Raw genomic sequence first — 111,813 nt, 5'->3', positions numbered from 1 at the left:
ATCGCTGCCGTTGTAGTTAGCGTTCGGGGTGTAGACGAATGCACCCGTCGCGGTGTTCAAAGAGACGCTGCCGTTGGTGGCATTGCTGGTGATGGCGTAGGACAAGGTATCGCCATCAACATCGGTCGCCACGATTTGACCGGGCAACGCCACGTCTTCATCGGTAGTGAGAGATTGATCTGCACTCACTGGCGCATCGTTTACTGGCGTTACGCCGATAGTCACGGTGCTGGTGGTAGTACCGCCGTTGCCATCGCTGATGGTGACAACAAAAGAATCGCTGCCGTTGTAGTTAGCGTTCGGGGTGTAGACGAATGCACCCGTCGCGGTGTTCAAAGAGACGCTGCCATTGGCGGCATTGCTGGTGATGGCGTAGGACAAGGTATCGCCATCAACATCGGTCGCCACGATTTGACCCGGCAGCGCCACGTCTTCATCGGTAGTGAGAGATTGATCTGCACTCACTGGCGCATCGTTGACAGGCGTTACGCCGATGGTCACGGTGCTGGTAGTCGTACCGCCATTGCCATCGCTGATGGTGACAACAAAAGAATCGCTGCCGTTGTAGTTGGTGTTCGGGGTGTAGACGAATGCACCCGTCGCGGTGTTCAAAGAGACGCTGCCGTTGGTGGCATTGCTGGTGATGGCGTAGGACAAGGTATCGCCATCAACATCGGTCGCCACGATTTGACCCGGCAGCGCCACGTCTTCATCGGTAGTGAGAGATTGATCTGCACTCACTGGCGCATAGTTCACTGGCGTTACGCCGATGGTCACGGTGCTGGTAGTCGTACCGCCATTGCCATCGCTGATGGTGACAACAAAAGAATCGCTGCCGTTGTAGTTGGTGTTCGGGGTGTAGACGAAGCTGCCGGTTGCGGCATTCAAAGAGACGCTGCCGTTGGTGGCATTGCTGGTGATGGCGTAGGACAAGGTATCGCCGTCAACATCGGTTGCCACGATTTGACCGGGCAACGCCACGTCTTCATCGGTAGTGAGAGATTGATCGGCACTGACTGGCGCATCGTTGACAGGCGTTACGCCGATGGTCACGGTGCTGGTAGTCGTACCGCCATTGCCATCGCTGATGGTGACAACAAAAGAATCGCTGCCGTTGTAGTTAGCGTTCGGGGTGTAGACGAATGCACCCGTTGCAGTATTCAGAGAGACGGTGCCGTTGGTTGGATTACCGGTCAGGGCATAAGCCAAGGTATCGCCATCAACATCGGTTGCCACGATTTGACCGGGCAACGCCACGTCTTCATCGGTAGTGAGGTTTTGATCCGCACTGACTGGCGCATCGTTCACTGGCGTTACGCCGATAGTCACGGTGCTGGTGGTAGTACCGCCGTTGCCATCGCTGATGGTCACAGTGAATGCATCGCTGCCGTTGTAGTTAGCGTTCGGGGTGTAGACGAAACTGCCAGTGGCGGTGTTCAGAGTGACAGTACCGTTGGTTGGATTACCAGTCAGCGAATAAGCCAAGGTATCGCCATCAACATCGGTCGCCACAATTTGACCATTCAAATCTACGTCTTCATCAGTGGTAAAGGTCTGATTGGCGCTTACCGGGGCATTGTTAACAGGTGTTGGGGTTGGTGCCGGCTCGGGTTCCGGGATCGGTGCTGGAGCTGGCTCCTCTTCAGGATTAACCGCCTGCCCATCAATAACAGAAGGTTCCTGCTCACGCGCAGCGAGATCACCGTAAATAAAGGATTGATCATCCGTTGTCTCGCTGATACGCAACAAACGGACAAAGCTACTGCCGCCATCTGAGCCACCGCCGCCACTATTACCAGCGGCGGTCTCTTCCAACTCTTCCAGCAGATCGCCACCCTGCTCTAGTACAGTTAAGGCATCTTGCACACTGGCATCGGTCAGGAGGGCTTCATCTGCCTCTGTAGCCGTTTCAGCAGAAAAGTCACGGCTCATTCCCACTTCCATGCCGCCGTTTACTACCATCGGCTCGGCATTTCCGCCTAGATCAAGCTCGACACGTGCACCCTGCGCCGTCACCAGGATTTCATCTGCGGTAAGCACACTACCGACGGTCAGTTCACGCAATGTTCCATCGGGCGCTTTCGCCCATGCTTGTCCTTGAAGAAACGCAACCTTGGCAACGGCATTACTCATATCTGACTCCCAGCTCAATTAAAGTGTGATGCTATTCACGGTTTTAGAGTGATATAGGGAGTTTAGCGACAGTTGAAAGATGTGCCATTGGACTAAAGGACAATAAAGGCATTTTTTATAAGCAGATTTATAACTAACGATAATGATCTATACGCCACCCAATTATCTGGGCGCTATAAACACATGCAAACCTGATAGGAAACTATTTAGGAAAGACTAAAACCAGCTGTAGTCGGTCACGCACTTGCAGCTTTTCAAACACCGCACCCAAGTGTGCTTTTACTGTGCGCTCGGTGATATCCAAATCGCGCGCGACCTCTTTATTGCTTTTACCCGCGGCGACCAATTCTGCTACGGCTTTTTCACGGCTGGTTAAGATGGATAAATCCGTTTTTAAAGGCGTTACCGCTGGCCGCAAGGTCGCAGTTGCCAAAACTAACTGACGCATCAATTCAGCGCCCAACCAAACTCCGCCCGCCGCGATTGCATTGGCAACTTGCTCCAACACTTCCGGCGCGGCCAAATAATGCACATAACCACTGGCGCCCATCTCAAGTGCGTGACGCGCCTCCTGTGCGTTTTCGATGCTGGTCATAGCAATGACTTTTGCGCCCAAGGCGTTCAAGCTTTGAATTTGGATAAAACTCAATTCATCGCACAGCAATAACCACACAATGTTATCGTGACTCGCAACCGGTGCCGAAGTAATGATCCGCGCCGTCGGAAACGCCTGCAACCAGCGCGGCGAATAAATTTCTGCGGGAGAAAAAAACAGATGCGATTTCATCGTTCGGTCATCGCATTTTGCTGTGCACGCAGCACCGGCTTTAACAAGTAGGCAAGTACCGTTTTTTTGCCAGTGAGAATATCAACCTGCGTCATCATGCCCGGCATAATCGGCAGCGTCGGATCAAAGCCCGCGCGTTCGGTACGCACTCGCACTATATAAAAGGTGCGCTCTTTTTCGTCGGTAATGGTATCGGGGCTGATATGTTCAACCTTGCCTTTCAAACCGCCGTAGATAACAAAATCATAAGCGGTAAATTTCACTATCGCCTCTTGCCCTGGATGCAAAAATGCGATGTCTTTGGGCGATACTTTTGCTTCCACCAGCAGTTGATCATCCAGCGGAACCATCTCGATCACTTCATGCCCCGGCTGCACAACGCCGCCAACGGTATTGGTAAATACGCGCTGCACAGTGCCGCGTACAGGTGAACGAATTTCAGCGTATTTAATTTTGTCCGCAAGGCCAGTACTGGTTTCTGAGAGTGATGCAATTTTACTCAGCACTTCCGATAATTCATTGCGCCATTTATTGCTCGCTAACAATTCAGTCTCACGCAATTTCCCTTCTGCTTCTTGCACCGCCAACAACAAACGCGACTCTTGCGACAATGCTTGAGCGCGCTCGCCTTTTGCTTTGGAGACCTCAGCCTCCAAACGCAAAATTTCCACTTCGGAAATAGCACCGCTAGTTAATAAAGGCTTGGTGACATTTAATTCCTGCGTCGATAATTCCAGCGCACGTGTCGCCTGCGTAAGTTTCGCACGAACTTCATTTAACTCTTCCGAGCGCTGATCCAACTGGCTGCGCGCAATACTCAATTGCTCATCCAACTCTTTGCGATTGGACTCATACAAATTGCGTTCGTGTTTAACGATGTCCGCCGCTTCCGCAATCAAATCATCCGCAAAACCCAATTCGGTATTGGATGTCAGTGCCTGTAAGCGCGATGCGCGTGCTTGCAGAGCTAAATACTCCGCGCGATTTTCACGAAAGGTAGAAATAAATCGGGTGGGATCTATACGCAATAACAGATCGCCCTTTTCGACCACCTGCCCTTCACGCACCAAAACTTCTTGCACAACGCCGCCATCAAACGACTGGATAATTTGCAATTGCGATGACGGAATGACTTTACCTTCGCCGCGCGCAACTTCATCCAAAGGTGCAAATGCTGCCCACACAATCAGTAAAAAAATTATCAGCGCAATCACACGCAAAAGCGCGCGCGCACGAACAGGTTCTTGCTGTAACTTGGCCCAATCTGAATCAGTCACCCAATCTTTTGGCTGCTCATGTAAAGGGTCGAGCCAACGCGCATAGGCTTTATCAATATAATGCGATGCAGGCAGGCCCAATTTATCCAACCAGCGCCCGATGCGCTCAAACCAAAGTTTATCGCGTGAGGCCGTCATTAATTGGCTCTCCCAATTCGACCTTGGCGCAGCGCTTCCACCACCTGCTCTTTCGGGCCATCTGCAACAATTTTTCCGCCGTCGATCACAATAATACGATTCACCAATTCCAACAGCGAGGTGCGATGGGTAATCACTAACAGGGTTTTGTGCGCAGCAAATTGCGCTAGATTGCGTTTGAATTCTTCTTCGCTGGTGTGATCCATTGACCCGGTCGGTTCATCCATCAATAAAATCGGTGGATCATTTAACAGCGCGCGCGCAATGCTCACCGACTGACGCTGACCACCCGACAATAATTGCCCATGCTCACCCACCGGCATTGCCAAACCCATCGGATGTTGATTCACAAATTCCGAGAGCCCACTCAAACGCACTGCTTCCAACACAGCTTCATCTGTCGCGTGAGCTGCACCAAAGGCGATGTTGTCGCGTAGGGAACCGAAAAATAAATCTACATCCTGAGCTACATAACCCATATTGCGGCGCAACTCGGCTGGGTCGAGTTGGCGAATATCAATTCCATCCAACAACACAGTGCCTGCGCTTGCTTCATATAAACCCGCGATCAGTTTTTCAATAGTGGTTTTGCCTGAGCCGTTGCGCCCCAGTATCGCGACTCGCTCACCGGGATTAATTTTGAAGCTGACATCGCGCAGTACATCGCGTTCGTCTTGCGGATATTTGAAGGCAACTTTTTTAAATTCGATTCCACCTTGCAACTGCGGGCGGCTAATCCAATTCGCTGTCACCGGGCGCTCAACCGGCTTTTGCATGATGCTATCCAACGCAGTTAATGCAGTCGCAGCATTGTGATATTGCATTAACAAGCCAGCAGTTTGCCCTACCGGTGCCATGATGCGCGCCGACAACATATAAGCAGCAATTAATCCGCCCTGACTTAAGTTGCCATCAATAATTTGGTAAACACCCACAATAATGATGACGACCGAGACCGCTTGTTGAATCCACAAAGTGCCTGTGCCAACAGAACCGGACAGCAAACGCATTTTCACGCCGACGCGCGACACCAGGAGCGTGGTTTTTTCCCAAACTGCCTGCATGCGCCCTTCTGCACCGAGGGTTTTTACCGTCTCTAGCGCGCTTAAACTTTCAACTAAGGTCGCATTGCGCTGCGCCGATGCCTGCATAGAATTTTCTGACAGCAAATGCATTTTGTGTTGCACCGCCGCGGTGTAGATCATAATCAAGGCCACACCAACCAGAATCGGGAAAACCAACGGCCAAGAGATCAACAACACCACAATTAAAAACAGCAACACAAAAGGCAAATCCACCAACGCTAAAATTGTCGCTGACGAAATAAAACTGCGGATAGATTCAAAAGATTGCAGCCCCGCGGTAAATGAACCTACGGATGCAGGCCGCTCCGATAATTTCATGCCCAGCACTCGTTCCATAATACTGGCCGAGAGCGTGACATCGATACGGCTTGCGGCGAGATCAACAAACCAGGCGCGCATCATGCGCAACACAAAATCAGCACTGATGGCGATCAACATACCAATCGCCAACACCCAGAGTGTATCGGTGGCGTGATTAGGTACTACGCGGTCATAAACGTTCATCACAAACAGCGGCGACACCAACGCGAAGAAGTTGATCAACAAGGCCGTCAGTAATACATCGCGGTATAAATATTTGTGGTCAGAAATAACACCCCAAAACCAATGGCCGTCTTTGTGTTTGTTATTGGTGGTTTTGCCTATTTCTGTAGCGCCTGCATCAAAGCGCTCTTGCGGGCGCACATAAATGGCTCGCCCTGTGTAATGCGCGGATAATTCTGCAAGTGGAACTTCTACAACAGCTTCACCCAATTCGGGATAGAGTACCTGCGCAGCTTCATCATTAAGCGATAGCAGCACGCAAGCTTGATTGTCTTGCAGCAGCAAAACAGCGGGGAATAATGCCTTATTGAGCTGCGCCAAATCGCGCTGGACAATTTTGCTAACGAGACCAGCACGCTTGGCAGCGCGAGAAAATAATGCAGGCGTTAATTGATGTGCTTCAAGTGGTAAACCCGCCGTTAAAGATTCGCGAGTGCAGGTAATATGGTGGGCATTGGCAACCAACAACAGACATTCAAGTAAAGCGCCTCCAGATGTAGAAGCGCTGATGACGGGATTCGAAAAAGAAGCATCTAAAGTCATTGAGGTTCCAGAAACGGCAATCAGATAAACACAATATTAACCCACCATCTGCGGGAATTACTGTTACTGACTAGACGTCACTGATTGCGCGTTACAGTTACATTTACGCGGCGATTACTTGCACGCCCTGCTTCAGTATTGTTATCGGCAATAGGATCAGCTGAACCGAAGCCGTCCACTGTCATAGGAATAGCTTCTAATCCGTTCAATACAAAGTAGTCGCGTACACGCTGAGCACGCGCTTTGGATAGCGGAACGTTCACTGCATCAGTACCAGTGTTATCGGAATAACCTGCAATATTGATTTCAACAACTTTTGGCGTTGCTTTGATAACCGCAACCAATTCGTTGAGTTTGGTTTCCGCCTGTGGTTTTAATTGCGAGCTACCCAAATCAAACAGCGCATCACCCGCAAGTGGAGTCACTTCACTGATTAAATCATCACGCCCCATTGCTGTTGGTGCTATATCAGGACAAGCTGACTCAGAAATATTCAACGAATCATTTACTTTGGTGTCATGCAAAATACCCAAGCCTTCACGTACAATTCCGAGCGCTGGCAGCAAGCTTCCCATCGCAGCCAATGAACGTGCATAGGCAAATTCCAGATCACCATTGGCAATAATTAATGCACGACTCGCCTGAAAATATTCATTTTCTGCATCGAGCACATCCAGCAACGTACGCTGACCAATATTGAATTGCTCGGCATAGGCAGTGCGAACTTTATCGCTCGACAAACGATGCTGTTCCAATGCAGCAAGTTGTTCGCGAATACGCAGTGCATCGTTATAGGCGATTTGCGTATCCTGACGTAAATCGATACAGGCTTGATCGCGCAAATCTTTCGCTTGATTTACTTCTTCCAGCGAGCGACGCACTGCGGCGCGATTTGCTCCGCCATTGTAGAGGTTATAAGTCAGCGCCAATTCAACTGCACTTTCATCGCCGTAATCATTTGGATCAATGCGATTATCAAAACCATTCAGATTGCGACTGGTCACTTGGCGCGCGCGCAATTCCGCTTTTGGATAGTAGCCGGCGCGCTCAACTTTCACCGCCGCCTGAGCAACGCTGATATTTTTAATCGCCGCGTGAAAACCAGGATTACCTTGATATGCCAGCAAGAGCGCATCGCGAATTGACGCTGGAAGTTTTTGTTGCGCAAGATCAACTTCGCTTAAATCTTCTGCTGGCAACTGGCCTACCACACGCAAATAACGCGCGGTGACATCGTGCAAATTAGAAGCCTCTGTTAGCAGGTTGGATTCCGCCAACGCCAAACGACCAGCAACCTGTTCCAAATCCACACGGCGACCAACACCAGAGCTGGTGCGCTCTTCAATTTGACCAAACACTTCGCGATGCTTGGTGTAATTGTCACGCGCCAGAGCAACCAGATCGCGATTGCGTTTTACATCATCATACGCACGTACTGCTTCAAGCGCGGTAACTTCAACTGCATTTAATAATTCGTAGTAGCGCACCAAACGCTCGCTATCAAAGCGATCAACTTCACCAGACGTACGAAAGCCATCAAACAACATTTGACTGAGTGTCACCTGCGCTTGGTTAGTGGAGTAACCACCGCGGCCGTCGTAATCGCGATTGGTTTCGCCCGTCGATGCACCTACATCAACTGAAGGCAAGTATCCCGCGCGTGCCACACGCACTCCGTGGGTTGCAGCTTGAAATTCATGCCAGCTAGCCTGCACATCAGGATTAAACTCTATGGCCTGCAGAGCCGCATCTTTCACATTCGCAGCAGCTTGAGCCGCAACCTGCCCGCTGAAGGCAACAGCGTAGACAAGCGCAACAGACTGAGCAATTCGAGAAAGACGGAATGTACGAATAGAAGAATGAAGACGAGCAAAACGATTGAAGAAAGAAGGTGCCATTGACGTTTTTCCAAATGGTTATAGCACCCTTTTTAATGGGCGCTTTTTGTACAGGGATTCGATCAATCCATACAACAAAGCCTAGCGTTTGGCCTACAAAGCCACATTTGATATAAAAATATTATTTTTATATCAAGCCTCTCCTGTTGGCACAAAAAACATCCATTTACTGAGTATTTTCATCATAGCTCATAGGTTGTTATGCCACAACCGCAAATTAAACCGAGATTAAATTCACATTTTTTAATAACAACACAAACAAAAATAACATCATAACTATAAATATAATTATTTTTTGTTATAAAAACTAATCATGAAATCCAGATCATCCTGCAGTTCATTACTCAAGATTGCATCTCGAACATCGGAGGATAAACGCCAGGCAAATGGCGTCATCATTAATAAGGCCTCACAGAGCTCTCGCTCCTTCACGTGTAAGGTTTCACTTACCCGATAATGTCCTTGCAGCTCAAAACCCTGGGGAGTGACTGGCTCGGGGTGCGGTCGTACTTCTTTATAGATACGCGACCTCAATCCCAATAGATGATTTTCAGCAGGGGTTACTATAACTAAAGTGCCATTGGGTTTTATTACACGCCATAACTCCTCATCTTTGCTGGGCGCATAAATTCGGGTGATGACATCCATAGACTCATCCGCAAATGGCAAATCAAAACTGGAAGCAACGCTGTAGATTAGCGCCGGATTATTTTTTGCCGCTTTGGCGGCGAGTCGCACACCCACCTTGGCAATATCGATTCCATAAACTTGTGCCTGTGGTAAAGCCTCAGCAAATGCCGAAGTGAAATACCCTTCACCACAACCTATATCCAATAGCGTTGTAGCAGTGGGTAACAGCAATTCCTGCAAGCGTGTTTTAAGAGATTCAAAAAATCCCGCCTGCAGAAATTGGCGACGCGCCTGCAATTGTTCTTTTGCATCACCGGGTTCGCGTGAATGTTTATTTTGTACCGGCAGCAAATTGAAATAGCCTTCTTTCGCGCGATCAAACTGATGGCGATTTTCACAGGCAAGACCTTGGGTATTTGGCAAAAGAGGCTGGCGACACAAAGGGCAACGCAAATCTTTCATAATAATTTTTCGGCGCAGAGTAAGGGTCAAAAAATAAGCGCGCAGGATGCCGACTCACTCTTCATTTAGCAAGTCAGTAAAAAGACAAGGGCACACAACAAATCAAGTGCGATTCATTGTGTGCCCAGATGTGGATTAGACTTCTTCAGGAACTTCGTAACGATCGATAATGTCACGCACCAAACCGCTGCGCACTATATCTTCACGCTCGAATTCATGCACATGCACATTCGCCAAGCCGTCCAGTAGGTTGATAGCATCCTCCAAACCATTGGGGCCGCGAATATCACTTTGTTTAATATCGCCGTTAATGACGACCTTACAATCTTCGCCGATACGCGTCAGAAACATTTTCATCTGCGCGGGTGAAGTGTTTTGTGCTTCATCGAGAATCACAAAGGTTTTGCTGTTGAAGGTTTTACCGCGCATAAACGCAAGTGGCGCTGCCACAATACGGCCATGACGCAAACAATAATCGACTGTACCAGCCCCCAAACGCTCATTTAAAATATCGCGGAAGGCATCGATATACACAGAAAATTTTTCATCGAGATCACCCGGTAAAAACCCGAGGTTCTCACCTGACTCCACTGCCGGACGCGTAAGAATAATACGTTCAATACGCCCGGACTCCAGTGCCTCAGCGGCCAATGCACCAGCACAATAACTTTTACCCGTACCGGCAGGGCCAATACCAAAGGTAAGCATATTGTTATTGATGGCGTTGATGTACTGCTGTTGAGATTTGGTTTTAGCGCGAAGTGGCTGGGGGGAGCGAGGAGGAGAGTATGCTGTTTCGACTTGCTGCGAGCGGGATTTTATTTCGACTATGTTGTCATCACTGCGTTGATTCTTTCGCGATTTATGACGCGACGCTGGATAGCTGGAGTCATCGTATGAGTGATGGTTTGCACTACGTCTGGCATGCGTTTTTCTTGCCATAAAGAATAATCCCCTTCAGGTCAGAATATAATACGGGCAATGTTTCAAAGCCCAATATCGTGAAGTTACCCGAGAACGCAATTTTCTATGGTGAGCTGTCTGTGTCGTTTACCCCCTTTGATTACTTGATCAGTTGCTGATTCAAAAAAACAAAATTCGTTGAGTAAAACTTTTACAGTTAAAACACTTTCAGTAGAGCAAAAGTGTGTGACATATAGATGACGCTGGCATTGGCCAGAAATTTGAGCTGATTACTGAAGGCAACTACTGGTTAATTTCGCTGCCTTTGAACTGATACTAGGCTTATTTTAAAAAGCGGTCAATCGTTTAATTGAAATAAAAATGACACGCGCGCAAAACGCAAATGCGCCCTGCTTTACTCGTCACTATCATCAAGTTGTTTAGTGATTTTCTTTTTCGGTGGAGCAAAGCCATCCACCACTGCCGCAGTCTTAAGCGCGGTAGGCACTCGGCGATTGCCAATATTTTTCTTGTCGCGTTCACGCACTTTTACTTTAGGTGCTTTGGTCTCTGCTTTTTTATCTTTCGCGGTAGTTTTCTTTTTAGTACCAACCGCTTTGCCGGATGATTTTGTTTTGTCCGGTCCTTGATATTTGCCTTTCAAACCCGGCATAGTAATTACGTCGAAGGTTACGTTTAAATAGCGTTCGATTCCTTTGGTGAGATTCCATTCTTTCTTATCCACCAAAGACACAGCCCTGCCCTCGTTATCGGCGCGACCTGTGCGGCCGATGCGATGAAGATACTCATCGCCCGAATAAGCCATATCCATATTCACTACCAACTCAACACCGGGAATATCCAACCCGCGTGCAGCTACGTCTGTCGCAACCAAAATCGTTGTTCTACCTTGGCGAAAATGATCGAGCGTTACCTTACGTTGATCTTGGGTAATATCGCCATGCAAAGTACCCACGCGGAATTTGTTGTAGCGCAACAAGTTATCAAGCTGCGTTGCTTTTACTTTGGTATTAGTAAAAATGATGGCTTTTTCAAAGGTCGATTTTTGCAGCAGCGCGATCAGCAATTTTTCTTTGTGTTTGTAATCATCCGAGATGAGCATTTGCTGGATGATCGCATTGGGTTTTTCATCGATATAAATTTCTTGCGCTTCGCCGAGCATGACTTGCTTGATCAAATGACGCAGACCTTTTTGTTCCATAGTGGCGGAGAATAATAACGTCTGGCGCTCGCTGCGGCAGGTGCCGGCGATTTTTAACACATCGTCACTCAAGCCCATATCGAGCATGCGATCCGCTTCATCCAACACCAAAAACTCAAGGCCGGAAAACTCGGTCGATTTGTGTGCAACATGCTCTGCCAATCGCCCTGGGGTACCAACGACAATTTCAGGATTTTTACGCAGCATGGCTTTTTGGTATTTCAGCTCTTCGCCGCCGCAAATCATGCCGACTTTTAAGCCAGTGAACTTCAGTAATTGCTCGGCGTTTTTGACGATCTGACGAGCCAGTTCGCGTGTAGGGGTCAAAATCAGGATGCGAGTTGAACTTGAGTTCAATGCTGGCTTGGCGAGAATTGACTGAATTGCGGGCAATAAAAACGCCGCCGTTTTGCCGCTGCCGGTTTTGGAGCTAACGATGAGATTCTGGCCTGCCGCCGCTGCCGGAATCGCTTTGAGCTGCACAGGCGTTGGCTGTTCGTAACCTAAAGCATCAATCGCTTTGCGCAATTGGCTGTCGCTGATCAGGTCGTGGAAAACAGGCTGAGTCATTAGAACCTCGATATTCAGTCAAAAAGTGGGGTTTACCCGCAAAAGGCCGCGCAATCTACGCAGGGTAGGACAAATTATCAACCAAAACCGGCTAAAATGCTGGCCTTTGAATGAACCCGAGCAAAGCTATGCGCATTATGTTGGCCCCGATGGAGGGCGTTGTTGAGCATCATGTACGCGACATCCTATCGCGTATTGGTGGATTGGATGGCTGTGTGACCGAATTTATCCGCGTCACCGACCAAAAACTGCCCTACAAAGTCTTTTATAAATACGCCCAAGAACTGGAAAGCGACTGTAAAACTCCCAACGGGACACCCGTCCGAGTGCAATTGCTGGGCAGCAAGCCCGAACCTATGGCAATCAACGCGTTGGAACTGGTGCGCTACGGCGCCAAGGCTATCGACCTGAATTTTGGCTGCCCTGCCAAAACCGTTAACTCCCATGAAGGTGGCGCCTGTTTGCTGCGCACGCCGGATCGCGTTTATTCGATCATTAAAGCAGTGCGCGATGCAGTGCCGCGCGAGATTCCCGTCACCGCCAAAATCCGTTTGGGCTATGAGGATCGCAGTAGCTATATGGATAACGCCCGCGCCGTAGAAGCTGCGGGTGCCGACGAACTTACCGTCCATGCTCGCTCTAAAGTGGATGGCTACAAACCGCCAGCCTACTGGCATTACATTGCCGATATTCGCGCCGAGCTGAAAATTCCGGTGGTAGCCAATGGCGAAATTTGGACGGTAGAGGATTATCTGCGCTGCCGTGAACAGGCCAATGGCGCCGATGTCATGCTCGGGCGAGGTCTGCTCGCCTGCCCTGACCTCGCCCGCCAGATCAAAGCCCATATAAATGGAGAGGAATACACTCCGCTTACATGGGCGCAGATCTGCACCATGCTCTACGACTATTACAAACTCACCACACCACTCTACTGCGAGCGCAACTGCGGTAATCGGGTTAAACAATGGCTGATGTATTTGAGCCGCCAGTACCCACAAGCGGTAGAGTTTTTCGAGGCGATCAAACGCAAAACTACACCGCCAGAGATAGATGCCTGTTTTGCCGAGGCGCTGGCGGCTTGCCGTTAGTTGCCTACAAAAAAGCCCGTAGATAATACGGGCTTTTGGTTAGCTGTTATGACTTATCTGAATCCTATTAATGCAGCAAGTCATCGAATCCACCAATAAGATCCTTGGTTTCATCAATTCGCTCCATCAACTTGACCAGATTAATGCCCAATTTGGTTGCCAGGTCATTGGGGAAATTCGCTACCAAAGCCGCTCCATCGTTAGTCTCATTTTCATGCACGATGAAATCCGCGATATAAATCAATGCAGCCAAGCGCGAGAATTCCGGCGCAGCCATCGGATCTAGCTGGTAACGAATACCAGCGACAATAGCATCGGGAAATTTCCAACGACTGGCCAGCTCGGCACCAGCTTCCGGGAAGTTGAACCCGAGAACATTTTTTTCGATATCTGGATTGCGCCCACCCCGATCCACCACTTTTTGGATTTCCTTGCATTCATCCGGCAAAAGAATGTGGATCAACAATTCCCCAATATTGTGGATCATCCCGCAGGTGAATGCGGTTTCCGGATCATCTTTAGAGAATTTCGCCAGCCATTTACAGGTACTAGCTACCGCAAAACTGTTGTGCCAAAACGCAGGCAGATCAAAACCTTCGGGGGCTTTAAATGCGCCAGTCATTCCCGACGCCAACACGAGTGTGCGCACCGCATTAAAACCTAAAACAAACACCGCATCATTTACCGAACCAACTTTGCGATTACCACCGTAATGAGCAGAGTTAGCTGCACGCAGCACCTTTGCTGTCAGCACCTGATCCGAACTGATTTTGTCAGCAATTTCCTCAGTCTTGATATTTTCATCACCAAAGCTATCGATTAGCTCTTGCACTACTTTCGGGATGTTTGGCATTTTTTGCGCGCTATCAATCAAATGTTTCAAATCCATGAGCCCCTCACTTGTTAGTACGAATGTATTCGTCAGCAAAACCCACTTACTTGATTGGGTATAGCAAAGGATTAGTAGTTAGCAACAATATTCCACTTGTCTGTAAAGCTTTAGTGAAGCTGGTCGATACCTTGGTATAGCACTGCGCTTTGCGTCATAGCACTGCGCATTTCGCACCAGACAGGAACAAGACGATGTTTGCAGCCACCCCCATCTATAAACCGCTGCTGCTGGGTTTGATACTCATCAGCAGCACCAGTTGCAGCTATCTATGCGATTGCAAATCCGACGACAAATCCAATCAGGATACTGTCGCCGGTGGCGATGAATCTGTTTATGTCGATAGCAATACTGCTGGCAACAATACTGCCGGTTCCGATCAGCACACATCGATTACGTCTGGCTCATCAGCACCCGTTGCGACATTCAGCACCAGTCCCGTGAATTCAGGGAAATCTGTATCTGTTAGCAACGCTGCACCAACGCCACCTGCCGCTGCGCCGGTGGTCGGTACGGCCCCAGTTTCAAGCAATAGCGGGGCAGCTGCTCCACAAGCAGCAGCACAGCAAAACTACACGGCAGCTAACACAAGTAGCGGCGATGACCGAAAACAAAGCAACTGCCCTGACCCAAGTATTAACGAGTACAAAAAGTCGATTGCCTTTACCAGCTTCCCGCGCCGGGTTCCGTCTACCGGCAATTTGGGCGGGCTCCAACATGTAGAGCAACAACTGCCGGAGCTGCTCGGCGGCAATCTGCATAATCGCCATTCAATGCTGGCGCTGACTTATCTCAAAGGGGGCTTGCAAAGTGCCAATGCTCGCGGTGAAATTAATGCAGCAACTCAGGCACAGACGCTATCCAAGCAGCATCGCGTGCAATTTGTGGTGAGTGGTGAAGTAGATGATATGACGCTGAGCCACCCTGAAACGGTGGTAAATCCGGGACTGTATACCCGCTTTATGAATGGCACACACGATTTACTGCATATTAATACGCCGCTGGATAAACGCTATCGCGCATTCAATTTTAAGGTAGAGGTACGCGATGGCTTTACCGGACATATCGTTTTTACCAATCACTATCACACTTTCGGAAAATGGAAGGTGGATCCCCATGCGCAAGTCGGTTTTGGTTCACCCGAGTTTTGGGAGACAGATTACGGCTCGCAAGTGCAACAGCTGATTTCCTTGGCCAGTGATGAAATGGCCAGCACCATCAACTGCCAACCCTATATTGCACGTATCGATGCAGCGCCCGGCCAGCAGCAGATTGTCATTCACAGCGGCAATAGCAACGGCCTGCACAGTGGCGATACGCTGGATTTGTATCAACTGGTGTATCAACCCATTACCGGCGAATATCAACGCTCGGATACCCGCTTGGTCAAACGCAGTGGTCGAGTACAGCTTATCGAGACTTATCCATCGCACAGTATCGGCAATGTGATTGATGAAACTCTGCTTGGCGGTCAATACGTCGTCAAAGCGCGTTAGGTCAGCGGCGCCGGAGACAGCTGAGTTTCGTCTGACAATTGTCACAATAGACTCGTGACTTTCACGGATGGCACCCAACGCACAATCGCTGCACACTGGAGACTGACTTGACGCCGCCGCGGGAGTCGCCTCTTTTTATAAAGGTGATTCATAATAAGTACCAATGATGACCGCGGCTCATTCGGACCTATTTATGCAGCATTCTCCTGACTTACGCGCCGATGCCCCCTGCGCCGGCTCTATCTACTCAGCCAAATCCTGGATCTGGCTGATTTTCAGCCTCTATTATTTTGTCCCTGTGTACTACATGCCATTTAGCCCCCTCGCGCGGGTGCTATTGGTTGGCGTTTATTGCGTATTTGTCTCTCTGTATTTAATTGCGATCACCCTCAAACCCCAACATGTCTGGAAGCCACTACTGGGAATTGTTCTATTAGCAGTTGTGATTACGCCCTACACTCCCGGCTCCAGTACCTTTTTTTCCTATGTCGGCTTTTTAGTTGGATTCACTTATCGCACCCGAACCTGGCTATCCATCACTGCGCTGTTAAGTGCACTCATAGTCGCTATGCACTACCAATTTAATTACCCCTTTCCCTACTTTGTCTTCCCTGCACTTTCTGGTTTAGCCACCATCGGTATCATTGGCTATATCGAAAAATTACGGATGGAAGCACGCATCAGCCAGTTGAAAAGCCATCAGGAAATTGAGCAGCTTGCAGTCATTGCCGAGCGCGAACGTATTGCACGCGATCTACATGACATTCTTGGGCATACATTATCGAGCATCGCGCTCAAAGCAGAATTGGCAGAAAAATTACTCCAACAGGAAAAACACGAACACGCAAAGCAACATCTATCCGAACTGCATCAGATCGCGCGCAACAGTCTGAGCTTGGTGCGCCAGACAGTATCGGGTTACAAACATCGCGGCCTGTCAGGTGAAGTAATGGAACTCTGCGATAAACTGCGCCAAAACGGTTTTGTCGTAGACTTAAATGGCGAGATACCCCAGCTCACTCCGCGCGCGGAAACTGCCATCATTCTCGCGCTGACCGAGCTGACGACTAATGTACTGCGCCACAGCAATGGCAACCACTGTCAGATCGAATTTCAACAAGAGTGCAACAAAATTCTCGTGCGTATGCGCGATAACGGCGAAGTAGAAAACCTCACACCCGGCAACGGGCTGCAGGGGATTCAGGAGCGCTTACATGCCCTCGCCGGTGAATTGCAGTCATCCATTCATACGGGATGCGAGTTTGTCATCTCTTTACCGCGCAACGAATTGCAACAGGGTTCTTAATTGCCTATGAAAATTTTATTAGCCGAAGATCAATCCATGGTGCGCGGTGCATTGGCCGCTTTATTAGGCATGGAAGACGGATTTGAAATCACCCAAGCGGAAGATGGCGACCGCGCTTGGCTGCTGATGAAACAACAGAGTTTCGATATTTTACTTACCGACATTGAAATGCCCGGTCGCTCTGGTCTTGAGCTGGCGCAGTGGGTTCTGCAACAAAAGCTGCCGACCAAAACCATCATCATCACCACCTTTGGCCGCTCAGGTTATATTCGCCGCGCCATCGATATGGGCGTCGCTGGATTCTTATTAAAAGATGCACCCTCCGACCAACTGATTCAGGCAATTTATAAAGTGATGGATGGCAAGCGCGTTATCGACGGCGAACTGGCGATGATGGCGCTCGGCGAAAACGATCCGCTCAATGACAAAGAACGCCGCGCGCTACGTTTGGCAGCTGAAGGTAAAACTACTGCTGAAATTGCAACAGTACTATGCTTATCAGAAGGCACTGTGCGCAATTATCTTTCTGAGGCAATTGCCAAACTTCACGCAGCAAATCGTGTCGATGCAGCGCGAATTGCGCGACAAAAAGGTTGGATCTGATATTCAGGTCGCTATTCTTCGCTTGACCCTGCATACAAGTTAGGCTTTTAATCGCCCCGTCTCATATGACTCATTAACACCGACTCATTAACACCTATTCATTAACAATAATAAGGGGAATTAAAATGCAGCTTGACGCCATCCGGCAATTGCCGGAGTACGCGGCCCTGACCCGCGCGCGTAAAAAAATTATGTGGCCGCTCTCACTGGCCACCATCATCGCCTACTTTGCCCTCATACTTACCATCGCCTTTCACCCCACAACTCTCGGTCAACCAATTGGTGATGGTGTTACCTCCATCGGCATGGTGCTGGGCTTGGGTGTGATTTTATTTTGCATGGTGATTACCGGCATTTACGTCTACTACGCCAACCATGTGTTAGAGCCGCTGACGCAGGCAATCGTGAAAAAAGCAGGGAGCCAACAATGAAATACAACGCCCCCATTGCTTTAATTTTATCCGCTATGGCGACCTGCGCTTGGGCGCAAGCCAGCAGCGAAAAAAGTGTCAACGTCATCGCGATTGTTATGTTTTTAGCGTTTGTTGCCGTCACCCTTGGCATCACTTATTGGGCGGCGCGCCGCACTAAAACTGCGAGCGATTTTTACGCCGCTGGTGGCGGTATTACCGGTTTTCAAAACGGTTTGGCGATTGCCGGCGACTACATGTCCGCCGCTTCATTCCTCGGTATTGCCGGATTGGTTTACACCTCCGGCTTTGACGGCCTGATTTACGCCATCGGCTTTTTGGTCGGCTGGCCGATTGTATTGGTGCTTATCGCCGAGCCATTGCGCAATCTGGGTAAATACACCTTTGCCGACGTTGCCTCATTCCGCCTACAGCAAAAACCCATTCGCATCCTCGCCGCCAGCGGTTCATTGGTAACCGTTATTTTTTATTTGATCGCACAGATGGTCGGCGCGGGAAAACTAATCGAACTGCTATTTGGATTACCCTACGAAGCAGCCGTTGTTATTGTGGGTGTGCTCATGACGCTCTACGTCACCTTCGGCGGTATGCTGGCAACAACCTGGGTGCAATTAATTAAAGCGATTCTGTTGTTGTCAGGTGCATCACTTATGGCCTTTTTGGTGATGATGCAATTTGGTTTCAGCTTTGAAAACCTGTTTGCCGAAGCGGTAAAAGTGCATTCAAAAGCCAATGCAATTATGGCGCCGGGCACATTGGTAAGCGATCCTATTTCTGCAATCTCGCTCGGCATCGCCCTGATGTTCGGTACCGCCGGTTTGCCGCATATTTTGATGCGCTTCTTTACCGTGAAAGACGCCGTACAAGCGCGCCGCTCTGTATTTTATGCGACGGGTTTTATCGGCTACTTCTACATCCTCACCTTTATTATCGGTTTCGGCGCGATCATTCTGCTGCTGAAAAACCCAGCCTACTTTACCGATGGTGCTTTGATTGGTGGCGCCAATATGGCCGCGATTCATTTATCGCAAGCCTTGGGCGGTGATGTACTACTCGGCTTTATTTCTGCGGTTGCTTTCGCCACCATTCTGGCGGTTGTATCAGGCTTAACGCTGGCAGGCTCAAGTGCCATCTCCCACGACCTTTACGCAACCTTGGTGCTCAAAGGCCATAACGAGAAAAAAGAAATCCGCGCCTCACGCATCGCCACTATCGCACTGGGCGTGATCGCCGTTTTGCTCGGCATCGTCTTTGAAAAGCAAAACGTCGCCTTTATGGTTGGCCTCGCCTTCTGCGTTGCCGCCAGCGCCAACTTCCCGATTCTGTTGCTCAGCATGTACTGGCGCAAACTCACTACACGCGGTGCAGTCATCGGCGGTGGTTTAGGATTATTTACAGCGGTAGTGTTAGTAGTGCTCGGCCCAACCGTATGGGTAGATGCATTTGGCTTTGCCGAGGCGATTTTCCCTTACAAATACCCTGCAATCTTCTCAGTGAGCATCGCATTTATCGGGATTTGGTTCTTCTCCATCACCGATAAATCCGCTGCCGCCGCTGCTGAACACGCCGCATTTGATGCGCAATTTGTACGTTCACAAACGGGTATTGGTGCGGCTGAAGCTTCGCAGCATTAATTAATACCCGCATAGAAAAATGCCCGGATGCTTTCACATCCGGGCATTTTTATTTACGGCGGCGATACCACCAAAAACACACCGCAATGAAGAACAAACACAGACTCAAAATAACTTTCGATAGATTTATATTGTTAGTTTCCGGTAACAAATCATTGTCCTGCAAGGCTGGGCTCTGCTCAGAACCATCCACGAGAGCTGCACGTTTCAACAACTGGTCATTAATATCACTTTTGGAATTCATTGCAGCTTGTGAACTTACCGCCACATCTGAATTCATTGCAGCATTAGAACTCGCAGGCTGAGTGGAAGCAGCTGACGAAACTGAAGTAGCAGATGAAATACTTTGCCGATTCGCACCTGCCGGTACTTTTGGCGTAGAAGAAGTTAGCCTTTGATGAGATTCGGGCAAGGCTGCTAAGGAAGAATAAGATTGCTCGGGAAAGTGATATTCTCGGTAATACTCCTCCTCATCATGCGCCCACAAATCTCTGATTTTGCCTATATACAGCTTAAGTCGTTTATCGCTAGGCGGCGCGCCGCGTATTTTTTTAGTGTCTTCAATCAAACCTTTTATACGCTTGTAATCGGCTGATTCCATGATGGCAAAATTCTGTCCATCACCAATCCAGTGATCCCCAAGGTAGAGCAACTTCTCGCCCAGATTGTTAATCAGGAGCAAACGTTCTTCCACCGGCAATGATTGGATATCGAGAATTAAACCTGCATGCTCAGATTTCATCTGATCGGTATAGGTACTTATAATCCCCAAAATAATAATAAATAAATTTCTGGGATTTTCATGATCAGGGCGCTGAAAAATATGTCCGCCATTTTCAGTTTTAAGAATAATCGCAACGGTTTGAGAGTAGTTATAGGGCAAGGCGTCTGTTTGAGCCCTTGTGTTGTGGGCTGTACTTAATGAAAAAAGAAGTGCGATTGTTACTGCATAGCGGCTTGCAATTATTTTTATCATAAATTTCTCCCTGCTTTTTCATGCATTGAATCAACTAACAGCCTAGCTATTCAGGCGAACTTAGCCTCTATTCTCAAGGTGATGCCAAATTCGCAAAATACACAAAGAATCAGCTTGTACGGCATAGCGTACCGTGTAATTACCGAATGCAAAGTCTTTAATAGAGCCAGCAACGGGCACTTGGGGAAGGTTAATACCTATCAGCGGAAATTGACGTAGATGTTCAATTCGCTGAAGTAGTTGCTGCGCAATACGAGTGGCAGCTTGGGGATTGTGTTCTGCGATAAATCGACGCAAACGCACCAGATCGCTCAGCGCTTCTGCGGAATAGATCAACTTCATCTACTAATCCTTGATTGTTATCTTTTGCTTCAATGCCTAGTCACCAACTCAGAGAACAGCCACTTAGGGATTATTAATCTGAGGCGGCGCTAGCTCATCCTCTTTGCCCCAAGTATTCAGCCATTCATGTACCGCCTCACCCGCAACTACTTTGCCCTTGGCAAGCGAGTCCATAGCAGTCAGGGTTTCTTGCCAGCGCATTTTTTCCTGTGTCTGCCGCTCGATATATTCTTTGAGCGCCTGATTTATCAGCCAACTTTTGCTGCGCTCCTGACTGGCCGCCATAGCCTCCAGCCCCTGCTCCACCTCTGGCAGCAATCTTACCGATGTGATGCTCATAATTGCCTCTGCAATACTATCGATTACGTTGTATTACATTGTAGTCATCAGCCTATATAACGTATAGGCTCGCACTGGAAATTTCTCCTTTCTCAACTAAAAATCCGGCTTCGACTCAATAAACACCATCGCACCTGTCACCGGATGCACAAACGCCAAATCCGTCGCATGCAATAACAATCTGTCAGCCGCTTTAGCAAATTCACCAGCGTAGAACTCGCAACCCAGAATCGGGTGCTCCATTGCCTGCAAATGCAAGCGCAGTTGATGTGAGCGGCCAGTGATGGGATGTAAAAATACTCGCGTAGTTGCATTCACTTCATCGCGAGCCATCACTCTGTATTCGGTGATGGATGGTTTGCCGGTTGCTGCACAAATCTTGTATTTCGGCCCGTCATCCGAGGCGATGGGCAGGTTAATCACACCTTCATCTTTATCCATCAACCCGGCTACTACTGCGGTGTAATGTTTACTGACTGTACGCGCTTGGAATTGCTTGCTGATGTGCGAGAGCGCGGCTTTGTTGCGCGGAATCACCATCACACCCGAGGTATCAAAATCCAGTCGATGGACAATGCTGACACCGGGGTAATCTGCCTCCAACCGGCTAATAACCGAATCGCGGTTTTGCGGGTGGCGGCCGGGTACGCTGAGCAGGCGTGTGGGCTTGTCGATCAGGAGAAAATCCGGGTCTTCTACTAATACCTGAATCTGCCCCGCACAGGGTGGGAGGATGAATAGTTGGTCAATATCAGCGTGCATAGATGAAGTCGATAATCCATAGCAAAAAAATCAATAAGCCCATGATACCAGCTAGAACCCAATAAACTTGCGCGTCATAACCAAGAGGCACAGACTTAGCATCAAAGGTTTGTTCACTTCGCAACCACCTACTGGTATCTTGCCGCGCAACTCGCGGGAGCGGGGCTTTTGCTGTATCCTGCGCGCCTCATTTTATAGCCTACTGCGCCATTCCGTGATGGCCTCTTCACCATACGATAGGTACCTAGCTACATGTACATCTACGACGAGTACGACCATAGCATTCTGCGCCAGCGTATCGCTCAGTTCCGCGGCCAGACTGAACGCTTCCTTGCAGGGGAGCTTCCACCCGAGCAATTCCTGCCGCTGCGTTTGCAAAACGGCCTTTATGTTCAGCGTTTGGCGCCTATGCTGCGCATCAACGTGCCCTACGGCATGATCAACGCTGCCCAACTGCGCAAATTGGCGCATGTTGCCCGTCATTACGATAAAGGCTACTGCCACGTCAGTACCCGTCAGAATATCCAGTACAACTGGCCAGATCTGACCGAAGTTCCCGACATTCTTGCCGAATTGGCGGAAGTGGGTATGCACGGCACCCAATCGAGCGGTAACTGTATCCGCAACACTACCTCTGACCAATTCGCTGGTGTTGCACCCGATGAAATCATCGACCCACGCCCCTACTGCGAAATCATCCGCCAGTGGTCAAGCTTTCACCCTGAGTTCGCCTTTTTGCCGCGCAAATTCAAAATTGCAGTAACCGGCTCAACTCAAGACCGCGCTGCAGTTCAAGTACACGATATCGGCTTGGAGGTTGTCGTTAACGATAAAAATGAAGTTGGCTTTAGAGTTTATGTAGGTGGCGGTTTAGGCCGCACTCCTTGTATAGGTGCGGTTATCCGCGAATTCCTGCCGGAAGAAGATTTACTGTCGTACCTCGAAGCGATTTTGCGCGTGTACAACCTGCTCGGCCGTCGCGATAACAAATACAAAGCTCGCATCAAAATTCTGGTGCGCGCATTAACACCCGAAGTCTTCGCCCAAAAAGTGGAAGATGAATGGCAGCATTTGAAAGATGGCAATAACAAGCTGACCCAAGCGGAAATCACCCGCGCCAAGGGCTTCTTTACTGCGCCGGCTTACGAAACTATCGACAACGCTGCCGCGCAAGCGGTTGTGGATGCACAAGCTGCTGACAGCATCGCCTTCGGCAAATGGCTGCAACGCAATGTGCGCGAACACAAAATCCCCGGTTACGCATCAGTCACTCTGTCACTGAAACCAACCGGTGTTGCGCCGGGCGATGTCACCGACACCCAGCTTGAGATCATTGCCAATCTGACTGAAAAATTCAGCTTCGGTGAAGCACGCACGACTCACGAGCAAAATATCGTGTTGGCTGACGTGAAAAAAACTGAGCTGTTTGCGCTCTGGCAAGAATGTAAGGCTGCTGGTTTTGCTACGCCAAATATCGGCACCATTACCGATATCATCTGCTGCCCCGGCGGCGACTTCTGCTCGCTCGCCAACGCCAAATCAATTCCAATCGCCGAAGCCATCCAGCGCCAATTTGAAGACCTGGATTATGTGTACGACCTCGGCGATATCGACCTGAACATTTCCGGTTGTATGAACGCCTGTGGCCACCACCACGTAGGTCACATTGGTATTCTCGGCGTGGATAAATCCGGCAAAGAGTTTTATCAAGTACAACTGGGCGGTAACGCCAGCAATGACGCCTCACTCGGTGATGTGCTCGGCCCATCATTCGGTGCTGACGACATGCCAAACGTGATCCAGAAAATTGTGGACGTTTACGTTGCCAACCGTACTGATGAAGAATTGTTTATCGATACCTATCGCCGTATAGGTGCAGCTCCATTCAAGGAGAAAGTTTATGCCAAAGCTAATTAAAGACGGCGTCATCGTTGATGACAGCTGGACTCTGGTCGCCAAAGCAGAAGGCGATGTAGCAACTGCGGAAGTGCCTGCGGGTCAGGTGATTATTCCCGTTGCCGTGTGGAATGCACAGAAAGAACAACTGCAAAACCGCACCGATATCGGCGTATGGTTGGATAGCGATGAAACTGCCGATTTGATTGGCGCTGACGCTAACCGCTTTGCAGTCATCGGCGTTAATTTCCCCGGTTTTATGGATGGTCGCTCATTTTCTACCGCACGCTTGTTGCGCGAACGCTATGGTTTTACCGGTGAGTTGCGCGCAGTTGGCAACTTCATTCGCGATCAACTCTGCTACCTGCGTCGCTGCGGCGTAAATGCGTTTGCATTTGCTAACCCGGAAGCGAACTTGGATGAGGCAGTAAAATCGCTCAGCGATCTACAGGAATACTATCAAGCAGCCGTTGATCAACCGCTGCCGCTGTTCCGTCGCCGCGCATAATTTTTATCGCATCCCAAAAAAACAAAACGCCGCTGCTTAATAACAGCGGCGTTTTGTTTTTCGAGCAGATTATTTTAACGCGCGAAAAATGCCCGAATATTATCGGCTTGCGCCAAGGTATCCGCGCATCCCAATTCAATCAACTCAGTTATGAATTCATTGGAAAACAGCAGATAACTCGCCGCTGTTGCACCGCCACCTTTTGCAGTAGAACCTGTCGCCCGCATAAAAAAACGTAAACTTTTGGGTAGATAACGCACATTGCGTCCGGCAATTCCATCAATCGGGTAACTGGGCGAAATCGCCATATTTTTCACCGGGCGCAAAATGATTCCCTCCCGCTCGCGCACATCCTCCGGAATCAGTTCCAACAATTCATTCATACGTTGCATATGCTCAAGATCACTCTCAAGCGCATCCACAAATGCACTGTTAAATAAATGACCGATAATCTGCCCCATTGAAGGCGAATGACGATGCGGCACTCGGCGATTAGCGCGCGCCGCACTGCGGTTTCCACTCACACCGACCACAAACAATGCATCAGCCCCTAAATGCAGCGCAGGGCTGATAGGCGCCAACTGGCGCAAGGCACCATCGCCAAAATATTCGCGATTGATACGCACTGCGGGGAAAATAGTGGGAATAGCCGATGAGGCCAGCAAATGCTCCAAGCGCAATTCCGATGCAACACCACTTCGCCTGTGGCGCGACCAGCCCTTTAAATCAGGATGCCCCTGAAAAAAACTGACCGAGTGCCCCGAGGTATACCCCATAGCCGCAATACTAACGGCCAGCAATTTTCCGCTATCGATTGAACGCGCAATATTTTCAAAATGGATTTTTGAACCCAACAAATTCCACAGTGGCCCGTTATCCAGCAGTGATAAAGGCTTGCGCCGCCCCATCCCCTCGTTGAACAGCGAAAACCCCAAATACGCAAGGCCTTTAAAAATATCAGTCCAACCGTGTAAATACACTTGGCCAATATCCAAGGTTTTCCACATATCTGCTAGCGAAGTCACGGCAGATTTAAAGTTGCCTTGGTGCGCAGCAAGCGCCACTGCATTAATTGCACCGGCAGAAGTTCCACAAATAATCGGAAACGGATTTTCACAATCGGCAGGCAGGATTTCCGCGATAGCTTGCAATACACCGACTTGATAAGCAGCACGCGCGCCACCACCAGATAAGATCAGGGCTGTCTTCATAAATTCTTCTAATAAATCGTTATCGTTCTATACCGCGTTGTCATTCATTTAATGTCACCAATCTAGCCCAGAGTAGCAGCTATCGCATCATTCGGCGCCAATAATCGCCCCTCAGTGATCACAAAAATGAAAACTGCCATTCTAACTTACCAGCTCCGGCTATCGTTTTTTGCGCTTGACAAGCTACACCACAGACCTTGATGATCAAGCGACAAATGACTATTACCACAGCCCTTCCAAGCGAGACAAACCATGAATAAACCACAACGTGATATCACCCTGCGCTTTCTGGCAGAACCACAAGATGTGAATTTTGGAGGGAAAGTTCACGGCGGCGCCGTAATGAAGTGGATCGATCTTGCGGCCTATGCCTGCTCTGCGGGCTGGAGCAGTCGCTACTGCGTAACCGCCTACGCTGGCGGCATTCGTTTTGTATCACCTATCCACGTTGGCAATTTGGTGGAAGTCGCTGCAAAAATTATCTACACCGGAAACTCATCCATGCACATTGCATTGGAAGTGAACGCGTGTGATCCAAAATCCCTCAGCCGCCGCCTCACAACGCATTGCATCGTCATTATGGTAGCGGTCGATGAATCCGGTCAGCCAGTGCCAGTGCCTGAATGGGTTCCACAAACTGAAGAAGATAAACAACAACACGCCACCGCCATCAAGCTCATGGAGATGCGTAAAAAAATTGGCGAAGAAATGCAGATTTTTGTTTGATACCTGAAGCAATAAAAGTCATCGATTATTAATCAACTTTGCTCTGCTGAATCAACGCGCGGCAATCCGCATTTTTTGCATCACCATCTTCGATAAACACGAGCAAAGCAGCAAATGGTGAGATGAGTGCGCCGAGTGCTACGGCAGCGGCGCCTCGTGCACCGGCTCTTTCTGCATCAATGCCCACGCGCGGCGATTTTAATTTTCCTAAAACGGTGATTGGCACGCGCGCCGAAAGAATACTGTTGTCTTTAGGCTTTGCATCCAGCCGTACATTTAGCTTTTCCTGTTTTAAATCCACTGCTACCTTGCCTTGCAATAGAGAATCATCAGTATCCAGCACGACAACTTTTGAATCCAACATTCCATCTTTTACATCAAAATCAATAACACCACAGCGGATAGCAGTGGATTTATCTTTACCTAAAAATAATGGAAGCGCCTCACCTATATCGACGTCTGAAGCCTCAATCAATAATTGGCTAATTTTCCCTCCGGCCATAATAATTTCCATATCACCATTACTACTCGCCAACACATCGGCAAGCGATGCGCCTGTGCCCTTCAGTGCTATATTCCCGCCAAAAAAACCTCTGGTGGTTTTTTCAAAACGCGTATCCGCAAAAAATTGTGCGAGACTGAGCCTGCGCAATTTCAAATCCATTGTCATTGGCGGGATATCGGGGCGCGCATCAACATCGATTGAGCCCTCTACAGTGCCATCGGCCAGTGCAACCTTCAACGGATTAAGTTGCAGCAAGCCATCCTTCAAATAAAATCGAACATCCATTTCTTTAAATGGCAAACCCGGCGCATCAATTTTTTTCGCGCTAAGGGTCACATCCAAATCCGTTGCGCGCAGACGCTCAACTTTAAGCGGTACATCTGGAATTAATTTTGGGCTGGCTTTCTTTTCTGCTGCAGCCTTTTTTTGTTCTTCTGTGGCATTCTCTGTATCCGGTGATAACCCTATGAAACCACCCAAATCGACGCTATCCAACACATTGGACACAAGATTCGCCTTAAAAAAACCACGCTCTCCGCCAACGTCATAAGACAAGCTGCCAGACAGATCACTTCCACCCACCTTGCCGTTAAATTTGTTGTAGCTCCAGACATCCCCGTGTTTGACCAGTTGCCCTTCCAGCGAATATGGCGGTGTTGGTGGCAATGGAATCGCGGTGAGATAAAAAATATCGGCGAGGTTATCGCCCGTAATTTTCAAACTTGCATTGGCACCGCTCAACTTGATTGGATCCTGAAAGGTTCCCTTAACATCCACCGCCGTAGTGCCCATCACTAATTTCAATTGCAAGGGAAAATCCAGTGTGGAATCACGCAAAGTTTCAAGTGAACCGCCCGATGCATCCAACTTAAATGGTTTATTTTGTAAAACACCGTCACCCGAAATGGTAAAACCCTGCTTTTTATCACTGCCCTTTTTATCGCTACTCTTTTTATCACTGCCCGCGCCGCTGACAGAATCGAGCTTTAAATCAAGATTCAAATTTTTTACCGCATCGCGATAAACAAGGCGCCCATCTTTTATCGCAAGCGTTTCAATCAAGGGAAAATTATGCCGATCATCTGGTGTTACAGCCTCCTCCACTGCATTTGCCATGGAAAAAACAGGGAGGTTCCAGTTAGCATCCTCAAGCGATTTACGCTCCAGAATAACCGTTGGTTTGAGAATGCTTATCTCACCAAATTCCAATTTCCCGATGAGCAGCTTTAAAGGTTTGAACGTCAAATCCAGTGATTCAATGGCAACCATATCCGGCTCTTTATACTCAGACGCATTACTGAGCCGAATTTGTTCCGCATGAATTGAGGTGTAATTCCATCGCCATTCAATTGCCAGCGGCCCCTCAATTCGCAAATACCGCCCAGTCGCCTTGCTTCCCTGCCCTTCCACCAAGCTACGCACCAGCGCCTCTGAAAAAACAATAACGCCAATTATCACAATAAGCAGCATAAGCACTATGCCGCCAATAACTGAAACGACTTTATGTTTTAAAAGTGACTGCCCAGCCATAGGAATCTCCGTAGTAAAAAGACCTCAGACTAGGATAAACGACAAATACAGCCGCCAATGTTCACTAGAACACCGAAGCACGAAGGAATACTGAAAGGATTAAGCCAACTTCAGTTAGAATAGCGCCCTACCAATTTTACCTACCATGAATGTGTGGAAAACAAGATGACTAAAAAGACCAAAATTGTAGCAACCGTTTCCGATCTTAAAGGCGATGTTGAGTTTATTAGCCAATTGCATAAGCGTGGCGTCAACGTTATCCGCTTAAATACCGCTCACCAAACCCCGGAAGACACGGCTAAAGTGATCGAGAATGTGCGGGCTGTTAGCGAAAAGCTGGCGGTTCTGGTGGACACCAAAGGCCCCGAGATGCGCACCAACCTCAAGATTGAGGAAGATCTCACCATCAAAACCGGTGACAAGGTCACTTTCCGTGCCGATGGTTTAGACGTACCGACCACTCGCGAAGCGGTACAGGTCAACTACCTTGGCTTTGTGAAAGACGTTCCCGTTGGAGCCCATATCTTGATCGATGACGGCCTATTGGAACTGGTGGTGGACAGCAAAGATGAAGGCGCCCTGTACACGACTGCACTGAACAACGGCAAAATCAAAAAGAAGAAGAGTGTTAACGTGCCTGGCGTGGCTATCAAATTGCCATCAGTTACTGAGCGCGATAAGACCTTCATCGAAATGGCGATTGACGCAGGCGTTGACTTTATCGCCCACTCCTTCGTACGTAACAAGCAAGATGTACTCGATGTACAAACCATTCTTGATGCGAAAAACTCGCCGATTAAAATCATCGCTAAAATTGAAAACCGCGAAGGTGTAGAAAACCTCGACGAGATTTTAGAAGTTGTTTACGGCGTAATGGTTGCCCGTGGTGACTTGGGTATCGAAATCCCCGGTGAAGAAGTGCCACTGGTACAAAAAGACATCATCCAACGCTGCATCAAAGCGCGTGTGCCGGTAATTACCGCCACACAAATGCTGGAAAGTATGATCCAAAACCCGCGCCCAACCCGCGCAGAAATTTCGGACGTGGCCAACGCCGTGTTAGACGGTACCGACGCATTAATGCTGTCCGGCGAGTCGGCTTACGGCGACTACCCATTTGAAGCCGTAGAAACCATGGCCCGTATCGCATCTCACGTTGAAGAGAAAACCGCCAAGGGTATTAACTTTGATTCTGCGACAGACAACCTGCAAGAGTACATCTGTAAGCAAGTGGCCAAATCTGCACGCGACCTTAAAGTTGACGCGATCATAGTCCCTACCTCTACCGGCTCCACGGTTCGCCAAATCGCATCTCACCGCCCAGCGGCACCAATTTATGCCGCGTGTTATAAACCTGGTGCGCTGCGTTTACTGTCATTAAGCTACGGTGTTCATGCCTATCTGGTAGATGCCCCCGAGCGCGCGTCAATTATCAAGACCTCAATCACTCCGCTACTCGAAAATAAAACCTTAACCAACGAAAGCTTGGTGGTTATCGCGAAAAGCGCACCTGGCGCCCCCAAAGGCGAAACCAACCGCATGGAAATTAACACTGTGGGTGCGTTCTTGAACAAATAGTTTTTTATTTTTTTATCAAGCCCTCACGTGCAACGTTGAGGGCTTTTTTTTGGAGTGGAATTAAGAGCCTAGCTATTAAGGGATTGCTTAGCCAACCCCTAATTATGTTGATTAATTTTTTCTAACAGCGCATCAGTTGCCTGCAATAATTCTGCTAAAAGTTTTTCATCCACATCCAGATAGCCTTCATACTCAGCCAGATTTCTACGTTCATGGCAGAGAGCAAAAATACGTACCTGCGTTTTGCTGATATCCACAGTGTGTGCCAAGCACTGAAATACCAGATAGCGTTTATCTGATCGATACCCTTTTTGGCGCAAAGCGAATAACGCGAGTGCATGCGCAGAGTTGTAAGCTAAATCAAAACGGCTGGCAAAACTTAATGCAGAATTATGCGCATCTTTCAGACGGTCAATCGCACTGCGCAATAAGCCAGCCGATTCATTGGCATCCGGTGGTTCGGCCTTTAAGCCTCCCGTGCGAACTAAATTTTCCAGTTGTTCAATCATGCATGCCTCCTTTCAATTTTTATTTAAACCTTATGCGACACTTTCATCCCATAGTGGAATACGAGCCTGCTCCATCACTCGCTGCAAGAAATGGTTTCCGGCCTTAAGTTTGCCCTCAAAATCTTGCACAGTATAAAGCGTTGGATTTATGGTGCGCCCCAGTATTTCTTCTGCTGGCGCGAGCAACTCCATAACTTGACTGTAACTTAATTCTTCACCCACCAGCATCAGATCTACGTCACTACTGGCAGTAGCTTCACCTTTCGCAATAGAACCATAAATAAACCCCTGGGTTATCTGCGATGCCAGCGGCGCCAATGCAACTTTGAGCGTATCGCCAATACCAAAGGTTTTTCGAACTATGGCCGCTAGATCAGCGTAAATAGGGCAGCTCTGATCTGCTTGGTAATGGCTTTGGTTGCCAATTTGAACACGACTAATTAAACCAGCAGCATGCAACTTTTCCAGCTCACGCATTACCGTACCTTTACCAAGACCAGCCCAGCGGACAATCTCATTAGCAAAGAAACTCTGGTCAGGCTTGGTAAACAACAAACCCAGCACTTTTTGCTGGGTTTTACTGAAAAGGGCGTCGCCCAAATTAAGGGGTTGTAGGTTGTTCATAACGGCCAATACTAAAAAGTCCCAATTTGGGTATGATAAGTCCCTTTTTGGGAACCTTCAACACCATCAGCCATTACAACCAACCCACCCCATATACCTGCCGCGAACAAAACTGCATAGAAATCTATTCACCTGATGGTAAATGCCTGGAAAGCACTGCCATTTTTTGAACCGCATCAGTGCTTCTCACCCACTTAGCTCCACCTCGAACATTTATTTTCGCGCAAATAAAAAACCCGCGCTTCGTGAGAAGCGCGGGTTTTAAATTTGGTGGAGCTAAGCGGGATCGAACCGCTGACCTCAACACTGCCAGTGTTGCGCTCTCCCAGCTGAGCTATAGCCCCAAAAACGGGATACGACCGCGTCGTAAGTGGCGCGCATTCTATGCAGCAGATGCTGGGGTGTCAAGCAAAATTTGCGTGGCGCGCCGGTTTAAATTGTTTACAAATCAATCAGTTAGTAATTGTTGTTCGCAAAATTTGTGCAAATTGCTGACCTCGGCACCGGCAGCACCGAGGCCAGCAGACAATTACTCAGCGGCTTCGTCTGCCGCTACACCTAGCTTGGCGAAGACTTTTTCCAAATCTTTCTGCTTGTTTTTACCAAAGCCGCCCAAGGCATTGATCGCGTGTCGGATGCGCGCGCGGCTCATGTCGGGGCCGATGATTTGCATGGAATCAACCACTGGGAAGGAAGCGGTAGAACCGGCGATGGCGACAAACACAGGGGCGATAGCGTCTTTGATCTTCAAGCCCATTTGATCGGCAAGCAGCTTCAATTCCGCAAACAAATTGTCGCGTTCCCAAGTGCGCAGCGCTTCCAAACGCCACAAGGCGAATTGCAGATACTCTTTTTGCTTCTCTACATCCAGCTTGTTGCTGGCGAAGCTGGCTTCGGTCACAGGCATCATGCCGCTGACCAAAAAGCTGGCGAGAGGCGCAAAGTCGCTGAGTGTGGTCATGCGCGATTGCGCGTGAGGCAGCGCTTGCAGCAACATATTTTTATTCAGCAACCAGCCGTGCAAACGCTCGGCGAGTTGATCGATGCTGAAGTTCTCGCGAATCCACAGACTGCACAGCCAGTTGAGTTTTTCCACGTCGAAAATCGGCCCCCCGAGAGAGACGCGCAGCAGGTCGAAATGTTCCTGCATTTCAGCGAGGGTGAATTTCTCGCGCTCATCCGGCATAGACCAGCCCATGCGGCCGAGGTAGTTGAGCATCGCCTCAGGCAGGTAACCCATTTGCTTGTAATAAAGAATGCTGGTGGGGTTTTTGCGCTTGCTGAGCTTGGACTTATCCGGATTGCGCAGCAGCGGCAAATGACACAGCACGGGCGCCTGCCAGCCAAAGTATTCGTAGAGTTTCAAATGCTTGGGCGCGGAGTTGATCCACTCTTCGCCGCGAATCACGTGGGTGATTTGCATCAAGTGATCGTCCACCACATTGGCGAGGTGATAGGTCGGCATGCCGTCGGCTTTGAGCAGCACTTGCATATCCACTTGCGACCACTCGATCTCGATCTTGCCGCGCAGCATATCGTCGATTTCACAAACGCCGCTTTCAGGAATCTTCATGCGGATTACGTAGGGCTCGCCCGCATTTAATTTCGCCTGAACTTCTGCTTCGGAAAGCAGCAGACCGCGACCATCGTATTTTGGCGTTTCGCCACGCGCTTGTTGCTCGCGGCGCATTTCATCCAGCTCTTCAGCAGTGGCAAAGCAATAGAAGGCATGACCTTTTTCAACTAGTTCCATGGCGTATTTGCCATAGATATCCATACGCTCGCTTTGGCGATATGGGCCGTGCGAGCCGCCTACGTCCGGGCCTTCGTCCCACTCCAATCCCAACCAGCGAAGGCTATCCAGAATCGCCTGTTCGGATTCCGGGGTGCTGCGGGTTTGGTCGGTATCTTCAATGCGCAACAGGAACTTGCCGCCGTGCTGGCGCGCGAAACAGAGGTTAAAGAGCGCAATGTAAGCGGTGCCTACGTGGGGGTCGCCAGTGGGCGACGGGGCGATACGGGTACGAACTTCAGACATGGATTGGCCTTTTAGCTTAACCAGATAAGGAGAAAAGGCGCGCATTATACGCCAATCCGTTAGCTGGACAGAAAGCCGCGCCCTATAAGATAAAAATAATTCTGCCGACGCGAATCCTTTTGGCTCCCCACACCCACTAGTGGATAAAAGCCCACTAAAGTCACCCAGAAAAGGAAAGCCCCATGCGCAAACCAAGCAACACTAAACTGACTACTGGCAATATGATCCCGATGCAAATCTGGCAAGATACCTACGGGCATGATGTCACCATTCCCTGCTCCACAGGTTTAACCCATCTGCAATTTAGGCGGTATTCGGGCTGTGCTGTGTGCAATCTTCACCTACAAAGCTTTATCGGGCGCCAGCAGGAACTGCGCAATGCGGGCATATATGATGTGGTGATTTTCAACTCAACGCGCGAGCGCATTCTGGCCGATATCGCCAAAAGCCCCTTTCCGATCATTGCCGACACGGATAAACATTTATATAAAAAGTTTGAGGTAGAAACTTCGCCGCTAGCGGTATTTAATCCCAGCGTTTGGCTCCCTGCCATTAAAGGAGCGCTGAAATTTGGCGTGCAATTACCGCGCGATCAAGAAACCATGAATGGCCTGCCGGCGGATTTTCTAATTGATAGCGATGGTAAAATTATCGCCGCTCACTATGGCAAGCATGCTTATGACCAGTGGTCGATTGAAGAATTGTTGAAACTGGTCGAGCTACACAAAATCAATTCAGCATTTATCAAACACAATAAAGAGGAATTGGCTGCGTGAAATTCGATGCGTCACTTTTAATAGGTGCAGCGCAAACCGGTGATCCGGTTGCGCTGGAGCAATTGATTACCCGGTGCTATCCGGATTTGCGCCGCTACGCGCAAAAGCACTGCCACGCAAGTCACGCGGAAGATGCCATTCAAGAGACTCTGTTGATCGCCACGCGCAACATTCGCAGCCTGCGCCAGTTGCACTCCTGGCTGGCATGGATGGTCACGATTTTAAAACGCCAATGCCATTATTTATTTCGCAGTTTCAATATCAATGTTCACCTCACCGATACTGAGTGGAATGAATTTATTGCTGCCACACCTAGCCCCATCTTAAAACTGGAATTGATTGCCGCACTGGAATCTCTACCGCCACATTATTTGGAAATTATCTTACTGCGCGATTTTGAAGAGCTGAGCATTGCGGAAATAGCTGCGCACCTAAATGAAAAAATTCCCGCAATTAAAAGCCGCTTGCACCGAGCAAGAACCTTGGTACGAGAGTATTTATTAAGCGAAATCCCTTCGAGCCACTAGCTCAATAGCCCCCCCCCTCCCTATAGCAACCAAGAACACATGCCAACATTAGATGCCTTTAAATTAGCACTTGCTAATTTAAAGGCATCTAATATAATGAAGCCATAGCCCACTGGAGATGCGCAATGACCCAAGCCACCAACCAGCCACAAGACCTAAGCCACATGCAGGAACACGCACAAGCAGCAGCCAATCTGCTCAAGGCATTAGCCAATGAAAATCGCTTGATGATTCTATGCACATTGATCGAAGGGGAATTGTCGGTAGGCGACTTGAACACCCGCGTTCCACTTAGCCAGTCCGCCCTATCACAACATTTGGCGAGCCTGCGCGAGGCTGGATTAGTGGCGACACGCAAAGAAGCACAGACGGTTTACTACTCATTGCAGGGCGATGAAGCACAAAAAATTATTGCTGTACTGCAATCCATTTATTGCCCTACCGAATAATTTTTCATTTATCTACACCACCTAACATCGAGGTTTATATGAGTCACAAACAGATCCACCCACGCGATTTAATGGCTCAAAAAACGGCTGACACCTGCATTCTGGATGTGCGCACCGCAGCCGAAATCAAAGCGACCAACTTATCGGACAGTCTGCATATCCCGCTGCATGAGCTGACCCCCGAGCGACTGCAAAGTGAAATCGCCAAACAGGGCAAAAATGGCCGCTGTATCTATCTGTTATGCCAAGGTGGCAAGCGCGCGCAAATGGCCGCGGAACAATTGCATGGAAAAATCGATGCCGAATTGATCGTAATTGAAGGCGGTATCAACGGGGTTAAAGCTGCCAATATCCCTGTAAATGAAGGCAAAGGCGTTATGTCGCTGGAACGACAAGTGCGTATCGCAGCTGGGTTTTTAGCCCTACTCGGCGTGGTGCTCGGGTTTCAGGTAGATACCAACTTCTTTCTGCTGTCTGGCTTTGTTGGCGCTGGCCTGATGTTTGCCGGTATTACCGATACCTGCATGATGGGCATGCTGATCGCACGCATGCCTTGGAATCGGTAAGTGTTACTGCTTATTGGCATCATCATCGGCCTGGTACTGGGGCTGACCGGCGCTGGCGGTTCAGTGTTCGCGGTGCCCTTGTTGATGCTATTGGCGGGAATGCCGATGGCAGACGCCGCTGGTATTTCACTTGGCGCCGTTGCCGCAAGTACCCTTTATGGCAGCCTGCGCAATGCGCGACAAAAACAATCAGCCCCCCTGCTCTGGCGACCTGGTGTCATTCTCGCCACTGCCGGAGCAATTAGTGCTCCCGCAGGAAAATGGTTGGGGCTGCAACTGGATGAACACCTGCTGCTAATCGGATTTACGCTTTTGGCCGGAATCATTGCCCTGCGCATGTGGATCAGTTCCAGCAACAACCCTGCTGCTGCAAGTGTGGTTCGCGCAGGCAATTTTACTGACACCCCATCACCCGGGCTGATTTGTCACCTGAGCAAAACAGGCCAATTTGAATTGCGCCCACGCTGTGTCAGCGGATTATTGATCGGCGGATTGATCGTTGGCTTGCTGTCTGGATTATTTGGTGTCGGCGGCGGCTTTTTAATTGTTCCACTGCTACTGATGTTGAGCGCAGTCAGCATGGCGCAAGCCGTCAGCACATCATTGCTGATTATCGCCCTCATCAGCAGCTCAGGTTTTATCAGCCACCTGTTAATGAGCGGCAGTACAGCCGATGGAAACAGTCACATACTAAGCTTGGGATTAGTCGCTGCCGGAGGCGTGCTGGGCATGCTTATCGGCCAAAAGGTCAGCCACAAAATCGCCAACGCACTATTACAAAAAATCTTCGCCATCAGCCTGATAGTCGTTTGCATCATCACTCTTACGAGGAGTTTTTTATGATCTTTCGCCAATTATTTGAACGTGAGTCATCTACCTATACCTACTTGATTGCCTGTGAGCACACCCGTCAGGCAGCGTTGATTGATAGCGTAAAAAGCGAGGTGCCCAAATATCTGCAGCTTCTAGAGGAACTGGGACTAACCCTGACTTATGCACTGGACACTCACACCCACGCCGACCATATCACTGGCGCTGGATCTCTGCGCGAAGCAACTGGCTGTATTACGCTGTTAGGCGATGAAGCTGGCTCAGCTTGTATCTCACAAGGCCTGCACGATGGCGACCTGATCCAAATCGGTCAATTACAGCTCAAAGCTATTTATACGCCCGGCCATACAGATGACTCCTATTCCTATTTATTGGAGGATAGCGGCCAAAACTATATCTTCACCGGCGACACACTATTAATACGCGGCACAGGTCGCACCGACTTCCAAAATGGTAATGCGCACGACCAATATCACAGTCTGTTCAATAAGCTCCTTACCCTGCCCGATCACACATGGGTATATCCCGGACATGACTACAAAGGCTGGTCACAAAGCAGCATCGCCGAAGAAAAAGCCCACAACCCTCGCCTGCAAGTCAAAGACATTAATGCCTATGTCGAATTAATGAACAATTTGAAATTACCCACACCACAACTGATGGATATCGCAGTACCAGCCAATCGTGCTTGTGGCAACAACTAATCCCCCATACCTCACCCAATAGGAAAAGGATTTCTCTATTCGCTACATCTATACTGATTTGCTAGAATTACCGCCACAAAAAACCAGTAGAGAGACTCACCATGCTGATCCAAGCACCTATTTCCCTCGGCGAACTTATCGACAAAATCACTATTTTGGAAATCAAAGCCGTAAATATCGGCGATGAAAACAAACTCAAAAATGTGACTCATGAACTAAATATTCTTAACGAAAAGGTCAGTGAATTACTGGACGCCGAAGGCCAGACAAAACTGGCGCCGCTCAAACAAGCACTAAAAGATATCAACCAAGAATTGTGGATCATTGAAGACGACATTCGCGATTGCGAATACGCAAAAGACTTTAGCGATAAATTTATCCAACTCGCGCGTGCTGTATACGTCACTAACGACAAACGTGCAAAAGTGAAAAAAGATATCAACCTCGCCTTTGGTTCAGAATTAATCGAAGAAAAATCTTACAAAGATTATCAATAACCTGCCGTTCGATTTAACTGAAGAATTCGCCCATGCGCATACTGCTTATCAAAATGTCCTCCATGGGCGATATATTTCACACCTTCCCTGCCATTAGCGATATCAAGCAACATTACCCTGACGCGCAAATAGATTGGGTGGTGGAAGACAGCTTTAGCGAAATCGTTAATTGGCATCCAGGTGTAAACAAAGTCATCCCAATTCATTTGCGTCGCTGGGCAAAAGAGCGCAACAAGAAAAGCTGGCAAGAATTTAAAAGCTGGCGACGTGAACTGCGCACCGAAACTTACGATTACATCATCGACGCGCAAGGTCTGCTCAAAAGTGCCGCTATGGCGAAGTGTGCAAAGGGAAATGGTATTGATGGTTACGACAAAAATTCAGCACGCGAATCTATCACCCACTGGTTTTATAAACGCCATCATCAAGTGGATAAAAACCAACACGCAGTTGAGCGTACCCGCCAATTAATTGGTAAGACTCTGGGCTATACACCTGCCCCCAAATTAAATTTTGGTATCAACCAAAACTTCACACATATCCAAGAAGATCCGCGCAAGCTGGTATTTATTATCGGGACCAGCTGGGTCACTAAACTCTGGGCAACCAGTGAATGGGAAGCATTGGGAAAAATTGCAATTGATGCCGGTTTCAATGTAGAAATTATTTGGGGCAGCCCGCAAGAGCAGGCAATTGCCGATCAAATTATTCGCAGTAACCCGCAGGCAACCAAACCGGAAAAACGCCTTTCTATCACCACTATTGCTGAAAAACTGGTAGCAGCCGCTGGCGTAATAGGTTTGGACACTGGTTTTTCTCATCTCGCTGGTGCACTGGAAACCCCCACGATTGCTATTTACGGCGCAACATCACCAACAAAAGTTGGTTTGATTGGCGATCACACGCACAACTTGCAAATGAGTGAACCTCTGGATTGCATGCCCTGTCATAAACGTCATTGCAAATGGCTGCCAGAGAACAGCACCGAAACACCGCAATGTATGAGCAGCATAAAAGCCGGGCAAGTTTGGGATGCTCTACAGAAAAAACTTTCTGTGCGCTCTACCGGTAATACATCACTTAATCATTAATACAAATTCATCCAGGATTTTGTTTATGACACCGCAAAAGATGGGCGTAGTCATTACCACCTACAATCAACCCAAGTGGCTTAAAAATGTGCTATTTGGTTACGAAGCTCAGCGTCACAATAATTTCACTGTGATTATTGCCGATGATGGATCAGGGCAACCCACTCGCGATGTCATCGAGTTTTTCCGAGCGCGCGGAAAGTTAACAATTGAGCATGTGTGGCATGAAGATAATGGCTTTCAAAAATGCCAAATTCTTAACAAAGCCATCGCACAAACTGATTGCGACTATTTGATTTTTACCGATGGCGACTGCATTCCCGAACCGGATTTCATTAGCATTCATCAATCACTAGCAAAACCCGGTCAATTTTTATCGGGTGGCTATGTCAAACTCACAACACCTGTATCAGAAAAAATCACTGAATCTGACATCGCAAGCGGCATTATTTTTAATATAGATTGGCTTAAAAAAGCAGGCCAACCATCCAGCCATAAACTCTGGAAACTATTAAAAAGCAAAACACTGAAAGCCCTGCTCAACGCCATCACGCCAACCAAAGCCACCTGGAATGGCATGAACAGCTCCACATGGACGAACGATATCAAAGCCTGCAATGGTTTTAATGAAGACATGCAGTACGGTGGACTGGACCGCGAGCTGGGCGAGCGTTTAATGAATTTCGGCCTAAAAGGAAAACAGGTTCGCTATAGCGTAAATTGCCTTCACCTTGATCATCCTCGCGCATATGACAACCCGGAAACCTGGAAAAAAAATTACGCGATTCGCAATGAGGTAAAGCGGACAGGACGCCATTGGAACGCGAACGGGATAGTGAAAAATCAAGTCCCCCCAACTAACTAGCCAACTTCGTTAATTACGAACACATCAATTTGGCCGGAGCTATTTGTGAGCACACTCGACTCCAAGCATAAAAAATCAATCGTGATTTATCAGGATGGACTACTTTCGTACTCCGAGACGTTCATCAAACAGCAAATTCTGGGTTTAAAACACTGGAATGCAACACTGGTTGGCCATAAATACAAAAAAAATAGCTTGGATTTTTCCATGCTCCAATCTCAATTGCTGCTCCCCAAAAACTCATCCCTCTTCAAACGCTTACGCTATAAATTGAACCGGTGGAATAACAAACCCGATCCTGCAGGAATTAAGACACTTAAGGATTTGGCACCATCACTGATTCATGCTCATTTTGGAACTTCAGCTGTCGATATTTGGCCTTATGCGAAAGCGCTGGGCATCCCCATGCTAGTCACCCTGCACGGCTTCGATATCAGCATTCGACGCGAATGGTGGGAAGAAGGAAAACGCAGTAGACGCAAGAAGAAATACCCTGCTCAACTTGATCAACTCGCGAGAGAAAAAAGTGTGCATTTTCTTGCGGTATCCAGTGCTATCCGCGATCGAGCGATTGCCTTCGGTATTCCAGCAGAAAAAATTACCGTCAGCTATATCGGTGTTGATACTCAGCAATTTTCCACTGGGCCAACGCCAGTTTTGGAAAGAAAAAACAACATTGTTTATGTCGGCAGATTGGTAGAAAAAAAGGGTTCCCCTTATTTGATCGAAGCATTTTCCGCCGTCAAAGCCAAGGTGCCGGATGCCCAATTAATTATTGTTGGCAAAGGCGAGCTTGAAGAAAAACTAAAACAAAGCGTGCAAGCGCTTAATTTGCGCGATGTTATTTTTGCCGGAGCAAAAACCAGCCAACAAGTAAAAGAATTAATCGATCAATCAAAGGTTTTTTGCTTGCCCAGCATTACTGCAAACAACGGCGACGCAGAAGGCCTGCCTATTTCGATACTTGAAGCACAGGCAAGCGGAGTATTTGTTGTTACCTCGTCATCGGGAGGTTTACATGACAATCTTATTCCACAAGAAACCTGTTTTTACTTCGAAGAAAAAAATGTAACCCAGCTAGCTGACCAACTTATCGAATTACTCAGTTATCCAGAAAAACATACGCACATACTGGCCACACAGAATTTACTTATCGATGAAAAATTTCAACTAACCAAATGTGCCGCTCAACTTGAGGCGATTTACGATAGGTTTTCCTTGCCATAGCCGCCATAACCAAAATTATCTTTAGCCAATATTATGACTAAATCGATTGGAAAGTTCGTCGGTGAAATCTCACCGCAATTCGATAGCAATGAAGTGCACGTGCAGCTGGAACACATTCAGCAGCTTCTAAATACTTATGAGACAAAGCGTCTCTCCAATGGCCCTGACTACGTAGTAAAAGCGCCGCTAGCACTCGACGGAAAAACAATCGATATCACTATCAAAGTTTTCAAGCGTCAAAACTGGATAAAAGATCATCACGATAAAAAAAACAAATCCAAGGCAGAGCGTTCTTTTCGCGCCGCAATATTTTTGCAGGAGCAACAGATAGGCACGCCAGCTCCTATTGCATGGCTTGACCAGTGGGAAAATAGTCGCCTGCTTGAAAGCTATTATGTATGCCTGTTCGAGCCAGGGATCAGCTTTAGGGATGCGCTTTCGGATATCTATTACAACCAACGCGACAATGCTCCGCTAATGGATTTACTCCATCTGGTTGCACCTGCGATACGCGCCATGCACGACGCCGGTTTTATGCACGGCGATATGGGCAATCAAAATATTTTGTTACCTCGCAGCGAAACCGGCGAATGGCTTCAGCCACATCTAATCGATTTAAACCGCAGCAAATATTCAGCTGTACCATTAACAGACACCCAACGCGCATTTGATTTAGCTCGCATCGCCCTACCCGGTGCCTATTTAAAAATTTTCAAGTGGATTTACAACAAACACCAAGACTTATCCACTGACTTTGATCAACTAGAGCAAAAAGCACGCAAACGCTTTTGGAGTCATAGACGCAGCGGCAAGTGGCGGCACCCTATTCGCCACTGGAAAAGCAAAAAGCTACCAAAGTCAAAACCAATTTATCCACCAATGCAGGATATTTGGCTGTGGGATGAAAAATCCGCACAACCCATGATCACTCCCGGACGACAGGAAAAGCATAGTTACCGCAACTGGCGCTATATATTTTCTATGACATGGCAAGGCTTATGCGCCGCACCAAGCATTTATAAGCACTACCAGCGCTTATTAGCACAAAGCTATTGTTCACCTATTGAAATGCAGGGGCGCATAGGAGTTGCGCTACACCCACACCCGGATTACATAGAAACAGAACTGGCCCTGCTAGAAAAACTAGGCAACCCACCAGTATTAGTTCGCTTTTGTCATCATGAAACAATTGAAGACTGGCACAGAACTATTGCGCTAGTTAAAGAATTACGCAGTAGAAATATCGAGGTAATGCTCGCCGTATTGCAAGATCGCCAAGCGTTATTGCAACCGGAATCATGGAAAAAACTCCTCACACTTATTTTTGAAAATCTGGGAAATGAAGTCGCGCATATTGAAATTACGCATGCGAGTAATCGCCTGAAATGGGGTGTTTGGAGCAGTAACGAATATCAACAGCTAATGATGCCCGCCTTTGAATTGCAACAGCAGTTTCCACAAGTACGTATTACCGGACCAGCTTGTATTGATTTTGAATATTTGCCAGTAATTGCAGCACTGGGCACTCAACCTAGAAATCAACCGCTGGCAGCACTTTCTCACCTACTCTATGTAGACAGACGCGGCGCGCCAGAAAATACTCAAGGCAATAAATTTTCCACACTGGAAAAATCTGCACTACTCAAAGCACTGGCGCAATGGTCAGACCGTTGCGATGACAAAGTTATTGTGTCTGAAGTCAATTGGCCGGTGCAACACACTGGTATTTGGTCACCTATCGGCTGCCCCTATGAAACCCCAAAATGGCGACGTGAACAACCGGGTGAAACAGAAGATGAATACGCAAATTACATGTTGCGCTATTTGGCAATCACACTGTGCTCCGGCCATGTAGAACAGGTGTTTTGGTGGAGATTATCGGCGCACGGTTATGGTTTGGTAGATGATCTCGACAACTTCCGAATTCGCCCGGCTTTTACTGCTTTGGCTTTTTTCCTTAATACACTAGGAAAAGCAACATTTATCCGGAAATTGGATACGCCAAATGATGTTTATGTTTTGGAATTTAGAATGAATGATCGCGCTATTTGGATGGCGTGGGCACTGCAAGAATCAACCTATCTACCCGATATTGAATTTTCGCAGGCACAGGATCGAGAAGGAAAAACACTTGAAACATTTAAGCTCAATGGCTCACCAATTTATCTATTGTCTTGATGAACACCGAGTAAATCTAAAACTCAATTCAGCTCTTTTGCAGGACTGAATTGAGCTTCGCACGAAGCAGTTCAACTTTAATCAGGTTGGACTGCGGCCGATAATCCACTCCCTCTTATTACTCGCACAGCAATTCAGCATTACCCATTGAGTGATTTTTTATCACCACCGATAATTAACCTTGCTGCAATTGTCCGGACAAACGGAAATATTTTTGCATTACTAAAAGAGTAATAATTAACTCTTGATGCTGATTGCTGAATTGCTCAACGTAGCGATTTGCGTTTGCAATTATGGATTCGGCTTCTTTTGGATGCGCATTGTAATAAGTAATCTTCTCCTCAATATCAGAGTGATCATCCCGTAGCTGCACATAGTGAACACCCGGAACCAGACTACCCTCCATAAACCAGGTTTCAAATCGTGGATTACGCATAAAACAAAGAGAATTTGAAGCCATAATCCATTTGAGATTAGTCGCTACATCATTGCCTTCCACGCTAAGCACATAGCGATAACGCAATTGTTCTGGAATGGACATAAAGGGGCGCACATAAACTGTCCGCTTATGCGGATAGTGAGTGTCACCTACATCACATAATGGATTTTCATAATACCGACTTAATACCGTAACTCTGTCTGGATGATTAGATCTTCCACGCCAAACCATTTTGGGAATTTTTTGCTCGAACCGCGCTTTATCCTTCACCGTATAGTAATGACGGATTTGATTCAGTTTTAAGAGAACTGAGTTTTCGTTAGCAGCATCCTCCATGATAGGTCGGCTTTTTAAAAAAGTAGGGGTATCGGGTACATGGACTATATCGCCAAACAAATAGGAATAACTCAGCGATTTTTCATTGGAGAAACCAGAAAAAAAAGAGAGCCACCACGAAAAATCCATTGCATAAGCAGTACTTCGCTTACCCTTATAAAGCTGATGATCAAAATCCAGCCCATCGGGCAATTGAAAATCACCTGTTAATTTGTTGTAGTAATTAACACGTTGCAATAAATATTCTTTTTGAACTGGTGATGCTGATTCAAAATCAGCTAACAGGCGCGCTAATTGTCTTTGCCAATAGCTATCAGGCAACAAATTTCGCAGCATCCCTTTCGTGTAATAACCTGTTTTGTACCAATTTTTAGCAAACTGATCGAGCATCTCCATAAACGCTTCTCTACCCCAAATGAGCTTTCGCTATCATTTCGATAGCAGCTAAATAATTTCTATTATGCAGTATCGTTCACCCAGACCATAGCAACAGATCACATGAAATTACTCATTCGAGCAACCTCTTTCTACGGAATCTAAGTAGGCATAGACACAAGCCACAGCAAGCATAAAAAAAGCTATAATCTCAGCCCATTTTTTGTCATTTCAGGCTACACATCAGCCCCAGATTAGAGAGTTTCCCACACTATGGAAAAAACCTACGAACCCCATGCTATCGAACGCCAGTGGTACCAAACCTGGGAAGAAAAGGGCTATTTCAAGCCCGCAGGTGATAACACGCCTTACAGCATGATGATCCCGCCACCTAACGTCACCGGCAGCCTGCATATGGGGCACGGCTTTAACAATGCGGTTATGGATACGGTTATTCGCTATCGCCGCATGAAAGGCGATGCCACCTTGTGGCAAGTAGGCACCGACCACGCCGGTATCGCCACTCAAATGGTAGTGGAGCGCCAATTGGCAGCACAAGGCGTTAGCCGTCATGATCTAGGCCGTGAAAAATTCCTTGAGAAAGTGTGGGAGTGGAAAGAGCAATCTGGCGGCACTATAACCCGTCAAATCCGTCGTTTGGGCTCATCGGTAGACTGGAGTCGTGAGCGCTTTACTATGGATGACGGCCTTTCAACTGCGGTACAAGAAGCTTTCGTTCGCCTCTATGAAGACGGATTAATTTATCGCGGCAAGCGCCTCGTTAACTGGGACCCGAAATTACACACAGCGATTTCCGACCTCGAAGTGGAAAACCACGATGAAAAAGGTTCATTGTGGAATTTGCGCTATCCATTAGCCGATGGAGCAACTACTGCAGAGGGCAAAAATTATTTAGTGGTAGCCACTACCCGCCCCGAAACCATGTTGGGCGATAGCGCTGTTGCAGTGCACCCGGAAGATGAACGCTACAAATCATTGATCGGAAAATTTGTTTTATTGCCATTGGTTAATCGCTTAATTCCAATTGTTGCCGATGATTACGTTGATCGCGAATTCGGTACCGGTTGCGTAAAAATCACACCAGCGCACGATTTTAATGACTATGAAGTAGGCAAACGCCACAATCTGCCATTGATTAATGTGCTTGATAAAAACGCGGCAATTTTGTCACAAGCACAAATTTTCAACCTCGATGGCAGCTTGAACACCGAACTCGATGGCACCCTGCCCGCCCAATACGCTGGCATGGATCGCTATGAAGCTCGCAAGCAAATCGTTGCTGATTTTGAAGCAGCAGAATTGCTGGAAAAAATTGATGACCACGGATTAAAAGTACCGCGCGGTGATCGCTCTGGCGTAGTGATCGAGCCATGGCTGACCGACCAATGGTATGTAAGCACCAAACCTCTGGCTGAACCTGCTATCGCCGCCGTAGAAGATGGCCGCATCCAATTTGTGCCCAAGCAATACGAGAATATGTATTTCTCCTGGATGCGCGATATTCAAGACTGGTGCATCAGCCGCCAGTTGTGGTGGGGGCATCGTATTCCCGCTTGGTACGACGCGAGCGGTAAAGTTTACGTTAGCCGCAATGAAGCAGAAGTGCGCAGCAAATATAATCTCGGCGCTGATGTAACACTGAGTCAAGATGAAGATGTTTTGGATACTTGGTTCAGTTCAGGCCTGTGGACTTTCTCCACGCTCGGCTGGCCGGAACAAACTGAATTCTTGAAGAAATTTCATCCAACCGATTTGTTGGTTACTGGCTTCGATATTATTTTCTTCTGGGTTGCGCGCATGATTATGCTCACCATGCATTTGGTGAAGCATGAAGACGGCACACCGCAAATCCCATTCAAAACAGTTTATGTGCATGGATTGGTTCGCGACAGCCAAGGTCAGAAGATGTCGAAATCCAAAGGCAATGTGCTCGACCCACTCGATATTATCGATGGCATTGATTTGGAAACCTTGGTGCAAAAACGCACTACCGGATTAATGAATCCAAAAGACGCTGCAAAAATCGAAAAGCAAACGCGCAAAGAATTCCCCGAAGGCATTCAGGCTTACGGCACCGATGCACTGCGCTTCACTTTCTGCTCACTCGCATCTACTGGCCGCGACATTAAATTCGATATGGGCCGCGTAGAAGGCTATCGCAACTTCTGCAACAAAATCTGGAATGCGACTCGCTATGTATTAATGCAATGCGAAGGGCAAGACTGCGCACAAGATGGGTCTACAGATTTCGAATTATCGGTTGCCGACCGCTGGATTATCAGTAAATTGCAATTAGCAGAAAAAGCTGTAGCAGAAGCGCTGGATACTTATCGATTGGATTTGGCAACGCAAGCCATCTATGAATTTATCTGGAATGAATACTGCGACTGGTATTTGGAATTATCGAAGCCAATTTTGTTCGATAAATCCGAAGGTAGCGACGCGCGTAAAAAAGGCACCCGCCGCACCTTGATTCGCGTACTCGAAACCATTTTGCGTTTAAGCCATCCATTAATGCCATTTATCACTGAAGAAATTTGGCAGAAAATTAAATCTCTAGCAGGCGCGACTGGCGAAACCATCATGCATGCCGCCTACCCTGTCGCCGATGAAAGCAAAATCGATCAGCAAGCATTGAAAGATGTTGAGTGGCTGCAGGCGGTCATTATGGGTGTGCGCAATATTCGCGGCGAAATGAACATCTCTCCCGCGAAAGATCTGAATGTGCTATTTAAAAATGGCAGCACAGATGACCAACAACGTTTGCAAGCAAATCAACAATTCCTGAAGAAGCTAGCGTCACTAGAGAGCGTTACTTGGTTAAATGCAGGCGATGCAGAACCTCTGTCTGCAACCGCACTGGTAGGTCAGATGGAAATTCTGGTACCTATGGCGGGAATTATCGATAAAGACGCTGAAATCGCTCGTCTAACTAAAGAGAGCAACAAATTACAGCAAGACATCGAACGCACTGAAGCCAAACTTGCCAATGAAGCATTTGTGGCAAAAGCACCGGCAGAAGTTGTTGCTAACGAACGCAATCGCGTTGCTGAAAACAAAACGTCGGTAGAGAAATTGCGCGAGCAAATTCAAAAGATTAGTGCGCTCTAATCGTTAATTTTCTGCAATTAATAAAAAAGCCGATGCAAAAACATCGGCTTTTTTATTGGATATTTTTGTACCGATTTAGATCGTGTTGGGCATCGCTGCGCTCAGCACCAACCTACGTCACCTGGATAATAATTTTTTACGCAAATTAAAAAACAAAAAAGCCCAATCTTTCGATTGGGCTTTTTTGTTTAAATTCAATGGCGGAGAAGGGGGGAGTCGAACCCCCGATACCCTTTTGAGGTATGCTCCCTTAGCAGGGGAGTGCCTTCGGCCACTCGGCCACTTCTCCACGTCTGCTGATTCGAAGCAGGCTCCGTCTCAGCAGGTGCGGCATAATACCATAATTCTCTAAAAATCAAAGTCTTGAAGATAAATTTACAAAACAAATTTGCGAAATTTTCGACACAGTATAATTAACATTCAATTATTGTATTTTTTTAAAAAGCGATCTATTAAAAACGCCTACGCGGCGAATGATTACTCATATCGCCGCGTAGTTGGAAAACAGAGAAGTAAGAAAAATAATTAAGTAGAAACTTAACTATCCTGCTCTTCCTGATTTTGCTTTTCACGCTGAATGCGTTGATAAATCTCTTCGCGATGCACCGCAATATCTTTAGGCGCGTTAACACCAATACGAACCTGATTGCCTTTAACGCCCAATACGGTAACGGTAACTTCGTCACCTACCATCAAGGTTTCGCCAATGCGGCGAGTTAAAATTAACATCTTTAATCTCCTTCACTCATCCTGTAAGAGTACGACTTAGACAACCCTTGCCACCATCAACCCCTGAATACCCCCCTTCGCGTCCCGACAATTGAATGTCTGGAAGTAAGTATTGCCTACTTTATGCGAAAGGGAAGAAACCCCCAACATTTTTCTGCTTATTTTTACCTAAACAGCAATGCCACCAACACCTTAACTACACCGCCTTAGATAAAAGGCTTAGCCCCTCACACGGCCTTCTGACGGTTCGGCATCCAAACCAAAAGCGGTATGCAAACTGCGCACAGCCAACTCCAAGTAACGCTCATCAATAATCACTGAAATCTTGATCTCAGAGGTAGTGATCATTTGAATGTTAATGCGATCCTCTGCCAAAGCAGTAAACATACGAGATGCGACACCCGCATGAGAGCGCATACCGACACCCACGATAGATACTTTAGCTACCTTATCATCGCTACGCACTTCACGCGCACCAATCTCTTTGGCAACCGCTTCCAACACAGCAACAGCTTTGCTCATGTCATTTTTGTGCACAGTAAAAGTCAAATCAGTAGTGCCGTCAGCCGATACGTTTTGAACAATCACATCAACTTCAATATTGGCAGCGCCAATAGGAGCAAGAATCTTTGCCGCCACACCTGGAGTGTCAGGGACACCAGCAACAGTTACTTTGGCTTCATCACGGTTAAATGCAATACCGGAAACAATAGGTTGTTCCATAGTCGAGTCTTCCTCATCGAGGGTAATAAGAGTTCCTGGGCCTTCTTTGAAGCTGTGTAAAACACGCAGAGGCACCTTATATTTACCAGCAAATTCTACTGAGCGAATCTGCAAGACTTTGGAACCCTGGCTGGCCATTTCCAGCATTTCTTCAAAGGTAATTTTTTCCAAGCGACGCGCACGCTCGCACACACGTGGATCAGTGGTATATACGCCGTCAACATCAGTATAAATCTGACATTCATCAGCATTAAGCGCTGCCGCAAGTGCAACACCGGTAGTATCTGAACCACCGCGACCAAGTGTAGTGATATTGCCGTTTTCATCTACACCCTGAAAGCCAGCAACAACAACCACGCGACCAGCCTTAAGGTCTGCACGCATATTGGCGTCATCAATAGATTGAATGCGCGCTTTAGTGTGAGCATTATCGGTGAGAATACGCACTTGACCACCGGTATAGGAACGGGCATCTACACCACGTTTTTTCAGTGCCATGCACAGAAGCGCAATAGTTACCTGCTCACCTGTAGATACCAACACATCCATCTCGCGCAGATCTGGAGTTTCCTGAATCTGCTGCGCCAGACCGATCAAACGATTGGTCTCACCACTCATTGCAGACAGAACTACAACCATTTCATGCCCTTGTGCATGAAACCCTGCTACCTTGTCGGCAACTTGCTCAATACGTTCGATGGAACCAACTGAGGTGCCACCGTATTTCTGAACCAATAAGCTCATTACAGCCTATCCTTTATCAATTGATGATTACTAACCAGATCACAAAAAAGGCGCCAATTAAACACCAGATCGCGACAAAAGTTAACCCAAGTGGATGATCCGAAGTGGATAAATCATACTTCTATCATCTTTTTAACAATTCCAATCAAGCCGGTAACTTATTGACCCAGCTGGCTTTTTACCCAAGGAACGACCGAAGCAAGTGCAGCATCAAGATCGGCAACATTAGTACCGCCGCCCTGCGCCATATCCGGGCGACCGCCGCCTTTGCCACCTAATTGCCCAGCGACATAAGCCATCAAATCACCCGCTTTTACTTTGCTAGTAGCATCTTGGGTTACTCCAGCAATAAGAGCGACCTTATCGCCATCGATTGCAGCCAATAACACCACCGCTGTGCCGAGTTTGTTTTTGAATTGATCAGCAGTCTCACGTAGAGACTTGGCGTCTGCACCTTCAAGATTCAAGACCAAGACCTTAATTCCTGCAATTTCAACCGCTTGCGAGAGCACATCACCACTGCCAGCGGTAGCTAATTTGGTTTTAAGCGCTGCGAGATCTTTTTCCAACTTACGATTTTGTGCAACTAAAGCATCGAGTTTTTCGATCAAAGTATCGCGACTAGCCTTAAGACTGCGGCCAGCGGTATCCACCAATGATTCGACACGATCAAACAACGCCAGAGCCGCAGCGCCAGTGATAGCCTCTATACGGCGCACGCCTGCCGCCACACCTGATTCAGAAGCTATGCGGAACAGGCCTATATCACCTGTGCGATTGACGTGAGTACCACCACAGAGCTCAACCGAGAAACCATCACCCATAGTTAATACACGGACGGTATCACCGTACTTTTCGCCAAACAACGCCATAGCGCCTTTGGCCTTAGCTGCATCCATATCGCACAACTCAGTTGCAACCTGCGAGTTAGCGCGAATCTGGTCGTTAACCAGAGTCTCAATAGCTTTTAATTGATCAGCAGTTACTGCCTCAAAATGGGAAAAGTCAAAGCGCAAGCGCTCGGAATCAACCAAAGAGCCTTTCTGGGTGACGTGTTCACCCAAAATTTTGCGCAACGCGGCATGCAACAAATGAGTGGCTGAATGATTTAAAGCTGTCGCTTGACGCACATTGGCATCAACTTTTGCAGCAAAGCTATCACCAATCGAAACGGCGCCTTGCAATACACGCACAACATGTAAGTGAGATGCGCCCTGCTTCTGACAGTCGCGAACCTCAAGACGATTACCACCCAGCTCAAGATAGCCGCAGTCACCGGCTTGGCCACCTGATTCTGCATAGAAAGGGGTTCGATCAAGCACAACCACACCATCTTCACCTTCAACCAAGCGCTCTACTTTCTTGCCATCTTTAACCAGCGCCAGCACTTTGCCCTGCTCTGCTAAAGAGCTGTAGCCAAGAAATTCACTGGCCGGCAAATCAATGCCTGCTGCGTTGTAGTCGACCTTAAAACTACCGGCGGCACGAGCGCGAGCGCGCTGTTCTGCCATAGCAGCATCGTAACCTGCCTGATCAATGGTTAAACCGCGTTCACGAGCGATATCGGCAGTTAAATCAACTGGAAAACCATAGGTATCGTAAAGCGTAAATACGACTTTACCGGGAACTTCAGAGCCTGAAATCTTGCTTAAGGCATCCTCAAGCACTGCAATACCTTTATCGAGAGTCTTCTCAAATTGCTCTTCTTCTTGCAGCAACACACGCTCGATTTGAGCCTGATTTTTGTGCAGTTCCGGATAGGCTTCACCCATCACTTCAGCCAAAGCTTTTACCAATTTATGGAAAAATGGTTGTTTTTGACCGAGTTGGTTACCGTGACGAATGGCGCGACGAATAATGCGACGCAGCACATATCCACGACCTTCATTCGATGGAACAACGCCATCACTGATCAGGAAAGAACAAGAGCGGATATGGTCAGCAATAACGCGCAGCGATTTGTTTTCCATGTCGCTGGTGCCAGTTGCTTCAGCTGCGGCAGCCAACAAATGCTGAAACAGATCAATTTCATAGTTGGAATGAACGTGCTGCATCACAGCAGAGATACGCTCAAGCCCCATGCCCGTATCGACAGAAGGCGCAGGCAGGGGATGCAAAACGCCATCAGCAGTGCGATTAAACTGCATGAATACGTTGTTCCAAATTTCTATATAGCGGTCGCCATCCTCTTCAGGAGACCCTGGAGGTCCACCCCAGATATCAGCGCCGTGATCGTAGAAAATTTCGGTGCATGGACCGCAGGGGCCAGTGTCACCCATCGCCCAGAAGTTGTCAGATGCGTAAGGTGCGCCTTTGTTATCGCCAATACGGATAATGCGCTCAGCTGGAACACCTACTTCTTTATTCCAGATATCGTAGGCTTCATCATCGGTGGCGTAAACCGTCACCCAAAGTTTTTCAGAGGGGATGCTCAATCTTGAGGTGAGAAATTCCCACGCATAGGTAATTGCATCGCGTTTGAAATAATCGCCAAAGCTGAAGTTACCGAGCATTTCAAAAAAGGTATGGTGACGCGCGGTATAACCCACGTTTTCCAAATCGTTGTGTTTACCACCAGCACGTACACAGCGCTGGGAACTCACGGCGCGGTTATAAGAGCGCTTGTCACCGCCAAGGAAAACATCTTTGAATTGATTCATACCTGCGTTGGTAAACAGCAAGGTAGGGTCGTTTTCCGGAACCAGTGAACTACTGGCAACAATCGTGTGACCTTTGCTTTCAAAGTACTTCAAAAAGGCGTCGCGAATTTCAGCGCTCTTCATAATGCGTCCACTAAATAATCAATTTTTATGCAATCAGGATTGATCAGATCAAATCTGTACTGTGAGAGTCAGCCAACTCAGGCTTGATGCTCTTCAATTTCTTCAGCGCTTAATCTGCGCGCTTCATGTTCCAGCATGACGGGAATCCCGTCGCGGATGGGATAGGCCAAACCACTTACCCAGCACACCAACTCTTGTTGGTCAGGGTTATATTCAAGCTCCCCTTTACTGACGGGGCACACTAAAATACTGAGTAACTTTTTATCTATCATTTATCTAAATGTCTTGGTTATCTTTCATGGACTTAGATAGGCTTAGGCCAACCGGGGGCGGTATCTTACACTGCCTTTTACAGCCCTGTCTCTAGAGCTACAGGGCTATAGCGGCAATAAGCGTTTTAAATTGAAGGAAAGCGATAAATCTTGGGCCTATCTGGATTATCGCTTCCCTCAGCTCGCCACCACTCACTCCTTGGGCATTGGCTCGACCAATAACTGTGGATCGATGCGTTCCTCAAACCAATTCATACGCCAATCCAGATGTGGTCCGGTAGCGCGGCCCGTTTTACCCACTTTGGCAATTATTTGACCTTGAGTAATGTCATCACCTTCCTTTACTAAGACTTCGCTCAAGTGAATAAAGGTAGATGAGAGGCCGTGGCCATGATCGATAATTAAGGTGCCGCCTGAGAAAAACATATCCGGGTGAACCAAAGTTACTACGCCACCCGCAGGCGCTTTTACCAAAGTCCCTACAGGTTTGGCGATATCAACCCCATAATGCGGTGAGTTAGGCACCCCATTATAAAAACGCTGACTGCCGTAAACGCCAGTCACAGGCCCGATCAGCGGCCATTCAAATTTTTGCGCAAAAAACGTCAGAGGCAGATCACCTTTACGTGCATCGGCAGCCATTTTTGCTTCGCGCTGGGCACGCTCAACTTGTGCGGGGTCTGGCTCGACCGTCCGCTGTGGTACGCCCGTCACCTTTTGAATATTGTAAGTGCGCTGCTTGACGGTAAATTCGTGCTCTTGACGCTGCCCGCTGCCATCAATAGTGACCAAGCTCACCTGTTTTGCAGCATCTCGCCCCAAGCCCAGAACAAACTCACCCGCAGGTGAAATTTGCAAATGCTTACCGCGATATTCAACCTGCGTGCCCGCAGGTACCTTGCCAATGACCAGCCCACCCTGCTGCCACTCACCTCGCAAATCGAGGGCGTTTGCAGTGGCACTCGCCAGTAGCAATGCAATTAATCCGGTCAGTTTTTTAATCATCGTCATTTACTCCAATTACGCGCGGTAATTTTGAGACAAAAAAAACGGCAGACTAGCTGCCGTTTTTTCCGCAGAGAAACGATTATTTCATCGAATCATCAACACGCAACACTTTCATAGTATTGGTTCCGCCCAACAAAGTGGTATCACCGCTAGAGATGATAACCAAATCGCCGTTCGCCAAATCACCTTGCGCTTTCAGCATGCCAATTGCCTGTAAGAAGTCATCGGCACTTGGTGCGCTGCTGGTGTTGAAGGCAACTGGTTGTACACCGCGATACATCGCCACTTTGCGCTGAGTGCTCACATGACGAGAGAACGCAAAAATCGGCAACTGCGAACCCACACGCGACATCAAACGCGGAGTGCTACCTGATTCAGTGAAGCAAATAATCGCTTTCACACCATCCAAATGGTTCGCGGTAAACATCGAAGCCAGTGCGATAGACTCATCAATTGAGCTAAACGCCTGATCCATACGGTAAGTGTCAAAACTCGCAGTTGGATGCTTTTCAGCACCAAGAATGATGCGCACCATAGCTTCAACAGTTTCTACCGGGAAGCTACCTGCAGCAGTCTCTGCTGACAACATTACCGCGTCCGTACCATCCAACACGGCATTCGCTACGTCGAACACTTCTGCACGAGTTGGCAGCGGGCTGTTAATCATCGACTCCATCATTTGGGTCGCAGTGATCACCACTTTATTCAACGCACGTGAGCGAGCAATGATGCGCTTTTGTACGCCAATCAAGGCTGCATCACCAATCTCAACACCCAAGTCACCACGAGCAACCATTACGGCATCACTGGCAGCGATAATGCCATCGAGAGTCTCATCATCAGCAACGGCTTCTGCGCGCTCTACTTTGGATACCAAACCAGCGCGACCACCAGCTTCAAGCATCAGCTTACGTGCGTAGTTCATGTCTTCAGCTGAACGAGGGAAAGATACTGCCAGATAGTCCACATCAATTTCTGCTGCAGTTTTGATGTCGGCAATATCTTTCTCGGTCAGTGCAGGTGCAGTCAGACCACCACCTTGACGGTTGATTCCCTTGTTGTTGGACAAAGGACCAGCCACTTTAGTGGTGGTGTAAATACGAGTGCCTTCGATGTTATCGACGGTCAGCACTACACGACCATCATCCAACAGCAGCACATCGCCTGGTTTACAGTCATTCGGCAGCTCTTTGTAGTCGATACCTACTTGTTGCTGGTTGCCTTCATCACGCCCCAAAGATGCATCAAGGATGAACTTGTCACCCACTTTGAGGTGGATTTTGCCTTCGGCAAAACGGGCAACACGGATTTTTGGCCCCTGCAGGTCGCCCAAAACCGCAACAAAGCGATTGTGTTTCGCAGCCAAAGCGCGAACAGTTTCTGCACGACGCTTGTGGTCTTCCGGCGAGCCGTGAGAGAAGTTCAGGCGAACTACGTTAACGCCAGCCAAAATCAAACGCTCAAGCACTTCCGGTGACTCAGAGGCTGGACCCAAAGTGCTGACGATTTTTGTACGTCTTAACATGATGGAGTCTCTTATTTTATTTAGCTGACATCAATGCAATGGTGTTATCCAACATACGGTTTGAGAAGCCCCACTCGTTGTCGTACCACGCCAGAATTTTCACCCACTTGCCATAGACTTTGGTTTGCAGGGAATCGTAGTTAGAAGAGTGTGGGTTGTGGTTGAAGTCGATAGACACTAAAGGCTCATCAACATACGCCAATACACCTGGCATCTCAGTTTCAGCTGCTTTTTTCATCGCCGCGTTGATCGCTTCAACACTCACGTCTTTTTCTACCAACACGTTCAGATCAACCAAAGAAACGTTGATGGTTGGAACACGAACAGAAATACCGTCCATCTTGCCTTTCAATTCTGGCAATACCAAACCTACTGCTTTAGCAGCACCAGTGGTGGTTGGGATCATAGACTGGGTAGCAGAACGCGCGCGGTAGATGTCTTTGTGGAATACGTCAGACAACACTTGGTCGTTGGTGTAAGAGTGGATGGTGGTCATAGAACCTTGCACGATGCCGAAGCTATCGTTCAACACTTTAGCGACTGGCGCCAAGCAGTTGGTAGTGCAAGATGCGTTAGAAATGATGGTATCGGTAGCTTTCAATACGTTGTGGTTAACACCGAATACAACGGTTGCATCCACGTCAGTACCTGGAGCAGAGATAATGACTTTTTTAGCGCCAGCAGTCAGGTGAGCACCTGCTTTTTCTTTACTGGTGAAGATACCGGTACATTCATAAACCACATCAACATTCAACTCAGCCCAAGGCAATTTTGATGGGTCGCGCTCAGCAGTGATGCGGATAGCATCATCATTGACGAACATAGTATCGCCCTCAAACTTCACAGTACCGTTAAAACCACCGTGAACTGAATCGTACTTGGTCAAGTGAGCGTTAAGGTGCGCATCACCGAGATCGTTGATACCAACGATTTGAATTTGGCTGCGCTTGCCTGATTCATACAACGCACGCAGAACATTGCGACCGATACGACCGTAACCGTTAATTGCCACTCTAATAGTCATTGCATTCTCCTAAGTAAACTTTCGCTGATTCTTTTGCTGTAGAGCGGAGGTATCACCCACTCTGGTCAATGTAAAAACATAAGGGCGCAATAGATGCGCCCTTACAGGTATTTATGAACGCGGCAGGCTGGCTGCTTCGCGCGCGAGACGTTCAATTTCGTCCCAGCGGCCCGCTTTCATCAATTCTTTTGGTGCCATCCAGGTACCGCCAACACAGTGAACGTTTGGCAGAGCCAAATAGCTTGGCGCTTTTGCCAAATCAATCCCGCCAGTTGGGCAGAAAGTAATTTGCGGCAATGGGCCAGCAATAGATTTCAACATAGGAACACCACCCGCCGCTTCAGCCGGGAAGAATTTCTGATGCGTAAAACCTTGAACATACAGATTCATTGCTTCAGTTGGTGTTGCAACACCGGCCAACAGCGGAACTGGTGACGCTTTTGCCGCTTCAATCAACGCAGGAGTAGTACCCGGGCTTACCAAAAAGGTTGAACCTGCTTTTACTGCTTTTTCCAGATCCGCAGGAGTGATGATGGTGCCGGCACCGATTACAGCGTCATCAGGCAGGTCTTCAACCATCGCACTGATTGCATCCAATGCACAAGGGGTGCGCAGGGTGATTTCCAATACTTTCAAGCCGCCGTTATAAAGCGCTCTGGCCAAAGGCACTGCATCTTCGATGCGCTCCACCACCATAACCGGCACAACTGGCGCCACTTTGACAATTTGATCGATAGTTAAAGCCACTGTATATCCCTCGTCATTCAAAAACTGATAGATAATCTGCGCCGACATTGACGCAAATCAGTTAGTCATTCGGTAAAAATCAAGGCGCCCAGTAGACAACAACCGGCACTTTTTGTTGTTGCAACACTGCGCGAATCGGCATTTCTTTAACATCAGTACCTGCTTGCGCAGCACGCAATACGGCAAGCTTTTCATCGCCAGTGATCAGCAGCACCAAACTCTTGGAGCGCATCAAACCCGCCAAAGTTAAAGTCATACGCTCAGTGATCGCACCGGTTACTTCACTTTGCTTGGCGATAATTGCCGCACACAAAGGCTCAGCATCTACATCTAAAGCCTCATCCAACCCTTGAGCATGAGGGAACAATGAAGCGGTATGACCATCAGAACCCATCCCCAAAATAGTGACATCAAAAGGTTGCGCCAGTTGCTGATAAGCGCTTTCGCAATCAACCAAACCATCAGCAGCAGTTTCGGCGGAGTTTTTCATACCGACCAAATTGGCAACAGCTGCTTTATTTTGGATGAGATGTTTTACCGTAAAAGCTTCGTTGCTTTTATCGTGGTCAAAATCTACCCAACGCTCATCTACCAGCGCGACGTAAACTGATTCCCAATCCAGATCAGCATTGCTCAAGGCTTTGTATAAAGGCTCTGGTGTACTGCCGCCAGACACCATAAAACTTGCCTCGCCGCGATCTTCGATTGCTTCACGCAACGCAGACTCACACTCTGCTTGCAGCGTGGCGATCATCTCCGCGCGGCTTTCAAATAAACGCTCACTTACCATTCCTGATCCGCTCCCGACAGCACTTCATCGATTGAGAACCAGCGGCGACGGTCGCTCGCCAGCATTTGTGCCGACGCTTGTGGACCCCAGCTACCCGCCATATATCCGTGCGGCTTGTTCTCTGGGCGCTGCCAAGCTTCGATAATAGGATCAATCCACGCCCAAGCAGCATCCACTTCAGCGCGATGAATAAACAAACTTGCATCACCAGCGGCGGCGTCCAACATCAAGCGCTTGTAGGCATCTGAGTAGAAATCCTTGTAGGTATCAGCAAAGTTCAGGTTCAGCACAACCGGGCGCAAATGCGTTTCGTGCTTTTCCAAGTCTTTGGACACCATGATGATTTTGATGCTTTCTTCCGGTTGCAGACGGATGATCAAGCGGTTTGGTGTAGACATACCGGCAGACTCAGGATACACACGGTGTGCTACATCTTTATATTGAATAACGATTTCAGCAAAACGCTGCTTCATGCGCTTACCGGTACGCAGGTAGAACGGCACGTTCGCCCAGCGAGAGTTGTCGATGTAAGCGCGAATAGCTACGAAAGTTTCGGTGTTACTCGCCTGCCCCAACTCTTCCAGATAGCCCGGAACATGCTTGCCGTCCATATCACCAGCAACGTATTGGCCACGCACGGTATTGTATTTCACGGTATTGCCATTCAATGGGCGCAGATTCTCCAGAACCTTAAGTTTTTCTGCACGAATACGCTCTGCGGTCATCTTGTTTGGTGACTCCATCGCCACCAAACACAACAATTGCAGAATGTGGTTTTGCACCATATCGCGCAGTGCACCAGCACCATCATAGAAACTGGCGCGCCCTTCAAGACCAACGGTTTCTGAAATAGTGATTTGTACGTGATCGATCGATTTGGCATCCCATAGATGCTCAAACATGCCGTTCGCAAAACGCAGTGCCAACAGGTTTTGTACGGTTTCTTTACCTAAATAATGATCGATGCGGAAGATTGCATCTTCACTGAAGTATTCCGCAATTTGGCTGTTAATTTCTTCAGCGGTTTTCGCGTCGTAACCGAGAGGTTTCTCGACAACAACACGCGATTTCTCAGTAATCAGCCCGGTTTCATGCAGGTGCTTACAGCACACGCTAAATACAGATGGCGGAGTGGAAAGATAGAACACGCGCTGGCTGTTACCACCGCTATTAAGCAATTGCGCAAGTGCATCCCAGTGCTCATCTTTAGTGCCTATATCAACAAATACCGGGAACAGGCATTTAGCAAAGGCATCCCAAGCTGTAGCATCAAATTCATCAGCATTAAGGTGTTTTTCCGCAGCGTCGCGCACCTTATTTTTATATTCCGCAACCATTTGGGTATTGCGGCAAGTGGGAATAATACGCGAGCCAGCAGCCAGAGCACCCTCGCGGTGAGCGCGGTAAAGACCTGGAATCAACTTGCGCAAGGCCAAATCGCCTGCGCCACCAAAGATGACAAAATCAAATGCTTCGAGCATGAGGGCTAATCCTGTATGTGAATCTTGAAAAGTGGATTTACTTTTAAAAACGAAGACCCCGAACACAGGTTCGGGGTCCGGGATTTAACGGGGTTTACCAGTTAAATACAGTAGCTCCTTCTTCAGCCAAGCCCACAGTGGCACGTAAAGGCGCAAACAATTCACGCCCCATACCATAATGAACTGCTGATAAATCGCATTGGGCAGGTTGGCGAGCACTTAGCTCTTCTTCGCTAACCAGCATTTTCAACGTGCCAGCTTCTGCATCCAATTCAATCATGTCGCCATCGCGAATCAGCGCGATGGGACCATTATCCAAAGCTTCAGGCGACATATGAATCGCTGCCGGAATTTTACCAGAGGCGCCAGACATACGGCCATCGGTCAAAAGCGCCACTTTAAAGCCGCGATCCTGCAACACCCCTAATGGCGGTGTCAGTTTGTGCAGCTCTGGCATTCCACAGGCTTTTGGCCCCTGAAAGCGAACCACTGCAATAAAATCTTTTTCCAGCTCACCGCGCTTAAAAGCGGATTGCAATTCCTCCTGGCTATGGAACACCACTGCGGGTGCAACCACTTTGCGGTGCTCTGCTTTTACTGCTGAAATCTTGATTACTGAACGACCAATATTGCCCTTCAGCAACTTCATGCCGCCTTCAGGTGCGAAAGGCTTGGCAACTGGACGCAATACGGCGTCATCCAGACTCTCAACCGGAGAGTCGCGCCAGACCACTTCACCATCATCCAAAAATGGCTCTTGGGTATAGGCTGCCAGACCGGTTCCGCCCATAACGGTTTTCACATCGTCGTGCAGCAATCCGGCATTGCGCAGTTCGCGCATCAGGAACCCCATACCGCCAACAGCTTGGAAGCGGTTTACGTCGGCCAATCCATTCGGATAGATACGACACATAAGTGGAATTATATCTGAAATATCAGACAAATCCTGCCAATTAATTTGTACTCCAGCAGCGCGGGCGATAGCCACAATATGCATTGCGTGGTTAGTTGAACCACCAGTCGCCATCAAACCAACAATACCGTTAACAATCGACTTTTCAGTCACTATGTCGGATAGCGTCACTGGCTCGTCGCGAGTGATGCGCGCCAACTGATGTACAGACGCACGAGTAAGCGCATCGCGCAATGGAGTATATGGGTTGATAAAGGTACTGCCGGGCAAGTGCACACCCATGATTTCCATCAACATTTGATTGGTATTGGCAGTACCGTAGAAAGTACAGGTGCCCGCACTGTGATACGAGGCACTTTCCGCAGCGAGCAGCTCTTTGCGCCCTACTTTACCTTCTGCGAACAACTGACGCGCTTTGGCTTTTTCAGCGTTAGGCAGACCAGGAGTCATTGGACCCGCAGGGATAAAAATAATTGGCAACTGACCAAACGCCAGCGCACCCATCATCAAGCCAGGAACGATTTTGTCACACACGCCAAGGCAAATAGCGCCATCAAACATGTCGTGGGATAAAGCGATTGCAGTGCTCATCGCGATCACATCGCGACTGAACAAAGACATCTCCATACCCGGAAAGCCTTGGGTTACGCCGTCACACATTGCAGGAACACCGCCCGCCATTTGCGCTGTCATCCCCATTTCTTTAGCAGCCGCTTTGATTGGCTCCAAGTACTCACCATAGGGCACATGCGCTGACAGCATTTCGTTATAGGCACTGACAACACCCAAATTAGGCGCCTGCCCTTCAGCCAAGGCTTCTTTATCTGAGCTGTTACAGGCTGCAAAACCGTGTGCAAGGTTGGCACAACCTAAATGATGGCGTGCAGGACCTTTACTGCGGAATTTATTAACACGCGCAAGATAAGCGGCGCGAGTATCGCGGCTGCGGTTAATAATCCGCTCGGTAATTTCTACAAGTCGTGGATCTGTGGGCAGTACAGTCATGGGGAATACCATTGCTCTTGGGGTGCATCTACCGCAAACCAACCGGGTTTGCGCACAATCGCGCCGGATACTTTGCCCGGCACTTTAATTTGCTTGTCTATTTGTAAATCTGTTGCGTGCTGTAAATCTGTTGCGTGCTGTAAATCTGTTGTGCGTCTTTCAGCTTACGGAGCCATACCGACTGAAATGAAGCAATCGGCATAGCTAGTGCATTTTTTAATGCATCGTTGTATTACGCCTTGGAGCGCTTATAGAAGTTGATCAAATTGCGAGTCGAGGCATCGTGTTTTGGATTAGTCTCTTTCGCCAGATCCAGCTCTGGCTGGATACCTGCCGCCAACACTTTACCTAACTCAACGCCCCACTGATCAAATGAGTGGATACGCCAGATAATACCTTGAACAAAGATTTTGTGCTCATAAAGCGCGATTAGCGCACCCAGCGAGCGAGCATCGACCTTATTCAACAGGAAGGTATTGGTAGGACGATTACCGCGATGAACCTTGTGCTCAACGATCTCTTCAATACGCGCAGGACTCATACCCTTAGCAGTCAGCTCGCGGCGCACTTGATCTGCATCAATCCCCAGCATTAATGCTTGGGTTTGCGCAAAAAAGTTGGCCATTAATGCATCGTGATGACCTTCTACCGCAACGGTTGGAGCCACTGAACCGATAAAGTCAGCGGGAATGATATCGGTGCCTTGATGCAGCATTTGATAGAACGCATGCTGACCATTGATACCAACCTCACCCCAAACCAGCGGCACACTGCCATAACTGATTTGTTCGCCTGCCCAGTTCACTGACTTACCATTACTCTCCATTTCCGCCTGCTGCATATAAGCAGGGAAACGATGCAAACATTGATCGTATGGCAAAAGCGCGTGCGCTGGATAGCCGAGGAAATTGCGATTCCAGATACCCACCAATGCCAGCATCACTGGGGCATTTTCTGCCAAAGGTGCAGTTTGGAAGTGCTGATCCATCTCATAAGCGCCTTGCAGCAACTCATCAAATAACTCATACCCCAAGGACAATACAATCGGCAGACCAATCGCTGACCACAAAGAGAAGCGGCCGCCGACCCAGTCCCACATATCAAAGATATTCTCTTCCGCGATACCAAACGCAGTTACCAGCTTGCGATTGGTTGATACCGCCACAAAGTGTTTGGCGATAGCCGTTTTATCACCCGCTGCTGCCATAAACCATTGCTCGGCGGTGCGCGCATTGGTCATGGTCTCTTGAGTAGTAAAGGTTTTGGAGGAGATAACAAATAAGGTAGTTTCAGGATTCAAACCTGCCAACACATCAGCAATCTGAACGCCGTCAATGTTGGAAACAAAATGCATGGTAAAACGCTTGTCGCTGTAATCTTTCAGCGCTTCACACACCATCAAAGGTCCAAGATTTGAGCCACCGATACCGATACTAACGATGTCTGTAATGGTTTTACCGGTATAACCAACCCACTCGCCTGAACGCAGTTTTTCGCTAAGCTTGCGCATACGCTCCAATTCAGCATTAATCGCCGGGCGCGCATCAGCAGCGTCAATCACAATCGGCTTGCCGGATTTATCGCGCAAGGCAACGTGCATTACGGCGCGATCCTCAGTGGCATTAATATGCTCAGCCGCAAACATTTTGCCACGCCAGCTTTCAACACCTGACTCTTTCGCCAGTGCGAGCAACGCAGCTTTGGTTTCATCGGTAATCAGGTTTTTAGAGTAATCGAACAGGAGAGAAGATAATTGCAGAGAGAACTTATCGAAACGTTTATCATCAGAAGCAAACAAGTCTTTAAGATGTTGTGACTTCATTTGTGCCGCATGGGCGGTGAGGGTTTTCCAAGAAGGTAAATCGGTAGGACGAACATCAGGGTTAGTCATTTCTACTCCACAAACAAAAATGCGTAGGCGATGCGCCTAAACAAGTGATTGGTTTCTATTCTGTTAGCTTGAGTCCGACCCGACTCCGACAGGTATGAAAGGATAAACTTCCTACCAGTTTCAAAGTTATATGCTTACCATCCTAGAATTAAGCCTTTAGGCGCAAACCAAGTTGGCAAGTCGCAATTGCGTCGAAATTTCACATCAAGATTTTCAGTGAACATTGCGCACTAACAACGCAAAATCAGCTTAATTGCCGCATAAATTGCGCTGCCGAAAAAGGCCGCTATGATAGGCAGATGGGTTTTGAGTGTCAATTAACATGCAGGTTTTGCACGGCAAAATGACGCCATTGCCCGACATAAAAAGCATCGACCACTCCCAGTAAACACCGATTAACTAATTCTTCAGCACACTGAGAACACCTACTTCTTTATGAATAAAAATCACACACCACTCATCGGTATAATTGAAGGTTTTTTTGGTCGCAGCTGGAGCCGGGAAGACAGGAAAAACTATGCGCAATTTCTTGCGCAAAACGCATACGATTTTTATATCTATGCACCAAAAAGCGACAAAAATCTTCGCACTCTCTGGCAACAAGACTGGCCGAGCGAGACAAAAGATCAACTTTCCGATTTGCGCGAGACTTATCGCTCGGCAAACGTACAATTTGGCATTGGTCTTAGCCCGCATGAAATTTATCTGGATAATTCGCGCGATCAACTCAACCAGCTGAATAAACGCATCCAACAGATCAATCAGCTTGAACCCGATATTCTCTGCATTTTGTTTGACGACATGCGCGGCGACATTCCCGATCTCGCACAAATTCAAATTGATATCGCCCATCAAGCCGCAGAGATCAGCAACGCAAAAAAAATTATTTTTTGCCCAACCTATTACAGCTTTGATCCGGTATTGGAACGTGTTTTTGGAACTATGCCAGAAAACTATTGGCAAACTTTTTCACAAAATCTGGATAAAAAAATCGATATGTTTTGGACTGGCGAAAAAGTCTGCTCAACCCAATACCCAACCCAGCACCTTGAACAGGTAACAGAGTTAATTGGCCGCAAGCCTTTCTTATGGGACAACTACCCGGTTAATGATGGCGCAGTAAAATCAAATCTATTGCAGTTGCGTGCATTTGATCAAAGCCATAGCCAACTGGCAGAAAAAGTAGCTGGTCATGCAGTAAACCCAATGAATCAAGCATGGTTGTCAAAAATCCCTTTAGCGAGTCTGCCACTGGCATATCAACAGAGAGAAAACTATTCAGCTGAAACAGCCTTTTTTCGTACGTGCACAGACCTTTGTGGTGAAACACTGACAAACCAATTACAGAAAGATATAAATCTATTGCAAGATGCAGGGCTAAAAAAAATGACCGAACAAGAGCGGCAAGCGCTGCGTATCGCTTATCAAAAGTTCGGAAGCAATCCTTATGTTCAAGAAATACTGGCTTGGCTGAATGATGAGTATCTATTCGACCCTGCGTGCCTGACCGAATAGATAAACCTCTTAAGATTATTATTCTATTGCTGGATATATTTATTTCATTAAACGCGATTGAATCCATTTGGACATAGATTCAACCTGCTCCATGCACACAGTATGTTCCATTGGGTAGGATTCATAACTTACATTGCAACCGCGATCCTGAAGATAACGATAAGCGCGTTGCCCAAGCGCTTCATTCACCACCGGATCGCGACTGCCGTGTTGAATTAATATTGGTGTAGTCTGATTCGCAGGATTGATAGTCGCCGAAGCATAGGTCGCAAAATAACTTGAGAGAATTAACAATCCTGCCAGCGGCTTCTCATAGGTCAATCCAGCTTGATAAGCCACTGCCCCACCTTGGGAAAAACCAACCAACATAATATTTTCTGCAGCGATACCACGGGTGATTTCACGCTCAATCAACTTTTGTACAGCATCTGCGCTGGCAACCAATTGAGCTTCATCAACTTTGCGCTCAAGATTCATTTCCAAAATGTCGTACCAGGCAGGCATCACATGCCCGGCATTAATCGTGACTGGAATTTTAGGCGCGTGCGGAAAAATAAATCGCACAGACAATTCTTTAGGTAAATGCAACTCTGGCACTAAAGGTGCAAAATCATTTCCATCCGCGCCCAATCCATGCAACCAAATGATGCTGGCAGTGACAGGCGATTGCGGCTGATTCAATCTTTCAACACAGGGTAAATATTCCATAACTATTCTCTTTAAGCACTTTTTGTTAAGCAAAACGATTACTTTTTGTTCAAAAATTATTCACATGTAATTTTGCTGGCAATTATTTGATTGAGCAAGCTTGCTTATAAGCAGATTCTAAAAAATAACACTACACTGGAACTATAGGTTTAACAAAGATCCACTGGCGATGAGTACCACACAGCTACACCACCGCATCCTCGATGCTAAGGAATACTATGAGCAACTACGACAAACCCTTCGATCAAGATAATGGATATAAAACAGTCAGCGCACTTATCACTCCCACCGACAACCTCAATATTTTATCCAAAGTAGAAGTTGCCAAACTATTGGATTCCAGCCAAAGCGGCCTGTACAAATTATTCCGCAGCTGTGCACTCGCAGTACTCAATACCGGCAACGATTTGGATGATGGAAAAGAACTGCTTGAACGCTACAAAGACTTTGATATCAGCATCGTGCAGGAGGAACGCGGCATCAAACTTGCCATTAAAAATGCACCGGCCAATGCATTTGTTGATGGCAAAATGATTCGCGGCATCAGCGAGCATGTATTTACCGTGCTACGCGACGTGATTTACAACAACGACGAACTCAATCGCAATCCCAAATTTAATATCGGCACATCTGAAGGCATTACCGACGCTGTTTTTCACATGCTGCGCAATGCCAACTTATTAAAACCTGGCCTCGACCCTAATTTAGTGGTCTGCTGGGGCGGCCACTCCATCAATCGTATTGAATACGACTACACCAAAGAAGTCGGTTATCAATTAGGATTGCGTGGGCTGGATATTTGTACCGGTTGTGGTCCCGGTGCGATGAAAGGCCCCATGAAAGGTGCGACTATCGGTCACGCCAAACAACGGATCAATAACGGTCGCTACATTGGCATCACCGAGCCGGGAATTATTGCAGCCGAGGCACCTAACCCGATCGTCAATCAGCTGACCATCATGCCCGATATTGAAAAACGCCTTGAAGCCTTTGTGCGTCTTGGTCACGGCATTATTGTCTTTCCCGGCGGCGCTGGCACTGCTGAGGAAATTTTGTATATTCTCGGTTTGTTATTGCACCCGGATAACAAAGACATTCCCTTTCCGCTTATTTTTACCGGCCCGGAAACCTCGGCAGAATATTTTGCCCGTATCGATAAATTTATTGCCGACACTCTTGGCGCAGAAGCCCAAGCACACTACAAAATCATCATCGATAACCCCGCTGCTGTAGCCAATGAAATGAAAGAAGGGATTAAAAAAGTACGCGAATTCCGCAAACACAGTGATGATGCCTACTACTTCAACTGGCAATTAAAAATCAGCCCGGATCTGCAACAACCTTTTGCGCCGACGCACGAAAACATGCGCAATCTGGAGCTGCACAAAAACCAACCGGTCAACCAGCTAGCTGCCAATTTGCGCCGCGCCTTTTCAGGCATAGTTGCAGGCAATGTAAAAGAAGATGGTATCCGTGCAATTGAGCAACACGGCCACTTCGAGCTACATGGTGATTACGAAATCATGCATCCGGTGGACGAGTTGTTAGAGTCCTTTGCTCGCCAAAGCAGGATGAAACTTCCGGGGCGCGAGTACATCCCCTGTTATAAAGTTATAAAATGACGTTTTTGATAGACCCGTAAAATCTAGGTTGTAGTCAATGTCTCACAAAAACTAGCGACATTTGCGACTATCCTGTCGCCAGCCTTCGCCAGATAATGGCCACATCAAGGAAGTAGACAATGATGTGAGCTGGCCAGGAAAGGTCAATGGATGCGCCCACCTGTTTAGGGACGCGATGTCGGAGACATCAAAGGATTGCGCTAGCGCAGGAGGATAGGCGGTCAGGGAATCGAAGGGAAAGTCGACGCAAATTGACTACTTCTACTTAAGGATAGTATCTGTATGGGGGCGCGTAGCGCCCCCTACTCATTTCTGGAATTCAGTTTTTCCTGCCGCTTTTGTTCACGCCGCATTGCAAAAAAATGACTTAGCTGATGCTGACACTGCTGTGCCATAAGCCCGCCTGCATATTCCACCCGATGATTAAAATAATCACTATCCAATAACCGGGATTTACTCACCACAGCGCCCGCTTTGGTTTCAGTAGTGCCGAATACCAAACGCGCAATACGCGCATGCACCAAAGCCCCTACACACATAGTGCAAGGTTCCAAAGTAACGTAAATAGTCGAGCCGATTAAACGATAATTTTCTATGCGTGCCGCCGCTTGGCGCAGCGCGATAATTTCTGCATGGGCAGTGGGATCATGGCTGGTAATCGGCTGATTAAAACCTTCGCCAATAACACTATCATCTTGAACAATCACCGCTCCAACCGGAACTTCGCCCAGCACCTCACCTTTTGCCGCCAAATCCATAGCGTATTGCATCCAATACTCGTCTTGCTCAGAAAAAATAGCATCTGCTTCACTATTGGATTCTTGCTCATTCATCACGGATTTTTAACTTCCACCAAAGGAGATAAATAGCTTTCCAATTCCTGCTCAGTTAAGGCGCGCACAAAGCGAAAACGGGGAATGGTTTCACCGGCAAGCTCAACGGTTTCCAAAAACATTTCCAAGGGGCGAACCCACCAGGAGTAGTCACCATACAAACAGCGATAAAACACCATAGCTTCACGCGTTTCGCTATGAGTCGCCACCTGAAATACAAAATAATCATTGCCTTTGTAATGGCGATACAAACCAGTTTTCAACTTCATAGCAATTACCTTAAATGACACCTTGTTGTTTTAATGCTTCGATTTGCGAGGGTGATAAATTCAAAACAGATTGCAATACATCTTGCGTGTGACTGCCGATTTCACCGCCCGGCCAATCGGTGCGACCGGGTGTATCGGACAACTTGGGCAAGATCGCTGGAATTTTTAACGGCTTACCATTGATCTCTACCTGCTCGAACATTCCGCGTGCATTAAAGTGCGGGTCAGCAAACATATCTTGCACGTTATAAATAGGCCCGCCGGGCACTCGAGCCTGTTCAAGCAATTGCAAAATTTCATCGGAATCTTTACTCATGCACCAAGCAGCCAAAGCATTATCGATCTCCAACTCATGAGCAACGCGCCCGGCATTATTTGCCATGCGTGGATCGCGCGCCATTTCAGGATGACCTGCAACTTCCATCAAACGCTGAAAGATGGAATCACCATTACCGCCAATCACCACGTATTTTCCATTTTTGCAGCGATAAGTATTGGTCGGCACAATTCCCGTCACAGTCGTACCCGATGGCTCGCGGATAACACCTGCGCCAGAAAATTCCGGTATTACTGCTTCCATTAAATTAAACATAGACTCATAAAGCGCAACATCAACCACCTGCCCTTCACCAGCCCGCCCTTCTTCACTGTTTCGCTCTCGCTCCAGTAGTGCCAGAGTGATGCCAAGCGCAGCATGAATACCAGAAATAGTATCGCCGATACTGAGATTAGGACGCACCGGCGCTTGATCAGGAAAACCATTTACATAGCGAAAACCACTCATACCTTCACATACCGAGGCAAAACCCGGCTTGCTTGCATAGGGGCCAGTCTGGCCGTAACCGGAAATTCGGGCATAAACCAAACGCGGATTTGTTTGCTTTATTTCTTTCGGCCCAAGCCCCCAGTTTTCCATCACGCCCGGGCGAAAATTTTCAATGACGACATCGGCAGTATCAATTAACTGCCGCGCGATCTTTTGTCCTTCCGGTTTTTTCAAATCCAGCGCGATACTTTTTTTGTTGCGCCCGATACTACGCCACCAATGCGATGTTCCATTTTCCAATACTCGCCAACCGCGGATTGGATCACCTTCAGGCGGCTCAATTTTTATGACCTCTGCACCAAAGTACGCGAGCATACAGCCCGCAAATGGGCCAGCAAGCAACTGCCCTACTTCTATTACGCGAATGCCATCTAGTGGGCGACGTTTTTTATCATTCATAGTGTTTATCACAGTAAATCGAGAATTATTTTGCCTATGTGCTGACTGGATTCCATCCGCAGGTGCGCATCAGTAACTTGCTCAAAGGGAAATACTGAATCGATTATCGGCTTTATTTTTTGTGCATCCAGCAATGGCCAAACCTGACGCTCAAGTTCTGCCGCAATGACTGCTTTGGCCGCTGATGATTGCGCACGCAAAGTGGAGCCTGTGAGCGTCAAACGTTTCAGCATCAATGGCATAAAATCGACTGTTGTTTTGCTGCCTTGTAAAAAAGCAATATTCACAATGCGCCCGTCTTTTGCGGCTGCAGAAAAATTGCGCTGGATATAATCACCACCGACCATATCCAAAATGACATTCGCGCCCAGCCCATTCGTTTTTTCTTTGATAAGAGCAACAAAATCCTGCTCCCGATAATTAATCGCGGTAGCACCTAAGGCAGTAATCGCGCTGCATTTTTCTGCCGACCCTGCGCTTGCAAACACCTGCGCACCAAATGCTTGGGCCAATTGGATAGCAGTAGTACCTATACCACTGGTGCCGCCGTGAATCAGAAGGGCTTCGCCCGCGGTTAACTGTGCGCGTTGAAACAGGTTGTGCCATACAGTGAAAAATGTTTCGGGTAATGCAGCGGCTTGCACATAGGAAAAGTCGTTTGGAATAGGTAAGCACTGAACGGCAGGCGCACAGGCGTATTCGGCATAACCGCCACCGTTTACCAGAGCACAAACCTTATCGCCAATTTGCCAGCGCTGTACAGCATCACCACAGGCAACAATCTCACCAGCGACTTCCAAACCTAATATTGGCGATGCATCTGCTGGCGGCGGGTATAAACCCAAACGCTGCAATACATCGGGGCGATTAATCCCTGCAGCGTAAACACGAATCAGCACTTCATCGGCTTGGGGTGATGGGGCTTCGCCTTCGCTGATAAATAATTGCGATGCATCACCGGGATTTTTTAAGGCGATAAATTTCATCATGGTTCAAGGCGCTGTATTGACCAAGCACCATCGGCCTGTAAGTTGTATTGAAAGCAATCATGCAAACGCGCAGCGCCGCCTTGCCAGAATTCAATTTGATGGGGCTTAACACGAAAACCGCCCCAAAAATCTGGCAGAGGTATAGCGCCTTTGGCGAATTTATTTTTCATGGACTCAAATTGCTGCATCAACAATGCACGCGATGAAATCGGTTTGCTTTGTTGTGATGCCCAAGCACCCAGCTGACTATCGCGCGGGCGGGTCACAAAATATTTCAGCACTTCGGCTTTGGATAACTGCTCAACCACACCACAGACTTTTACCTGCCGCTCCAAAAAGTGCCAGGGAAAATGCAGACTGATTTTGGGGTTTTGTTTTAGCTCTTGCGCCTTGCGGCTATTAAGATTGGTGTAAAACACAAAGCCGCTTTCATCGAGGTGCTTCAAGAGCACTATACGCTGCGATGGCTGCCCTGTTGCATCCACTGTCGCGATGGTCATAGCGCTAGGATCAGGTATACCGGACGCGATGGTTTGCTGCATCCAGCGATCAAATTGTTCGAGCGGGCTATCCGCAAGATCATCACGCTCTAATCCACCTTGAGTGTATTCACGGCGAAAATCTTCCAGTTTTAAATCCATACAAACTCCACAGCACAAAAGTCAAAATCGCTCATGCTTTTCTCTAAATTTCAGAAATAGCATCTTGTTAAGAAATGTCATGCTAGTACGCTTTTTGTTACGTATAGACTGCATTTTTCAACCGAATCCGCCCCGCATACGATTACATCAATCGCCGCCTAATTTACACCAGCAGCAGCTTATGTATATATTGACTATATGGTGATTGAGCCGAGCAAAAAACTCCATCGCCAATTAATTTACAATAAAAACACTTCCTTATAGGCAACCCCATGAATAGACGAGAAGTCCTCAGGTACACAGCTTGGATTACCGGCAGTGCCGTTTCCGCATCACTCGCAAGTGCAATTTTGTCGGGCTGCTCAGAGCGGTCAACCGAACAAAATCAGGCAAAAAACCCAGAAATCAGTTCCAGCTCCACAGTTTTGCACTTTTTTACACCCGAACAATTTTCGCTCGTAGGTTTATTGGCCGACATCATTTTACCGCGCACCGATAGCCCTTCTGCAACCGATGTAAAAGTACACATCACACTCGACTCCATGCTCGGGCAAGTTTTTGATTCCAGCTATCAAGCTGCATTTAAACGCGACTGGCTAGCCTTGGAAAATTATCTGAATCAGCAGCAATTTTTACAGACCGAATCAGCGGCTCAAATCGAAATACTGCAATCACTTGTGCTGGATCAAAGCAACGCTACGACGAGTGCAAAAAAGGCGTTGGTAGAATTCAAACAGCAAGTCATCGCCTATTACCTGACAACTGAAGAGATAGGTAAAAACTTTTTAAATTATTTACCCATTCCCGGATCATTCAACCCCTGTATTTCAGTCGATGAAGTCAACAACAAAGCCTGGACACTCTAACAATGATAAAAACTACAGCAACCGATTTTGATGCAATCGTAATTGGCTCAGGTATTAGCGGTGGTTTTGCCGCAATGGAACTCTGCACCAAAGGTTACAAAACACTGGTACTTGAGCGCGGCCGTAGCGTGGGGCATGGAGATTACCCCACAGCCATGATGGACCCTTGGGACCTGCCCCATGAGGATCGCGTACCCCAAGATGAAATCACCAATCATTATGAGAAACAAAACCGTTTATCTTGGTGGGTAAGACAGGTCAACAAACACTGGATCAACAAAGACAATGAGTATCCCTATCAGGAAGTTGAACGCTTCGATTGGATCCGCGGCCACCATACAGGTGGGCGTTCAATCATGTGGGGACGCCAATGTTATCGTTGGAGCGATATCGATTTTGAAGCCAACAAGAAAGAAGGCATCGCCATTGACTGGCCCATTCGCTACGCCGATATCGAGCCTTGGTACGATTACGTCGAAACCTTTGTGGGAGTCAGCGGACAAGAAGAAGATTTAAAACAATTGCCCGACGGCGTGTTTTTAAAACCCTTCCAGCTCAACTGTGCTGAGCAGCATTTGCGCGAGAGCGTAGCAGAGAAATTTCCCGAACGCGTAGTAACTCCCGGACGCGTTGCAAACCTGAGCGAATACAAACCAGAAATACATAAAGGCAAACGCGGTCAGTGCATGTCTCGCGATCGCTGCATTCGCGGCTGCCCATTTGGAGCTTACTTCAGCAGCTTATCGGCAACATTACCAGTCGCGGAGGAGACAGGTAATTTAAGCCTGCGCCCTAACAGTATTGTGCAAGAAATCACTTACGATGCAGAAACAGGAAAAGCGACCGGAGTACGCATCAAAGATGCGATCACTGGTGAGCAATCCGATATTTCCGCACGCATTATCTTCTGTAATGCCAGCACAGTAGGCACCACCGCTATTCTGCTAAACAGCCGCTCGGAAAGCTTTCCTAATGGTCTGGGAAATAGCAGTGGAGAGCTTGGCCATAACCTTATGGATCATCATTACGGCATGGGCGCTTCAGGTACCCTGCCTGGCCTGGAAAAGACTTACTATTCCGGTCGAAAACCTACCGGGTTTTACATCCCCCGCTTTACCAATATTGATGAGCAAAGCATCAAAAAAGATTACTTGCGTGGTTTCGGTTATCAAGGAAGTGCGCAGCGTATAACAAATGCACCTGCTGGCGCTTTTGGCAAAGCTTTAAAAGAAGTGATCTTTTCACCGGGTGCTTACAATATTCGGATGACCTGCTTTGGCGAAATGCTTCCTTATCATGAAAACCGCATGTATCTCGACTTTGACAAAACCGACTCGCACGGGATGCCGCTCATCACCTTTGATGCCAAGCTACGCGACAACGAACACAAGCTACGTGAAGATGGTGTCAAGTGTGCGATAGAAATGTTGGAGGCTGCAGGTTGTACCAATATCACCTCATACAACAGCGCCACCGCACCGGGAGCTTGTATCCATGAGATGGGCACAGCACGTATGGGGCACGACCCAAAAACCAGTGTGCTGAACAAATGGAACCAAATGCACGATGTGCCCAACGTGTTTATAACCGATGGCGCCTGCATGACCAGCTCGGGAACGCAAAACCCGAGCATTACCTACATGGCATTAACTGCACGCGCTGTGGACTATGCCCATAAGCAAATTTTGGCGGGTAAGCTTTGAGTTGATAGATACGTCAGTGTGTGGCCAATCCACACACTGACGTATCCTATATGCAAAAAGCATGGTGATGAGTCCATCCAACGGCTACACTAGTTGTTATGAGATAATGATGATTATCGCGCCAAGCACAAAGATGCGCGGTACTCATTGATTCTGAATCATGACTCTGACCTAGCCCAAATTATCTATGAGCAACTCCCAATCGTTGGTCGGTATTATCCTTGCCGGTGGGCTCGCCAAACGCATGGGTGGCGGCGATAAATGCCTGCTGCCACTTGCGGGCAAAACCCTATTGCAAAGGACAATTGAACGCGCCCAACCACAGGTATTAACGTTACTTCTGAACGCCAATGGTAATAGCCTGCGTTTTGCCCGCACTCGCTTGCCGGTAGTTGCTGACGTTTACACTGACAATCTCGGCCCTCTCGCCGGCATTCACGCCGGTTTAGCCTGGATGCAAACTAATACCCCGGAAACACAATGGTTGGTAAGCTTTGCCTCTGACACGCCGTTCTTCCCTACTCATCTCGCTACAGATTTGCTTGATGCAGTGACCAAGCAAGGGGCACGTTTGGCGGTAGCCAAATCCAACAATCGCATACACCCCACCTTCGCGCTCTGGAATTTATCTCTGATCGATCAAATAGAACAACAACTGCAAACTGGCGAAATGCCACGCCTGCAAGATTGGATCAAAGAACAGAACGCAGTCGAAGTCGAGTTTTCAACCGAAAGCTACGACCCTTTCTTTAATATTAATGTCCCGCAAGATCTTTACTCTGCCGAACCTATTGCTGCATTGGTTAAGTGATAAGATCGAAAGCCCTCTACTTATCTTTTTGAAGACAGGAAGCTGATTATGCTTTGGCGTTTATTATGTATTACGCAGTTTTATTGCTTGCTCGCCATTTACACCTATCTCGGCCTAACCCCTCACCCCGAAAACACAGTGCCCGTATTTAATGACCTGTTGATGCATTTTTCAGGTTACATAGTGGCTGCGGTTTCAATTAGTTTTGCGCGCCCTTTGTGGCCACTGTGGCAACGTGCGGCATTTTTGATCGCATTTTCTTTTGCGATTGAAATTGGTCAACACTTTAATCCACCGCGCACGTTTAGCTTGAGCGATATGCTCGCGAATAGTGGCGGTGTCATCCTAGGCTTGCTGATTGTTGTACTTCTGGAAAAAACGATTACGCCATTTGCAAAACTGCTCTACTGGAATATCAACAACAGAAATTCATTGAGCAGCGACAACAATTAATATCGAACGATTTAATGTTGCACAGGCATAAATTGCCGATCTAAAAATTTCACTACCGCCTCTACCGATGGTTGTAACCAAGGATCAAACAACCAAAATGAATGAGGCGAATCAGGGATCTGAGTAACTTGATAAGGAATTCCAAACGGCTTCATTTTTTCGATCATCTCTTTATGCCCAACACTGAATCGTGCTTGGGCACTGATCAAAAATAGAATCGGCGGCGTATTTTTATTTACATAAAATGTGGGTGATGCTTCATGCCAAAGCTCGGTCTTTTCGGCATATCGCCCACCAAACCAAGCACCGGCCGCAGACGGATTTTTACGTGGATCATCTTCGTGGAATCTGGCCGCTTCAGACGTAAAATCTGATAATCCATCAATATTTACTATTGCCTGCACATCACTGGATACATGCGAGTTAGCACTTTGCGGATCAAACTTATCAAGACCATTGGTCACGCCGGTAAGGTTAGCAATTTGCCCACCAGCAGAGCCGCCACCCACCGCAATTTGCTCAGGATTAACGCCATATTTTTTCGCATCAGTGCGCAACCAACGGATTGCCGCTTTTACATCGTGAATTGCAGCAGGATATTGCGCCTCGCCCGATAAGCGATAGCTAATTGTTGCAGCAACATATCCCCGCTCTGCCATAGCAATAGCAAAAGGCGTGAAATTAACTCTGTAGCCAGACCGCCATCCGCCGCCATGAACAAACACAATTGCCGGGCGAATAGTCTGCTGCTTGGTTTTAGGGAGATATAAATCCAATTGCAATGCGCGCTTGCCATATCGTACATAAGTAATGTTTTTTATTTCTCGTACCGTTTCTGGTACTGAACGACTGGCAACTGAAATAAATGGATATTCACCAATTAACTTTTGGTAAGTAGTTTCAGCAGTATAGGTATTCCTCGGATCTTCAATCGTCGTTATTGTTTGGCATCCACAAGCCAACACAACAAACATTAGCAAACTCAAAAAACGAAAAAATGAACTGAAAATTTTCATAGATGCTCTCTCATCAGCAAGGGAGGTCACCGAAATTTTATGCCTGTTATCTTTATTTATAGTTGGATTTTTATGTGAATAAAACTGAAATTTCATGCCAAAAATAAAAAGGCCAGCAATTGCTGGCCTTTTTAAATTAACGCTATTCAGCTATCTGAACAAACGCAATTATCACAACAACAGGCGACGCAAATCGCCAATTACTGACACCAGATAAGTCATAAAGCGACCAGCATCAGCGCCGTTCACTGCGCGGTGATCGTATGACAGAGATAATGGCAGCATATTGCGTGGAATGAATTCTTTACCATTCCATACAGGTTTCATTTGCGCACGGGAAACACCCAAAATACCCACTTCAGTCGGAGCAGATACCATTGGAGTAAAACCGTTACCGCCCATTGCACCCAAGCTAGAAATGGTGAAGCAACCACCTTGCATTTCTGCTGGAGTCAACTTGCCATCGCGTGCTTTTTTAGCGAGCACATTGATTTCATCGGCCAGTTCAAACAGGCCTTTTTTGTCCGCATTGCGAACCACAGGAACCAACAAACCGTTTGGTGTATCTACCGCGATACCAATGTTTACAAACTTCTTGTGTACGATGCTTTCGCCATCTTGATGCATAGAAACATTGAATGAAGGCTCAGCAACTAACGCAGCTGCAGCAGCTTTTACGATGAACGGCAATGGAGTCAACTTGCTGCCACGCTTTTCTGCTTCGGCTTTCATGCTATTGCGGAAAGCTTCCAGATCAGTAATGTCGGCATCGTCAAATTGAGTAATGCGCGGAACATTCAACCAGCTGCGAGTCATGGCTTCAGCAGTCAATTTCTTGATCTTGCTCATCTTAACGATTTCGATTTCACCGAACTTGGAGTAATCGATCACTGGCAGAGCTGGAATACCTGAACCGCCAACAGAAGTGCCAGATTGAGCCGCTTGTACAATTGGCTTCACGTAAGAGCGAATGTCATCTTTCTGCAAGCGGCCACGAGGACCTGTGCCAGAGACTTTGCCCATATCGACACCCAGTTGACGAGCCAATTTGCGCACAGCTGGACCAGCGTATACATCGCCAGTTTGCTCTACTTCTGCAGCAGGTGCAGATGCCGCTTTCGGCGCTTCTGCTTTAGGTGCAGCAGGTGCTTCAGCTTTTGGCGCTGGCGCAGCTTCAGTTTTTGCTGGTGCTGCGGTTGGAGCGGCACCAGCAGCTGTAGCCAATACACCAATCACTGAACCTTGGGATAATTTATCGCCTACTTTTACTGCGAGGCTCACAATTTTACCGGCCGCTTCAGCAGGAATTTCCATAGATGCTTTATCAGTTTCAAGAACGATCAATGAATCGCCAGCATCAACGTCATCGCCAACATTGACGGAAATCTCGATGACTTCAACGCCTTCTGCGCCGCCGATATCGGGAACCACCATATTCACTTCAGCACTTGCTGCTGGTGCAGCAGCTGGAACCGGGGCGGCTGCAGGGGCTGGCTCTGCGGCCTGCGGAGCTGGTGCAGCAGCTTCGCCTTCAGCTTCTACTTCAAGCAGAAGACTATCTTGCGAAACCTTATCACCCAAATTCACTTTAATAGCGACAACCTTGCCCGCTTTATCGGCAGGAATTTCCATTGAAGCTTTGTCGGTTTCAAGCACGACAATTGAATCACCTTCGGCGATTACATCACCTACATTTACGGAGATTTCAATTACTTCAACGCCTTCTGCGCCGCCAATATCAGGCACTTTAATAGTTTGAATTGCCACTGTAGTTCCTCGCTAATCGGTTATTTCTACATTTGATAAATGTTTTGGACGGATACAAACAACATCGCCCTCTTTTTGAGAGGGCGACAGTTTTATACGCTCATTGGATCCGCTTTTTCCGGATCAATGCCAAACTTTTTAATCGCTTTAGCGACCACATCGGCTTTAATCTTGCCTTGGTCTGCCAAAGATTTGAGTGCCGCAATTACCACGAAGTAACGGTTCACTTCGAAGAAATGACGCAATTGGGTACGGGTATCACTGCGACCAAAACCTTCAGTTCCCAACACAGTGTAGTCGCCTGGAATATAAGCGCGCAGCTGCTCGGAATAGGTTTTCAGGTTGTCAGTAGAGATAATGAATGGACCTTCAGCAGCTTCCAAAGCCTGAGTAATGTATGGCTTACGTGGAGTCGCAGTAGGATTTAACATGTTCCAGCGAGTTGCACGCTGACCGTCGCGGGTCAGCTCGTTTACACTGGTCACGCTCCAAACGTCCGCTTCAACATCGAATTCGCTGCGCAGGATTTCTGCTGCAAAACGCACTTCACGCAGAATGGTACCTGCACCCATCAATTGAACACGGTTTTTGGCTTTACCAGTACCTTTTTCCAATTGATAGATACCTTTGATGATGCCTTCTTCGGCACCTTCTGGCATATCCGGGTGTTGATAGTTTTCATTCATCAATGAAACGTAGTAAAACACGTTTTCATTGTCGTGATACATACGCTTGATGCCATCCTGAATGATCACCGCCAGCTCATAAGCGTAGGTAGGATCATAAGAACGACAATTAGGAATGGTATTAGCAAATACATGGCTGTGACCATCCTGATGCTGCAAACCTTCACCGTTTAGGGTAGTACGACCAGCAGTAGCTCCCATCAGGAAGCCGCGCGCTTGTGAGTCGCCCGCTGCCCATGCCAAGTCACCAATACGTTGGAAGCCGAACATGGAGTAGTAAATGTAAAACGGAATCATCGGCTTTTTGTAGTTGCTGTAGGAAGTCGCTGCAGCAATCCAGGAAGCCATAGAACCTGCTTCGTTAATACCTTCTTCCAGAATCTGACCAGTGGCCGACTCGTGGTAAGACATCATTTGACCGGCATCGTGAGGAACGTATTTCTGACCTTCGGATGAATAGATACCGACAGTCTTGAACATACCTTCCATACCGAAGGTACGTGCTTCGTCGGGAACAATCGGCACAATTTGCTTGCCGATTTGCTTGTCTTTAACCAGTGACGACAGGATACGTACGAAGCTCATGGTGGTAGAGATTTCGCGCTCGCCAGTTGATTTCAACTGTGCAGCGAAAGCCTCAAGCGCTGGAACCAACAGCGGATCAAAGCTGGCATCGCGAGAAGGTACAAAACCTTTCAGGGTGGTGCGACGCGCTTTCATGTACTGCATTTCCGGGCTGTCTTCTGCCGGACGGTAGTAAGGCAGGCTCGGCAGATCTTCATCGCTGATAGGCAATTCAAAACGATCACGGAATTTTTTCAGATCGTCAACTATCAGGCTCTTCACCGAGTGAGTCTTGTTAATCGCCTCACCTGATGAACCCATACCGTAACCTTTTACGGTTTGAGCAAGAATTACCGTTGGCTTGCCTTTGGTATTAACTGCTTGATAGTAAGCGTTATATACCTTGTGCGAATCGTGACCACCACGCGCCAGCGCCATGATGTCGTCATCGCTCATGTCGCTAACCAATTCCAGCAACTCTGGATATTTGCCGAAGAAATGCTCGCGAGTGTAAGCGCCGCCGTTGGCTTTGTAGTTTTGCATCTCGCCATCAACCACTTCGTCCATGCGCTTTTGCAGCAGACCGGTTTTGTCTTTAGCGAGCAGTTTGTCCCAACCGCGACCCCAGAGAACTTTAATAACATTCCAACCAGCACCGCGGAACACACCTTCCAACTCTTGCACGATTTTGCCGTTGCCACGCACCGGACCATCAAGACGTTGCAAGTTACAGTTGATCACAAAAATCAGGTTATCCAGCTTCTCACGCGCTGCGAGAGAAATAGCACCCAAGCTTTCCGGCTCATCGCACTCACCGTCACCTAGGAATGCCCACACCTTACGGTCGGTCACAGGAATCAAACCACGCGCTTCCATATAACGGTTAAAGCGTGCTTGATAAATCGATTTGATTGGCCCCAAGCCCATAGAAACAGTTGGGAACTGCCAGTAATCCGGCATCAACCAAGGGTGAGGATAAGAAGACAAACCACCGCCGTTTACTTCACGACGGAAATTGTCCAAATGGGATTCATTTAAACGCCCTTCTACATAAGAACGGGCATACATACCAGGTGATACGTGACCTTGGAAATAAATCAGGTCGCCAGGGGTATCGCCATCGTTACCACGGAAAAAGTGGTTGAAACCTACATCATATAAAGTGGCAGATGACGCGAAAGATGCAATGTGACCGCCAAGGCCATCATCATTATCATTGGCTTTCATCACCATAGCCATGGCGTTCCAACGGATAATTGAGCGAATTTTGCGCTCAAGAGCTACATCGCCAGGTGCAGTAATTTCTTTGTCGGTAGAGATAGTATTGCGGTAGGGAGTCTGAATAGATGAAGGCTGTTCAATGCCATGATTAACGGCGGACTCAGACAGTGATTTTAATAATTCCGCTGCGCGGTCTTTGCCGGCATGACGTACAACTGACCGAAGGGCGTCCAGCCACTCTTTTGTTTCAATGGCATCGATATCTTGTAGCATTCAAATCTCCTCAGCTATGCGCATAGGCGCACATCACGTAGCAGTAGTATCTAAACAGGAATTTGGATCTGGGCCTCGCATGAAATTTGCTCACCTTCAAAAAAATGTGCAGATTTTTCATGGAGTTACAGGAGGAATATTCCTTTTACTTGTGTAAAAAATCCCCGAATTCTTGCATAAGTGGGAATTTTTTACCAGCCCTACCCAACTTGGTAACACTCTGGAGGGGCACAACTTTAGTGCACAACTTGCCGAATCGCGCGAATTAAATACAGATTCACAGCGAAAATCCGGTTCGCAACCGGGCTGGCATTATTACTCAAAGTTTTGCGATTAACCAAGCAGAAATCAGTAAAAAACTTGATAAATTTTGCTGATTTTTGCACCAAAAAACAGCAAAAAAACACAATTACTCAGATGATGATTTATAAATGTACGATAAGCCATTTAAGGCTGTGCAATTTTTTGCATGTGTTGCTTATAACCCAACAAATCATCAATTTGAAAATATTGCTCGCTCTCAACAGGTGATTCAGATGTTAACCACAAACGCCGTGCATTATTCATAAATACCGAACGATAAAATTGCTCAAGTGATTCAGGGGTAATTTTGGCAAGTGCGTCAGCAAGCTCGGCGCGACGTGAAAAGTGACCGTCATATACAGTAATCGCATTCCAGTAACGCTCGCCCTGCTCTTTCAATGAACGCGCTGGCTCGCGCATTTTTTTAATTAATGCTTGTTGATTAATTAAAAAGCCTTCGTTTAATTGCGCAACCTGCGACTCAAGAAAAGTATCGATTTCGGCAATAATTTTTTCTTCTTCCACTTCTGGCGACTGCACTACAAATAGGCTGCTTTCAAGATTTAATGCTGGCGCAGCAACGGCAGTCACTACATACCCCAACTGTTTTTCAGTGCGAAGTTGATTGTAAAACTCAGGCTGGAGTAGCTGGCGTGCCAGCATCATGTGTGCGGCATCATTAACTGATGTGGACTTATTTTGAACCAATAATTCAACAACATTGTCATCATGCTCAAGCTTGTGGACATAACGCCAAGGCTTTTCAGAATCAGTAGGCAATAACAGCAAATTCAGCGGGGGCAAATCGCGACCTGTTTGTCGGCTCAATAGTTCATGCTCAACTAATACCGCAAACTTTAATGCTTCTGCGTGAAAATAATTTCCATAAAAAAGCGCATCTATTTTTGCATCAATCAGTTGGCGGCTGGCAAACCGTGAAAACTGCTCAAGGGTCTTATCCTCCAGCGCAGCAATTAATTGCTCATTACTCCAGTAAGGATCGACCTGTATAACAGGTAGCTGCTTGGCTAAAACTTGATATGGCAAATCTTTATTTTGATTGCGCCAATTTCGCAGTAGTTGTTCTTTAATCAGCTTAAAACGCTCTTCATTAAATTTGCTGGTGCGCATCATTTCCGTGATTTTATTGACTAGCAACCCTTGGCGACTGGAATATCCGAACACACTGATGTCATACCCACGCGGATTTGCCACTACCGAGTGATCTATACCAGCAAGCTTCGCAGGATAGGAAAATTCATTCAGCTGATCTGCCATCAGTGCAGTAAATAAATGCGCCTGTGCAGCACCATCCACACTCATGGCAACCTGAGGCGATTTAATCCGCAAATTAATTAATGCTCTTGGCTGCATGAATTGCTGATCTTGTGCAAACCATACACGCATATTTTTATTATTGAGAATCAGCTGAGGCTTGGCATCAACCGCACCATGCTCTTCCAGCATGGAACCAGATTTCACAGCCAAACGCTTGGGGATAAAGAGGTTTTTTTCAGGCAAAAACAGTTCTTTGCGTACACCCTGCTTCAAATCCAGTATTTCCGGGATACCAGCACGCGCTACAAATGGAGCAGCATAGAAAGGTGAGACACGATAAGGTTCAACGTTCGGCGCAGTTAATACCAGTAGCAAATTATCACTATTTAAATACGCCAGATTCTTCTTAATCAGGCGTTCGTCATAAGCGGTATAGACATAATCGCCACGCAGAATATTTTTTGGCGAATAGATATGCATATTTTGAGCGAGCGCACTTACCGTTTGGATAGGAGGAACCTTTTCCTGAAAACGGAAATTCAAATCAGCTAATTCTTGCAGCTCGGTGTAACGCCAGGACGAAAGCCCCCGAACCTGTAACTGCTCAAGACAATAAAAAACCAGCGACACAATTTGATCACGTGCACGCACACCTTGTGGCGTCAATTGGATGCTTAATTGGAACACTGCATCGCTGCGGCTTTGCATGCTCACACCAGCAGCAAGCGCATCGGCCCACCCCAGACGCTTTAATAAGGATAACAAGCTGCCGTCAGCTTCATGCCCCAATAAGTTAGCAATATAAACAAACGGCTTTTTTTCGTAGAACTGGTCCGGGTTTGGAATCGGAAAGTTAAAAGTCAGCTGACGCAGCTCTTTTTCCGGCTTGATTTCCACACTGGCAGGCAGACGCTGCGCATCGAATAACGCAGGGTATTGGCGTGGGATGTCAACCTCGCGCTCAGGCACATCACTAAAACGGGAGCGAACTTCCGATTCGAGTGCATCCAAATTATCTCGCCCTAAAACCACCAGGCTCATCAAATGAGACGAATAATATTGCTGATAGAAAGCAATCATATCATCGCGAACAGAACGCCTTTCCCTATCCGCAAGAGTCGATAAATTGCCCACAGAAAAAGTAGAGCCGGGGTGCGCAGGATTCATCAGATCACGATAAACATCCCATTCACGCCGACCATCATCTTTTAACTTGGCAAGATATTCAGAGTTGACCGCATTACGCTCGCGCTCAACATATTCGGGACTAAATAAGGGCGCGATAAAAAATTGCGCAAAGCGATCTAACGCAGGGTAAAGCTGGTCATTATCGATATCAAAAAAGTAATTGGTATTTTCAGCGGCGGTGTAGGCATTAAAGCTGCCGCCATGCTGGGAGATAAATTCTTGATACTCACCTGCTTCTGGATACTTTTCCGTACCGAGAAATAACATATGCTCAAGAAAATGGGCAAGGCCAGCGCGATCAGCAGGGTTTTGGTTTGCGCCAATATTAACATCCAGCGCGGCAGCAGATTTTTCGGTGGAAGGATCAGAAATTAATAGGACTTGTAACTGGTTATCCAGCTTCAGATAACGGTAATTACGCTTATCGTTTTCGCTTTTAATAATTCCGGTGGCACTATTGAGATCAATCGTTGCATTAAATAAAGAGCGAGTGCTATTGGATTCAGTTTCGTCGGAACGACTTTCTTGCGCCAGCAAAGGCTGACACGCAAGCGCGCTTACGACGGCTATTAACCAGAATGCGCAGCCGCTCAGGCCACTTTTGCAACTCAATCTCACCATAACGAACTCACTTAGCCATTGATCAATATTCAACAATCACATGACCGATCAATCAAATAAGCGCTATACCGCTGACTTTTTAAGCAAGTAGCAGTAAACCGCATCTTTTTCTGCAAACGCCAACAAGGTTTGACCACTCAACTGTGCGTAGGCCTGAAAATCGCGCACCGATCCAGCATCGGTCGCCAACACACGCAATAACTCATCTGTAGCCATGTCGCGCAGTGCCTGTTTAGCCTTTAACAGCGGCATAGGGCAGCGCAAGCCGCGGGCATCCAGTTCACGATTAACGGGGTGGGCAAAACAATCAATAGCTTCACTCAAGACGTATATCCAACCAATTTCTGGCGCGAGTATATTCATAAATCGCCGCGCGGCAATCTTGCCAGAGGCGGTATTTATTCCCGGGAAAGTCGAACCGAACTAAGGGTTCAAGGTCATAAACGGGTGCTAACCTAGTCTTTACGCACCAAAAAGGCTAGAGTTGTGACCTCTTTTTTTGCCGCCAAAGTCATCCCGGCGGGTTCCAGCAGGAGTCGATCAGTACCGTGCGTATGCTTTTTCAACGTTGCCTTTCAGTTATCAGCCAACGTCTTCTCACCCCCGCTTGTGTTAGCTTCCTGCTGGTTGGAAGCCTCATCGCCGACCCTTTTGCCAGCCATGCGGAGATACAACTACCTGACTTGGGCGATACCAGCTCCATCATGATTTCTCCGGCACAGGAAAAGGTGCTGGGGCAGCGCTGGCTGCGCGCTTACCGCAGCCAAGTCCCCACCTCTTCCGACCCCCTGATCATTGACTATTTGGAACAGCTATTTGACCAACTGCTTCCTTATAGTCAGCTCACAGACAAACGGATCGACCTGATTGTCGCTGAAAATAACACGCTTAACGCCTTTGCGGTACCCGGAAATATCATCGGGGTACATACCGGCCTATTAATGTACGCTCGGGCAGAGGGCCAATTGGCCGCTGTACTTACCCACGAACTAGGGCATTTAAGCCAGCGCCACTACGCACGTCAGCTGGAAAAGCAGAAGAATATGATGGTGCCCATGCTTGCTGGCATGTTGGCCGGTTTGGTGCTGGCCGCTAACAGCAATAGCGATGCTGGTATGGCTGCGATTATGGGGACGCAAGCGGCAGCGCAGCAGTCTGCCTTGGCATTTAGCCGCCAGAACGAGCAGGAAGCGGATCGGATTGGTATGCAGACTATCGTTGAGGCCGGCCTTGACCCTTATGGCGCTGCCGATATGTTCGAGCAAATGGTGCGCGCCAACCGCCTGAATCGCCGCCCACCGGAATATCTGCTCACTCACCCGGTAAGCGAGACCCGTGTGGCCGATGCCCGCAACCGCGCCATGAAATATCCACGTAAACCCGCTGCCGACGATACCGAGTTCCAACTCATCCGCACCCGTGTGAGAGTCAAAGCAGAAGAAACGCCGCAAATCGCCGCACGCATGTTTAAAAGCGAACTGGATAAAGAAAGCGATCACCCTGATGCCAGCCGTTATGGCTGGGCGCTCGCACTGATGGAATCGAGCCAATTTGATGCTGCGCGCGATGCTCTCGCGCCGCTGTTAGAAAAAGACCCTGATCGCGTGACTTACCAAATCATGCGTGCAGATATTGAAATCGCAGCCGAGCGCTACAAAGCGGGATTGGAAATAATTGAGGCGCAACTTAAGCAACATCCAGACAGCTACCCGTTAATCATTCGCCATGCCGAAGCCTTGATGAAGGCGGGGATTTATCAGCAATCAGCCGATATTCTCGACCGCTATTCACGCAAGCGCAGCAACGATGATTATGTGTGGTATTTATTGGCTGAAGTGAACGGCTTGGCGGGCAATATTCTTGGCGTACACGAAGCACGCGCAGAATATTTTATTTTGAACGGTGTTTATGATCGCGCGCAAATTCAATTGCGCAATGCGCTCAAGATGACCAAAGGCAATGCGTATCGCACAGCCTTGTTGGAAGAGCGCTTGAAATATGTCGAAGCGCAAATGCGCATGGAAGGTTTCTAGCAAACAATCTTTAAGTTGTGATCAGAACAGCCAGAGTTAACGCTATGGCTGTTTGATCCAACCGGATGTCAGGATCCACTCATCGGCATTTATCACCGCCATTGGACGGCCAATAAAATACCCCTGCACTTCATCACACCCCATCTCATTTAAACGCGTTAGCAGCGCCTCATCTTCCACCCCTTCGGCAACTACTCGCAAACCCATATTATGTGCAAGATGGATAGTCGAACTGACGATCAATTCATCCTGTAAATCTTCCAGCATATTGCTCACAAATGAATTGTCGATTTTCAGCGTCTGTACCGGAAGCCGTTTTAAATACGCAAGCGATGAATAACCTGTACCAAAATCGTCAATCGCCAAGTGCACCCCCAATTCATGCAGCGCATCCAAATTACGCAGTGCGCGAGCCGGGTCGGTCATGATGGCACTTTCAGTGATTTCCAATTCCAAACGCGATGCGGGCAATCGATACTTGGACAACAATCGCTCAACCAATTTAGCGATATTGTCATCCATTAAATTGCGCGCTGATAAATTCACCGCAACGCTTAATGCCATGCCCTGATCCTGCCAGCGGCGGCATTGTTCAATTGCAGTTTCCAACACCCACGCCGTGAGTTGATGAATCACACTGGTTAATTCTGCAATCGGAATAAAATCTGCCGGGGATACAAACCCCAATTCAGGGTGCACCCAGCGAATCAATGCTTCAAAACCATAACAGCGCTGCTCGCTCAACCGCACTTTGGGCTGATAGTACAAACACAGTTGATGTTCGCGAATTGCGCGCCCCAGCTCACTCACAATCGCCAAACGTTTAGTCGAGTGAGGATCATAATCAGGGCTGTAAACCGAAAGCCCTAACATTTGGCTTTTGGCGTGATACATGGCGATATCTGCATAGCGCATCAATCCATGTTTATCCTGTGCGTGTTGCGGTGCTATGGCGATGCCCATGCTGGCAGAAATCTGCGAGGTAAAACCATCCAGTTCAAATTCCTGCGAGAGCGCATCCAATAGGCGATGCCCAAACACCACCGCCTGATGCGAGTTGCGAATGCGCGGTAAAAATACGGCAAATTCATCGCCGCCCAAACGCGCAACCGTGCCCGGCACTTCTGACATTTCATTGGCCAAGCGCGGGCCGATTAATTGCAACAAACGGTCGCCCACATTGTGGCCGAGGGTATCGTTAATTTCTTTAAATCGATCCAAGTCGATTAACAACAAAGCGCTGATTTGATCCGCACCGCGCTGCTCAAAACAGGTGCGCATATCGGCGTAGAGTTTTTCTCGGTTAGGCAAAGCAGTGAGAGAGTCATGAAACGATTGATAACGCAGTTTTTCTTCATAACGTTTGCGCGCGGTAACATCTTTAGTCGTTCCCCACACACGCTTTAAATAACCATCCTCGACAATTCCGGTGCAGGAAATTTGGAAAAAATACTGCTTACCGCGATGATCTTCCCGCACCACATCGTGATCGACCATTTGATAGTTGTGACTTACAAAATAATCAATATCAAACACATAATTCGTCGAGCCACTTTCTACCAAGCCCATACCTAAAATTTCATCCAGCGAATTAACACTGAGCATATTCAACAAAATCTTATTGGCTTCGATTAAGCGCGCACTCTGGGCAATTTTTTTAGCCTGCATCGGCAGCGCCAAATGAACAGCAACTGGTGGCTGCATTTCGTAGCACCAAATAGCTTCTGAACTATTGGTGATAAATGCTTTGTAGCTCGCCTCACTTTCTTGCAATGCATCGCGTGCACTTTTTTCCCGCGATAAATCCTGACATTGCACTAGCACCTGATCGATGTTGCCCTGCTTATTGCGCATAGGTAAAAAACTTGCGCGGAAAAACAAATTTTTATCGCCAATAAATCGGCTGCGATGAAGTGCACCCAGTGCGTAATGCATATCCAAAGTTTGCACTTTGCCTTCGGTGTAAACCGAGCGAATCACGTCATGGATTTCCGAATCAGCACTAATACGTTTATCACGCAAAATAGAATAAAAGCCAACTGTAGTTTCAGCCTGCTGCGACGACAAATGAAACAGCCTCGCCATAGTTTCATTTAGATAGAGCACCACACCTTGTTTATCGGTAAGCGCACTGGGAATTGGATTATTTTCAAACAACCCGGATAAGAATGGCAGGCTATATTGATCTGCAGGTGTCACCAAAAAATGGCGAGCATTAATTACCATACCGGCAAAGCGACGACCGCTTCCACCCGCCAGTAAACGCCCGACAAAACGCAAGCGCGGCTCACCTGCAAGGCCGATTAAACGCAGATCGCACGAGCGCAAGCGCTCAGTATCCTGATCCTGGATATCGGTATTAAACGCTTGGAGAAAGAGATATTTATCGGCGCTGGGCAGCAGCGATAACAAGTCCGTCACATGAGATAAGTCGTGAGCGGGAGCAATATCACTAAGAGACGAGACAAAAGGGGGCGAAACCAAAAGGGACGAGATAAACTCCGGCGAGATATAAATCTCTCCGCTACTAACATCCATGTTCCAAGACGCAATACTGGACGCATCCACTGCGTTGCTGGTAGCAAGCTCATCCGGTATTTGACTTGCCGAATCACTCGCAGGACTGGATTGTTGCATAGTAAATAGTTCGCCCTTCCTCAAATAAACAGGTTAATTCCAGAGTGTAGTCAAATTTTCTTGGCTTGCGCTCTGGCGGGCGAGCTATTCGGATTTATTATTGATTATGTGATTTGATGCGCCAATTTATAACGCAATGCTTGCATAAAATGATCCGTACAAATGCTAATCAACAGGCCAAGAAAATTAATAATGCGGCGGCCTTTCGTTCGCAACATCTACCTCATCGCCCTGCAAAGGGTTGCGCACCAATTCATCTAAACGCTGCGCCAGTAAACGCATTTGCTGTTTTAACTGAACAATTTCCGCATCCTGCCGCGTAATTACATCATTCAACTGCGCGAGCGTATCTTCCTGATAAGCGACGCGGGTTTGCACATCAATTAATTGCTCTTCAATGTCTGACATTTTATTTCCTCTTTCATTTATGTACGTCTACGCAAGCACAGCGTAAGCCGCATCGATTAAACGCACAGCGCGCTCATCGATCAAAATCCGATTTCCCATACGCTGGGTGACATAACCAAAACCCAATTCAAAATCAGGGTCGGCAAAACCAATGCAGCCGCCTGCGCCCGGGTGACCAAAGGCGCGCGTACCGCGACCGTAACGACAATCATCCCGGTCGTGTTGCGACAACATAAAACCGTGACTAAAACGCAGCGGCAAACCGAGCGTACGGTCATCAGCAAAGGTTTGTTCCTGCCAACACAGCGGCAATACCGACTCATCCAGCAATTGCTGTTGCGCGCGCGCCAGCTCACCATAAATCGATGCCAGCGCAGGCGCATTTGCATGAGCACCCGCCGCTGGAATTTGCGCCTGACGCCATTCACGTGAATTAGTTGCCGTCATCAAGCTAATCGGGTTGGAAAAAGCGCGATTAGTTACACCGCGCGGATCAGCCTTCATCAATTTGCCTAGAGCGATGCTATCGGCACCACTGGAAACTGTTGGCAAACCGGCTGCGCGCTTCAGCGGGCCGGTATCGGCAATCGTATCGAGTAAATGGTTCGGCACACCAAAATGGCAATTTACTCCGAGCGGTTGGGCAACATGCGCTTGGAAATAATCATTAAAGCTCGCGTAACCACTCGCGCGTTTTACCAACTCACCCAAAATCCAGCCAAACATAAATGGCGAATAACCTTGCGCGGTATTTGGCTCCCACCAAGGCTCCTCGGCAGCGGCGAGTTGCACCATCACATCCCAATCGAAAATTTGCTCATTGGCTATATGCTGATGAAACGCCGACATTCCGGCGCGATGGCAGAGTATCTGGCGCAAGGTGATATCGCCTTTCCCAGCTGCCGTAAATTCCGGCCAGATGCTGGCGACAGGTTCATCCAAGGATAATTTCCCATCAGCAACCAACTGCAACACGCAGAGCGCGGTCAGACCTTTTCCGGCAGAAAAGATATTCACCAGCGTATCTTCACGCCAATCAACCTGCGCCAGATTCGCCAGCTTATTGCTGCACTGCCCCGCCCATACATTCACCACCAGCTCACCGCGATGCATAAGCGCCAAGCCAGCGCCCTCTTCCCCTTGCGCAAAATTAGCGGCAAAGGCATCGATAAGCGGCTGCCACTGCGGCAACCATTGGCCGTTTACGGTCATAATTTGATCTCTTCATTTCACCATCAAAAAAGTTGTGCGCATTCTACCAGTGCCCAAGGGTAGAATTGGCGCTTGTTTCCTGTGAGTGATTACCATGAGCAAAGATAAAAACTCCCGCCTCGTCTACTCCACCGAGGCGGGTCGCATTAAAGAAGAGAAGCCCGCAGCAACCATCCCTCAGGGCGATGGCATTGTACGTATCCGCCGCGAAACGGCTGGTCGCAACGGTAAAGGCGTCACCACTGTGACTGGTGTTTTGTTGGATGAGGCCAAACTAAAAGACCTCGCCAAAGCGCTTAAAGTTACCTGCGGCGTAGGTGGTTCGGTGAAAGACGGGGTGATTGAGATTCAGGGTGATCAGCGCGATAAGTTGAAAGCCGAGTTGGAAAAGCGCGGTTTTACCGTGAAACTTGCTGGTGGCTGATGTGGATGAGTTTCCGTTTGATCCGCAATTACTTAAAGACTTGGTTACCACGCCTATGCCCTACGGCAAGTACGCTGGCCACGTGATCGCCGATATTCCTGAGCATTACTTAATGTGGATGGGCCGCGAAGGCTTCCCCAAAGGCAAGCTCGGCCAGCTTCTAGGCTTGATGTATGAGATCCGCTTAAATGGTTTAGAGCCAATATTGAAACCGCTGCGCGAAGTAAAACCTGTCCGATAAGTACCAAACGGATGGCAGCATTTAGTTCAAAACACGCCGTGAATCCATCCATGGAGGCTCATCTTCGGCATCCATGCCTCAGACGGTCTTGAACTAAACACTGCCATCCGTCAGCGACATCTACCTAGCCCATCACTGGCCTACTTTTTGCAAAACTCCTCTCAACGAACAAAAACCGCCGTTTTTCTGACAGAGAGGCAAACGCAAATGGATAACGAGCTTTTTTTACAATTAACTGACACTTCCCTGAAAATCGGCCTTGGCGCACTGATCGCTGCGGTTACGGCATGGGTGATCCTGCGTAAAAGTAATCAACAACCAGCCACTAGCGCGCGCGATAACCGCCGCTTGCAGATTTTGGAGGATGTATCCACCCAAGTGGGCACTGTCACTCATATCTTCGCCAAATATTCGTCGCTAGTTGTAGAGTCCATCCAATTTGGTGACCGCTGGCCACAAGCGCGCCGTATCGAGCTGGATGCAGTTAATACCGAGCTAGTCGCCGAGTTCAAAAAATTGGCGGAAGCCGAAGCTAAATTATTGATGCTGGGCGAGAAGAATCTGGAGCGCAGCCTGCGCTTGTACGGCGCCAAGATCGCGGTTTACCGCAAACAGGTTTACATCGGTCGCAAAGATATCTCTCTGGAGCAAATTACCGCGCTAAAAAACACCATAGTTCAAGTACGCGAGCAGTTTTACGACATGCTCAGCCGCAAGTATGACCGCTTGCTCGCCAGCGCCTGATCCATCGCCTCTGCCTAAACAACGCCCGCATTTGCGGGCGTTGTTGTTTTCACCATCCTGATTTTCGTGCGCGTTTTTTTAGTGCGCGGCAAGTCTCCCGCTTGTTATGCTTAGGCTCTCAAAACCTATTTATTTGTTGTGATCGACAACCAAGGCATTTACGACACTATGCTAAAAATTTTCCGCAACTGGCTTGATCGTTATTTCTCGGACGAAGAAGCGTTACTGTTATTACTGTTACTCGGCGTTGGGCTCATCGTCATTCTCAGCATGGGGCAAGTGCTCGCGCCCATGATTGCGGCTATCGTGATCGCATTTCTTATGCAAGGTCTTGTCGTGCATTTGCGGAGCTGGGGCGCCCCGCATTGGCTGGCAGTGAGCATTGCATTTGCGATTTTAATGCTCGGGCTAACTGCTTTTTTATTACTGGTGATGCCAATTCTCTGGAATCAGTTGGTGCGCTTTTTTAGCGAACTCCCCGGTATGATTGCTGAAGGTCAGCAATTATTGATGCTAATGCCCGAAAAATATCCGCATTTGATAAACGAACGTCAGTTGGAGCAGCTATTTATTTCACTAACTACCGAGATCAGCGCTCTCGGACAAACAGCGGTAACCTTTTCGGTCACCAACATTCCAATGCTGATCGGCCTCTTGATCTATCTCATTCTGGTGCCAATTCTGGTGTTCTTTTTTATGAAAGACAGCGAGGTTATCACGGCTTGGGGCAGCCAATTTCTGCCACAAAATCGCCCGATGATGACTAAAGTCTGGCAGGAAATGAATCAACAATTTGCCAATTACGTACGAGGAAAAGTCATCGAGATTTTAATTGTGGGCGCAGTTTCCTATGTGGTTTTTGTACTACTCGGACTCAACTACGCTGCCCTGCTGGCAATTGCGGTTGGCTTGTCCGTGGTTATTCCGTTTGTAGGCGCTGCGGTGGTCACTCTGCCTATTGCGATGGTCGCTTACTTCCAATGGGGATGGTCGTCCGAATTTATTTATCTCATGCTGGCTTATGCGATTATTCAGGCGCTGGATGGCAATGTGCTGGTTCCACTGCTCTTTTCAGAAGCCGTTAACCTGCACCCAGTAGCGATTATCCTTGCCGTACTGGTCTTTGGCGGTTTGTGGGGCTTTTGGGGCGTATTTTTTGCGATCCCACTGGCCACACTGGTGAAAGCCATTCTCTATGCTTGGCCAATTGCGGTTCAACAAGCAACCAATTCGCAACCCGATGGTAAACAAACCGTCTCACCCCAATAAACCCATCTCTTTTAAGGCGCATTTTGATTATGTCCAACCATTCTTCTAACGCATTCTGGGTCGATGTTCGCACTGCCGACGAATTTAACGCAGGCCATATTGAGGGCGCCGCCCATATCCCTTACGAGGAAATTGCCCTGCGTATTGGTGAAGTGACGAGCGATAAGAACGCGAAGCTGCACCTCTACTGCCGCTCCGGCAATCGCTCGGGTATCGCCCAACAAACCCTGCAGGCGATGGGCTTCACCAATACCATCAACGAAGGTGGTTACGAGGCCATACTTCAGCGCTTGTAGTAGAGACCTAAAATAGCGATCAGCAGCGTTCAAAATTAATGCTGTCTCACCAGCCGCTATTCTGGGACAATAGCGGCTGGTTTAATTCCCCCCTAATGCAGTCCTATGAATACCGCCAAACACCTGTTCTCCTACGACAAGCCCAATATTCACGCTCAGGCCAAAACCTATAAGCCTGCGCCTTTCCTGCCGATGAGCCGCGCCGAAATGGACAAGCTCGGCTGGGATAGCTGCGACATTATCATTGTGTGCGGCGATGCCTACGTGGATCACCCGAGCTTTGGCATGGCAGTAATTGGACGCTTTCTGGAGTCACAGGGGTTTCGCGTGGGCATCATCGCCCAACCTGACTGGAAAAGTGCCGAGCCGTTCAAGGCACTGGGTAAACCCAATCTATTTTTTGGCGTAAGTGCGGGCAACATGGACTCCATGATCAACCGCTACACCGCCGATCTGCGCCTGCGCTCCGACGATGCCTATACCCCAGGCGGTATGGGCGGCAAACGCCCCGACCGCGCGGTGACGGTATACAGCCAGCGCTGTAAAGAAGCCTATAAAGATGTGCCGATTGTGCTGGGCGGAATCGAAGCCAGTTTGCGCCGTATCGCCCAGTACGATTATTGGAGCAACGAAGTGCGCCGCTCCGTTTTGATCGACGCCACTGCCGATATTTTGTTGTACGGCAATGCTGAGCGCGCGATTGCCGAAGTCGCCCACTCACTCGCGGCAGGTAGAAGCATTAAAGAGCTGGATAGCATTCGCGGCACTGCGGTTATCAAAAAAGAAGCGCCCGCTGGCTGGACTGAAATTGACTCTACCCGCATCGATTGGCCGGGCAATATCGATAAATTGCCCAACCCTTACGAATATCAACACAACAGCAAATCGGTTGTTGATGCCGCACAAGCTGACATCAACAATTCGCAAGTTGGATTGCGTCAGCTCGATCCAGAAACAATGGCCGCGCAGATTGCCGAATTAAATCCCGACCAACTGCAAACCCAAGGCTGCCCGGCGCAAGGAATTGAAAGCGAAAAAGCGTTTGATCCCAACGAGCCGCAACCGATTCGCATCATCCCAATGCCACTGCAAAATCGCAGTGAAATGCTGGATGCGGAAAAAGTGTATGTACGTCTGCCTTCGTTCGACAAGGTGCGTAAAGACCCAATTTTGTATGCGCACGCCTCACGCGTTTTGCATCAAGAAGCCAATCCATACAACGCAAGACCGATGATCCAAAAACACGAGAACCGTGAAATCTGGATCAACCCACCACCAATTCCACTTGAAACCGATGAGTTGGACGGCGTATTTGATTTGCCTTATGCGCGCGTGCCACATCCGGTTTATGGCAAACAAAAAATTCCCGCCTACGACATGATTAAAACCTCGGTAAACATCATGCGTGGCTGTTTTGGTGGCTGTACGTTTTGTTCGATTACCGAACACGAAGGGCGAATTATTCAAAGCCGTTCGCAGGAATCTATTCTCAAAGAAATTGAAGATATCCGCGATAAGGTTCCCGGCTTTACTGGCCACATTTCTGACTTGGGCGGCCCAACAGCGAATATGTATCGCCTGACTTGCAAAGATATGCCGACGCTTTCCAAATGCCGTCGTTTATCGTGTGTGTACCCGACTATTTGTAAGAATTTGATTACCGATCATAAACACACCACCAAGTTATATCGCGAAGTACGTAAAGTGCGCGGTGTAAATCGTGTATCGGTTGCATCGGGTTTACGCTATGACTTGGCGGTACTCGATCCAGAATACGTAAAAGAATTGGTCACTCATCACGTCGGCGGTTATTTAAAAATCGCACCGGAACACACCGAAGAAGGTGTGCTCTCGCAGATGATGAAACCCAAAATGAGCAGCTACTACGAGTTCAAACGCATGTTTGATAAATTCTCGAAAGAAGCTGGCAAAGAGCAGTTTTTAATTCCCTACTTTATCGCCGCCCACCCGGGCACACGCGATGAAGATATGCTCAACCTTGCGCTTTGGTTGAAGAAAAACAATTTTGAAGTGGATCAGGTGCAAACCTTTTATCCGTCACCTATGTCACTGGCAACGGCGATGTATGTGAGCGAACGCAATCCGCTGAAAAAACTCACCTATAAGAGCAAAAAAATTAATATCCCACGCGGCTTGGAACAGCGTCGTCTACAAAAAGCATTACTGCGCTATCACGACCCGGCCAACTGGCCGATCATCCGCGAAGCCCTGCGCGCTATGCGCAAACCACATCTAATCGGCAATACCGCATCAGCACTGATTCCCGATGAAGCAGGCGAACGCAACTCAGCGCAAAAAGCAAGCCGCGGCCACAATCCAAACGCGCGCGCGCAAGGTAAACAGGCGAAATCCGGCACAGGGAAATTTACCAACAAAACAGCACCACGCACAGGCAATAGTTCGAACAAACCTGCGGCGAAAGCCTTTGGCGATAAATTTGAAAGCGCGAAAAAATTTAATGCGCACAACGCAGCAGGAAAAAATTCTGGAGCAGCTGCAAAAAAAGAAACCACAGGTTTCAAATCCGGTAAACCCACTGGTAATTCTGCGCGACCTAACAATCGCCCTACCGGCAAAGCGCCAAATCGCAAACCGGGCAAGTAATCGATTCAAATTAAAATATCGCCCATAAAAAATGCCGCTGACTCACATCAGCGGCATCTTTTTGATTTGTACTTACGGAAATTAGTTGCCGTAGCTCATCAAACGCTCATAGCGACGCTCAAGCAAAGCATCGATTGGCTCTTTGCTTAAACGATCAACCTGCGCGATCAAACGTTCTTGCAGCTTTTTCGCCATTTCATCGACATTGCGATGTGCACCACCCAATGGCTCAGGAATAGTTTCATCCACAATTCCCAGGTCTTGCAGCACTTTGGAAGTTACACCCATCGCTTGAGCCGCTTCCGGCGCCTTAGCTACAGTCTTCCAAATAATATTGGCGCAACCTTCAGGAGAGATAACAAAGTAAGTAGAGTACTGCAGCATGTTGAGGTGATCGCCTACACCAATCGCCAATGCACCACCGGAAGAACCTTCACCAATTACGGTACATACAATGGGAGTGCGCAAGCGCGACATAACCGCCAAATTTTGCGCGATAGATTCAGAAATACCACGCTCTTCAGAGTCGATACCTGGATAGGCACCGGGGGTGTCGATCAGAGTCAAAACCGGCAGCTTGAAACGTTCGGCCATTTCCATCAAACGTAAGGCTTTACGATAGCCTTCAGGGCGCGGCATACCGAAGTTGCGCATTACCTTTTCGTTAACACTGCGGCCTTTTTCTTCGCCTATAACCATTACTGGCTTGCCGTCAAGACGAGCAACACCACCGATAATAGCGGCATCGTCACCAAAATGACGGTCTCCATGGAGCTCATCAAATTCGGTGAACACTCGCGAAATGTAATCGGAGGTGTAAGGACGATGCGGATGACGAGCAACTTTAACAATATCCCAAGCAGTCAACTTGGTATAAATAGCCTCAGTCAATTTGGTGCTTTTTTCACGCAACTTGGCAATTTCATCAGCAATGTTCACATCGGAACTTTTGCCAACTAGTTGTAATTCTTCAATCTTGCCTTCGAGTTCGGCGATGGGCTGTTCAAAATCCAGGTAATTCAGATTCATAGCGAGCTCTTGATCGGGGTAGCAAACTACCATTTGGCTTTAAGGATGAGTGCTGCAACCTGAGTTGATGACTTTTTAAACAGTCTTGCAGGCGGCACAATTGGGACGCTACCTTACGCGAAAAGGTCAATTTAGTCGATCTTTTCCAGCGAAAATGAAGGTGTGCAATAGCCCCTCTTAGCGAGGAAGGATGAATCTGGTAACCCCGGTAGGGCTACGCAGATTCGACCACAGTAGATACTCAGCAATATCTAATTCGTTATTGTGTAGACGTCTGAGCTACAGAAAACGAGGGGCGCGGGCGCGTTGGGGCAAAATAACAACCGCAGTGCTCTTTGAGCGCCATCAATATATTGCGGCGATTAATCAAGCCTATCAGCTTGCCATTTTCCACTACGGGATAATTTTTGGGTTTATTCCCCAGCATGGTTTCGGCGATTTCCAAAATGCTGGTTTCCGGCGTTACGCTCAATACATCGTGCCGCATAATACTGGTGACCTGCGCTGAATCATCGGAAAAGAAGGCACTGTTCAGCATCTCTTTCATGCAATCCGATTCCGAGACAAAGCCGATCAAACGCATTTCCGCATTTACCACAGGTGCACCGGTGATATTCCATTTGAGCAGATGCTCCACCACCTCACGCACACTGGCATCTACCGGGATCGCCTGTACATTGGCCTGCATATAATCTTTAACCAAAATTGATGACATGATACTGCCCTCCATCATTCAGTTTTTTAGACCTTACATTTCAATTGTAGTCACGGGCAGGAATAGCGAAAGACGGAAATAATCTTTAAGTACTTATTGTTTAGATCGACTTTTTCTAAGTGCCGATTCAAATAATAGATATAAAAAAGGCTGCAAACGCAGCCTCAATCGATTTGGATTTGAATGCAAATTTAGACAGACTTAGTACACTAATTTCACTTTATGAGTGCCGTAGTTATCGCGCAAGTGCTGTAACAATTCATCCTCCGGACGTACATTCCATTGATTATCAAACCGTAATTGCGCGCGCGCATCACTGCGCGAATAATCAATCACAATTGCACAGCGCGCCTCTTGCTGCGGTGATTGTCGGTAGGGATCAAGCATTTCACCCAACTCGCGGGAAAAACTGGCAGGTAATGCGCCCGACTCCAACTCAAGCCAAAGTTCACGCACTTTTTCCTGACGCACATCGGAAAGCAAACGCAAATTATCGGCACTCATTTTTAACATGCCACTAAAGTCGTCGTAGCGAACCTGACCACCAATCACCAACAAACTATCTTTTGAAAGTACATCGCGCGAGTTATTAAAGGTTTCGGCAAAGAGCGTTACATCCATGCGCCCAGTGCGATCATCAATGGTCAAGATCGCCATATTATCGCCGCGCTTGGTGCGCACAATTCGCTGTGAAATTACCAGTCCAGCAATAGTTTGCGCACCCTTTTCCGGCTTTAAGTTGGCGATGCGCGAAGTCACTAAATGACTGAGTTCGCTTTCATATTCATCGATTGGGTGGCCAGTAAGATATAAACCCAGCGTTTCTTTCTCTGCATTCAATCGCTCTTTCATCGTCCAAGTACGCACACGACGAAAATCGCTGTAAACATCGATATTGGAATCGTCAGACGCAATCACCGCACCAAACAAATCCATCATGCCGGCGTTGGTATTCGCCATTGCCTGCTCTGCTGTTTTTACGGCTTCCCCCATTGCAGCAAACATAACCGCGCGGTCGTGATCAATATTGTGCTGTGGTGTATTACAGGTAGAGCCAAGATTGTCAGCAGCGCCTGAGCGAATAATCGCTTCAAGCGCGCGTTTGTTTACTTTGCGCGGATCAACACGTGCGCAGAAATCGAATAAATCTTTAAATGGCCCGTCTTCATTACGCGCCGCAATAATCGATTCGATTGGTCCTTCACCCAAACCTTTAATTGCACCTAATCCATAAATAATTCGGCCAGCGTCATCCACCGTAAAATGAAACTCACCAGAGTTCACATCCGGCGGTAGCAGCTTCAATTTCATGGTGCGGCATTCTTCGATAAAGGTAACTACCTTATCGGTTTTATCCATATCCGAAGACATGGTCGCCGCCATAAAGTGCGCGGGATAATGTGCTTTTAACCATGCGGTTTGATAGGAAACTATCGCATAGGCCGCCGAGTGAGATTTGTTAAAACCGTAACCCGCAAACTTTTCTACCAGATCGAAAATTTTAATTGCAAGCTCAGGGTCAACTCCCTGATTTTTTGCGCCGGTTTCAAACACTTCTCGCTGCTTGGCCATTTCTTCCGGTTTTTTCTTACCCATCGCACGGCGCAGCATGTCTGCACCGCCGAGTGTATAGCCGGCAAGCACCTGCGCAATCTGCATTACCTGTTCTTGATAAACAATAACGCCGTAAGTCGGCTCCAATACCGGCTTCAATGTATGGTGCTGAAATTTTGCGTCAGGATAGGCAACCTGCGCGCGGCCGTGCTTACGGTTGATAAAGTCATCCACCATGCCCGATTCGAGCGGACCTGGGCGAAACAACGCAACCAATGCAATCAGGTCTTCAATATTGTCTGGCTGCAAACGCTTAATCAGATCTTTCATACCGCGCGATTCCAACTGGAACACCGCGGTGGTTTCTGCACGCTTTAATAAGCCAAATGTTTTTGCATCATCAAGAGGAATTGCGCTGATATCGAGTGGTGCCTCGCCTTTTTTAAGGCGCTGTTTGTCAATCATTATGCGCGCCCAATCGATAATAGTGAGCGTGCGCAAACCAAGGAAGTCGAACTTCACCAACCCTGCTTCTTCAACGTCACCTTTATCGAATTGAGTTACCAGACCGCTGCCGGTTTCATCGCAATATAACGGAGAAAAATCCGTTAATTTGGTAGGCGCAATTACCACACCACCGGCGTGCTTACCCACGTTACGGGTAAGCCCTTCAAGTTGTACGGCCATCTCCCATATTTCGCCAGCGTCGCCATCTTGCTCAATAAATTCTTTTAACTGCGGTTCTTCTTGCAACGCTTGCGCGAGTGTCATGCCCGGTGTGGGCGGAATCATTTTGGAGAGTTTGTCGGCAAGACCGTAAGATTTTCCCTGCACCCGCGCCACATCGCGCACTACCGCTTTTGCGGCCATGGTACCGAAGGTGATAATTTGGCTAACCGCATCGCGGCCGTAGTTATCCGCAACGTAAGAAATAACTTTGTCGCGGTTATCCATGCAGAAATCGATATCGAAGTCGGGCATGGAAACCCGCTCGGGATTCAAGAAACGTTCGAACAGCAAATCGTATTCGAGTGGATCAAGATCGGTAATTTTTAATGAATAAGCAACCAATGAACCCGCACCAGAACCACGCCCCGGCCCTACGGGAATATCGTGATCTTTCGCCCACTGGATAAAATCCATTACGATCAGGAAATATCCGGGGAATCCCATTTGGTTAATAATATCTAACTCAAAGTTCAAACGATCTTCGTACTCTTTGCGGCGTTCTGCATAATCCGTTGCAGATTTATCCAAAATCCGCTCAAGCCGTTGATCCAAACCTTCATGGGAAATTTTGCGGAAAAATTCTGCCTCAGTAAGACCTTCTGGCACAGGATATTCCGGCAAAAAGTACTTACCCATTTGAATCGTAATCGTACAGCGCTTGGCAATTTCAATGGTGTTTGCGATAGCTTCTGGAATATCACTAAACAACTCTGCCATTTCTTCTGCAGAGCGAAGATATTGTTGGTCGCTGTAACGACGCTCACGACGCGGGTCATCAAGTGCGCGCCCTTCACTAATACACACGCGCGCTTCGTGCACTTCAAATTCGCTGGCTTTTAAAAAGCGCACATCGTTGGTCGCAACAACAGGGCATTGCAGTTGATCGGCCAATTCAACAGTTAAGTGCAAATAGCTTTCATCGTTTTCGCGCCCGGTGCGCTGCAATTCCAAATAAAATCGATTGGGAAAATCACTCATCCATGCCTGTAATAATTCCGCTGCTTGCGGTGCGCGCCCACCAAGCAATGCCATGCCGATATCGCCATGTTTTCCGCCGGAAAGTGCAATAACACCTTCGCTGTATTCACTAATCCATTCACGTTGGATATAAGCAACGCCCTGCTGCTGACCTTGCCGCCAACCGCGAGATATGAGTTCAATAATATTTTTATAGCCGCGATCATTCATCGCAAGTAAGGTGATTAGAGTAGGCTTGCCATCACTCTCTGTGCTTGCAACCCAAAAATCACTTCCGGCGATGGGTTTTACACCTGTGCCCTGTGCAGCTTTATAGAATTTGATAAGCCCGTAAAAATTGGTTTGATCGGTAATCGCACAAGCGGGCATATTCAATTCTGCCACGCGTTTAACCAGCGATTTGATTCGCACCAAACTATCGCTCAGTGAAAACTCTGTGTGCAAACGAAGGTGAACAAAATTAGCAGCAGGCATAATCGTTTTCTACATAACTATTTTCTAAGTTGGAGCGAGGAATCAAAACAATTTAATCTGTTCGATTAGTGCACGTACAGGCGCATAGGATGTGCGATGGATTGGCGTAACACCCAATCGTGTTAATGCATCCATATGTACTTTTGTAGGATAACCTTTGTGATCCGCCAAACCATAGCCAGGATAAATTTTATCCAACTCAACCATTTCGCGGTCACGTGTGACTTTTGCGAGAATAGAAGCCGCACTGATTGCAGCAACACGACTATCACCTTTTACTACTGCCTCTGCGGTGTAATTCCACTTAGGTAATTTATTACCGTCTACCAGAACATGCTCAGGTTGAATATGAAGCCCTTGCACAGCGCGCGTCATCGCGAGCAGGCTGGCCTGTAAAATATTAATGGAATCAATTTCCACTACAGAAGCCCTGGCAATACACCAGCTTTTTGCTTTTTGCTGGATTTCAACAAACAATTGCTCACGCTTTTTTTCAGTGAGCTTTTTCGAATCATTTAAACCATCGATAGGATTTTCAGGATCCAGAATAACCGCAGCGGCTAATACATCTCCCGCCAAAGGCCCACGCCCTACTTCATCACAACCTGCATACAACAAGCCTTTATATACACTAACAAAGGGTTCAAGCACGTGATCACCTGTTGGATTATTTGCGTCTAATTAATTGCGCTACCGCATCAGCAGCGCGAGCACTCGCATCACGCTTTAATTCGATATGCATTTGCATAAAGATTTCGCTTAAAGCCTGAGCTTCATCCGGATTATCAAAATAATTCATTACTGCAGCACTAAGGGTTAGCGGTGTTGCTTTATCTTGCAAGATTTCAGGCACCAACATTTTTTGTGCAAGCAGGTTGGGCAATGAAACCCAAGGGGTTTTTATCAACCAAGATAAAATTTTAAAAGTCAGCGGTGCCATTTTATAAGCAACAACCATTGGCTTTTTCAGCAACAAGGCTTCTAACGCGACAGTACCGGATGCCAATAAAATCACATCAGCAGCAGCCATTGCCTCATGGGAATGTCCATTAAATAAAGTAATCGGTAGATCAACAAATTCATTTAGCTCTATGTGTAATTGACGATAACGATCTGGATTAGCCGCAGGAATAATAAATCGCAAACCTGGATCCTGTTCCAAACACATCACCGCAGTGCGCATAAACAATTCCCCCATGCGCTCTACCTCACTTGCCCTGCTTCCCGGCAAAAGAGCAACTACTCGCCCTTCCTCTGGCAAACCAAGGGTTTTGCGTGCAACAACCTTATCGACAGAGAGAGGAATTTCATCGGCCAAATGATGCCCAACAAACTCTACCGGCACATTGTGCTCATGGTAAAACCTTGCCTCAAACGGCAGCAGTGTGAGCATCAAATCAACAGCACGCGCAATTTTAATGATACGTTTTTGCCGCCACGCCCAAACGGAAGGACTGACGTAATGAGCGGTCTTAATACCCTGCTCTTTAAGGGATTCTTCAAGGGAAAGCGTGAAGTCAGGAGAATCTACACCAATAAAAACCGCTGGTGGATTTGCAATGAAATGTTCGCGCAGAAATTTACGTATCCGCAACAACTCTGGCAGACGCTTTAAGGGCTCAATTAGCCCCATTACCGCTAAGCGATCTTGAGGAAAGTACGAGTGAAAGCCTTGGGCCAACATGCGTGGACCGCCAATACCGGAAAACTCTGCATTAGGGAAATGTTTGCGCAACTCTTGCATTAGCGCTGCGCCAAGAATATCTCCGGAGGCTTCTCCGACTACAATACCTATGTGTATGTGATCAGACACCAAGCCCTCCGGATTTTTATAGCGCGAGTATTAAAAACTTATCGTTTTTGTATAAGATTTTATGAATTGCTTAAACAACAGCTTAACGAACAATGCCGCGTGTTGAACTATTTAATGATTCGATCAACACCTGCAATGCGAGGGATTCAACAGCCAAAGGATTTAACTCGGCCAAGGCTTCATCCAAAGTCAGACCGCGACGATAGATTGTTTTATAAGCCTTGGTCAGCAAACTGATGTCATCTTTGGTAAAACCGCGACGACGCAAACCTTCAACATTAATATTTTTTGCTTCGGCCGGGCTTCCCGTCACCATCACATAAGCAGGAACATCTTTACCAATTGCACTGCCCATTCCGGAAAAACTATGCGCACCAATTTTGCAAAACTGATGAACCAGAGTAAAACCACTCAAAATTGCCCAATCACCCACATAGACATGACCAGCCAAAGCAGTGTTATTGACCAGAATACAATGATTGCCGATGACGCTATCGTGCCCGACGTGTACATAGGCCATTAGCAAATTATGGTCGCCAATAGTGGTTTCACTTCGATCTTGCACGGTACCACGGTGAATCGTCACGCCTTCGCGAATCACATTGTGATCGCCAATAACCAAACGAGTAAGCTCACCTTTGTATTTCAAATCGGGAGTGTCTTCACCCACCGTTGAAAATTGGTAGATGTGATTATGTTTGCCGATGATTGTCGGGCCTTTTAGAACGACGTGAGATGCGATTACACTGCCCTCGCCAATTTCTACATCTGGCCCGATAATAGTCCAAGGCCCCACTGTTACATCAGGAGCTAATTTTGCACTGGGATGAATAATTGCAGTTGAATCTATCAAAATATCGTCTCGCTGGTTTCAGTTTAAAACAGATTAAACTTTGCGATCAGCACAGAGAATTGTGGCAGATGCAGCCAATACACCATCAACACTCGCTTTACATTCGAATTTCCAAATCCCGCGTTTTTCAGAAATAACGCGCGACTCCAACTGCAAACGATCACCGGGAACCACCTGACGCTTAAAGCGCACGTCATCCACACCGGCAAACAAATAAATAGAGCCATCTTGTGGCTTTTTATTCATGGTTTTAAAACCAAGAATACCTGAAGCCTGTGCCATAGCCTCAAGAATCATTACCCCGGGAAATACCGGATTTTGCGGGAAGTGGCCATTAAAGACTTCTTCGTTAACCGTAATATTTTTGTACGCGACAATTGATTCGCCTTCAACCAATTCCACCACGCGATCTACCAATAAAAATGGGTAGCGATGCGGCAGGTATTCGCGAATTTCGTTAACGTCCATCATGGTACAAACCCCAAGCAATCAATGAAAATTTATTCCGCACCATGAGTGCGCTCAAGTTTTATCAAGCGTGTTGCCAATTCATCTAACTGGCGAAACCGCGCTGCATTCTTACGCCAATTTTTGGTCGGCGCTAAAGGTGTCGCCGACGAGTAGGAACCTGCCTCTTTTATTGAAGCAGACACTAAACTCATCGCTGTAATATGTACTTTATCGGCCAGCGTTAAATGACCAATAATGCCAACCGCACCAGCAATAGTGCAGTTAGCGCCAATTTTCGTACTCCCGGCAATACCAACTTGCGCTGCAATTGCGGTATTTTTACCGATATAGACGTTATGCGCGATTTGAACCTGATTGTCGATAATAGCCCCATCGTCAATATGCGTATCATCGAGTGCGCCGCGATCAATGCAAGTGCAGGCTCCAATTTCTACTTTATTGCCGATACGCACGCCGCCAAGTTGATGAATTTTAATCCAGCCACCCGCATCAGGAGCAAAACCAAAACCATCAGAGCCCACCACACAGCCACTATGCAGGATACAATCGGAGCCAATACTAACTCCGTGATATACGCTTACATTTGCAGCGAGTTTGGTGTTGGCGCCAATACTCGTATCATTACCTACATAGCATCCGGCACCAATAACTACTCCATCTCCAAGACTAACGCCATCACCAATTACTGCATTAGCAGCAATAGAGATATTTTTTCCTAGTTCACATTCCATTCCAACAACAGCAGAGGGGTGAATACCCGAATGCGGTTCCCGAAGAAATTCAAATAACGAGGAGAGCTGAGCGTAAGCAGTATAGGGGTTCTTAACAATCAACTTATTTCCCTCAAACTCAGGAGCAAGTTCAGCGTTAATCAGCAATGCGCCGGCCTGAGTTGAGGATAAATATTTTTTGTATGCAGGATTGGCAATGAAACTCAAATCATTTGAGCCAGCAGACTGTATAGTCGCCAGCGCACTTATATTTTGATCAGCATTGCCGTTCAACTCTGCGTTCAGAATTTGGGCAAGTTCAGCCAGAGAATAAGTGCGCTTCATGATAGTAAAGGCCAGTCTTACTTAGCTTTATCAAGTAGTGCAGTAACCTTTGGAGTCAGATCATTTTCTGGCTTTGACATCATGACTGCTTTTGCATCAACAATCATAGTGACGTTTTCAGACTCTACCAGTTGCTTAACAACAGCCTCCATTTTAGGACCAAGCTCTTGCATGATTTGTTGCATTAGTACTTGTTGCTCAGATTGCAATTTTTTACCTTGGAATTGGTAATCTTGCCCGAGGCTTTGCAGTTTCTTTTCACTTTCAGCACGCTTTTCAGCGCTCCAAGTCATACCATCTTTTTGGTATTCCGCTTGTAAGGCTTTAATGTCTGCAGCCAATCCGTCGAGTTTGGCTTTTGCAGCAGCAAATTCGGCACTTTTTTGCAGTTTTTCAATTTTTGCCTTCGCAGCTGTAGTACCCATTACCGCTGCTGTCGGATCCAGCACTACCACTTTACCTTGCGCAAATGAGACAGCTGACATCAGCGACAATGCAATAGCGGCAAACATCTTTTGTGTAACAGTCACAATCTATTCCTCTTAAAAATAGTAAAACATTATTGTTAGAAAGTTTGCCCCAAGGAGAACTGGAACACTTCTGTACGATCGTACTCATTTTCGTGTAATGGCTCTGCGATACTAAAAGTCATAGGGCCAAAACCTGAAATCCACGTCAACCCCAATCCAACGGAAGTATTAATACGATTGATATCCACATCGTAACAATTTAGCTGGGTTGCGCCGCAATCAGTATCAAACACGTTACCTGCGTCAAAGAACAAAGTTGTCTGCAGAGAACGCTGATCCTTAATAAAAGGCAATGGGAAAAGTATTTCTGCACCACCTTGAATTAATACATTTCCACCAAAGGCACCACGAGTACGACTTGTATAGGTGCTACCTAGCTGCGCATCCCTCATCAGCTCACCAGGGTTACATACCCTCACAGTAGTTTGAGTACTTGAGCCTGCACCGGCCGCATCTGGATCTTCACACATCACGTATGCTTGTCCACCTACCTCACCAGATTGTTGGATACCATCACCATTCAAGTCATCCCATATGGTACTTGTCGTAACTTCTGTAGCCCTAGGTGAACTTCTTGGCCCTAATGTATTTCGCTCAAAACCACGAACAGACCCAAAACCGCCAGCATAATAATGCTCAAAAAATGGCAGCTCATCCAAATCTCCATAAGCACCCGCATAGCCCAAGCGAGTATGCAAGCGTAGAGTTAATGAGCGAGTTAAAGGCTTGAAGATTTGGCCGGTATAGTTGAACTTGTAGTACTGCAAATCACCGCCGGGCAATGACAACTCAAACGTTAGCTGTTGTGATGCCCCGCGGTTTGCCAATATCCCGCGATTCAGCGTAGAGCGCATCCAATACATGCTGACTTGCGCATCATTGAAGGTATCGCCGTAAACATCCAAAAAGCCGGGCTCACCCAACATGTCTTCCGTGAAGGCTAGCGGAACATAACTACCATTGGGGAAATCGATACCGTTATTGATGTTTTGAATCAATTCGTAATTGTCAGACTGAGTGATGTAACCAATATCGGAGTTCCAATAAGGCGACCGAATAATTTCCTGGGATGAATACGCGGTTGGCTCCACCTCCAAGCTACGCAAACCTATATCGAAGCCAATACGCTCAATATCAGAAATAGGATAACCGAAGTTCAATTTTCCGCCGTAGACGTTAGTACTATAAGGAGTAACGTTATAGGAACCGTAGTCACTGGTGGTGTAATACAAACTAACACCGCGACTTACACCATCAGGGGTAAAGTACGGATCGTTGTAATTAAAGTTGTAAGATGTTTGGTAACGGTTGTGACTAAAGCTGAACCCTACTTGTTTACCGGTACCAAACCAGTTGTTTTGCTGGATGCTTGCAGAGAACAACAGACCTGAGTATTGCGCATAACCGACTTGCAACCCCATGCTTCCAGATGGCTGCTCTTCAACAGTGTATTCAACATCGATTTGATCTGATGTGCCGGGTACTTCTTTGTTTTCTACTTTTACTTCTTTAAAAAAACCCAAACGCTCCAATCGCACTTTAGAGTTTTCAATTTGTGCTGAGTTAGCAGAGCCACCCTCCATTTGACGCATCTCACGGCGCAATACTTCATCGACAGTTTTGGTATTGCCACGGAAATTGATGCGGTTTACATAGGCTCGCTTACCTGGCTCGATAAAGAAGGTAATTTTTACCGTTTTATCTTCGTCATTACGCTCGGGCATACCCTCTACTTTGGCAAAGGTATAACCCTCATTACCCAAACGCTTGGTAACGTACTCTTCCGAGGTGGTCATCAGAATTTGCGAGAAAGTTTGGTCTTTGCGCATCAGGATCATGCTGCGAATAATTTGCTCATCAATAGCAGGATCACCCGCAAGCTCAATATCACTTACTTTATAAATATCGCCTTCAGTAATATTGACGGTGACAAAGATTTTGGATTTGTCCGGGCTTAAAGAAATTTGCGAGGAATCGATTTTGAAGTTCAGATAACCACGGTCCATGTACCATGACTCAAGACGCTCCAAATCCCCTTTCATTTTTTCTTTGTTGTATTTGTCATTGCCCGAAATCCATGACCACATTCCTGTAGTTTTCAGTTCGAACAGGTCAATCAACTCTTCTTCTTTATAGCTGTTGTTCCCAACAATATTGATTTGCTTGATACGTGATGGGCTGCCTTCATCGATTTTTACCAATACCTTAACCTGGTTACGTGGCATGTCTTCAATTTCAATTTTGACACTTGCTCCATAGCGCCCTTGGTTTACATATTCACGTTGCAGGGCTTGAGTAATACCTTCCAAAGTAGCGCGCTGGAAAATTTGACCTTCAGACAAATTATTGTCTTTCAGACTGTCCATCAGGTTTTCAGTCTTGATGGCCTTGTTACCCTCCAGCTCAATTTTATTAATTGCTGGACGCTCTTTAATCACTAATACCAGCACATCGCCATCACGCTTGATGGCAACGTCAGAGAAATAACCAATCTTAAAAAGTTCGCGGGTCGCGTTTTGAACATCGGCCTGAGTTAATACATCACCCACCCGGATCGGCATGGCACTAAAGACAGTACCTGCTGAAACACGCTGTAAACCTTCTACGCGAATATCACTCACACGAAAGGTTTGCGCCTGCACAGCGAAAGACAGAAATAGTGCTAGAAAACAGCCAATAACTCGCATCAAAACTCGCTTCATAGAATTTGTTCTAATCATAAATGAATGTTGGTTACGCGACCCGGCACAGACTGCCAGCTTAAAGCCGCATTATGTCGTTATACAGTGCTAGCACGCTTAAGCTGATCACAAGGAAGAGCCCAACCTGATACCCCAGCATTTGCACTTTGTCGGACACCGGTTTCCCCTTAATTACTTCAATGAAGTAATAAAATAAATGTCCGCCATCCAGTACCGGGATAGGCAATAGGTTAAAGACTGCCAGAAACACACTGAGCAATGCGACAAAACCAATAAAGCTCCGCAAGCCGCTCTCGGCTGAAGAGCCCGCCACCTTAGCAATGGTTATCGGTCCACTCAAGTTTTTCGTAGAAATTTCACCAAGAATCAATTTTTTGACTGATAAAAGAACAAATCCCGATGTTTCCCATGTTTTATTGACCCCTGCAACAAAGGCACCTGCAACAGAATAGTTATAGGAGCGGATCATATCCTCCGGCATGGTGTAGGGTTTAACACCTACGCCTACTCGGCCAATACGCTGTCCACTTTCCTCTAGTAATTCTGGGATAAGGGTAACCTCCATTACCTGCGCATCCCGCTCCAACTGCACCTGCAACGCTACTTCTGGATGCTTGCGCACGTACTCCACCCAGGATTGCCAATCATCGATTGGCAGATCATCTACCTGCAAAATTTTGTCATCGGTTTTTAACCCTGCTTTTTCCGCAGGGCTAGCGGCAACCACTTCGCCAACAACCGGGGGGATCTTTGGTAAAAACAGTGTGATACCCAAACCAGCAATAGGATCCGGATCAGCTGCATCGCGCAACCAAGCATCTAATTGGGCCTCAGATTCATACTGAAAATGTGAATCTGGATAGGCGACTTTAAAGCTAATTCGACCTGATTCACCAAGACGATTGAGTAGCGCTTTATTTAACGCCTGCCAAGTCGGCGTGGAGATACCATCCACCTCTACAATTTCCTGACCATGCTCAAGACCCGCTTGGGCAGCAACAGAATCGGGCGCGACGGTATCGATCACCGGGATAAGATCACGCTGCCCTTGGAGCAACAACCCCCAAAACAGCAGCATCGCCAGCAGAAAATTGGCAATCGGGCCTGCAGCAACAATCGCAATACGCTGCCACACCGATTTATTATTGAACGCCATGTGCCGCTCTTCAGGAGCCACATCACCTTCGCGCTCTTCGAGCATCTTGACGTAGCCACCTAAAGGCAAAGCGGCAAACGCATATTCAGTACCCTGCTTGTCGCGCCATGACCAAAGCACTTTGCCAAAACCTATAGAGAAGCGATGCACTTTGACACCGCAGCGGCGCGCAACATAAAAATGCCCAAACTCATGGATGGAAACCAGAATTAACAAGGCCACTAAAAACGACAGGATTGTCTGGATTAAGTCCACGGATACAACCTCAGGCAATGAGTTACCAACTTGCGATTAACTGCTGAGCCATCGCACGGGCTTCAGCATCGGCGTTTTGGACATGCTCCAAACTCCGGGGTTCAGCGGGGGATAAACACGCCAATACGTGATCGATAACAATTGCAATCTGATCGAAACGGATACGCCGCTGCAAAAAAGCAGCGACTGCAACCTCATTAGCGGCATTTAAGACGGCCGGCGCCGCACCAGATGCCTCAGCGGCCTGCTGCGCCAAACGCAAACAGGGAAAACGCGCATAGTCCGGCGCAGAGAAATCCAGCCTTGCGGTAGCAATAAGATCCAAACTCGACACACCCGACTCAATACGCTCTGGCCAGGCCAAAGCATGCGCAATCGGGGTGCGCATATCCGGATTCCCCAACTGAGCCAGTACTGAGCCATCAATATATTCAACCATCGAGTGAATTACGCTCTGCGGATGAATAACGACCTGCACCTGCTGCGGACGGGTATTGAAAAGCCAGCAAGCTTCGATCAGTTCCAAGCCCTTGTTTAACATGGTGGCTGAATCGACCGAAATTTTTTGCCCCATACTCCAATTGGGATGAGCACAAGCCTGCTCGGGAGTTACTTTGGGGAGATCAGCAATCGGGGTATTTCTGAAGGGGCCACCAGATGCTGTCAGGAGAATTTTACGAACACCGCTCGATGTGAGCCCATCAGCAAGATAATCATTACGGTGATTAGGCAAACACTGGAAAATTGCGTTGTGCTCACTGTCGATTGGCAACAAAAGCGCACCATGCTCAGCAACCGCACGGGTAAACAAGCCGCCCGCCATAACCAAAGCTTCTTTGTTTGCAAGAAGTACTTTTTTTCCTGCTCTGACAGCAGCCAATGTAGGCAATAATCCAGCAGCACCCACAATCGCCGCCATGACAGTATCAACTTGCTCATGGGCGGCAATGGCAGACAACGAATCAGCGCCTTGCAGAACCTCGGTTGCGCAACCTTGGCGGCGCAATTCGCGCTCCAACTCTACTGCTGCCGCAGAATCATTGAGCACCGCATAACGCGGATTATGCGTTAAACATTGCGTTGCCAACACTTGCCAACGACGATCCGCACTTAATGCAAACACTTGGTAGCGGTCGGGGTGACGCGCAATAACATCCAGCGTGCTAACACCAATTGAGCCGGTAGCCCCGAGAACGGTTATTTGTTGAGGTGTCGCTTGCATCTAAACACCAGAGCCCGACACCAAAACACCACTGGCAAGCAGCGCCAAGGCAAAGACCGGAGCACCAGCAGTAATGCCATCAACACGATCAAGAATGCCACCGTGGCCAGGTAAAATACTGCCACTATCTTTAGCACCCGCATGACGCTTGACCATACTTTCCAGCAAGTCACCCAGCACAGAAACCAGACTAGTAGGGATAATTAGCACCAACATCAATAGAAGATTAGCATTCAACGCCTGACTCAGAATCAGCGCCAACACACAGTTGGCCAGCAACCCACCAGCAAATCCCTCCCAGGTTTTACCTGGACTAACTGCCTGTGCCAGTTTGTGTTTGCCAAAGCGACGACCAGCAAAATATCCACCGCTATCAGCCAGAGCCACAATCAGCATCAGGAGCAGCACCAACCAAGCACCATTAGCTTGTTGGCGCACGTACACCAGCGCCACCCAAGTGGGGATTAACACCAATACCCCCATCAGCAAGCGCAATGCTTTGTGCCCCCAAAGTACACCGCTGCTGGGATAACCCTGCACTAACAGCAGCGCCAATGCCCACCAAGCACAGCCAACAATCAACAGGTCGCGAATCGCAGGATCATTAAGGCGCGGGCTTGCCTCACCCTCAAAACCCAAATAAAGCGAAGCGCCAGTTAACAGAAGCAATAAAAAGAAGGAATAGACGAAGCGCTGCCAAATGACGGTCCAACCGGATAATCCCGCCCACTCCCAAGCGCCGATCAATAACACCACGCCGATAAAGAATGAAAAGTAGCCAGCAGGCAGCCCAAATAACGCCAGAAGAAAAATAACCGCCAAAACCAACGCGGTGATAACCCGTTGCTTAAGCATTCAGTGCTCCCGCATCAATTTGATCGCCAGTCATACCAAACCGGCGCTGACGTTCTGAAAAACTGGCAACGGCTTTTTTCAATTCATCGCCATCAAAGTCTGGCCAGAGCTTGTCGCTGAAAAATAGTTCGGCATATGCGCACTGCCACAGCAGAAAGTTGCTAATACGAA

Annotated in this window: 94 protein-coding genes and 2 tRNA genes (1 of these 96 cut by a window edge); 35 read left to right on the top strand and 61 right to left on the bottom strand. The window is 47.7% G+C overall.

Annotation, left to right across the window (positions count from 1 at the left end; all coding sequences use genetic code 11):
• The 8 genes from SPL68_RS16095 to SPL68_RS16060 form a co-directional block, all read right to left on the bottom strand.
• The coding region (locus SPL68_RS16095; RefSeq protein WP_323816189.1) for a retention module-containing protein at nt 1–2,133 on the bottom strand (2,133 nt) is incomplete at its 3' end.
• 202 nt (nt 2,134–2,335) lie between these two features.
• Complete coding sequence (locus SPL68_RS16090) at nt 2,336–2,920, bottom strand: response regulator transcription factor (RefSeq protein WP_323816188.1); 585 nt, start codon at nt 2,918–2,920, stop codon at nt 2,336–2,338.
• Nucleotides 2,917–4,335, bottom strand: a complete 1,419-nt coding sequence (locus SPL68_RS16085; protein ID WP_323816187.1) for an HlyD family type I secretion periplasmic adaptor subunit — start codon at nt 4,333–4,335, stop codon at nt 2,917–2,919. The genes SPL68_RS16090 and SPL68_RS16085 overlap by 4 nt, the downstream gene beginning before the upstream one ends.
• Nucleotides 4,335–6,506: a type I secretion system permease/ATPase gene (locus SPL68_RS16080; RefSeq protein ID WP_323816186.1), complete on the bottom strand. Its 2,172-nt coding sequence runs from the start codon at nt 6,504–6,506 to the stop codon at nt 4,335–4,337. Before SPL68_RS16080 ends, SPL68_RS16085 begins: the two co-directional genes overlap by 1 nt.
• A gap of 77 nt (nt 6,507–6,583) precedes the next feature.
• Nucleotides 6,584–8,404 (bottom strand): TolC family outer membrane protein, encoded by a 1,821-nt coding sequence (locus SPL68_RS16075; protein ID WP_323816185.1) that lies wholly within the window; start codon nt 8,402–8,404, stop codon nt 6,584–6,586.
• Nucleotides 8,405–8,692: 288 nt separating this feature from the next.
• Nucleotides 8,693–9,496 carry a 23S rRNA (guanine(745)-N(1))-methyltransferase gene (gene rlmA, locus SPL68_RS16070; protein WP_323816184.1) on the bottom strand — a complete coding sequence of 268 codons (804 nt, stop codon included), beginning with the start codon at nt 9,494–9,496 and terminating at the stop codon, nt 8,693–8,695.
• 135 nt (nt 9,497–9,631) lie between these two features.
• The gene (locus SPL68_RS16065; protein ID WP_323816183.1) at nt 9,632–10,438 is read right to left on the bottom strand and encodes a PhoH family protein; all 807 of its coding nucleotides are present in this window, start codon (nt 10,436–10,438) and stop codon (nt 9,632–9,634) included.
• Between the two features lie 376 nt (nt 10,439–10,814).
• On the bottom strand, nt 10,815–12,191 hold the full coding sequence (locus SPL68_RS16060) for a DEAD/DEAH box helicase (protein ID WP_323816182.1): 1,377 nt from the start codon (nt 12,189–12,191) through the stop codon (nt 10,815–10,817).
• A 128-nt stretch (nt 12,192–12,319) separates the two neighbouring features.
• Here SPL68_RS16060 and SPL68_RS16055 point away from each other — a divergent pair, with 128 nt between their 5' ends.
• A complete protein-coding gene (locus tag SPL68_RS16055; protein ID WP_323816181.1) occupies nt 12,320–13,279 on the top strand; it encodes a tRNA dihydrouridine synthase in 960 nt (319 codons plus the stop codon).
• 67 nt (nt 13,280–13,346) lie between these two features.
• Here SPL68_RS16055 and SPL68_RS16050 read toward each other — a convergent pair whose 3' ends face one another.
• On the bottom strand, nt 13,347–14,168 hold the full coding sequence (locus SPL68_RS16050; protein ID WP_323816180.1) for an HDOD domain-containing protein: 822 nt from the start codon (nt 14,166–14,168) through the stop codon (nt 13,347–13,349).
• 194 nt (nt 14,169–14,362) lie between these two features.
• Here SPL68_RS16050 and SPL68_RS16045 point away from each other — a divergent pair, with 194 nt between their 5' ends.
• From SPL68_RS16045 to SPL68_RS16025, 5 genes are all read left to right on the top strand, one after another.
• Nucleotides 14,363–15,664: a flagella assembly protein FlgT middle domain-containing protein gene (locus tag SPL68_RS16045; protein ID WP_323816179.1), complete on the top strand. Its 1,302-nt coding sequence runs from the start codon at nt 14,363–14,365 to the stop codon at nt 15,662–15,664.
• Between the two features lie 193 nt (nt 15,665–15,857).
• Nucleotides 15,858–16,970 (top strand): sensor histidine kinase, encoded by a 1,113-nt coding sequence (locus SPL68_RS16040; RefSeq protein ID WP_323816178.1) that lies wholly within the window; start codon nt 15,858–15,860, stop codon nt 16,968–16,970.
• Between the two features lie 6 nt (nt 16,971–16,976).
• The gene (locus SPL68_RS16035; protein ID WP_323816177.1) at nt 16,977–17,573 is read left to right on the top strand and encodes a response regulator transcription factor; all 597 of its coding nucleotides are present in this window, start codon (nt 16,977–16,979) and stop codon (nt 17,571–17,573) included.
• Between the two features lie 125 nt (nt 17,574–17,698).
• Nucleotides 17,699–18,004, top strand: coding sequence for a DUF485 domain-containing protein (locus SPL68_RS16030; protein WP_323816176.1), 306 nt, complete (start codon nt 17,699–17,701; stop codon nt 18,002–18,004).
• Nucleotides 18,001–19,638: a cation acetate symporter gene (locus tag SPL68_RS16025; RefSeq protein ID WP_323816175.1), complete on the top strand. Its 1,638-nt coding sequence runs from the start codon at nt 18,001–18,003 to the stop codon at nt 19,636–19,638. The genes SPL68_RS16030 and SPL68_RS16025 overlap by 4 nt, the downstream gene beginning before the upstream one ends.
• A gap of 49 nt (nt 19,639–19,687) precedes the next feature.
• Here SPL68_RS16025 and SPL68_RS16020 read toward each other — a convergent pair whose 3' ends face one another.
• From SPL68_RS16020 to SPL68_RS16005, 4 genes are all read right to left on the bottom strand, one after another.
• Nucleotides 19,688–20,614, bottom strand: coding sequence for a hypothetical protein (locus SPL68_RS16020; protein WP_323816174.1), 927 nt, complete (start codon nt 20,612–20,614; stop codon nt 19,688–19,690).
• 60 nt (nt 20,615–20,674) lie between these two features.
• Nucleotides 20,675–20,956, bottom strand: a complete 282-nt coding sequence (locus SPL68_RS16015) for a type II toxin-antitoxin system RelE/ParE family toxin (protein WP_323816173.1) — start codon at nt 20,954–20,956, stop codon at nt 20,675–20,677.
• A gap of 63 nt (nt 20,957–21,019) precedes the next feature.
• A complete protein-coding gene (locus SPL68_RS16010) occupies nt 21,020–21,295 on the bottom strand; it encodes a CopG family ribbon-helix-helix protein (protein ID WP_323816172.1) in 276 nt (91 codons plus the stop codon).
• 96 nt (nt 21,296–21,391) lie between these two features.
• Nucleotides 21,392–22,057 (bottom strand): RluA family pseudouridine synthase, encoded by a 666-nt coding sequence (locus SPL68_RS16005; RefSeq protein ID WP_323816171.1) that lies wholly within the window; start codon nt 22,055–22,057, stop codon nt 21,392–21,394.
• Nucleotides 22,058–22,309: 252 nt separating this feature from the next.
• On the opposite strand from SPL68_RS16005, the gene SPL68_RS16000 reads away from it, so the two are divergent.
• Both SPL68_RS16000 and SPL68_RS15995 read left to right on the top strand, forming a co-directional pair.
• On the top strand, nt 22,310–23,974 hold the full coding sequence (locus SPL68_RS16000; RefSeq protein WP_323816170.1) for a nitrite/sulfite reductase: 1,665 nt from the start codon (nt 22,310–22,312) through the stop codon (nt 23,972–23,974).
• Nucleotides 23,958–24,461, top strand: coding sequence for a DUF934 domain-containing protein (locus SPL68_RS15995; protein ID WP_323816169.1), 504 nt, complete (start codon nt 23,958–23,960; stop codon nt 24,459–24,461). The genes SPL68_RS16000 and SPL68_RS15995 overlap by 17 nt, the downstream gene beginning before the upstream one ends.
• A 74-nt stretch (nt 24,462–24,535) precedes the next feature.
• Here the strand turns inward: SPL68_RS15995 and SPL68_RS15990 are convergent, their stop codons facing one another.
• Nucleotides 24,536–25,672, bottom strand: a complete 1,137-nt coding sequence (locus SPL68_RS15990) for a patatin-like phospholipase family protein (protein WP_323816168.1) — start codon at nt 25,670–25,672, stop codon at nt 24,536–24,538.
• 252 nt (nt 25,673–25,924) lie between these two features.
• Between SPL68_RS15990 and SPL68_RS15985 the strand changes: the two genes are divergently transcribed.
• Entirely contained in the window at nt 25,925–26,398 is a 474-nt protein-coding gene (locus SPL68_RS15985) for an acyl-CoA thioesterase (RefSeq protein WP_323816167.1), read from the top strand.
• A gap of 28 nt (nt 26,399–26,426) precedes the next feature.
• Here SPL68_RS15985 and SPL68_RS15980 read toward each other — a convergent pair whose 3' ends face one another.
• Nucleotides 26,427–28,433, bottom strand: coding sequence for an AsmA family protein (locus tag SPL68_RS15980; protein WP_323816166.1), 2,007 nt, complete (start codon nt 28,431–28,433; stop codon nt 26,427–26,429).
• 165 nt (nt 28,434–28,598) lie between these two features.
• On the opposite strand from SPL68_RS15980, the gene pyk (SPL68_RS15975) reads away from it, so the two are divergent.
• Nucleotides 28,599–30,011, top strand: coding sequence for a pyruvate kinase (gene pyk / locus SPL68_RS15975; RefSeq protein ID WP_323816165.1), 1,413 nt, complete (start codon nt 28,599–28,601; stop codon nt 30,009–30,011).
• A 98-nt stretch (nt 30,012–30,109) separates the two neighbouring features.
• Here the strand turns inward: pyk (SPL68_RS15975) and SPL68_RS15970 are convergent, their stop codons facing one another.
• The 4 genes from SPL68_RS15970 to gltX all read right to left on the bottom strand — a co-directional run bounded on the left by SPL68_RS15970 (nt 30,110) and on the right by gltX (nt 33,182).
• On the bottom strand, nt 30,110–30,520 hold the full coding sequence (locus SPL68_RS15970; protein WP_323816164.1) for a hypothetical protein: 411 nt from the start codon (nt 30,518–30,520) through the stop codon (nt 30,110–30,112).
• A gap of 30 nt (nt 30,521–30,550) precedes the next feature.
• Nucleotides 30,551–31,144: a nucleotidyltransferase domain-containing protein gene (locus SPL68_RS15965; RefSeq protein ID WP_323816163.1), complete on the bottom strand. Its 594-nt coding sequence runs from the start codon at nt 31,142–31,144 to the stop codon at nt 30,551–30,553.
• Nucleotides 31,145–31,412: 268 nt separating this feature from the next.
• Nucleotides 31,413–31,488 (bottom strand) — tRNA-Ala (locus SPL68_RS15960).
• A gap of 185 nt (nt 31,489–31,673) precedes the next feature.
• Complete coding sequence (gene gltX, locus SPL68_RS15955; RefSeq protein ID WP_323816162.1) at nt 31,674–33,182, bottom strand: glutamate--tRNA ligase; 1,509 nt, start codon at nt 33,180–33,182, stop codon at nt 31,674–31,676.
• A 182-nt stretch (nt 33,183–33,364) separates the two neighbouring features.
• On the opposite strand from gltX, the gene SPL68_RS15950 reads away from it, so the two are divergent.
• The 11 genes from SPL68_RS15950 to SPL68_RS15900 all read left to right on the top strand — a co-directional run bounded on the left by SPL68_RS15950 (nt 33,365) and on the right by SPL68_RS15900 (nt 42,893).
• The gene (locus tag SPL68_RS15950; RefSeq protein ID WP_323816161.1) at nt 33,365–33,958 is read left to right on the top strand and encodes a redoxin domain-containing protein; all 594 of its coding nucleotides are present in this window, start codon (nt 33,365–33,367) and stop codon (nt 33,956–33,958) included.
• A complete protein-coding gene (locus tag SPL68_RS15945) occupies nt 33,955–34,485 on the top strand; it encodes an RNA polymerase sigma factor (protein ID WP_323816160.1) in 531 nt (176 codons plus the stop codon). The genes SPL68_RS15950 and SPL68_RS15945 overlap by 4 nt, the downstream gene beginning before the upstream one ends.
• Before the next feature lie 125 nt (nt 34,486–34,610).
• Nucleotides 34,611–34,934 carry an ArsR/SmtB family transcription factor gene (locus SPL68_RS15940; protein ID WP_323816159.1) on the top strand — a complete coding sequence of 108 codons (324 nt, stop codon included), beginning with the start codon at nt 34,611–34,613 and terminating at the stop codon, nt 34,932–34,934.
• Nucleotides 34,935–34,972: 38 nt separating this feature from the next.
• Complete coding sequence (locus SPL68_RS15935; protein ID WP_323816158.1) at nt 34,973–35,500, top strand: rhodanese-like domain-containing protein; 528 nt, start codon at nt 34,973–34,975, stop codon at nt 35,498–35,500.
• The gene (locus tag SPL68_RS15930; protein ID WP_323816157.1) at nt 35,501–36,343 is read left to right on the top strand and encodes a sulfite exporter TauE/SafE family protein; all 843 of its coding nucleotides are present in this window, start codon (nt 35,501–35,503) and stop codon (nt 36,341–36,343) included. It abuts the gene before it with no gap.
• Nucleotides 36,340–37,035 (top strand): MBL fold metallo-hydrolase, encoded by a 696-nt coding sequence (locus SPL68_RS15925; protein WP_323816156.1) that lies wholly within the window; start codon nt 36,340–36,342, stop codon nt 37,033–37,035. Before SPL68_RS15930 ends, SPL68_RS15925 begins: the two co-directional genes overlap by 4 nt.
• A 101-nt stretch (nt 37,036–37,136) precedes the next feature.
• Nucleotides 37,137–37,532: a DUF6165 family protein gene (locus SPL68_RS15920; RefSeq protein WP_323816155.1), complete on the top strand. Its 396-nt coding sequence runs from the start codon at nt 37,137–37,139 to the stop codon at nt 37,530–37,532.
• Between the two features lie 32 nt (nt 37,533–37,564).
• Nucleotides 37,565–38,623 (top strand): lipopolysaccharide heptosyltransferase I, encoded by a 1,059-nt coding sequence (waaC, locus tag SPL68_RS15915; protein WP_323816154.1) that lies wholly within the window; start codon nt 37,565–37,567, stop codon nt 38,621–38,623.
• Nucleotides 38,624–38,648: 25 nt separating this feature from the next.
• Nucleotides 38,649–39,488, top strand: coding sequence for a glycosyltransferase family 2 protein (locus SPL68_RS15910; protein WP_323816153.1), 840 nt, complete (start codon nt 38,649–38,651; stop codon nt 39,486–39,488).
• 195 nt (nt 39,489–39,683) lie between these two features.
• Entirely contained in the window at nt 39,684–40,715 is a 1,032-nt protein-coding gene (locus SPL68_RS15905) for a glycosyltransferase (protein ID WP_323816152.1), read from the top strand.
• A 33-nt stretch (nt 40,716–40,748) separates the two neighbouring features.
• Nucleotides 40,749–42,893, top strand: a complete 2,145-nt coding sequence (locus SPL68_RS15900) for a lipopolysaccharide kinase InaA family protein (protein WP_323816151.1) — start codon at nt 40,749–40,751, stop codon at nt 42,891–42,893.
• Nucleotides 42,894–43,068: 175 nt separating this feature from the next.
• Here the strand turns inward: SPL68_RS15900 and SPL68_RS15895 are convergent, their stop codons facing one another.
• The gene (locus tag SPL68_RS15895; RefSeq protein WP_323816150.1) at nt 43,069–44,064 is read right to left on the bottom strand and encodes a glycosyl transferase family 90; all 996 of its coding nucleotides are present in this window, start codon (nt 44,062–44,064) and stop codon (nt 43,069–43,071) included.
• Between the two features lie 252 nt (nt 44,065–44,316).
• On the opposite strand from SPL68_RS15895, the gene SPL68_RS15890 reads away from it, so the two are divergent.
• Nucleotides 44,317–47,175, top strand: coding sequence for a valine--tRNA ligase (locus SPL68_RS15890; RefSeq protein ID WP_323816149.1), 2,859 nt, complete (start codon nt 44,317–44,319; stop codon nt 47,173–47,175).
• A gap of 198 nt (nt 47,176–47,373) precedes the next feature.
• Here SPL68_RS15890 and SPL68_RS15885 read toward each other — a convergent pair.
• The 13 genes from SPL68_RS15885 to pgi form a co-directional block, all read right to left on the bottom strand.
• Nucleotides 47,374–47,464 (bottom strand) — tRNA-Ser (locus SPL68_RS15885).
• A gap of 248 nt (nt 47,465–47,712) precedes the next feature.
• Nucleotides 47,713–47,904 carry a carbon storage regulator CsrA gene (gene csrA, locus SPL68_RS15880; protein ID WP_062060719.1) on the bottom strand — a complete coding sequence of 64 codons (192 nt, stop codon included), beginning with the start codon at nt 47,902–47,904 and terminating at the stop codon, nt 47,713–47,715.
• A gap of 219 nt (nt 47,905–48,123) precedes the next feature.
• Entirely contained in the window at nt 48,124–49,371 is a 1,248-nt protein-coding gene (locus SPL68_RS15875; protein ID WP_323816148.1) for an aspartate kinase, read from the bottom strand.
• 158 nt (nt 49,372–49,529) lie between these two features.
• Nucleotides 49,530–52,154, bottom strand: a complete 2,625-nt coding sequence (alaS, locus tag SPL68_RS15870; protein WP_323816147.1) for an alanine--tRNA ligase — start codon at nt 52,152–52,154, stop codon at nt 49,530–49,532.
• A gap of 77 nt (nt 52,155–52,231) precedes the next feature.
• A complete protein-coding gene (locus SPL68_RS15865) occupies nt 52,232–52,426 on the bottom strand; it encodes a Trm112 family protein (RefSeq protein ID WP_323816146.1) in 195 nt (64 codons plus the stop codon).
• A 192-nt stretch (nt 52,427–52,618) separates the two neighbouring features.
• Nucleotides 52,619–53,431, bottom strand: a complete 813-nt coding sequence (locus SPL68_RS15860) for a M23 family metallopeptidase (RefSeq protein WP_323816145.1) — start codon at nt 53,429–53,431, stop codon at nt 52,619–52,621.
• 82 nt (nt 53,432–53,513) lie between these two features.
• Complete coding sequence (pyk, locus tag SPL68_RS15855; protein WP_323816144.1) at nt 53,514–54,959, bottom strand: pyruvate kinase; 1,446 nt, start codon at nt 54,957–54,959, stop codon at nt 53,514–53,516.
• 16 nt (nt 54,960–54,975) lie between these two features.
• Complete coding sequence (gene gap / locus SPL68_RS15850) at nt 54,976–55,983, bottom strand: type I glyceraldehyde-3-phosphate dehydrogenase (RefSeq protein ID WP_323816143.1); 1,008 nt, start codon at nt 55,981–55,983, stop codon at nt 54,976–54,978.
• Between the two features lie 111 nt (nt 55,984–56,094).
• Nucleotides 56,095–56,730: a bifunctional 4-hydroxy-2-oxoglutarate aldolase/2-dehydro-3-deoxy-phosphogluconate aldolase gene (eda, locus tag SPL68_RS15845; RefSeq protein ID WP_323816142.1), complete on the bottom strand. Its 636-nt coding sequence runs from the start codon at nt 56,728–56,730 to the stop codon at nt 56,095–56,097.
• A gap of 79 nt (nt 56,731–56,809) precedes the next feature.
• Nucleotides 56,810–57,520, bottom strand: a complete 711-nt coding sequence (pgl, locus tag SPL68_RS15840) for a 6-phosphogluconolactonase (RefSeq protein WP_323816141.1) — start codon at nt 57,518–57,520, stop codon at nt 56,810–56,812.
• Nucleotides 57,514–59,001, bottom strand: a complete 1,488-nt coding sequence (zwf, locus tag SPL68_RS15835; RefSeq protein WP_323816140.1) for a glucose-6-phosphate dehydrogenase — start codon at nt 58,999–59,001, stop codon at nt 57,514–57,516. The genes pgl and zwf overlap by 7 nt, the downstream gene beginning before the upstream one ends.
• A 94-nt stretch (nt 59,002–59,095) precedes the next feature.
• Complete coding sequence (gene edd / locus SPL68_RS15830; RefSeq protein ID WP_323816139.1) at nt 59,096–60,919, bottom strand: phosphogluconate dehydratase; 1,824 nt, start codon at nt 60,917–60,919, stop codon at nt 59,096–59,098.
• 232 nt (nt 60,920–61,151) lie between these two features.
• Nucleotides 61,152–62,810, bottom strand: a complete 1,659-nt coding sequence (pgi, locus tag SPL68_RS15825) for a glucose-6-phosphate isomerase (protein WP_323816138.1) — start codon at nt 62,808–62,810, stop codon at nt 61,152–61,154.
• 435 nt (nt 62,811–63,245) lie between these two features.
• Between pgi and SPL68_RS15820 the strand changes: the two genes are divergently transcribed.
• Nucleotides 63,246–64,325: a beta-N-acetylglucosaminidase domain-containing protein gene (locus SPL68_RS15820; protein WP_323816137.1), complete on the top strand. Its 1,080-nt coding sequence runs from the start codon at nt 63,246–63,248 to the stop codon at nt 64,323–64,325.
• 39 nt (nt 64,326–64,364) lie between these two features.
• On the opposite strand, the gene SPL68_RS15815 is transcribed toward SPL68_RS15820, so the two are convergent.
• Nucleotides 64,365–65,033, bottom strand: coding sequence for an alpha/beta hydrolase (locus SPL68_RS15815; RefSeq protein ID WP_323816136.1), 669 nt, complete (start codon nt 65,031–65,033; stop codon nt 64,365–64,367).
• A gap of 218 nt (nt 65,034–65,251) precedes the next feature.
• Here SPL68_RS15815 and ppnN point away from each other — a divergent pair, with 218 nt between their 5' ends.
• A complete protein-coding gene (gene ppnN / locus SPL68_RS15810; protein ID WP_323816135.1) occupies nt 65,252–66,655 on the top strand; it encodes a nucleotide 5'-monophosphate nucleosidase PpnN in 1,404 nt (467 codons plus the stop codon).
• A gap of 302 nt (nt 66,656–66,957) precedes the next feature.
• Here the strand turns inward: ppnN and tadA are convergent, their stop codons facing one another.
• The 5 genes from tadA to pdxH are packed head-to-tail and all read right to left on the bottom strand — an operon-like array spanning nt 66,958 to nt 70,612.
• The gene (gene tadA, locus SPL68_RS15805; RefSeq protein ID WP_323816134.1) at nt 66,958–67,488 is read right to left on the bottom strand and encodes a tRNA adenosine(34) deaminase TadA; all 531 of its coding nucleotides are present in this window, start codon (nt 67,486–67,488) and stop codon (nt 66,958–66,960) included.
• A complete protein-coding gene (locus tag SPL68_RS15800) occupies nt 67,488–67,757 on the bottom strand; it encodes a DUF1653 domain-containing protein (RefSeq protein WP_323816133.1) in 270 nt (89 codons plus the stop codon). Before SPL68_RS15800 ends, tadA begins: the two co-directional genes overlap by 1 nt.
• A 10-nt stretch (nt 67,758–67,767) precedes the next feature.
• Entirely contained in the window at nt 67,768–68,982 is a 1,215-nt protein-coding gene (locus tag SPL68_RS15795; RefSeq protein WP_323816132.1) for a CaiB/BaiF CoA transferase family protein, read from the bottom strand.
• A gap of 8 nt (nt 68,983–68,990) precedes the next feature.
• Complete coding sequence (locus tag SPL68_RS15790; protein WP_323816194.1) at nt 68,991–69,968, bottom strand: NAD(P)H-quinone oxidoreductase; 978 nt, start codon at nt 69,966–69,968, stop codon at nt 68,991–68,993.
• On the bottom strand, nt 69,968–70,612 hold the full coding sequence (gene pdxH / locus SPL68_RS15785) for a pyridoxamine 5'-phosphate oxidase (RefSeq protein WP_323816131.1): 645 nt from the start codon (nt 70,610–70,612) through the stop codon (nt 69,968–69,970). Before pdxH ends, SPL68_RS15790 begins: the two co-directional genes overlap by 1 nt.
• A 272-nt stretch (nt 70,613–70,884) precedes the next feature.
• Between pdxH and SPL68_RS15780 the strand changes: the two genes are divergently transcribed.
• The 4 genes from SPL68_RS15780 (at nt 70,885) to SPL68_RS15765 (ending at nt 74,445) form a co-directional block, all read left to right on the top strand.
• The gene (locus SPL68_RS15780; protein WP_323816130.1) at nt 70,885–71,478 is read left to right on the top strand and encodes a gluconate 2-dehydrogenase subunit 3 family protein; all 594 of its coding nucleotides are present in this window, start codon (nt 70,885–70,887) and stop codon (nt 71,476–71,478) included.
• Between the two features lie 2 nt (nt 71,479–71,480).
• Entirely contained in the window at nt 71,481–73,181 is a 1,701-nt protein-coding gene (locus tag SPL68_RS15775; protein ID WP_323816129.1) for a GMC family oxidoreductase, read from the top strand.
• 187 nt (nt 73,182–73,368) lie between these two features.
• Nucleotides 73,369–73,992 (top strand): molybdenum cofactor guanylyltransferase MobA, encoded by a 624-nt coding sequence (gene mobA / locus SPL68_RS15770; RefSeq protein WP_323816128.1) that lies wholly within the window; start codon nt 73,369–73,371, stop codon nt 73,990–73,992.
• 48 nt (nt 73,993–74,040) lie between these two features.
• The gene (locus tag SPL68_RS15765; RefSeq protein WP_323816127.1) at nt 74,041–74,445 is read left to right on the top strand and encodes a VanZ family protein; all 405 of its coding nucleotides are present in this window, start codon (nt 74,041–74,043) and stop codon (nt 74,443–74,445) included.
• A gap of 11 nt (nt 74,446–74,456) precedes the next feature.
• On the opposite strand, the gene SPL68_RS15760 is transcribed toward SPL68_RS15765, so the two are convergent.
• From SPL68_RS15760 to SPL68_RS15740, 5 genes are all read right to left on the bottom strand, one after another.
• Complete coding sequence (locus SPL68_RS15760; RefSeq protein ID WP_323816126.1) at nt 74,457–75,557, bottom strand: alpha/beta hydrolase; 1,101 nt, start codon at nt 75,555–75,557, stop codon at nt 74,457–74,459.
• 75 nt (nt 75,558–75,632) lie between these two features.
• Nucleotides 75,633–77,228: a dihydrolipoyllysine-residue acetyltransferase gene (gene aceF, locus SPL68_RS15755; protein WP_323816125.1), complete on the bottom strand. Its 1,596-nt coding sequence runs from the start codon at nt 77,226–77,228 to the stop codon at nt 75,633–75,635.
• 92 nt (nt 77,229–77,320) lie between these two features.
• Complete coding sequence (gene aceE / locus SPL68_RS15750; RefSeq protein WP_323816124.1) at nt 77,321–79,972, bottom strand: pyruvate dehydrogenase (acetyl-transferring), homodimeric type; 2,652 nt, start codon at nt 79,970–79,972, stop codon at nt 77,321–77,323.
• 447 nt (nt 79,973–80,419) lie between these two features.
• A complete protein-coding gene (locus tag SPL68_RS15745) occupies nt 80,420–83,362 on the bottom strand; it encodes an insulinase family protein (RefSeq protein ID WP_323816123.1) in 2,943 nt (980 codons plus the stop codon).
• 63 nt (nt 83,363–83,425) lie between these two features.
• The gene (locus SPL68_RS15740; RefSeq protein ID WP_323816122.1) at nt 83,426–83,725 is read right to left on the bottom strand and encodes a sulfurtransferase TusA family protein; all 300 of its coding nucleotides are present in this window, start codon (nt 83,723–83,725) and stop codon (nt 83,426–83,428) included.
• 191 nt (nt 83,726–83,916) lie between these two features.
• On the opposite strand from SPL68_RS15740, the gene SPL68_RS15735 reads away from it, so the two are divergent.
• A complete protein-coding gene (locus SPL68_RS15735) occupies nt 83,917–85,395 on the top strand; it encodes a M48 family metalloprotease (protein ID WP_323816193.1) in 1,479 nt (492 codons plus the stop codon).
• A 42-nt stretch (nt 85,396–85,437) separates the two neighbouring features.
• On the opposite strand, the gene SPL68_RS15730 is transcribed toward SPL68_RS15735, so the two are convergent.
• The 3 genes from SPL68_RS15730 to SPL68_RS15720 form a co-directional block, all read right to left on the bottom strand.
• The gene (locus SPL68_RS15730) at nt 85,438–88,032 is read right to left on the bottom strand and encodes an EAL domain-containing protein (RefSeq protein ID WP_323816121.1); all 2,595 of its coding nucleotides are present in this window, start codon (nt 88,030–88,032) and stop codon (nt 85,438–85,440) included.
• Between the two features lie 186 nt (nt 88,033–88,218).
• On the bottom strand, nt 88,219–88,440 hold the full coding sequence (locus SPL68_RS15725) for a SlyX family protein (protein ID WP_323816120.1): 222 nt from the start codon (nt 88,438–88,440) through the stop codon (nt 88,219–88,221).
• 27 nt (nt 88,441–88,467) lie between these two features.
• Nucleotides 88,468–89,652, bottom strand: a complete 1,185-nt coding sequence (locus SPL68_RS15720) for a serine hydrolase domain-containing protein (protein WP_323816119.1) — start codon at nt 89,650–89,652, stop codon at nt 88,468–88,470.
• 94 nt (nt 89,653–89,746) lie between these two features.
• Here SPL68_RS15720 and yciH point away from each other — a divergent pair, with 94 nt between their 5' ends.
• From yciH to SPL68_RS15690, 6 genes are all read left to right on the top strand, one after another.
• Nucleotides 89,747–90,076, top strand: coding sequence for a stress response translation initiation inhibitor YciH (yciH, locus tag SPL68_RS15715; RefSeq protein ID WP_323816118.1), 330 nt, complete (start codon nt 89,747–89,749; stop codon nt 90,074–90,076).
• 1 nt (nt 90,077) lies between these two features.
• Nucleotides 90,078–90,317, top strand: a complete 240-nt coding sequence (locus SPL68_RS15710) for a DUF3820 family protein (RefSeq protein WP_323816117.1) — start codon at nt 90,078–90,080, stop codon at nt 90,315–90,317.
• A gap of 207 nt (nt 90,318–90,524) precedes the next feature.
• Nucleotides 90,525–91,061, top strand: a complete 537-nt coding sequence (locus tag SPL68_RS15705; protein ID WP_323816116.1) for an energy transducer TonB — start codon at nt 90,525–90,527, stop codon at nt 91,059–91,061.
• 168 nt (nt 91,062–91,229) lie between these two features.
• The gene (locus SPL68_RS15700; RefSeq protein ID WP_323816115.1) at nt 91,230–92,330 is read left to right on the top strand and encodes an AI-2E family transporter; all 1,101 of its coding nucleotides are present in this window, start codon (nt 91,230–91,232) and stop codon (nt 92,328–92,330) included.
• A gap of 29 nt (nt 92,331–92,359) precedes the next feature.
• Nucleotides 92,360–92,626 carry a rhodanese-like domain-containing protein gene (locus SPL68_RS15695; RefSeq protein ID WP_323816114.1) on the top strand — a complete coding sequence of 89 codons (267 nt, stop codon included), beginning with the start codon at nt 92,360–92,362 and terminating at the stop codon, nt 92,624–92,626.
• A gap of 105 nt (nt 92,627–92,731) precedes the next feature.
• Nucleotides 92,732–95,251, top strand: coding sequence for a YgiQ family radical SAM protein (locus SPL68_RS15690; protein ID WP_416377437.1), 2,520 nt, complete (start codon nt 92,732–92,734; stop codon nt 95,249–95,251).
• An 81-nt stretch (nt 95,252–95,332) separates the two neighbouring features.
• Here the strand turns inward: SPL68_RS15690 and SPL68_RS15685 are convergent, their stop codons facing one another.
• From SPL68_RS15685 to uppS, 14 genes are all read right to left on the bottom strand, one after another.
• A complete protein-coding gene (locus tag SPL68_RS15685; protein ID WP_323816113.1) occupies nt 95,333–96,280 on the bottom strand; it encodes an acetyl-CoA carboxylase carboxyltransferase subunit alpha in 948 nt (315 codons plus the stop codon).
• Nucleotides 96,281–96,539: 259 nt separating this feature from the next.
• A complete protein-coding gene (locus tag SPL68_RS15680; protein WP_323816112.1) occupies nt 96,540–96,995 on the bottom strand; it encodes a CBS domain-containing protein in 456 nt (151 codons plus the stop codon).
• Nucleotides 96,996–97,196: 201 nt separating this feature from the next.
• On the bottom strand, nt 97,197–100,730 hold the full coding sequence (gene dnaE, locus SPL68_RS15675) for a DNA polymerase III subunit alpha (RefSeq protein ID WP_323816111.1): 3,534 nt from the start codon (nt 100,728–100,730) through the stop codon (nt 97,197–97,199).
• Nucleotides 100,731–100,772: 42 nt separating this feature from the next.
• Nucleotides 100,773–101,348, bottom strand: a complete 576-nt coding sequence (rnhB, locus tag SPL68_RS15670; RefSeq protein ID WP_323816191.1) for a ribonuclease HII — start codon at nt 101,346–101,348, stop codon at nt 100,773–100,775.
• 49 nt (nt 101,349–101,397) lie between these two features.
• The gene (lpxB, locus tag SPL68_RS15665; protein WP_323816110.1) at nt 101,398–102,543 is read right to left on the bottom strand and encodes a lipid-A-disaccharide synthase; all 1,146 of its coding nucleotides are present in this window, start codon (nt 102,541–102,543) and stop codon (nt 101,398–101,400) included.
• 82 nt (nt 102,544–102,625) lie between these two features.
• Nucleotides 102,626–103,396, bottom strand: coding sequence for an acyl-ACP--UDP-N-acetylglucosamine O-acyltransferase (gene lpxA / locus SPL68_RS15660; protein WP_323816109.1), 771 nt, complete (start codon nt 103,394–103,396; stop codon nt 102,626–102,628).
• Between the two features lie 33 nt (nt 103,397–103,429).
• On the bottom strand, nt 103,430–103,867 hold the full coding sequence (fabZ, locus tag SPL68_RS15655) for a 3-hydroxyacyl-ACP dehydratase FabZ (protein ID WP_323816108.1): 438 nt from the start codon (nt 103,865–103,867) through the stop codon (nt 103,430–103,432).
• 29 nt (nt 103,868–103,896) lie between these two features.
• Nucleotides 103,897–104,922, bottom strand: a complete 1,026-nt coding sequence (lpxD, locus tag SPL68_RS15650) for a UDP-3-O-(3-hydroxymyristoyl)glucosamine N-acyltransferase (protein WP_323816107.1) — start codon at nt 104,920–104,922, stop codon at nt 103,897–103,899.
• Nucleotides 104,923–104,939: 17 nt separating this feature from the next.
• On the bottom strand, nt 104,940–105,452 hold the full coding sequence (locus SPL68_RS15645) for an OmpH/Skp family outer membrane protein (RefSeq protein ID WP_323816106.1): 513 nt from the start codon (nt 105,450–105,452) through the stop codon (nt 104,940–104,942).
• Between the two features lie 35 nt (nt 105,453–105,487).
• Complete coding sequence (gene bamA, locus SPL68_RS15640) at nt 105,488–108,139, bottom strand: outer membrane protein assembly factor BamA (protein WP_416377439.1); 2,652 nt, start codon at nt 108,137–108,139, stop codon at nt 105,488–105,490.
• A gap of 73 nt (nt 108,140–108,212) precedes the next feature.
• The gene (gene rseP, locus SPL68_RS15635) at nt 108,213–109,565 is read right to left on the bottom strand and encodes an RIP metalloprotease RseP (protein ID WP_323816104.1); all 1,353 of its coding nucleotides are present in this window, start codon (nt 109,563–109,565) and stop codon (nt 108,213–108,215) included.
• A gap of 22 nt (nt 109,566–109,587) precedes the next feature.
• Nucleotides 109,588–110,787, bottom strand: coding sequence for a 1-deoxy-D-xylulose-5-phosphate reductoisomerase (gene ispC / locus SPL68_RS15630; protein WP_323816103.1), 1,200 nt, complete (start codon nt 110,785–110,787; stop codon nt 109,588–109,590).
• Nucleotides 110,788–111,642 carry a phosphatidate cytidylyltransferase gene (locus SPL68_RS15625; RefSeq protein WP_323816102.1) on the bottom strand — a complete coding sequence of 285 codons (855 nt, stop codon included), beginning with the start codon at nt 111,640–111,642 and terminating at the stop codon, nt 110,788–110,790.
• Nucleotides 111,635–111,813, bottom strand: the 3' end of a protein-coding gene (gene uppS / locus SPL68_RS15620; RefSeq protein ID WP_323816101.1) for a polyprenyl diphosphate synthase. Its footprint extends 556 nt past the window's final position; only the last 179 of its 735 coding nucleotides appear in the window; the start codon falls outside the window, past its right edge; the stop codon is at nt 111,635–111,637. The genes SPL68_RS15625 and uppS overlap by 8 nt, the downstream gene beginning before the upstream one ends.

This window comes from Cellvibrio chitinivorans, from assembly GCF_035117775.1.
Lineage (GTDB): Bacteria > Pseudomonadota > Gammaproteobacteria > Pseudomonadales > Cellvibrionaceae > Cellvibrio > Cellvibrio chitinivorans.
The sequence above is the reverse complement of the archived record's forward strand: the minus strand, read 5'-3'. Positions and strand labels throughout refer to the sequence as shown.

What these genes read in the sequence shown, in the direction of transcription:
- SPL68_RS16005 (WP_323816171.1), bottom strand. Translation starts at nt 22,057, where the DNA reads ATGCACGCTGATATTGACCAACTATTCATCCTCCCACCCTGTGCGGGG.
- SPL68_RS15820 (WP_323816137.1), top strand. Translation starts at nt 63,246, where the DNA reads ATGAATAAAAATCACACACCACTCATCGGTATAATTGAAGGTTTTTTT.
- gap (WP_323816143.1), bottom strand. Translation starts at nt 55,983, where the DNA reads ATGACTATTAGAGTGGCAATTAACGGTTACGGTCGTATCGGTCGCAAT.
- SPL68_RS15625 (WP_323816102.1), bottom strand. Translation starts at nt 111,642, where the DNA reads ATGCTTAAGCAACGGGTTATCACCGCGTTGGTTTTGGCGGTTATTTTT.
- SPL68_RS15860 (WP_323816145.1), bottom strand. Translation starts at nt 53,431, where the DNA reads ATGATTAAAAAACTGACCGGATTAATTGCATTGCTACTGGCGAGTGCC.
- SPL68_RS16010 (WP_323816172.1), bottom strand. Translation starts at nt 21,295, where the DNA reads ATGAGCATCACATCGGTAAGATTGCTGCCAGAGGTGGAGCAGGGGCTG.
- SPL68_RS16075 (WP_323816185.1), bottom strand. Translation starts at nt 8,404, where the DNA reads ATGGCACCTTCTTTCTTCAATCGTTTTGCTCGTCTTCATTCTTCTATT.
- pgi (WP_323816138.1), bottom strand. Translation starts at nt 62,810, where the DNA reads ATGACTAACCCTGATGTTCGTCCTACCGATTTACCTTCTTGGAAAACC.
- yciH (WP_323816118.1), top strand. Translation starts at nt 89,747, where the DNA reads ATGAGCAAAGATAAAAACTCCCGCCTCGTCTACTCCACCGAGGCGGGT.
- pyk (WP_323816144.1), bottom strand. Translation starts at nt 54,959, where the DNA reads ATGTTAAGACGTACAAAAATCGTCAGCACTTTGGGTCCAGCCTCTGAG.
- SPL68_RS16090 (WP_323816188.1), bottom strand. Translation starts at nt 2,920, where the DNA reads ATGAAATCGCATCTGTTTTTTTCTCCCGCAGAAATTTATTCGCCGCGC.
- ispC (WP_323816103.1), bottom strand. Translation starts at nt 110,787, where the DNA reads ATGCAAGCGACACCTCAACAAATAACCGTTCTCGGGGCTACCGGCTCA.
- SPL68_RS15680 (WP_323816112.1), bottom strand. Translation starts at nt 96,995, where the DNA reads ATGTCATCAATTTTGGTTAAAGATTATATGCAGGCCAATGTACAGGCG.
- waaC (WP_323816154.1), top strand. Translation starts at nt 37,565, where the DNA reads ATGCGCATACTGCTTATCAAAATGTCCTCCATGGGCGATATATTTCAC.
- SPL68_RS15970 (WP_323816164.1), bottom strand. Translation starts at nt 30,520, where the DNA reads ATGATTGAACAACTGGAAAATTTAGTTCGCACGGGAGGCTTAAAGGCC.
- SPL68_RS16045 (WP_323816179.1), top strand. Translation starts at nt 14,363, where the DNA reads ATGTTTGCAGCCACCCCCATCTATAAACCGCTGCTGCTGGGTTTGATA.
- SPL68_RS15815 (WP_323816136.1), bottom strand. Translation starts at nt 65,033, where the DNA reads ATGGAATATTTACCCTGTGTTGAAAGATTGAATCAGCCGCAATCGCCT.
- SPL68_RS15950 (WP_323816161.1), top strand. Translation starts at nt 33,365, where the DNA reads ATGCGCAAACCAAGCAACACTAAACTGACTACTGGCAATATGATCCCG.
- SPL68_RS15990 (WP_323816168.1), bottom strand. Translation starts at nt 25,672, where the DNA reads ATGAAGACAGCCCTGATCTTATCTGGTGGTGGCGCGCGTGCTGCTTAT.
- SPL68_RS15690 (WP_416377437.1), top strand. Translation starts at nt 92,732, where the DNA reads ATGAATACCGCCAAACACCTGTTCTCCTACGACAAGCCCAATATTCAC.
- SPL68_RS15725 (WP_323816120.1), bottom strand. Translation starts at nt 88,440, where the DNA reads ATGTCAGACATTGAAGAGCAATTAATTGATGTGCAAACCCGCGTCGCT.
- SPL68_RS15735 (WP_323816193.1), top strand. Translation starts at nt 83,917, where the DNA reads ATGCTTTTTCAACGTTGCCTTTCAGTTATCAGCCAACGTCTTCTCACC.
- bamA (WP_416377439.1), bottom strand. Translation starts at nt 108,139, where the DNA reads ATGCGAGTTATTGGCTGTTTTCTAGCACTATTTCTGTCTTTCGCTGTG.
- fabZ (WP_323816108.1), bottom strand. Translation starts at nt 103,867, where the DNA reads ATGATGGACGTTAACGAAATTCGCGAATACCTGCCGCATCGCTACCCA.
- SPL68_RS16085 (WP_323816187.1), bottom strand. Translation starts at nt 4,335, where the DNA reads ATGACGGCCTCACGCGATAAACTTTGGTTTGAGCGCATCGGGCGCTGG.
- SPL68_RS15995 (WP_323816169.1), top strand. Translation starts at nt 23,958, where the DNA reads ATGCCAAAGCTAATTAAAGACGGCGTCATCGTTGATGACAGCTGGACT.
- SPL68_RS15940 (WP_323816159.1), top strand. Translation starts at nt 34,611, where the DNA reads ATGACCCAAGCCACCAACCAGCCACAAGACCTAAGCCACATGCAGGAA.
- csrA (WP_062060719.1), bottom strand. Translation starts at nt 47,904, where the DNA reads ATGTTAATTTTAACTCGCCGCATTGGCGAAACCTTGATGGTAGGTGAC.
- SPL68_RS16040 (WP_323816178.1), top strand. Translation starts at nt 15,858, where the DNA reads ATGCAGCATTCTCCTGACTTACGCGCCGATGCCCCCTGCGCCGGCTCT.
- SPL68_RS15925 (WP_323816156.1), top strand. Translation starts at nt 36,340, where the DNA reads ATGATCTTTCGCCAATTATTTGAACGTGAGTCATCTACCTATACCTAC.
- SPL68_RS16000 (WP_323816170.1), top strand. Translation starts at nt 22,310, where the DNA reads ATGTACATCTACGACGAGTACGACCATAGCATTCTGCGCCAGCGTATC.
- SPL68_RS15920 (WP_323816155.1), top strand. Translation starts at nt 37,137, where the DNA reads ATGCTGATCCAAGCACCTATTTCCCTCGGCGAACTTATCGACAAAATC.
- SPL68_RS15780 (WP_323816130.1), top strand. Translation starts at nt 70,885, where the DNA reads ATGAATAGACGAGAAGTCCTCAGGTACACAGCTTGGATTACCGGCAGT.
- pyk (WP_323816165.1), top strand. Translation starts at nt 28,599, where the DNA reads ATGACTAAAAAGACCAAAATTGTAGCAACCGTTTCCGATCTTAAAGGC.
- edd (WP_323816139.1), bottom strand. Translation starts at nt 60,919, where the DNA reads ATGACTGTACTGCCCACAGATCCACGACTTGTAGAAATTACCGAGCGG.
- SPL68_RS16035 (WP_323816177.1), top strand. Translation starts at nt 16,977, where the DNA reads ATGAAAATTTTATTAGCCGAAGATCAATCCATGGTGCGCGGTGCATTG.
- SPL68_RS16020 (WP_323816174.1), bottom strand. Translation starts at nt 20,614, where the DNA reads ATGATAAAAATAATTGCAAGCCGCTATGCAGTAACAATCGCACTTCTT.
- SPL68_RS15795 (WP_323816132.1), bottom strand. Translation starts at nt 68,982, where the DNA reads ATGAATGATAAAAAACGTCGCCCACTAGATGGCATTCGCGTAATAGAA.
- SPL68_RS15695 (WP_323816114.1), top strand. Translation starts at nt 92,360, where the DNA reads ATGTCCAACCATTCTTCTAACGCATTCTGGGTCGATGTTCGCACTGCC.
- SPL68_RS15875 (WP_323816148.1), bottom strand. Translation starts at nt 49,371, where the DNA reads ATGAGCTTATTGGTTCAGAAATACGGTGGCACCTCAGTTGGTTCCATC.
- SPL68_RS15910 (WP_323816153.1), top strand. Translation starts at nt 38,649, where the DNA reads ATGACACCGCAAAAGATGGGCGTAGTCATTACCACCTACAATCAACCC.
- ppnN (WP_323816135.1), top strand. Translation starts at nt 65,252, where the DNA reads ATGAGCAACTACGACAAACCCTTCGATCAAGATAATGGATATAAAACA.
- rlmA (WP_323816184.1), bottom strand. Translation starts at nt 9,496, where the DNA reads ATGAAAGATTTGCGTTGCCCTTTGTGTCGCCAGCCTCTTTTGCCAAAT.
- alaS (WP_323816147.1), bottom strand. Translation starts at nt 52,154, where the DNA reads ATGAAGAGCGCTGAAATTCGCGACGCCTTTTTGAAGTACTTTGAAAGC.
- SPL68_RS16025 (WP_323816175.1), top strand. Translation starts at nt 18,001, where the DNA reads ATGAAATACAACGCCCCCATTGCTTTAATTTTATCCGCTATGGCGACC.
- SPL68_RS15730 (WP_323816121.1), bottom strand. Translation starts at nt 88,032, where the DNA reads ATGCAACAATCCAGTCCTGCGAGTGATTCGGCAAGTCAAATACCGGAT.
- SPL68_RS15900 (WP_323816151.1), top strand. Translation starts at nt 40,749, where the DNA reads ATGACTAAATCGATTGGAAAGTTCGTCGGTGAAATCTCACCGCAATTC.
- SPL68_RS15935 (WP_323816158.1), top strand. Translation starts at nt 34,973, where the DNA reads ATGAGTCACAAACAGATCCACCCACGCGATTTAATGGCTCAAAAAACG.
- tadA (WP_323816134.1), bottom strand. Translation starts at nt 67,488, where the DNA reads ATGAATGAGCAAGAATCCAATAGTGAAGCAGATGCTATTTTTTCTGAG.
- SPL68_RS16060 (WP_323816182.1), bottom strand. Translation starts at nt 12,191, where the DNA reads ATGACTCAGCCTGTTTTCCACGACCTGATCAGCGACAGCCAATTGCGC.
- SPL68_RS16080 (WP_323816186.1), bottom strand. Translation starts at nt 6,506, where the DNA reads ATGACTTTAGATGCTTCTTTTTCGAATCCCGTCATCAGCGCTTCTACA.
- SPL68_RS16055 (WP_323816181.1), top strand. Translation starts at nt 12,320, where the DNA reads ATGCGCATTATGTTGGCCCCGATGGAGGGCGTTGTTGAGCATCATGTA.
- SPL68_RS15790 (WP_323816194.1), bottom strand. Translation starts at nt 69,968, where the DNA reads ATGAAATTTATCGCCTTAAAAAATCCCGGTGATGCATCGCAATTATTT.
- lpxD (WP_323816107.1), bottom strand. Translation starts at nt 104,922, where the DNA reads ATGAAGCGCACTTATTCTCTGGCTGAACTTGCCCAAATTCTGAACGCA.
- SPL68_RS15705 (WP_323816116.1), top strand. Translation starts at nt 90,525, where the DNA reads ATGGATAACGAGCTTTTTTTACAATTAACTGACACTTCCCTGAAAATC.
- SPL68_RS15965 (WP_323816163.1), bottom strand. Translation starts at nt 31,144, where the DNA reads ATGAACAACCTACAACCCCTTAATTTGGGCGACGCCCTTTTCAGTAAA.
- SPL68_RS16015 (WP_323816173.1), bottom strand. Translation starts at nt 20,956, where the DNA reads ATGAAGTTGATCTATTCCGCAGAAGCGCTGAGCGATCTGGTGCGTTTG.
- SPL68_RS15980 (WP_323816166.1), bottom strand. Translation starts at nt 28,433, where the DNA reads ATGGCTGGGCAGTCACTTTTAAAACATAAAGTCGTTTCAGTTATTGGC.
- SPL68_RS16050 (WP_323816180.1), bottom strand. Translation starts at nt 14,168, where the DNA reads ATGGATTTGAAACATTTGATTGATAGCGCGCAAAAAATGCCAAACATC.
- dnaE (WP_323816111.1), bottom strand. Translation starts at nt 100,730, where the DNA reads ATGCCTGCTGCTAATTTTGTTCACCTTCGTTTGCACACAGAGTTTTCA.
- SPL68_RS16030 (WP_323816176.1), top strand. Translation starts at nt 17,699, where the DNA reads ATGCAGCTTGACGCCATCCGGCAATTGCCGGAGTACGCGGCCCTGACC.
- zwf (WP_323816140.1), bottom strand. Translation starts at nt 59,001, where the DNA reads ATGCTCGAAGCATTTGATTTTGTCATCTTTGGTGGCGCAGGCGATTTG.
- SPL68_RS15775 (WP_323816129.1), top strand. Translation starts at nt 71,481, where the DNA reads ATGATAAAAACTACAGCAACCGATTTTGATGCAATCGTAATTGGCTCA.
- SPL68_RS15890 (WP_323816149.1), top strand. Translation starts at nt 44,317, where the DNA reads ATGGAAAAAACCTACGAACCCCATGCTATCGAACGCCAGTGGTACCAA.
- pdxH (WP_323816131.1), bottom strand. Translation starts at nt 70,612, where the DNA reads ATGGATTTAAAACTGGAAGATTTTCGCCGTGAATACACTCAAGGTGGA.
- SPL68_RS15985 (WP_323816167.1), top strand. Translation starts at nt 25,925, where the DNA reads ATGAATAAACCACAACGTGATATCACCCTGCGCTTTCTGGCAGAACCA.
- gltX (WP_323816162.1), bottom strand. Translation starts at nt 33,182, where the DNA reads ATGTCTGAAGTTCGTACCCGTATCGCCCCGTCGCCCACTGGCGACCCC.
- SPL68_RS15895 (WP_323816150.1), bottom strand. Translation starts at nt 44,064, where the DNA reads ATGGAGATGCTCGATCAGTTTGCTAAAAATTGGTACAAAACAGGTTAT.
- aceE (WP_323816124.1), bottom strand. Translation starts at nt 79,972, where the DNA reads ATGCTACAAGATATCGATGCCATTGAAACAAAAGAGTGGCTGGACGCC.
- SPL68_RS15760 (WP_323816126.1), bottom strand. Translation starts at nt 75,557, where the DNA reads ATGAAATTTCAGTTTTATTCACATAAAAATCCAACTATAAATAAAGAT.
- SPL68_RS15700 (WP_323816115.1), top strand. Translation starts at nt 91,230, where the DNA reads ATGCTAAAAATTTTCCGCAACTGGCTTGATCGTTATTTCTCGGACGAA.
- SPL68_RS15765 (WP_323816127.1), top strand. Translation starts at nt 74,041, where the DNA reads ATGCTTTGGCGTTTATTATGTATTACGCAGTTTTATTGCTTGCTCGCC.
- SPL68_RS15865 (WP_323816146.1), bottom strand. Translation starts at nt 52,426, where the DNA reads ATGATAGATAAAAAGTTACTCAGTATTTTAGTGTGCCCCGTCAGTAAA.
- SPL68_RS15745 (WP_323816123.1), bottom strand. Translation starts at nt 83,362, where the DNA reads ATGGTGAGATTGAGTTGCAAAAGTGGCCTGAGCGGCTGCGCATTCTGG.
- SPL68_RS16065 (WP_323816183.1), bottom strand. Translation starts at nt 10,438, where the DNA reads ATGGCAAGAAAAACGCATGCCAGACGTAGTGCAAACCATCACTCATAC.
- SPL68_RS15800 (WP_323816133.1), bottom strand. Translation starts at nt 67,757, where the DNA reads ATGAAGTTGAAAACTGGTTTGTATCGCCATTACAAAGGCAATGATTAT.
- mobA (WP_323816128.1), top strand. Translation starts at nt 73,369, where the DNA reads ATGAGCAACTCCCAATCGTTGGTCGGTATTATCCTTGCCGGTGGGCTC.
- SPL68_RS15685 (WP_323816113.1), bottom strand. Translation starts at nt 96,280, where the DNA reads ATGAATCTGAATTACCTGGATTTTGAACAGCCCATCGCCGAACTCGAA.
- SPL68_RS15740 (WP_323816122.1), bottom strand. Translation starts at nt 83,725, where the DNA reads ATGAATATACTCGCGCCAGAAATTGGTTGGATATACGTCTTGAGTGAA.
- SPL68_RS15720 (WP_323816119.1), bottom strand. Translation starts at nt 89,652, where the DNA reads ATGACCGTAAACGGCCAATGGTTGCCGCAGTGGCAGCCGCTTATCGAT.
- pgl (WP_323816141.1), bottom strand. Translation starts at nt 57,520, where the DNA reads ATGGTAAGTGAGCGTTTATTTGAAAGCCGCGCGGAGATGATCGCCACG.